We start from the raw sequence: 114492 nt of genomic DNA, 5'->3' as shown, positions 1-114492 counted from the left end.
ATGTGCTTGCTCTATTTTACTCTTTCATCAAGAATGTCAACGATATTGGATCTGCCAAAAGCAAGATCCAGAGACGCTCAACTAAACGAAGTGAGACCTCTTTAAAAATATTCTGCCCCCGGCCTTACTAAAGACCCGGACAGAACAAATATTAAGGTGACTATTGCGGTGGGGACCACCTCTTCCCATTCCGAACAGAGTCGTTAAGACCACCCGCGCTGATGGTACTGGAGTAATATCCGGGAGAGTAAGTCGTTGCCTGACTTTATCAAATTAACCTCACCCTAACCGGTGAGGTTTTTTTGCTTTTAGGCCATCCTAATTTAAAACTAGAAAGTATATTCGTTGCAGCATGCCTCCCCAGGCAAACATGTATGAGACAAGTGAAGGCCTTTATCATATTCTTAATTCTCCTATCTAATTGCCCTTCACTGAAAGCCCAATCCTCAGATGAAGCCAACAGAAATTATCAACACGAAATTTTTCTGAATGTCGACAACGACTATCCTTTTGCCACCGATAAATACTATACGGCTGGACAGGACCTATATTATAAGTTTCTCATCTCATCAAAAATTTCATTCTTTAATAACAACGATTCTTCTAAAACTATTTTCTCAATTCATTACGGCAACAAGGTATTCACTCCCCAGAATGTAGATACAGAGGAATTCTTCTTCATGGACCGTCCTTATTGTGGATGGAATTTTGCTGGCGCGTCAGTACTGAACTTCAGGAATAAAAATGCAGGCACTTTATTTTATGTTCAACTTGGGCTCGTTGGGAAAGTCTCTGGTATGGGGGAACTCCAGCAATGGCTCCATAGAACTATTGGCCTTTATTCTATCTACGGTTGGGATACCCAGATACAAAATGAATTTGTTGTCAACGCAAATGTGAGGCATACGCGCGGATTTGAATTAGGTAAAAAGATTGAGTTTGTGTCAGCCACCAGTGTTTGGGTCGGTACTGGTTCCAATAAAATCACAGAAGAAATAACTCTTCGTCTTTTTAAATTCAATGCATTGCGGGAATCTTCTTACATGAATGCCAATATCTCCAGGAAGAATTATTCAAGTCGTAAAAGTGAGTTTTTCTTATTCACTTCATTGGAAGCCAATTACGTATTCTCCAATATTTTTATTCAGGGAAGTCTGTTTGATAATCCAAGCCAGTTTACAACATCTATAACACCCTGGCTTTTTGCCGGAAAGATTGGGGTGCAGTATTCAGGGGGAAGGATATCTTCTGGATTTTCGATTACTCACCTGGGTAGAGAAACGCCAAACGTCGCAACTTTTAATTATGCTACGGCAAGTCTGGCATATCGCTTTTGATTTATTTCCTGGTCTTTTCAAACACGTCCCACATATCTTCTGATATCTGTTCAAGATGGCTGAACTCTCCACCATTCTTTAGCCATTCACCTCCATCAATAGTTACAACTTCACCTGTCATATAAGCTGAATAATCCGACAAGAGATATGCGGCCAGATTTGCCAGCTCCTGATGCTCTCCAACACGTTTCAACGGGATCCTCTTGGCAGGATCAAATTGTTTAGCCAGATCCCCTGGGAGCAACCGACTCCATGCGCCTTCTGTTGGGAAAGGTCCCGGAGCGATAGCATTACTTCTGATGTTATACTTAGCCCACTCTACCGCAAGTGAACGAGTCAAGGCAAGCACTCCCGCTTTTCCACACGCAGATGGAACCACATAACCAGAGCCTGTCCAGGCATAGGTTGTCACAATATTCAAAAATACGCCGGGCTGCTTCTTGGTAATCCAGTTCTTACCTGCCGCCAATGTCATGTAATAGGTTCCTTTTAAAACTATATCAACAATAATATCAAATGCCCTATGGGATAGCCTTTCGGTAGGACTGATGAAATTTCCCGCTGCATTATTCAATACACCATGCAATTGACCAAACTCATTTTCAATGGCAACCATGAGTTTTTCTATCTCCTCATATTTTCTGATATCGCACGGTACGGCAAGCACTTTGCCACCGGTTTCTTTCATAAGCCCCTCAGCGGCTGCATCAATCACATCTTTTTTTCTACTGCTGATAACAACATTTGCTCCAAGCTCCAGCAGATACTTTGACATAGATCTACCCAGACCTGTGCCGCCACCAGTAACTAAAATTGTTTTTCCCTTGAATGAACCTGCTTTTAACATGCCTTCCATAGTATGAATTTTTGATAGGAGATGATTTGTTACCTTCAAAACAAAGCTAATGAGTTTTTCGTCATGAACTTTTTCTTTTGGAAGGTCGATTTCAAACCCATACTTTCGTGGGAGATTTCAGATTTAACAATTGTTTTATGAAACTATTTTTTAAACTATCGATCCTGATTTTTGTATTAGGTCTCCAGTCCTGTATTGTTACTAAAAAGAAATACGATGACATACTGGCCCAAAAGGTAAAAGCAGAGGGAGAATTGGCTCAACGGGAAGATGAACTTGCAAAAGTTAATGCGCAGGTGAAAGCCTTGTCAGAGGAAACAGCAAAGCTTAAGGCTGATACCACCTCATTAGGTGATGTAAAAAGAACTACTGGAAGAAAGTTGGCTGAACTCACTAAGGAGTATGATCAACTCAATGCGTATTATAAAAATTTGATGAATAATAGTGGCAAATTAAATCGCGATTTTGCCCAGCAAAAAGACCAGTTGTTTGCCATTCAGGAGAATCTCGACAAGACCAGGAAGCTGAATGATTCATTAAGTGTGAGTCTTGCTGAACGCGAAAAGAAAGTAAAAGAATTAGAGACAATCCTTTCCAACAAAGATAAAGCTGTTCAGGATCTGAAGAACAAAATCAGCAATGCGCTGCTGAATTTTAAGGAAAATGATCTCACCGTAAATGTGAAGAATGGAAAAGTTTATGTTTCGCTTGCCGAACAACTTCTCTTTGGCTCTGGAAGTATTGAAGTGGACAACAAAGGAGTAACTGCATTGCAGCAACTGGCAAAAGCCATTAAGGATCAAAAGGATATTCAAATCCAGGTGGAAGGTCACACGGATAATGTTCCTATTGGAAAAAAATCTCAATACATGCAGGACAATTGGGATCTCAGCGTAATGAGAGCAACCTCAATCACTAAGATACTAACAAAGGCAGGTGTTGCTGCGAATCAGATTACAGCCTCTGGAAAAGGAGAGTTCTCGCCACTCATTGTCAATACAACCGATCAGAACAAACAAAAAAATCGCAGAACAGAAATCATCATCACTCCGAATCTGGATGAATTGTTTAAAATACTAGGCACAAATTAATAGACTGAAAATATGGGAAGGCTTATCTACCTTATTGTTGTTGTAATAGACATCCTCTGTATCATTGATATTGTGAAAGGATCTAAGGACAACGAGAAAAAAATTCTTTGGATAGTAATCGTTGTATTTTTGCCTGTATTAGGGCCCATTTTATATTTCCTGATGGGAAAGAAATGAGTTCACTTATTCGGAAAAGATAACTTCTTGAGTTGATGGTGTTCATTGTGAATGCCTTAAATATTCCTATTTTGCTTTCATGTTGAAAGAGGAAAATTCAAAAGGCCTTTTAAGTGTGCCTGTCATTGTAGCTGCTCTTGGCTACTTCGTTGATATTTACGATTTGCTATTATTCAGTATAGTTCGAAGGTCAAGCCTTAGTTCAATGGGCGTTCCTGATGACCAACTTCTTACGCAAGGAGAATTTTTGCTCCAGGTTCAAATGACCGGTCTTTTGATTGGTGGATTGATCTGGGGAATCATGGGAGATAAGAGGGGGCGACTTTCTGTTCTCTTTGGTTCGATACTACTTTACTCACTCGCAAACATCGCTAATGGATTCGCAACAACAGTGGATCAGTATGCAATGCTGAGATTTATTGCTGGTATTGGATTGGCAGGAGAGTTGGGTGCAGGAATTACATTAGTGGCTGAGGTATTGCCGACAAGGCTTCGCGGGTATGGCACTACTCTTGTTGCAGGTTTCGGATTGATGGGAGCTGTTCTTGCTAATATCATTGCAAACAAGTATGATTGGAGGATAGCATACTTCATCGGTGGTGGACTTGGTCTCCTTCTATTGATTGCGCGAATCAGTGTATTCGAGTCAGGGATTTTTCTTAAGACCAAACTTGAATCTGTACAACGAGGAAATTTCTTTCAACTGTTCAGCAATAAGGCCCGTTTCAAAAAATTCATGGGAAGTATTTTTATTGGCCTTCCAATATGGTTTACGATTGGTATACTGATAACTTTTTCGCCGGAGTTTGCAAAAGCTTTGCACATCAGTGGCGACATTAAAGCTGGAGATGCAGTGATGTACAGTTATATAGGCCTTGCTGTGGGTGATCTGGTCAGTGGCTTCATAAGTCAGGCTATGCGCTCAAGAAAAAAAGTTGTCCTGCTTTATATTTTCCTTACAGTAGGAATGGTGTCGCTGTATTTGTTTACACCGGGCCGTTCGGTTTTCTATTTTTATGTTACATGTTTTTTATTGGGAGTAGGAATTGGTTATTGGGCGTTGTTTGTTACAATTGCTGCCGAGCAGTTTGGAACTAACTTACGTTCAACAGTTGCTACATCAGTACCAAACTTTATTCGTGGGACAGTTGTACCATTGAGCTTCGCCTTTCGTTATCTCCGTGAGGAAATTGGAGATGGAGATACTGGTGTTATTTATGGAGCCGTCATTGTTGGTGGGTTCACGATAGTAGTAGCGTTGATTGCTCTTCAAGCCATTCAGGAAACTTTTGGAAGAGACATGAATTTTGTGGAGAAGGACTAGTGGTCGATTTGAAGTAAAAAACTTGATTTTACCATATTTACTTACATCAAACCGATTAAATCACCCCTATATTCTACTTTTATAAAATATATATTTTGGCCGAATCATCGGCTATTTGAAATGAGGCATAAAGGATTTAATCGGGTCTGTATTGTCACTGCGGGAATACTCTTTCTTATTTCTATCTCTTCCTTTGCTCAAAATATTAAGCTTCTCGACAGTCTTAAAAATGCCTTGCGCTTTGCTCCCATTGAAGAGCAATTTGACTTGTTGAATAGTGTTGGATTTGAATATCGCTATTCATTCCCCGATAGCACTATTCACTATTGCACAAAAGCATATGAATTGGGCAAGCAATTAAAGGTTGAGAAGACACTGGCTCGCCCCCTGAGTTTTATTGGTTTGGCAATGGCCAATCAGGGTGATTATAAATCTGCTCTGGAGTATCAAAACAGATCCCTATCGGTAGCGTTGAGTCAGAGAGACACCTTGCAGTTAGCTCACGGTTATAATAATGTGGGCAGAATATTTTTTGATGAGGGTGATCTAGTAAGGGCGTATACAAACTTTGTGAGTTCAAGAGAACTTTTCGTTAAGCTTCATGATAAATCGGGGCTCGCTTATGTTTACCGAAGCCTTGCCACTCTTTTTAAATCACAGAATGATTTCAAAAAGGCACTTGAGAATTCTGAGAAAGCACTTGCATTAAGGAAGGAACTGGGAGATCCCCGTGCTATTACCTCGGCTTACATGGAATTAGGTCTTGTCTATGAGGAGATGGATAGTACTCCGTTAGCACTAAAACAATTTCATTCTGCAGACTCTATTGCCGTTGCTGTAAATGATCAGATCACAAAAGCCGAATTAAAGATTGGGATTGCAGAGATATATTTTATTGAAAACAGAATAAAGGAAGCTGAAGCAATGGCTTCAGAGGTTTTGAGTGTTGTAACTGAGAAGACCAATCAAAAGATATTTCTGAGATCCAGTTTGCTTTCCGCAAGGTGTAAACTAAAAAACAAAAAGAACCCTGAAGCACTTTATATTCTTACCATGATCTATGAAAGCTCTGAGAAATCAGGTAACCTGGTTTTTCAGAGAGACGCAGCTCAGCTATTGAGTTCTGTTTATGATAATCAAAAGCTGACAGCAAAATCCAAGGAATTTCTGGATGTTTATCAGATCCTCAATCAGAGAATTCAGAATGCGGATTTGAACCGTGAAGTGGAGAGACTTCAGTTTCAATTATTGATTGAAAAGACAGAAAAGGAAAATGCGTCATTAAAGGCAAAGCAAATTGAAGATGAGTCGTTAATCGTTCGTCAACGTTCCCAAAATTTATTGCTTTGGATCGTAGCAATATTTGTAGCTGCGCTTGCCATTGTTATCTGGAGAGTAAGCCAGCGTCGAAAATTACTTAATCAGACATTGGAAGGTCAAAATCTTCATATCAAAGAGCAACGGGAAGAGATTGCCAAGCAAAATGAGATATTGTCGAAAAGCAACAAAGATCTTGATGTGATCAATCATGAGAAAGATACGCTGATGAACATTGTGGCACATGATTTAAAGTCTCCTTTAAATAGAATTCATGGACTGGTTCGAATCATGGAGCTTGAAGGGAACCTGAACGAAAATCAGCATCAGTATATCAGAATGGTGAAGGATAGTACGCGGGGAGGATTGGATCTTATTACTGACTTACTGGATGTTCATGCATGGAATGAATTGCGCGAAGATCCGCCACCATTGGCGTTTGATTTTGATCAATTTTTCACTGAGCGCGTATTGTCATTTCAGGTTGTTGCTGAGGCAAAGGGAATAAAGCTCGTTCTCAAAAGTGACGTCGAGCATAGGATTTTTTCAGAACCTGATTATATTGGAAGAATTCTGGATAATCTCATCTCCAACGCTATAAAATTTTCAGTCAGAAATACTACTATCGAAGTATCGGCCAGTTGGGCCAATGATACTTTAAAAATTTCTATAAAAGACGGCGGACCAGGTTTCTCTGAAGAGGATAAACGGATCATGTTTCAGAAATTCAAGAAACTCAGCGCCCGTCCTACAGCAGGTGAGAGCTCCAATGGATTGGGTCTGGCTATTGTGAAAACGCTGGTGGATCGTCTTGGCGGCATGATTGAATTGAAAACTTCTTCTGCAAAAGGAAGTGAGTTTATTATTGAAATCCCTGCAAAAATCGCTCAGCAAGTTCCAGTTTAAGTTTTGAGGGGGTCTAATTAAACCTTCTCCTTCCGTCCGTGTCAAAGCAGCAAAAAACTAAAAACCATGAAAAAGGAAATTCTATTTGTATCACTTTTTGCACTGATCTCATTGGCCACTTTTGCTCAGGATGCTACTCCGAAGGCGGATGTTCGCCAGGCCACAGAACGTGCAAGAATTCGCCAGGGAAGGAAGAGTGGAGAGCTGACCAATAGAGAAGCAGCAGGATTGAATTCGCAGCAACGCCGTATTCGTCGCACTGAAAGAAGAGCCAAGTCGGATGGAACAGTTACTGTTCAGGAGAAGCAACAGATTAATCGAAAACAAAACAGGGCAAGCAGAAGTATTCGTCGCCAGAAGAATGATGCTCAGGTAAAGCCTTAATGAAAATTAACCAGCAGTGTTCAAAAAATCAATAATTCATGAAATTGAATAGCTTAAACCTACTCAGTTTCATGAATGTCTTTAGGAATTGATGGGTGCTATTTTTTTCGTCCTGTGAATCTAGCAACGGAACCTTTTCCATTGTGATACAGTCCTTCCTTTAGCTCTATCTCTTGTTCTATCAATTCAATAATTTCAAAATTTTGGAAATCCGACTTTATTTCTTCAATTGAAAATAGAGATGCCAGATCTTTAGGTCCTCCTATCTTTTCATTTCTGGTAACATATTCCAGGTGATTTTTGCTAAAGGCTTCGAAAATCAGAATTCCTCCTGGTTTTAAATACGTTGCTATTAACTTGTGGTAGTCTGATTTTCTACTTGCAGGAAAATGAGCATAGATCAATGCAATGACATCGAATTGATTGATAGAATAAGTCAGAGATTCAAACTCCCCGACTTCATACTTAATCTCAACGTTGTGTTTCGTTGCCAATTGAAGGGCTTTCTTTTTCCCTTCGATGCTAAGGTCAAATGCAAAGGCTTCCCAGCCGAGAGTAGCGGCATAAACTGAGTTTCGGCCTTCTCCTTCAGCGGGAAAGAGTATGATTCCTGGCGGAAGTTTGTCAAGCTGCTTTTTAAGATAATTATTGGGTTGTTCGCCGTATGCGAATTCCTTGCTGCTATATCGGTCGTCCCACTTTTCTTTCATTAATCTTAGCGTTGTTCTTGTTAGGGCATCAGGAAATTAAATCTTACCCAACGCCTGATCAAGATCTGCAATAAGATCTTCAATGTCTTCTACTCCAACGCTTAAGCGTATCAGTGTATCGCTCAAGCCGTTCTTCATTCTCTCTTCTTTTGGAATGCTTGCGTGGGTCATAGATGCCGGATGGTTGATAAGAGACTCTACACCTCCCAACGATTCTGCCAAAGAAAATAATTCAACCTCTTCCATAAATTTGGTTGCCATTTCAATCTTGTCATTCTTCAAAGTGAATGACAGCATGCCTCCAAAGTCACGCATTTGTTTTTTTGCGATCTCATGGTTGGGATGATCCGCAAATCCAGGCCAATAGACTTTCCCCACCTTAGAATGATTGTGAAGATACTCAGCAATCTTTTTTCCATTGAAACAATGACGCTCCATACGCAGGTGCAGGGTTTTTATTCCACGCAAAACCAAAAATGAATCCTGAGGTCCAGGTACTGCACCACAGGAGTTGGCGATAAATGCCAGGTCCTGATAAAGTTTTTCATCGTTTACAACCAGCGCACCCATGATCACATCACTATGTCCCCCCAGATATTTAGTGACAGAGTGCATTACTACATCGGCGCCGAGATCAAGAGGGTTTTGCAGGTATGGAGATGCAAACGTATTATCTACTGCTACCCGTATATTATTTTTCTTTGCAATGGCTACACATGCACGAATGTCAATGATCCTCATTAAAGGATTAGAAGGTGTCTCAAGCCACAACAGTTTCGTGTTTTTATTGATCAGTGGAACAATGCTATCAGCACTTGCCAAATCTACAAAGTGGAACTTGACCCCAAACCTTTCATACACCTTTGTGAATAAACGATAGGATCCTCCATACAGATCATTGCTGGTAATAACTTCATCACCAGGATTCAATAATCTGAGTACTGCATCTGTCGCACCCATGCCAGAAGAAAAGCAAACTCCGAATTTTCCATTCTCAAGTGCCGCAATACTCTTCTGAAGTGAATTACGGGTTGGGTTTGCTCCACGAGCATATGCATAACCTTTATGTTTTGCAGGCGATTCCTGAACATAAGTTGAGGTCTGATAAATGGGTGTCATAATGGCACCCGTAGTTGGATCTGGTTCTACACCCGCATGAATGGCTTTCGTTCCGAATTTCATAGTAATTTTTTAGTATCAATAGCTGGGTAAACTTCCGATTTTTTGAGGAGAGATTCTAATGTTGGTGAAGATTGATGACCTCATTTACAATGGATGGGAGCTAGCTTTTGCCTGGCTTCCATGTTCCATTAGTATCCTTTAAACGATTAATAAAGAGAAGCGAGCGCTCGATTCGTTTTTCAATAGATTTTGCCTGATTGATATAATAGATGAGACTGCGCTGAGCTCCGTTGGTAAGCTGTTCAAAGTATTTTTTTCCTTCCATATCCTGGGCCAGCAACTCTTTCAATTCCTCTGGAAATTCGTGTCCGAACTCCGTATCATCTTTTTGAATGACTGCTTTTATTTTTTGCCCTAGTTTAAATTTGCCTTTTTTTAGAATTGGAGATCCTACACTGATAAAGAACCCACCATCGCCGTCTGGTCTAAGTGCACATGCATATTTTACGGATTCGTTGATTGTGCAAAAGATTCTTACGGATTTTCTTTCTGAAAATTGAAGAGCAACTTTCTGAGGCACTTTGATCAGATGCATGGCGCCTTTTACCGGGAGTTTTTCAATGAAAGCACCGAACTCTACTTTTCCTGGCATACTCTTTCTTGAATATGAAAATTAAGATGTAAGAGTATTAAAATCTCCTGGGCTAAATGACTCTTTCGGAATCGAATTTTTCCAGGTAGTCGGCTACTCTTCTCACAAAGCTTCCACCCAGAGCACCATCAACGACACGATGATCGTAAGAGTGCGAGAGAAACATTTTATGTCGGATCGCAATAGCGTCGCCCGATGGTGTTTCAATTACTGCCGGCTTCTTTTGAATGGCACCTATAGCAAGTATTCCTACCTGCGGTTGCATAATAATAGGTGTTCCCATCACATTACCAAAAGTTCCAACATTGGATATGGTATATGTTCCGTTCGCAAGATCATCTGGCTTAAGTTTGTTCTCGCGGGCGCGTTTAGTTAGATCATTAACAGCTTTAGCGAGTCCGCTCAGACTGAACTGATCAGCATTCCGTATTACTGGAACAATTAGATTACCGGAAGGTAATGCTACTGCCATACCAATATTGATCTCCTTCTTTTTTATAATGCGATCTCCATCTACCTGGACGTTGATCATTGGATAATCCTTAATCGCAAGAATCACAGCTTCCATAAAAAGTGGAGTGTAGGTAAGACCGTCACCTTCACGTTTTTGAAACTCATTCTTTACACGACTTCTCCAGTTGACAATTGTGGTGACGTCTGCTTCTACAAAGGATGTAACATGTGGTGCAATGCGTTTAGAATCAACCATGCGCTCGGCAATCATCTTGCGCATGCGATCCATTTGGATGATCTCATCACCTGCGCTAATAGAAGCTGGCACAACGGGACCACTTTTTACAGATATTGACTGCCCAGCCTGTCCTGGTTTACGATTCTGAACGTATTCAAGAATATCCTTCTTGGTTACTCTGCCATCGGCGCCGCTTCCAGAGATATTTTCAAGTTCAGCAACAGCAATTTTTTCTTCCTTTGCAATATTCTTTACAAGTGGTGAATAGAAGCGCGAAGATGAATTATAATCCGTAGCTCCATTGGAATGACCGGATCCATTGCTGGAAACAGTCGCCACAGGAACCGTCGCCTTTGCTTCTTTGGCAGCAGACTTTGTTGGAGCAGTAGTAGAAGCTGTTTCTTTGGGATCTCCTACTTCTGTTGTTAAGACTGCGATTGGTTTGCCTACTTTAACGACCTCACCTTCTTTGGCAAGGATTTCAACCAGTGTGCCGGCATGAGTAGAGGGTACTTCAGTATCCACCTTATCGGTAGCAACTTCAAGTACCGATTCGTCCTGCTCAATCTTGTCGCCAGGCTTTTTGAGCCAGGTTAAAATTGTAGCCTCCATGATACTTTCGCCCATCTTAGGCATGATCAGTTCTACCCGTGCCATGTATTCGATTGTTTTGAGATTGCTAAGGTAAGGAGTTTCAGGGTTAAAGGTGAAAGATTAAAGACGAAAGCTGGGTAAGGCAAAAGGGGAGAAGATTGAGGGGAAATTTATAGTTGGTTGCAATTTTTATACTGAAGAAAACGTGTTTTTCAGAATCCTTTTTGGGATTCTTTCGGGAGGCTTTTGAAAAAAGCTTGCAAACCCTAGAACCGTGGAGAGGATTTTACGACGATCAAGTCCTGACTTGGGAAGTTCAGGACTTCCTGGAAATATTTTTTAGTATTTGTTATACAAAAATATAGTAAATCGATTATATTCACGTTTGTATAACAAATGAACATGAAAAGAACCTACCTGGGAGAATTTGAGGAGCTTGTGTTGCTCACAGTCGCCTCGTTAATGGATGATGCTTATGGTGTCTCTATTATGAATGAAATATCCAATCAATCCGGGCGAGAATCAAATATCAGCGCTATCCATGCTGTACTGAAGAGACTGGAGTCAAAAGGATTTCTGAAATCAAAAATGGGGGGTGCCACCACCGAAAGAGGAGGAAGGCGGAAAAGGTATTTCCAGTTGACCAACAGCGGAAGAAAAACGGTAGATCAAACGATCGAATTAAGGATTCAATTGTTTAACCGTGTACCCGGATATTCCTTAAAATTATCTTAAGATGGACGCGAGACCTCCTCGTTGGGCTGATAGATTTCTCCGGTGGTATTGCGACCCGGATTTGCTGGAAGAAATTCAAGGCGATGCTTATGAGTTATTCTATCAAAGATTGGAAACAAGAACGCAATCATATGCCCGCTTAAAATTTATCTTGGATGTATTTCGATTTCTTCGATGGTCGAATATCAGAAAATCAAACTGGTATGATCTTCAGGATGGCTCGTGGCGTTTTGCTTTTACACTTGCATGGCGTCGTGCGAAAGGCAACCATTTAAACTCTATGATCAAGGTTCTGGGCATTGCCATCAGCTTTGGATATGCACTGACGCTTGGATTGATTGCCTTTGATGAATGGTCCTATGATCATCATCAAATAAATGCGGATCGCATCTTTAGGGTAGGATCCACAATTAAGTTCAGCGGTAATACAACTCACTATGCTGTTTCTCCATTACCGCTGGCGGATGCATTAAAGCAAGAAATTCCGGAAGTGGAAGGTTCTCTTCGTTTCATGGCGGAAGAGTATCCCTTACTGAAAAAGGATGATAACTTTTTTAGTGATATGAAGACTTTATCTGTTGACAGTAATTATTTGAGAATATTAATTCCTGACTTTCGACAAGGTGATAAACGAGCTTTGGATGAGCCTAACACTATTGTTATAACCCAGTCACTTGCGGAGAGAATTTTTGGTGAAGAAGATCCATTGGGTCAATCTCTTTTATATAACAATCATTTTCTGCTGGAGGTTACCGGAATTATTGAAGATCCGAAACACTCGTCACACCTGAAGGCCGATGCCCTTATTTCCTGGAACACATTTGATCAAATGGAAAATTGGGACAATGTGAATGCCTACACCTATATCCTCTTAAGGGAAGGAGCTAGCATTGAGGATGTACGTTTGAAAATCCACTCAGCTTTAAAGGATCTTGATGAACTGGTCTCAGAGGAGTACAATGCGTCATATGAACCTATTTTTGAAAATATTAAGAACATCCATTTGTCATCTGAAAAAGATGAGGACATTGCCATCAAAGGAAGTCTCAATTATGTTTATCTATTGGGTTCGATAGCAATTTTATTTGCTGCGCTTGGGATTGTCAATTATGTAAATCTGATTTCCGCAGAATTAACAAAGGACTCTAAGAAGATCGGACTACTGTCAATCTTTGGTGGAAATCAATCAGCTTACCGAAAAACACTCATATCTGAATCAGTGCTTTATCTGGTCATTGCAGGTTTGCTGACTTTGATAATTGTGATTTTCAATTTGAATCTCGCGGAAACTTTTCTTGGCATGAAGATAGACTATTCGCTGGTTACGTCTCCTGCATTCCTCGGCAGCATTATTTTATTATTCTCCTCAACGCTTTTTGTGGTTTATTTTAATTCATCGATTTATATAAAATTGAATTCCTCCATCAGTGCATTGAAGAAAGCTACTCACTTTAATAAAACAGGATTGTCTTTTCGTCAAATTCTGGTGTCGATACAGTTCTCGTTTTCAATTGTCATGATGGCCCTGGTGATGGTGCTTATCCAACAGTTTTATTTTCTGCAATCAAAGGATAAGGGCTTTAATGATGATGATGTGATGGTGATCAAGCGTCATGTTCAGACTGTGTCAGAGGCTGAAGTATTTCGATCAGCGCTATTGAAGCATCCTGGGGTGATGGGAGTTGCTAATAGTTCATATTACCCTGGTGTCATCGAAACCAAGTACTCTTTCCTGATGGAGTCGTCAGATGGAATGAAGAAGAGATTGACGCCAGTGATATTTTCCAGCGCAGATTATCTGAATATCATTGGCGCACAAATATTAAGTGGAAGAAGCCTTGATGATGCAAGGGCAGAAGATCATAACGCATCATTTATTATCAATGAGGCCGCAGCCCGTGAGTTTGGTTGGGATGAACCGCTTGGTAAAAGGATATCAGGCCCGGTAGGAGCAAATGATCAGGGTGATCGTGATGGATTTGTTATTGGTGTAGTTAAAGATTTCAACTTTGCTTCTCTCTATAATAGAATCGAGCCTCTCATTATAATTCTTGAGGAGCGAAATATTTTCTTATACATAAAACTCAAGGGAAACATCCCCGATCTCGTTCAAAAAATAGAAGCATCCTACAAAACGCAATGGCCGGATATCCCTTTGGAGTGGGAGTTTCTGGATTCCAAATACAAAAGCCTCTATAAGAAGGATTATGATTCGCAATATATTTTTCAGTTAGGTCTGCTGATATCGGTGTTTATTTCTTGTCTTGGAATTTTCAGCATCTCTGCTTTGATGGCAGGATTGCGGCAACGTGAAGCAGGAATTCGCAAGGTTGTGGGCGCTAATCCTTTGCAACTATTCTGGCTTCATCTGAAAAGTTTCTCAAAACTAGTGATTATTTCTCTGGTGCTGGCCTGGCCTGTGATTGGGTACTTATCAACCTACTGGTTGAATAGTTTTGCTTATCGCATCGAGCTAGGTCCTACTTACTATATCATTCCGGCAATCATCTCTTTTACGATAGTGTTTGCAACTGCTGGATTTCATGGAATCAAATCCGTCAGAGTCAATCCTGTTGATGTTTTGAAGTGTGAAGGTTAATAGATTAAATATGAGAAAGCCCGTTCTGATTGTTGTTTTGGTTTTAATTGCGTTCGCTCTAAGTTCCCAAAACTCTATGAATCTCAGAGGAAGGGTAGTGGATGAAGAAACCGGCACCCCGCTGGGTTATTCATCGGTTGGAATTGGTGGACAGCCCGTTGGAACAGTTACTAATGAGGATGGATTTTTTGATTTTTATTTTTCAAATGAATACAGTCATGATAGTCTCTATGTATCTGTTCTAGGTTATAGAAGATTCACGATTCAGATTGCTGAAATTTCAGAGCCTAAGAATATATTAATCAAATTAAAAATCAGGCCTTATGTTCTTGATGAAGTCGTCATTACCAGTTCAAAGCTTGTAGGCAGGGATATTTTGATGAAGGCATTTGAGAAAGTGGAAAGCAATTATCCTACAAAGCCTTATCTGATGAAAGCTTTCTTCAGAGAAATTTATGATGAGAATGATGTAACATCTTTTGTTCTGGACGCTTCAGTAGATATTTATGATACAAGGGGATATCTCCCGGTCAAAGGGGGAAAAATGACTGAAAAGGTAGATGTAAGAAATGTGCGCGCAAGTGATGTGCATTTCAAATCAGCTATCTGGCGCAACCACTTTCTCAAAGGGAACTATAGTTATCTCGCAAACTCCATTTTCTGGCGGAGCATTAAGTACCGTGAGAGCTGGAAGAAGAAACTTGGAGCCCAGAAGTTTGAAGTAGATAGCCTGATTTATTCAGACGGAAGATTGTTCTATCGGGTAAGTTCCCCGATTGTTGGGGAGACGTATGACGGAATGGATACGTTTTTCATTGATGCAGAGACTTTTGCAATCAAGCGGCATGAGTATGTTGATTATGGAAGAGATGGAGGAATTCATAATGAGTGGAAATTTGTAGATGATCCATCCTATCTCTATAGGAATATGCACCGCCGTGTTGTCCAGGAATTTGAAAACTATGGAGGCAAATTATATCCAAAATACGTTGGGGCAGAGTTTATTGCCATCGTTCATAATTTGAAAACCGGAAAGGATGAGGCAACAATAAAAACGGGTGCGTTATTGGTGGTGTCTGAGGTCATTGATTCTGATAAAGCTCTGCCAGGAGCATCAGTAATAAGTTACAATGAAAGCCTCATCGTAAATGTCAAAAATTATAGTTCTGATTTCTGGAAGGATTATGGAGATGTTAAGCTTTTTCCATTAACGAAAAAGCAAAAAGATGATCTGGAGAATGAGTCACCGCTTGAAAGCCAATTTCAAAAGTCACAACAATTTAAACGAGCTAAATAAGGATCTCATAATGAAAATGGTTTTCAGAAAATCTCTATTTACAGTGACTTTGATTTTCGTGACATGCTTCATGATTAGTGCCCAATCATTTTCTCTCTTTCATGGAAAAATTATTGATGAGGAAACCAGCTCTCCTTTGATCTATGCTACAATCTCATTGCGGGGCACCAGCATTGGAACGATCACTAATAATGATGGTGATTTTGAATTCTACATCCCTTCCGGCCACGAGAAGGATACGCTGCTTGTTTCTATGTTGAGCTATTCAACTTATAAAACAGCAATTAGTCAACTCAGCCCTGATAAGAATCATGTGATCAGGCTTAAAATGATTTCTATAATTCTGAATGAGGTGACAATTAATGCAGAAAAAATTTCACCGAATGAGATCTTTAAAAAAGCGTATCAAAATTTGGAAGAGACTTTTCCTCAGGAGCCTTTTATACTGCGGGGATTTTATCGTCAGCTAAATACCGAAAATGATAAGAATGTGCTTTTGGTAGAAGCTGCTGTAAATATTTCTGATAAGAAGACCAGGCTGAATAACAATTTCAGATTGCAAGAAAAAGTGACGGTGAGTCAAGTCCGGTCGAGTAAGAGCTTTTTTAAAAATACGGATGAGAATTATTTTGAGAAATCAAATACGCTTAACTGGCTTCTGGTTTTCAATTATGCGAAGTATAGAAATCATTTTGTTATGGATCGAAAGAGTTTTGTTCTCGATAGTATCGTCACGTATAATGAACGGTCATATTTTGTCATTAGCAGCACTGCGCAAGGATTAACTGGTAAGAACATTTTCACCTTGTATATTGATTCTGAGGACTTTTCATTTTTGAAGATAAAAAATGAATCGGTCGCTCATAAGGGCAGTTATCTTCAAAACTTCGATGTTTGGGTGAATAAGGAAAACACAAAAGTTCTCAAGCTTACTGCGAGCAGTCAAATCTATCAATTTAAGCAATACATGGGTAAAATGTATATGGAACACGCACGTTCCTATAGTAAAGGGGTAATTATTAATACAAAAACTGATGAAACAGAGTGGAATGTAACAGACGAAAATATGTTGGTAATCAATGAAGTTGTCGTGGATAACTCCAGGGCAGCCGAAGGTGTGGTAATGGATAATCACAAAAACATCAAGTTCCTTTCTAAGGATTATGATGCAAAGTTCTGGAGCGATTATAAGCTTGTTAATCTGACTCCCCTGACGAAGAAACAGTTATCCGATCTTGAGCAGGATTCCCCTTTAATTGAACAATTCAAGAAGCAAACTAGAAAATAAATGAAAAGCTTGGAGCGAATCTTGGTATCTAACATATTAAAAATTGTTTCAATTGTCCTTTGCTTCCTGTTTTTTGGAAATACTTTAAAGGGACAAGATCTCATTAATATTTCTTCACGCGTCATTGATAAGAAGACGAGGTCACCTCTGGCATTTGCAAATATTGGCATCAAAGGTGAATCAATTGGAACAGTATCCAATGAGATAGGGGAGTTTGACTTTTTTCTTTCATCTCAATTTCTGAATGATTCGCTCGTTATTTCTTTTCTGGGATATAAGACCTTTAAGGAGAAGATATCAAACCTGAAAGCGTCTAAAGAAATAGGTCTTGAGGAATTGCCAACACTACTGGAGGAAATAACAGTCTCCGCCAATAGTGCAGAGAAAATTATCAAGGATGCTCAGAAAGCTATTACTGACAATTATCCGATTGCCCCCTATTTAATGGAAGGTTTTCACAGAAGCTGGGAGAAGCTTGATTCTGCTGACGTGAAATCTTATCCGGGTACACTCATCGAAGCGGCGGTAATGATCTATGATCCTGGCTATGATTCAAAAAAAACTAAGGAAAAAATCTATATCAATGAAGTTCGTAAAAGTAATTTGAATGCGGGATGGAATTATTCAAACGGAAACTGGCTTTCCAATCTGCTGGAAAGAAATCTTATTAAGTATCCCAGAAATGCAGGCTGGTTGTTTATTAAAAACTTCTTTGACTTCTCTGCTGACATGAAATATTCCTGGGATGGAACGATTCAATTCAACGGTGAGAATCTCTCTGTTATCAAAGTAGAAGTTAAGAACTCAAAAAATTTCCCTGCGGTATACAAAATTTATGTCAGTGAGACAGACCACGCTATTCTTCGATTTGAACTATCGGGTGCCAAAAATGAGATTGAGTATTCTATGGGGGAGTGGCATACGGAAATGATGGATGTTACTTATATTTTTCGAAGATATGAAAACAGAGTATTCTTGCAGTATGCCCGCAATCAGTATAAGATCAGGAAACTTGATGTGAAGAATAGGAAAGTACTCAGGACGGAGGATTATTTCAGAGAAGTACTGGTCAATGATATCAAATTAGATAGTGTAAAAGAAATATACAAATTACTTGATGATGATAATATGGCCCGTTCCCTTGCTCTCAGTAAGAAGCCATACGATGAGCAGTTTTGGAAAAACTACAATGTCATTAAGGCCAATCCATTGAATAAAGAAGTAATTCTCTGGCTGGAACAAAAGGAAAAACTTAACGATCAGTTTAAGAAAGAAGCAATTGATCCAAAAAAGAAAAAAGCAAACTAATCGTTTCTTTTCACGGTTAATTTCTGTGTCATTTCCTTCACAACCTTATACAGGAATTCCTGGCCATCATAAAAGGATTTAATCCTGATCCGCTCATCCTTTCCATGAGCCCGGATATCATTTGCATCAAAGAAGATCCCGGAAACGCCATACGTTGGAATACCATTGTTGCGCAGATATGCACCATCGGTGGCGCCTGTTGACATGATTGGAATAACCGGTATGCCTGGCCACATTTGTTGAGTAATCCGCTCTATCGGACCAAATACTTCTGTGCTCATTGGTGAAGCTGGACTTGGTTTCGCTGGTTTAATTGCGGTTACCGATATGCCCTCATCTGCAAAAACACCAACTAACATTTCCTTAATTTTTGCGGGGTCTTCTCCGGGAAGAATACGGCAGTTGATTGTTGCCGTAGCAGTTTGAGGTAATGCGTTTTCAGCGTGACCACCGCTGATCATTGTTGCCACACAAGTCGTACGCATCGTTGCATTGTAATTTGGAAACACTGAAAGACGGGCGATAGCATCAGCACTGGGCATTGGTTTAACAATCTCTTTCATGTCTTCTGCCAACTGACCGGTTTCATTTCTGGAGCTACGATCAAAGAAAACCCGTGTGCCTTCATTAAGATTAACCGGAAACTCAAATTTTGATAAATTATCCAATCCTTTAACCAAGCGATAGATCGCGTTGTCTTTGCGTGGCATCGAACTATGTCCCCCACGATTTTTCACTTCAATCTTAAAGCTTTGAAATACTTTTTCACTAAGCTGAACACCATTGAATATTTTTTTTCCTTCTACTTCCCGTCCACCTGCACCTTCATTTAATGCCATCTCAGCATTGATCAATTCCTTATGATTTTTCAAAAGCCAGTCAACCCCATTAAAATCTCCACCTTCTTCATCGGCCGTTAATGCAAGAATGATATCACGATCAGGGGTAAATTTTTCCTGCTTGAAGCGAATCATATTGGCAACAAAAATTGCAGCCATGGCTTTGTCGTCACTAGCCCCGCGGGCATAATAAAATCCATCAATCTCTTCAAACTTGAATGGATCGGTGGTCCAATCTTCTCTCAATGCTTCCACAACGTCAAGGTGAGCAAGAAGTAGTAGAGGTTTTCTCTTCCCGGTTCCACGCAAAGTTGCTACCAGATTTCCTTTTCGGGGATCAGGCCCACCGACAAAAATATCTTTGTCAGTAAATCCAGCTGCACGCAATCTTGCGGCCATCGCTTCCGCTGCCTGGGTAGTGTTTCCGGAAGAGTTGGTGGTGTTAATCTCGATCAGCTCTTTGAAGATATCATGTGTCAATTGTTGATTTGGCTGCGCAAAACCTGAGTTGACAAGGGACAGACCGAAAAATAAACTCAGTACTGGAAAGATCTTCTTTGAATTCATAGCTGTTTGGATGGGTTCAACGATTTACACAAAATCTCACTATAAAACCATTCCTTCTTCCCTTGTCCCAATAACACTTTTCAATTTTCCTCCCTCCATTCTTCTCCAATTTCCCCAACTTTATCTACATTCTCATGCCTTGCCTTTTTTAAACCCTAGTTTTACATCATGAAGCCCTCATTTCAGTCCATTTTCAAAAGCAGCATCCTCTTTCATGTGGCTGGGTGGATTATATTTTTCATAGCCCCGCTATTGCTCTCACCACCCAATGAGTTTGAATCGATACTCACAGATACTGGAACACTTGAATCAATGTTGATCAGGAATCTTGTATTAATGGGGTTATTTTACTTCAATCTTTTATTCCTTGCGCCTGTCGTTCTGAAAAATAACAGCATCGGAGTTTTTCTTTTTATTCTGATTGCCTTCATAATCGGAGTAAGTCTGTTGAATCTAAAAATTCATCATTTCTTTTCTGAAGATTTTGGCGACCCATTTAGACAAGGACCTCCGCCTGAACCACCCAACGGTGATTTTGGTCCTGGAGGTGATCCAAATATGAGTTCGGGTCGTCGATTCAGGCCTATGATGTTTCCGGGACCGCTCTTCTCTAGTTTTCTTATTACCATCATCATCGTCAGCATCAGCACAAGTCTGGTATTATGGAAAGATTGGGTAAAAGCAAAAGCAACTGAGCAAGAGCGTGCATTTCAAAAATTAGCTTCGGAACTTGCTGTTCTCAAATTGCAAATCAGTCCTCATTTCTTATTTAATACTTTGAATAATATACGATGGTTGGTTCGATCTAAGTCGGATCAGGCTGAGGAGGCGGTCATCAAACTTTCACAATTGTTGCGATATATTTTATATCAGACGGATCTTGAAAAGGTTGCGTTAGAAAAGGAAATCCAGAACCTCAAGGATTATATAAGTCTGCAACAAATGAGATTGACTGAACATCAGAGTATACAATATTTTTTTCAGGAAGATTCTGGAAACAAGAGCATCGTCCCTTTATTATTTATTCCTTTAGTAGAAAATGTTTTTAAGTACGGAGATTTTGCTGGTTCCTTTCAAAATAAAATTGAATTAACTGTTAGCAAAGACTTGCTGACATTCCAAACAGAAAACCTTATACTTAAAACACTTCCGGTTGTCAATAAGCAAGAATCCGGAATCGGTCTGACAAATGTGAAAAAAAGACTGATGCTGCACTATCAGGATAAGCACAGCCTAGTCTCCTCAGAAGCGAATGGGATTTTCAGACTTAAGCTTGAAATAATTCTGACCTAATGATCAAAATATTAGTATGAAAAATGATATGCCATCTTCAACGAATCATGTTTTAAACTGCATAGCAGTAGACGATGAGCCTTTTGCTTTGAAATTGATAATGGATGACATTCAGAAGATTTCATTCTTAAAACTAATCGGCTCTTATTCGTCGCCAGCAGAAGCTGAGAAGGCTCTTCAGGAAAATTCAATCGATCTTATATTTCTGGATATTCAAATGCCTGGAGTGACCGGAACTCAATTCCTTCGTTCTCTTGCTAATCCTCCCATGGTAATCTTCACAACTGCCTATGAGGAATATGCACTCGAGGGGTTTGAGCTTGATGTGATCGATTATCTTGTGAAGCCAATTCCGTTCGAAAGGTTTTCAAAAGCAGCAAATAGAGCTCTTGATCAATTTAAATTGATAAAAGAAGCAACACCGCCATCTCCTGAGGAACTTTTTTTCTTTGTCAGGGCTGAATACAAAGAGATAAAGATCATGTTTGATGATATCTTATATGTAGAAGGTCTTAAGGATTATGTGAAGATATTCCTGACTTCGCAAACGAGACCTATAATGACACGGATGAATCTTAAGGCAATCGAAACCAAATTGCCCCCGAAGCTCTTTTGCCGGATTCACAATTCCTTCATTATTCCGTATTCAAAGATCAAATCTTTTCAGCGCTCACAGGTATTTATTGGAACAACTCCTATCCCTGTTGGAGATAAGTATGCTGCCGACTTCAGAAAAAAGTATGGTCATGCAGAGTAAGAATGTTGAGCAGAGATTATTTTGGCAAACTCAGTCGGATCAGATTTAAAACTGCAGCAGATGCTAGTCGTATATTGATCGCTCGATCCTTGCTGAGTTGTAATTTCTTCGTTACAGTGTGATGTTTGTCAGAATATGCAATCCAGACAGTACCAACGGGCTTATCAGGTGTTGCGCCTCCGGGTCCCGCAATTCCGCTGGTGGCAACTCCAATGTCTGTGTTGAACTTTGCCCGGACAATGTTTGCCATCTCAATGATTGTCGGTTCACTTACAGCTCCATATTTTTCTAATGTTTCAGGCTTGACTCCCAGCTGTCTCATTTTAATCTGATAGTCGTAGGGAATCATACTTCCTAGAAAATAATCTGAGCATCCCGGAACGCTGGTGATTAAATGAGAAACATAACCACCTGTACAGCTTTCTGCTACCGACAGTGTCAGTTTTTTATTTCTCAACGTATTTCCGATGACTACTTCCAATGGATCTTCTCCATATCCAAAGATGTACTCTCCGGCAAGAGGATTTATTTTCTCAACGAATGAATCAATTTCTGATTTCAGTTTTGCGGAATCGTCGCCAAATCCAGTAAGTCTCAGTTTTACTTCTCCCAGACTAGGCAAGTAAGCGAGCTTAATATGTTCCGGTAAGGATTTTTCCCAGGAAGAGATCTTATCAGCAAGAAAGGATTCACCGATGCCTACCGTTCTCAAAACTTTATGAATGATCGTGGGCATTTTATAAGTCTCCAGTAATTTCGGAATAACACGCTCAGTCATCATACGCTTCATTTCGTGCGGAACACCAGGCATTGACATAAATACTTTTCCGTTTCTTTCAAACCACATCCCAGGTGCAGTGCCTATCGGGTTCGTAATCTTTGTACAGCAAACAGGAAGTGCAGCTTGCTGACGATTGATCTCTGTTATTTCGCGTCCGCGACTTGTGAAGAATTCTGTCACCTCAGCCAGCGCTTCTTCATGCATCTTGATTTCGCAATTGAAATATTTTGCAAGGCAGGGCTTTGTAATATCATCGCTGGTGGGTCCCAGTCCTCCGGTAATTAGTACAACGTCAGCACGTTTTTCTGCTTCCGCAAAAGCGGTAAGAATCTCATCTTCACGATCTCCAATGGAAGTTTTGCGGATAATCTTAATGCCTATCTTATCGAGCTCCACGCTCATCCATTGGGAGTTGGTATCTACAATCTGACCATAAAGGATTTCATCGCCAATGGTGAGTAGTTCTGCCAGAATTGTTTTCATTCAAAAATAATTAAGGGCCAAATATAGCGGACAATAAACAGTAGACAACGCCTGTTTCATGGTATAAATCCGGAATAACAAACAGATGCAAATTGCAAAAGGGGAATAGGAGTTATTAACTTAGTGTTTATGAGTAAATCAACATTTTCGGGAGCTGACAGACAGCGTGAGATCTATTTAAAGGGCTTTGCAGGAATTCGTTCACAGGTTCCGATCGATTGGTTTAAGCTTGAGGAAAAAGCAAAGAAAATGATGAGTGAGGAGGCCTTCGCTTACATCGCCGGAGGTGCCGGACTTGAAAGTACAGTGTTGTCTAACCGAAGTTCTTTTGAAAAGTACAGGATCGTTCCGCGAATGTTAAAAAATGTTAGTGAACGTGACACTACCATTGAATTGTTTGGACATAAACTTTCATCGCCGCTGATGCTCTCGCCGGTGGGAGTTCTTGAGATGGTAAATGAACACGCAGATGTAGGAGTGGGAAGAGCTGCTGCTGCCGAAAACGTTCCTTATATATTAAGTAATCAGGCGAGCAGGCCAATGGAAGAGGTGGCTGCAGCGATGGGAAACGGTCATCGATGGTTTCAATTGTATTGGAGCAAATCAAATGATCTGGTTGCAAGTCTTGTTGAAAGAGCAGAGAAGTGCGGCTGCTCTGCTATCGCAGTTACTTTGGATACAACATTGTTAGGTTGGAGAACGCGTGACCTGGATCTTGCATATCTCCCTTTTCTTGAAGGGAAGGGCATAGCTCAGTATACTTCTGATCCTGTTTTTCAAAGATTAATGGATGAGCCAGACACGGCCTCAGCGCCATCGCAAAAGGTTACACTTGATTCTATATCAGGACTTATTAAAATGGTGAACAATTATCCAGGAAACGGATTTATAAAAAAACTAAAGTCCGGCAGACCTGTAAAGGCAGTTCGGAAATTCACAGCACTTTATTCCAATCCAGCACTCACATGGAGTGACCTTGCATTTTTGCGAAAGCATACAAAGCTTCCAATCTTATTGAAAGGTATTCTTCATCCTGATGATGCCCGTATGGCAATTGATCATGGTGTTGATGGAATGATCGTTTCAAATCATGGCGGTCGTCAGGTAGATGGCTCGATCAGTACATTCGAAGCATTACCAAATATTGTTGACGTGGTAAAAGGCAGAGTGCCGATCCTGATGGATAGTGGAATCCGTGGAGGGGCGGATATTTTCAAAGCAATTGCACTTGGAGCGACCGCTGTATGCATTGGCAGACCTTATGTATATGGACTTACTATTGGTGGTGAAGAGGGCGTTCGGGATGTTATTCGAAACCTGCTTGCCGATTTTAATCTTACCATGGGTCTTGCGGGCTGCAAAAGTATTTCTGAGATCAATCAGGAAACACTTGTTCGTTCATAGTCGCAGAGTTTTCTAACTTGCGTCTGCTGGAATTCATTCAGCAGATTTGAATTTTATTCAGTTTTAAATCAGATAATTATTAAAGTATGAAGAAAATATTTTTTGCAGGATTGGTGGCAATGTCGGCGTGTGCCTCTGCGCAAATTGATTTGAACAAGGCACTTTCTGATGTAAAGAAAGTTGTAAGTACTACCGGCACTCCGACCTCCGGAGAAGTTGCAGAAGGGCTGAAGGAAGCTCTTGTGAAGGGTATAACGAAGGGATCAGACCTTGTTTCAGTTACCGATGGGTATTTCAAGAACCCTGAGATAAAAATTCCGTTTCCACCGGATGTAAAGAAAGTTGAGGATCGTCTCCGCCAGATTGGGTTAGGAAAAGATGTAGATCGTTTTATTCTCACGTTAAATCGGGGAGCAGAAGATGCAGCAAAAGAAGCTAAGCCAATTTTTATTAATGCAATCAAGCAAATGACGATCGATGATGCCTGGGCTATCCTCAAAGGACAGCCTGATGCAGCAACTCAATTTTTAAAGAGAACAACCTCTGCCCAATTGAAAGAAAAATTTAAGCCAATCATTCAAAACTCACTAAATAAAGTAAGCGCTACGAAGTACTATGGTGATATTGTAACCCGATACAATAAAATCCCATTTGTTGATAAGGTAAATCCTGACCTGAATGAATATGCTACTGACAGAGCGTTGACGGGTCTTTTCACCATGATCGCAGCACAGGAAAAAAGTATCCGTGAAAATCCTTTGGAAAGAACCACTGAGTTGTTAAAAAAAGTATTTGGAGCACAGAAATAAATTGTAACGAACATAATCTAATCTATGACACTATTTGAAAAACACGAGGCCGTTTTAAAGAGAGCCATCGATGCAATCCACGCCCGTACATTCTATGCGGCCTACGCTGAGCAGCCGCACCCTGCTGTCTATGGTGATACAGCTGACACAGATGGTCAGACAAAATTTAAAAATTCCTTAGGTAAGAAATTTGAAGAACTGAACCAACCTTCACCATCAGGTTGGGAAGGTCAGGAAGAATCTCCATACCTGCAGGAAGCATTGAAGATCTCTTATCCTGTTTTCTCAGCAGATGTTTTGATTGAACGTGCGAACAATGCATTCCATGCCTGGAGAAAAGTTGGCATTAACGACCGTGCAGGAATTCTTATTGAATCACTGGATAATGTGAAAGCAAGATTCTTTGAAATTGCTTACGCAACAATGCATACCACAGGTCAGGGTTATATGATGGCGTTCCAGGCATCAGGTCCTCATGCGGCCGACCGGGCATTGGAAGCAATTGCTTCTGGCTATGAAGAGTTAAGCAGATTTCCAGCTTCTGCTGTATGGGATAAGCCCATGGGAAAATTTAATCTGCAATTGAAGAAGGAGTGGAGACCTGTTCCGAAAGGAGTTTCAGTTGTGATTGGCTGTTCAACTTTTCCAACCTGGAATTCCGTTACCGGAATCTATGGAAGTCTGATGACGGGAAATCCTGTTATCGTTAAACCTCATCCAGGAGCGATCCTGCCGATAGCGATTATCGTGGCAGAAATTCAAAAAGTTCTTGTGGCTAACAATCTTGATCCAGCAATTTGTCAATTGGGTGTTGACACGTATGATAAGATGATTTCAAAAGATCTGGCAGAGAACAAAAGTGTAAAGCTTGTGGACTTTACCGGCAATTCGGTTTTTGGATCCTACCTCGAGGCATTACCTGGAAAGATTGTATTTACTGAGAAGACAGGCGTTAATTCAGTGATCCTGGATTCAGTAGAAGACGTTGATAAAGTTGCTGCTAATCTTGCGTTTTCGGTCAACCTTTACAGCGGACAAATGTGCACAGCACCTCAGAATTTTTATATCCCTGAGGATGGAATTGGTTCTCCTTCCGGTAAAATCTCATTTGATCAGTTTGCTCAAAAGTTTATTGATAACCTGAATGGACTGATAGATAATCCAAAGGCAGGTCCTTTTGTTTTAGGCGCAGTTCAGAACAAGAAGACCAGTGAGCGGGTGCTTGAATCAGAAAAGATTCAGGGAAAAGTCTGGTTAAAATCGCGTCAGTTTGAAAATCCTATGTTTAAAAGAGCCAGAGTGGCAACTCCAGTAGTGATAGAAGTGAATGCGTCTCAAAAGGATGTGTTCAGTAAGGAACTTTTTGGTCCTATCGCTTTGCTGATCAAAACAAAAAACACCGATCAATCGATCGCACTTGCAAAAGAGATGGCGTTGCAACACGGAGCTATTTCCTGCGGGGCCTACACAACAGATGATGTGGTGAAAGAGAAGATTGCTGATGAAATGTCGTTGGCTGCCACACCAGTTTCATTCAATCTTACCGGAGGCATTTACATGAATCAGAATGCAGCGTTCTCAGATTATCATGTTACAGGTGGAAATCCTTCTGGCAATGCATCTTTTACAAATCCGGAATATGTAACGAAGCGATTCACATGGGTTGGATTGCGAGAACCGATGAAAGTTGGTTGATGGTCTTGTTTATAAAAAAACCTCAGCATTCCGCTGAGGTTTTTTTGTGGAGAATAACGGATTCGAACCGATGACCTCTTCCATGCCATGGAAGCGCTCTAGCCAGCTGAGCTAATCCCCCGACTTAGTGCGCTTCAAAGATATTTAAATAAAGATTCCTGCCAATTACTGTGGTACTCGTTTCGCCGTGATCGGGAATGTTCCAAACTGTCCCACGCTCATCGAGCCACTCATCGCATCGCCTTCAATGATTAGCTTGGTAGTGATTGTTGAAGAATTTCCGCCGAAATTGACATCGTAGCTGAAGCTCAATTCATTTCCTACAAGCTTTAAGTTCGCAAGAGGTGTCTCGCGATTGTTTCTACTGTTAATCATCGTTCCGGAGTATACTTCACCTTCTTTCTTGATGATAAGATTTCCATTTCCACCCTGAGGTGATTGAACAGTGTATTCCCATTTTCCTTCTGCTGCAACTACTGCTGTGGAATCTACTGCTTTTGTTTCAACAGGAGCTGTTACTGCCGGCAATACCACAGCCTGACGTTGCGCGCCACCACCACCGCCTCCGCCACCAGACTGCTGGATGTCATTTCCACCACCACCGCCGCCACCATCACCACCATCTTTAAGGTCGTCGTTGTTGATGGATTTTTTGCGCTTGCGACTTGAATCAAAGCTCATCTTACCAATACGGTAACTAAATGTCACTTTGAAATTCAAGTTGTGAATTTCATTTGTGCTATTTTGTTGAATGATGGGAGAAGAAGTAGTACTGTTAATTCTCATAATAGGAGTAATGAACTGCTCAGCGCCAAATCCAATGCTTCCCTTTTTGTCAAGAAGATCTTTCTTGATGCTCAGACTATACACATAGAAACTTCCCTGAATTCCCTGAAGTTGTATTGAACGACCTCTGTAAAAGCTGAAAAACTGAAGTCCCCAACCTTTTGGCAACGTATAATTTCCAAAAAGACGGTAGCTGACAACCAATCCTTCATTGTGAGCTGAATAAATTGGATCGGGGTCATTATTCTTCAAAACTGAATAATAGATATCGGAACCTCCATTGATGGACAATTTGTTGGAAACATTGATACTGGCAAAGACACTTCCACCATATGCGTTTTCACTACCAATATTTCTGTAAGAAGTCAGAATGGTATCAGGATCATTTGGGTTATTGTTGATCAATCCACGAATACTTTGGATTGCGTTATCAGTATTGCGAACAAATGTTGAGAAGTTTAAAGTAGTGCTTTTAATAAAAGTACTGTATGACAACTCGTAGTTATTGGTGTATTCAGGTCCGAGATTTGGATTTCCCTGTGATGCACTCAAGCTATTGGACGCCTAAAGATTTGGATTTAAAAACTGGATTGAAGGACGTTGGATTCTTCTGTTGTAAGCAATTTTTAATGTGCTTCCGTTGCCCAATCTCTTTGAAAGGTTAATGCTTGGCACCAACACTCCGTAAGAAGGAAGTTCGATAGGAGCTTTTTCTGTAGCAAAATGAGCATTAACTGTTGTGTATTCATAACGGCTACCAGCTTTAAAGCTATAACCTGATTTCATTGCCAGTGTATATGAGAAATATCCTGAAGTTATGTTCTGATTATAATTGAAGACGTTGGATAAGCTTGAATTTGGATTAGGGTAGAACTGCTTGTCGGCACCAGCCAGTAAATAACTATAATCACTGGAAACCTCTCTGGAAATATTCTTGCCACCAAATTCCAGAATTTGTGTTGTGCCAATCGGAGTAGAGTAATCAGCCTGAACAGTCACTTCCTGATTGAAGCTGTTGTTAAGATTTTTCGCATAACTGAGCGGAGTGAAAGTGGATTCATCCAAAATGTCATTTGTAAAATCATTGATTCTGTTATTACGACTGTAAAGAGCCAGCAAGTTAAACTCACGCTGTGGCTTTTTAAATGTGTGGGTATAGTTAAGACTGGCATCAACCGTTCCTGACCTATCAACAGTCTCAACATCTTTCAAACTGGAAGAAGATTGAATTGGAGAAACACTCTGAGTGAAAAGGCGATCCTGAAAGTTATTTCCATTACGTGATCCGTAGCGGAGGGACGCTGTTAGAGAATTATTCTTGTCGATGTCGTAATCCCATGAAGTCTGCAGGTTTCCGAATAAGTTTGAGCTGCGGGTTTCAGCCGTCTGAGTATTGATAGTGGTGGAATTTGTTATTTGAGTATTATCAAACTTACCATTGATGTTATATCCTGCTCTTCCAAAGCCGCCTAATGAGAATCCCATTTTACCTTTGCGGTAACTTCCATTCAACCCAAGATTTGAACCGCGATAGCCGGAGCTACCATCGATATTCAATGTAAGGCCTTCTAAATTGTTTTTCTTCGTAATGATATTAATGATACCGGCAGATCCCTCTGCATCATACTTGGCGGAGGGAGAAGTAATAACTTCTACTGTTTTGATCTGATCTGCAGGAATTTGCTTCAATGCATCCGCAACACTGCTGGCAGAAATAGTAGAAGGCTTGTTGTTGATAAGAACACGAATATTTTGATTCCCACGAAGTGAAACATTTCCATCCATGTCTACAGAAAGCATTGGCACACGTTTCAAGACGTCTGTTGCGTCACCCCCTTTGGAGGTCTGATCATTCTCTGCGTTATAAATCGTGCGATCAACTTTTTCTTCAACGAGGTTACGCTGACCTTCTACTACAACAGCATCCAGTTGTTTTGATTCAGTGGCCATCTTGACTGAACCAACGTCGAAAGAGTTTTTCTTATCTGAAATGACTACCGATTTCACGACGATATTTTCATATCCAATGAAGGAAATGATTAGCTGGTAAGTGCCATTAGGAACTTTTGTGATAGTGAATTTTCCTTTATCATCGCAGATAGCGCCATTAATAGGTTTTTCTGAATTAGGATCCGTTAAGGCTACGGTAGCAAACTCCACAGGTTGATTGTTGGAAGCGTCGATTACGACACCTGAAATTTTGCCATTTCCTTTTTCCTGGCCATGGACTAAAAGTGCTGCAAATAAAAAAGTAAGGGAGAAAAATATTTTCATAAAAGGGTTAATTCAAAAAGTAATATTTCTTAGACCGTTTTTTATGGCAGGTTATTCCCTTAACCTGATAATTAAATTATGGGCAAATCGGTCTTAAAACCCAAGTTCTTTAACTGCGAATCAAGCAATAGGTTAACCCGTGCAGATAGAATTTAGACCGTTCAGCATTTTAAAAGCATTCACAGCCCCATTCCTATGATTGGCGGTGCAAAGCTAGTATGATGTTGAATACTGGACAGGCAAATTTTATCAACGGCAGATAACCAAAACCTCTCCTGAAAATTCTATGCCGTTCAGGAGAGGTAAGATATTGGTTGATATTAAGAATTACTGTTAATGTGGAATTTGGCTATTTAGCGCCAGGAGGGCAGAATTTTTTCAAATACTCAGTATATAAAGTAGCCATGTGCTCAGTGGTGCCTTCACCCTCCGAAATCCCATGGGAGCGGTTAGGATATGCCATGAATTGAAACTGCTTATTGTGTTTTACCAATTCATTAATAAGCATTTCGGCATTATTGTAATGAACATTATCGTCACCCGTTCCATGTATATACAGTAAGTTCCCCTTTAGATTTTTAGCGTATGTGATAGGTGAACACTTTATATAGTCATTCATATCAAGTCCCATATAGCGCTCTTCATAGATATTATCATAGGTAAGGCGACTTGCTTCGGCCGCCACAGCAATACCTGTTTTATAGATATCCGGATATTGAAATAACAGGTGGAGGGTTGTAGTTCCGCCACCACTCCATCCCCAGACAGCAACTCTTTCCGGATCTACAAATGACCATTTCAGTATTTCTTTTGCAGCCATTGCCTGATCATTGATATTCAATAATCCTACTTTGCGATAAATAGATTTTCTCCAGGTCTTTCCTTTTGGAGCAGGCGTTCCCCGACTGTCAACAGACATATAAATGTATCCCTGCTCTGCCATGTCTCCCTTGAATAAACGGTTGTTGCCAATTCCAAAACGATCCACTACTGTCTGACTTGCGGGTTCGGTGTAAACCTGAAACACAACTGGATACTTTTTCGCTGGGTCGAAATTCTTTGGCTTGATCATCCATCCGTCCATTTCAATTCCTTCTTCAGTTTTTACCTTGAAGAATTCTACTTTCTTTGGACCTTGAGCCGCTGTCAGCTTTGATTGAATGCTCTCTCGATCGTTTAAGGGTTTATGAGTAGTGAGATCGATTAATTCATTGACGTTTCTGGTGTAGTTATTTGAGAAAGTATGGTACGCATACAATCCGTTGGGAGAAATGTCATAACCATGTGATCCTTCAAGTCCTGCAGGGGTTACCAATTCAAGCTTGCCCTTTCCATCCAGCTTGGTCTTGTAAAGATATTTTTGTGTTGCATTGTTTGGTGAAGCCAGGAAGTAAGCATAGTTACTTTTCTCAACAACTGTTAGAAAATCGATCATATCGTAATTCCCTTTCGTGATCAATACTTCCTTTGATCCATCAGCAGTGATCCTGTAAAGATGTGACCAGCCGTCTTTATCATTGGCCCAAAGAAATTCCTTTTTATTATTCAGCCAACTAAAGGCATGGTGATAGTCCAGGGCACTTTCTGATCCTGTGAAAGAATATAAATCGATCCACGCTTCTTCTTTTTCGTTAAAGATTGCTTTTGCATCACCGGTGGCCGGGTTACAGCTATAGATCGTACTTTCATTTTGTTTGCGATTCAGTTGCTGGACGAGAATTTCAGTTGCTGATCTCCATTCCATTCTTGGAAGATAATTTTGCTGAGCATCTCCTGCTATCTTCAACCATGTCGTCTTTGCACCGTCAACATCAACAACGGCAATCCTTGCAGGAGAAGGGCTTTGTCCTACTGTTGGGTACTCAACAGGAATTATTTTTGAATAAACGGAATCGCTGGAATTCAGCATATAGTAATCACGGATCTTGGTAGCGTCAATCTGCCAAAAGGAAAGTTGTTTGCTGTCCGGGCTCCATTGAAAACCATCACGGCAGGAAAGTTCTTCTTCATAGACCCAGTCAAAGGTTCCATTGATTAATTTTCTGTTGCCATCTTTTGTTAATGCCTTGATCTCCCCGGAAGCTAAATTCTCAACATAAAGATTTTGCTCGCTTACAAATGCGACTCTGGTTCCATCCGGAGAGAACTTGGCAAACATCAGAGACGACTGTGGTCTACCTGCACCAAGTTTTTTTAATGCTTTTGTTTTTAGATCCAGTACATAATAATCACCGCGACTATCAAGACGCCAGACTCTTTTTGTGTTGGTGTAAATCAGTGCCTTTTGTTGATCCGCAGAAAGATAGAATGCTCTTACGCTTAGGCCTTTCGTCTGACCTTGGGGAGTCAGGTCGGCCTGGCTGATAAATGTAGCCTTCGTGTTAGCCGGAAGGCTGTATCGATTTACTTCATTTGACTCAATACGGAAATAGGAGGTGCCATCAGTTGCCCACTTGATTCCGCCTCCCTGAGCGGAGGCCATTGCAGGAGACAGGATGATGAGAATGAGGTAAAGGGCTCTTTTTGTTTTGCCGGAAGTCATCATATCGTTAGTTTATTTGGAATTAGGGCCTCAAAGTTAAGATTGTGAGGGAGATTTGGTAACTGCCTGCTATCTGGACTAATAACCGTACCTTTGCGGCTTATTTAAAGAATTATAATGAAATCATTTGATGCCCTGGGCTTGTCCCCAGGTTTAGTGCAGTCGGTATCCCTTCTCGGCTTCGAAACGCCAACCCCAATTCAGGAAAAAGCTATACCAGTCCTTTTAAAAGGCTCCCGCGATTTCGTGGGTTTAGCTCAGACCGGAACAGGAAAAACGGCAGCTTTCGGCCTTCCTTTGTTGGAATTAATAGACGTTGATAATAAGAATACTCAAGCACTTGTTTTAGCACCTACCCGCGAACTGGGTATGCAGATTACCAGTGACCTTGAAACCTTCTCAGAAAAATTCAAGTCATTCAATATCGTTGCTGTTTATGGCGGAGCCAGCATCAGCGAGCAAATCAGAAAAATCAAAAGAGGTGCTCACATTATTGTGGCTACTCCTGGTCGTCTGATTGACTTGATTGAACGCAAGACAATCAATCTCGGTACCATTAAGTACATCGTTCTTGATGAGGCTGATGAAATGTTGAACATGGGCTTTAAGGAAGACATCGATAAGATCCTTTCTTTCACACCAGAAGATAAGAGCACGTGGCTTTTTTCTGCTACTATGCCTCGGGAAGTTCGTGCCATCATGAAGAACTACATGACAGATCCTTTCGAACTTTCTGTAGGAGAGTCTCATACTGGAAACGCGAATATTGAACATCGCTATGTGATGGTTCAGGAACGTGAAAAGTATATGGCGTTGAAGCGTATTCTGGATTTTAATCCTGACATTTTTGGTTTGATCTTCTGCCGCACACGAATTGACACACAGCGTGTTGCCGAAATGCTCATGAAGGATGGTTATAATGCCGATTCACTTCATGGGGATCTTAATCAGCAGCAACGTGATCGCGTAATGATGAAGTTTCGCGAGCGTTCCCTTCAGATACTGGTAGCAACCGATGTTGCCGCACGTGGTATTGATGTTGAAGACATCACACACGTTATTCACCTGAACATGCCGGATGAAATGGAATTCTATACTCACCGCAGCGGACGTACGGCCCGTGCTGGTAAGAAAGGTATTTCCATTGCTATGGTAAGCCGCCAGGAGTTAGGTAAAGTGAAGCAGATTGAAAGAAGCATGAAATCGCCGATGAAGCGTATGATGGTTCCAACGGGTGCTGAAGTTTGCCAGAAGCAATTGATCGCACTCATGAAAAAGGTGCGTGAAGTAAAAGTTAATGAGACTGAGATCGAAGCATTTTTGCCGGCGGTCTACGAAGAGCTTAATGATCTTACAAAGAATGATCTTATCAAGCGTTTTGCTTCAATAGAATTTAATCGCTTTTTGGATTACTATCGCAATGCACCGGATCTTAATGGAGACAGACGATCCACCAGCACGGAAGGGTCGTATGAAAGATCTGATCGTGGAGACAGAGGTGATCGTGACCGGGGAGACAGAGGTGACAGAAGTGAGCGTTCAGAACGTCCGGCACGTTCTTCCGGAGGAACTCGCTTCTTTATCAATTTAGGTAAAATGGATGGTCTTGATAAATCCAGAATGCTGGAGATCATTGATGAACACACCGGACTTGAAAAAAGAGACATTGGCCAGATTGACCTGATGGGTGCCTACTCATTCTTTGAAGTTGAAAAACATCTCTCCGATAAGGTCCTTAAAGGCTTTACAGGAGCAGAGGTTGAAGGACGTCAGGTGCGTGTTGAAATTACAGAATCAAGAGGCGGCGGCGCGCAGGGAGGAAGAAGTTCCGGACCAAGCTCAGAGCCGACACGCGAGCGTAAGAGATTTGTTCCTGGTAATAAAGGTACCAGTGGAGGCAGCAACGGCGGTGGGGATAGATTTCACAGGAAACGCCGATAAGCGTAATTTATCATACCAATAAAACGCAGAGAGCGCAAAGTGAAAACTCTGCGCTCTTTGTATTTAATTCTCAATCCTTGATCTTTCTTTGCGATCTAAAGGGAATATTCCAAAATTGAACAGTTCCGTATGTCTCACCACAGTGATATCCACCAGTGTAAGAATCTCTTTTTTAGTCAGTTCCTTAAAAAGTTCGTTGAGGGTATTTACAGACTTATTATTGAAAGAGACGATGATATCTCCTTCTTTTATCTGTGATCTTCCTGCTGGAGAATCAGATTCTATGCCCGTAACAAATAATCCTTTCTGATTGGGAAGATGATGATGTCTAAGGATTTTTGGATTGATAGGAACCTCCTGAAGCATGAATCCAAGATATGCTTTGAATACTTTACCATTTTTAATCAGTTGGCTCGCAACTTCTTTTGCGGTGTTGATATCTACAGAAAAACTTATGTTCTGGGCACCACTGATGATCGCAGTATTAACACCCACAACCTCACCATCCGTTGTAATGAGAGGTCCTCCCGAATTTCCGGGATTGAGGGCAGCATCTGATTGGATAACATTATCAACAACTCTACCTGATTGAGTTCGCATGGAACGACCCAACGCACTAACTACTCCTGTTGTAACAGTATGCTGATAACCCAGAGGATTTCCAATAGCAATAACCAGTTGCCCGATTTGTAAAGTGGAGGCATCGCCCAGGTGCGCTGTTGAATATCCGTCGGTGTAAATTTTCAAAATGGCAAGATCTGTATCCGGATCCTTCCCAATAAGAAAAGCTTCAATTTCATTTTCGTTAAGCAAGCCCACCATGATCTTCTCAGCGCCATTGACGACGTGATGGTTTGTGAAAATCAGTCCGTCGGAGGAAAATATAAAACCTGAACCTGATCCGGCTGCCTTAAGTTTGCCCTGAACAGTTTTGTACACATCAATCTTTACTACTGCGTTCTTAACGTTGTTTACAGCAGTAATGATCATTTGGGAGAATGCATCCATATTGTAATCTTTGTGCATCAGGCTCAAATTTCTTTCCAAAGCGTTCAAACTGAAAAATTGACGCAAAATTGAGGTTCAATCGAAAAGAAGTCCGTTGTTTACAATCGTAATTTTTGTAATTTTTCAAGCTATTTATAGCCCGCTCCATGGCAAAACTGAAGAATATCATTAAACAGCTTTCGGAAAAAGACTATAGTGCCATTTATGACTCGCTGATCAATGGTAATGCCGAAAAGTCAGCGTATCTGTTGAAAGCTATGCGCGAGCGTCAGCTTTCTGAGAACAAGGTGATGGTAGAATTGGAAATTAACGCCAATGCCTATTACACCATGCGCTCCCGGCTGAGTCAGAAAATTGAAGAATATCTCGTGCAGCAGATGGAAAGCCCGAGAACTGATCTTTTAAGGAAAGTTGCCAATATCAATGAGGTATTCTTTACCAAGAAGAAGACGATTGCCATTGCTATGTTGAGAAAGCTCGAAAAAGAACTAATCGAAGCAGATCTTGTGGGTGAGCTTCCAACGATCTATAAACTCCTGAAAAAACTTCACATTAATTCCCCTGATTTCTTCCAATTCTCACAGCTTTATAACCGCCACGTGGCCTACATGCTCGCTGTAGACAAAGCAGAAGACGTATTGGCGGATTATTTTAAAAAGTACGGGAACTATTTCCTTACAGGTGATGAGACTGAAAGACTCAGTCTTGAATTGCTGACGAAAGAGATCTTTAATATTGCCAACCTCTATGAGTCACACAGGCTTTACGTTTACAAAAGCTGCATTGTAGTCTTCCATCGTCTCTTTGTTGATAAGGAAGAGAATCTTCAGCAGGATGAAGAATCCATTGAAGATATCTTCAAAAGAGTTCAGACCATTTTTGAAACGTATAACCTTGACCCTGTCTATTATCATCTCAATCTTCTTTTTGAATTCTTAAAACTTGAGTATTACAATCATTATAAAGTATATAAACAAGCGGAGAGATATTTCGAGGAGGTCAACGATGCCGCTTCCAATTTGCTGATTAACTATCCGTACTACACGTTTGCGGTACAATTCCTGATTTCTAAGTTTGAAAGGGCCATACGCCTGGGAACAGAAACAGAACTTTATGCTGAACAGGAGGAGTTATTCGCTGATTTCGAACCCGATCCTAATAACGTTCCTCAGCATGTGATCTTTACAGTGTACCGTGCCATGTGTAGTTATTATTCAGGTCGGTATGAGGAAACAGCGAAACTGCTGAATTCCCTTATCAATGATGTGAGTCTGAAAAAATATCCACAGGCTCAGATGGAGATCAAGGCTTTGTTGTGTTTACAGTATTGCTTGTTGAAAGATATTGAACTTTATAACCAGCTATCCAACAGCGTACAACGCAACATCAGAATGATTGGCAAGGATGCTTGCGAAAACGTATTAACCTTCCTTAAAATACTTAAGATTGCGGTAAGCGAAGCAAAGAAAGAAAAGCATAAAAAGATATCTGCTTTGATTCCCAAGTTCAAAACAATGTCAGTCAGTTATTTTGCTCCAACATTTTTCATTCGCATGGATGAAAAATTTGTGGAAAGGCTGATCGCTCTGGAGATCCAGGGTGGAGGAGATGCTGACGACTAGTTACCAATTAAATGTTCAATGCTAAGATGCTCTCGTGATTCAACGGCTTGTTGAGATAGAGTTTTACGTTTAGATATTTCTTGGACCGGTTGAAATCCTGTGGATTGATCGAAGAAGTAAGCATCACAATTTTTGATTTCTTTTTTGTCGAAGAAGACAGTTTCTCAAACTCATCGAGAAACTGAAATCCATCCATTAAGGGCATGTCAATATCGAGGAAAATGACGTCCGGCAAAACTTTATCTGCCAGATCAAGTTTTTCCATGTTGCGTAAAAATTCGATAGCGCTTTTCGCTCCGGTATGCACATAAATATGCTCTGTGATAGAAGCCGATTCGATCATTTTTTGATTGATGAGATTATCAATCTCGTTGTCGTCAATCAACATGACCGACCGGTATTTTTTAGGTTGCATAGCTATTTTTAAGGCCCTCTAAGTTAGTCGGTAGATCGTGAATTACAAAAGCCCTTGGCTACTTGCTTTGTGTACCAGGCTTTTACTGATCCTGTCAAATGTCAAATTTGATGCCCTGAGCCAGTGGTAGATTGCTCCCGTAGTTGATCGTATTGGTCTGTCGGCGCATATAAACTTTCCATGCATCTGAACCTGACTCCCTTCCGCCTCCCGTTTCCTTTTCTCCGCCAAAGGCTCCTCCAATTTCCGCACCAGAAGTGCCGATGTTGACATTGGCGATACCACAATCACTTCCTGCCTGTGAAAGGAATTTCTCCATTTCCTGCAGATTCGTAGTCATCAATGCTGATGAAAGCCCTTGTCGAACGCCATTCTGATATCCAACAGCTTCATCCAGAGTTTTGTATTTGATCAAGTAAAGTATGGGAGCGAATGTCTCCTGTTGTACGATGTCAAATTTATTCTTCACTTCTGCGATAGCTGGACGAACATAACACCCGGATTCATAGCCCTTTCCTGAAAGCACGCCGCCTTCTACGAGTATTTTTCCTCCCTGTGACTTTATTTTTTTTAATGCCTCGTTGTAAGATTTCACCGCAAGCTTGTCAATTAGCGGGCCGACATGATTCTCAGTGGAGAGGGGATTTCCGATCTTCAGCTGTCCATAAACTTTTTTCAAACGCTGCTTAACAGAGTCATAGATCTTTTCGTGGACTATTAATCTTCGTGTGGAGGTGCAGCGTTGTCCTGCGGTTCCTACAGCTCCGAACACTGCCCCACGAATTGCAATATCAAGATTGGCATGCTCGCTGATGATAATTGCATTGTTTCCACCAAGTTCCATCAATGGTCTTCCAAGGCGTTCGCTTACAGTTTTTGCAACGACTTTTCCCATTCTTACCGAACCCGTTGCTGAGACCAAAGGAATGTCTTCATGGGATGACATCCATTGTCCTACTCTGTAATCTCCATTGACGAGGCATGAAACCCCTTCCGGTACATTATTCTTCGCAAAGACTTTGGATATAATATTCTGACAGGCAATACTGCACAATGGAGTTTTCTCAGATGGCTTCCAGATACACGTATCTCCGCACACCCACGCAAGCATGCTGTTCCACGACCATACCGCAACCGGGAAATTGAAAGCGGAGATAATTCCAACAATTCCCAGCGGATGATATTGTTCATACATTCTGTGCAGGGGTCTTTCTGAATGCATGGTTAATCCATTAAGCTGTCGCGAAAGTCCAACCGCAAAATCGCAGATATCAATCATCTCCTGAACTTCACCCAGACCCTCCTGATAGGATTTACCCATCTCATACGACACCAGCATTCCCAGCTCTTCTTTTGACTGCCGTAATGCGTCTCCGATTTGCCTGACAACTTCACCACGTTTCGGTGCAGGAACCATTCTCCATTTCAGAAATGCTTTGGAAGCTGTTTCAACTATCTTATTAAACGATTTCTGATCTGCACTTCTGACAGACCCAATCAATTGTCCGTCAACCGGAGAATAAGATTTAATTACAGGCCCTGAAGTTTTTATCCATTTTGTACCAGTTGATACTCCGGCATTAGACGCTTTGATGCCAAGATGGGAGAGCACTTTTTTTATTTCCATAAGACTATGAGAATCAGAAATTGATTATATTTTACTTGATTAATAATCTGATAGTTTGGGATGATCAGTGTCAACAGACGCGACTCTCACCACTCCAATCCATAGACCCCTTTAGTTCCATCTTTATAAATTCCTTCCACCAGCACGCCACCGTCTTTATATGACATAACACGATTGAGGTCGGTAACATTATCAATGGAGACTTTGTCAATATGCGTAATGATGAAGTTTTCTTTCATTCCGGACTTTTTCCATTTGCCCACTTCCAGTTTTCTCACCAGCACGCCGCCATCTATACTTCTCTTCGTTAGTTCGGAATAGCTGATGTCTTCCAACGTTGCTCCCTCCATTTCATAAATAACCGGTTCTCTCGCGATGGAGGATATTCCTTCATAATTTTTCAGAATAGTACTGACGGTTTTCTCCTGACCACCTCTGCGGTAGGTAACTTTAATGCTGTGACCGGGACGATGACGGGCAACCATCTCCTGAAGTTCAGAAACTCCGCCCACCGGATTGCCATCAATGCCAACAATAACATCACCAGCCTCAATACCCGATGAACTTGCGGCACTACCCTCATTTACTCTTGTCACAAAAATTCCGCGAAGTACATCGAGATGTTCAGATTCAGCAACGCGCGAAGTGACATCCACGATCTGGACACCCAGAAGTCCGCGCTGTACTTTACCGAATTCCAAAAGATCATCAACGATTTTCTTGACGAGATTGCTGGGAATCGCAAAAGAATATCCCGAATAGCTTCCCGTAGCAGTAGCAATTGCTGAATTAATGCCCACTAATTCCCCTTTAAGATTTACCAATGCTCCTCCGCTATTGCCGGGATTAACAGCAGCATCCGTCTGGATGAAAGATTCCACCTGAAGATTATTCCGATCGCGAAGTATTCCAATATTTCTTGCCTTTGCGCTGACGATACCTGCTGTAACAGTCGAGTTAAGATCAAAAGGATTGCCCACGGCCAGTACCCATTCTCCCGGCACCACCGAGTCAGAATTTCCATATCTGATGAATGGAAGATTTTTTGCTTTGATTTTTAACAATGCGAGATCAGTGCTGGGATCACGCCCAACTACTTTTGCATAAAAACTTTGATTGTCATTCATCTCGATCTCCACATTCGTTGCATCTTCAATGACGTGGTTATTGGTTACGATGTAACCGTCATCAGAAATGATCACTCCCGATCCTGATGAATGAGTTTGTGGACGATAGAGTTCAAGAGGATTCAAACTGAAATCACCAGCACCATATACAATGCTGATGTGAACCACAGCAGGAGTGATCATTTTAGCAGCATATTCAAAATTTGTTCCGACTGAAATTTTCCGCGACGAATCAGGCTTCATTCCCGCAAGGGTAAGATTCTGATGCTGTTCAATGGATGTATATTCAGGTGCACGATCTACAAAACGGAGCGTAAGAATAACGCCTGTTACGGCTCCAATAAACGCTGCAACCAGGACTACAAGAATGATAAGAAAGCGCTTCATGGTTGGAAAGTTAGCACAAAAATATCCGCAGGAGAAAGGCATGAAAAAGGGCGCCCGTTTCCGGAACGCCCTAACCCCACACCCCTACAAAAAAAATTCTTAGCTGACCTTAATGGTTTGTTTCAGGGCCTTCTTCTCGTCTTTTGGCACTGTCAATTCGAGAATACCATTGTTGTATTTCGCGTTAATCTTTGTGCTGTCTACATTTTCAGGTAGTGAAAATGAACGCTTGAATGCACCGTAGCTGGTCTCAATGGAATGATAGTTCTTGTCTTTCTTCTCATTGTTGAACTTACGCTCACCACTTACAGTCAATAAATTGTCATTCACTTCAATGTTGAAATCTTCCTTGCTTAAACCAGGAGCTGCGACATGCAACTCATAGGAGGTTTCGTTTTCGATAATGTCAACTTTCGGCACGAAAACACTTCCGCCAGATTTAGTCATTGTTTCATTGAATAATCCGTCGATCAGACTGCTGAATGAGGTCGGTACATATTCGTTACCTCTGTATCTTACTATGCTCATAATTTTAATTTTTTTGGTTTGATGATCAATTTTTGAATACGGATACCCTTATAGGGAAATCCGTACCAAAAGGATTTTCACTCATTTTTTAAGACAAAATGGCTACTTATCGAATATTTTGTCGGGAATAAAAGACAAAATGGCCGAAATTGGTTTAATGAACTAGAATCAGAAACTGAATGTGGCTCCTACTTTCTGGAATCTTTAGTGGCGGAAAATAACCAGAATCCCAATGATACAAAGATGAACAAGCCCATGGTGTTGTACATCGCGTTGGTGCCATTGCTATAAATCGGAGTTCCAAGGACAAAGTTGTTGTAAAGAGCAATGGCTCCTAATGAACCAAAGACCATTCCGAGCAAGAACAGGATAGGTATAGCCACAGACACTCCAGCGGTATACTGTGCATTTCTAATGTACTTCAAATAGCAATATGCATAGCTGGCGAGAGCAAGAACAATGGTATAAGGAGCATAAGGACCGAAGTGACTTGACACATCTCTTTTCATATAAATGTGTGCGATGACAATGATTATTGCATTAATGAGAGCGAAGACAAGATATACCAAGATCATTCCTTTTCTCATGGTTTTAGCTTCTGTAGGACTCACCGGATTGGGCGCAATCAGTAAAGACAGTCCATAGAATAATGCTGCCGGGACGCCTATCCATAAGTATGCTAGGTAGACCGGCCCATTTTGCCAATCAGAATCAATGGAAGTGACAAACCAGCTAAGGATAGCGAGCGATGATATAATCACAATTGTATAGCCAGCCTTCTCTTTGTTTTCAGGGGATATAAAATCTGTTAGAAATTTCATGCTCTTTGGATTTCAAAATTTAGTATTCCTTCTTGTCATTGAAATAACGAATGATTTTTCAAGTTGGTGAGGTATTCACGATCCATTATCGTCTTGGCACACGCCTCTGCATGGGGCAATTCATAGCGGAAGAAAAATTTCATCGTATGAACTTTGCCTTCATAGAATTCTTTTGTCTGAAGAGAATAATCAGATGATTGCAAATGTTGATAAGCAACAACTGCCTGCTTAAGCCATTGCCATGCAATTACCGAATAACTAATCATTTCCATAAAGATCGTTGCATCGGAAAGAGATTGATCAATTTCTCCTTTAGCAGCGATCGAACCCACGTGGGTCAGGACTTTTTGAGTTCTCTTCACTTCCTCCTGAAGAGCTGCAGCATAGGAGGCAAGAGCCGGATAAACGTTTGCTTTAGAGATAGTATTGGTCATTTCGGTTAATAAGATCTGCAAAGCTTTACCTTTCTCCATAGAAACTTTTCTTCCCAACAGATCCAGTGATTGTATCCCAGTGGTTCCTTCATAAAGGGAGGTGATCTTCAAATCGCGGTAATGTTGCTGCACTGGAAAATCAGTTGTGAATCCATAACCTCCCAGTGTTTGTATCGCAAGTGCTGCTGCGCGACTTCCTTGTTCAGATGAATACGTTTTCACAATGGGTGTAAGTATTTCCAACAGGAGCCAGGCATCGTGCTGAGAATCATCTTTTGTCGCATGAGAAATATCATACAGGCGATTGCATTCTGTTACCAACGACAAAGCTCCTTCGGCAATTGACTTCTGTGTCAATAGCATTCTTTGAACATCAGGATGGTTGATGATCAGGGTTGGCGGCTTCAATGGATCTTTTTCACTGATAAGTCTTCCTTGTGGACGCTCATTTGCATATTCCAATGATGCCTGATAGGCAGCCATAGCAACCGATGCGGCTCCCATGCCAACACTGATACGGGCTTCATTCATCATTTGAAACATGTAAGAGAGCCCTTTATGAGGTTCTCCCAGCAACCAGCCTTTACATTTACCTTCATCTCCGAAAACTAAATGAGTGGTCGAGTATCCTTTCTGTCCCATCTTTTGAAAATCTCCTGCACAGAATACGTCATTAGGAGTAAGCGAGCCATCTTTCTCAGGCCAGAATTTTGGTATGATGAAAAGTGAAATTCCTTTTACCCCTGCAGGTGCTCCTTCAATTCTCGCAAGCGTGAGATGGATAAAGTTATCGCAGGCATCATGCTGTCCGCCCGATATAAATATTTTTTGCCCTTTGATCTTATAAAGGCCATCACTTGATGGACTTGCGCTCGTGACAATATCTGTGAGTGAACTTCCAGCCTGAGGTTCGGTCAGCGCCATTGTTGCCTGCCAATCTCCTTCGTATACTCGGGGGACAAATGTTTTTATCTGTTCCTCAGTTCCAAAGCTTGTAATCAGGGCAGCGGCACCTGCTGAAAGACCCCAGTATCCCTGGCAAGCATTGTTGGCCGATTGAAAGATCTGCTGTGCCCCAAAGTAAACCATCATTGGAAGCTGAAGTCCTCCATGTTCAAACTTTGCTGCTCCGCCTATCCAACCTTGTTCAGCAGCATGCTTGATGATATTTTTTAATTGAGGATGCGTTCTTACACCGCCTTTTCCATCATAAGTTGCAGGCTGTTGATCCATTTCACGGAACCATGGAGCCATATCACGATCTGCTAAAAGTTTTGCGGACTCCAGGATCATCCATGATTGTTCCCAGTTGAGGTGTGAGAATTTTTCAAATGAAAACAGCTCATTCAGATTGTGAACTTCCTGAAGCAAAAACTTCAGATTTTCCATGCTAGTGTAACGACCCATTTCTGATATTTAATTTACTATTACTTAATCTTCTTAATCTATCGCGCTGCTCCGCCATCAATGGTCAGGCAAATGCCATTGACAAAAGATGCTTCATCGGACGCCAGGTATAAATATCCATTTGCAATGTCTTGCGGTTGTCCCCATCTTCCAGCGGGGATGTGAGCAACCATTTGCTTGCGAACGTCACCCGGGATTGCATCAGTCATTGCAGTTTCAATGAACCCTGGAGCAATGCAATTTGCAGTCACCCCAAATTTTCCAAGCTCAAGCGCCCACACTTTCACCATTCCGATAATGGCAGCTTTTGTAGCCACATAGTTGGTTTGACCATAATTACCACGGATAGCAACGTTGGAAGAGGCAGAGACAATGCGTCCGTAGTTCTGATCCTTCATGATGGGCGCTACGGCCTGTGTGCAATTAAATACTCCTGTTAAATTCACAGAGATAACATCATCCCATTCTTCTTTAGACATCTTTAATAAAGTTCTGTCTTTGGTAATGCCTGCATTGTTGATGAGGATGTCGATACGACCGAACTTTGCTTTCGCAGAGGCCATGGCTTTGTCAACCTGATCCTTATCACCAACAGAAACTTTGGAGAATGAAACAGTGTGCCCTTCTTTTGTCAGCTGACTGGCTACTTCATCTCCTTTGCTGGAAAGATCCCAGATCATAACTTTCGCGCCTTCGCGAACAAATGTTTTCACCGTAGCAAGGCCGATCCCTGAGGCTCCTCCTGTTACAATTGCAACTTTATCTTTTAGTCTCATAATAATTTTTATTAGATCAGTATAGTGCAGTAATTAGTTCACCAATGTAAGCCGGTTTTTCTTCGCCTTCCAGTTCCATTTTACATTCCATAAAAAGTTTAGCTCCGCCGCCTGGCATATCTTCAACATTCTGAATAGCACCATGCATGCGAATTCTGCTTCCAACTTTAACAGCGAGCGGAAACCTTGCTTTATTAAGACCATAATTAATAGAACTTGAAGCGCCTTCGATGACAATCATATCAAAGAAAAATCTCGCAGCGAGTGACATGGTCAAATATCCATGAGCGATAGTTTTTCCTTCCGGCATCAGACCTTTGGCCTTTTCAACATCGACGTGAATCCACTGGTGATCGCCTGTTGCTTTTGCGAAATCGTTGATCATCTCCTGAGTAACAGTAATCCACTCACTGAAGCCTAATGATTGTCCAACGTGGTTTTTAATTTCAGATAGTTTGATGACAATTGGATGAGAAATGTTTTTATGAGTTTGTATGGGTTTCTTTTCTGCTCTGGATGCTGGAGGAGCAATTGATTCTGTCCAGTCGCCAACTTTGACAACGGCTTTCCCTTTTACCTTACGGTCAATAAGATCCTGAAGTGACTGCGCAGCATCCTCCAGTGAATAGATCTTGTGAATGTGCTGCTTGATTTTCCCCGAATGAATCCATCCCAGCAATTCACCAAAATTCTGAAGACTTTGTTTGGGCTCACGCTCAGCAAAGCTTCCCCAAAAGACTCCAACAATTGAACAGCCTTTTAACAATGCAAGGTTGGCCGGAAAATTCGGAATATTTCCTGCAGCAAATCCTACTACGAGATATCGTCCTTTCCACGCAATGGATCTCAAAGCTGATTCGGCTAGGGGACCTCCAATAGGATCGTAAACAACATCAACCCCTTTTTCTCCGGTGATCTCCTTAATTCGCTGACGCACATCTTCTTTTGCATAATCAATGATAAAGTCCGCACCTTTTTCTTTGCAGGCGGAAAGTTTATCTGACGAGGAGGCCGCAGCAATGACAGTGGCACCCATTACTTTTCCAAGTTCGACCGCAGCAAGTCCGACACCGCCAGCAGCTCCCAACACTAATAATGTTTCACCTGATTTTAACTGAGCACGATCTTTCAATGCATGATAGGATGTCCCATAAGTATAAAGTGTGCAAGCCCCATTAATAAAATCCATGGAGGGAGGCATTGGAAATACACGATTCGCTTTCACAGCCACTTCTTCTGCAAAGCCGCCCCATCCGCAAAGAGCTACCACACGATCACCTTTCTTTAAATGTTTGACAGAATCACCAATGGACAGAATCTCACCTGAAACTTCTCCACCGGGAGAGAAAGGAAGCGTGGGTTTGAATTGATATTTATTTTGAATGATAAGGATGTCAGGGAAATTCACACCGCATGCTTTCACTTTGATCACCACTTCGTCAGTTCCGGCAGAAGGTGAGGGTGTCTCTGATAATTTGAGTTGCTCCGGCAATCCGAATTCACTGGCCAGGATGGCTTTCATTCTTTATAGGTTAGGTAAAGGATTAAGATAATAAATCTAACTTATTTGAGACAGTTCTATTCCTGAAATGTCATTTCATTTTGAAATAGCCGCTGAATAAATAGAGCTACTGTTTAGCACGGAAGGGTGATCATGGATCTTTTCAATAGAAGAAAATCCGGCTTCCTGGAATAATGCAGTAGCGGCGGAGAATGTAAGAGGGTAGGGAACCCACTGATTACCTTTTGAGATTTCATATTCTCCCAGGACAAAGATCCCGTCAGGAAGCAGCCTGGTCTTTAGTTGTTGAATGAAAGGGAGCTTATCTTTTATATAATGAATGGAATTGATCATCATAATACCATCCAATATAGGGAGGGTCAGCTCTTCACTGGCAAAATCAGATTTGATGAACTTGATTTGAGGATGTGAGAATTTAAACGGTCTCTGATCCACTGCGTATACCCTGCTTCTTGGGGGAAGAATACTAATAAGAGCTTTGCTGAACAACCCATTTCCACAGCCGAGATCGGCCCATTCCTGACTCTTGATCTTTGATATCCTGTCGGTTGAAATTAGTGTAACGGCTTCAGCGAGTGTCATGGTGCCGCCAGAGAATTACTTTAAGTGTTTCTTTCCCCAGAACACTTCATCCTTTATTTCTTTGTTTTTATTGATAGTGCCGTGAAAAGTTATCTTATAGTTCTTGATCTTGAAATCAGCATTAAAGCTGAACGTATCTTTTTCACCTGCAACTTCTTTCAAAGAAACTTTATCAACAGGAAGAATATCCTTCTTGTTGATATCCTCGGTCTTCAATCCTCCTTCCTTAAGAATTTTGGAATAGCCGGACATAAAATGATTGACGACAGAATTTTTCAATAATTCTTCCTCGTCCTTGTTAGGAAACTTCATTGGTCAAACAATTGAATGGTTAGGGACCCTTAAGTTAGATAACAAATGCTAAGGGATGGGAATGATGTACCATCTATGTGGTTTTTTTATAAAAAACGCTAATTACGGGCTGTGGATGCAGTCGGGAGGAAGAGAATTTGAAGAGCACGGGAAATCCCCGATCCTGAAAATTGAAATTTTGGGGTAGATTTGTGCAGATCAGATGAAATCAGCTAACACCATTCGAACAAAGCTTTCCGTCTTTCTATTCGGGATGATTTTGATATTCGCTATTAGCGTTAATGCCCTTATGAAAGAGTCTTCTGACTCATCTCAAAAGGTGAAGGGTCTGACTTCTCATGCTGACTCTCCTTTACCCGAGACTTTTGCGCTAAGAAGTTCATCCGACCACCTGATCTTTTTCCACGCTTTCAATAAGATCTATTTTGTTAATAACTTTTTCAATGGATTCCTCTCAGCGGCAAATCTTTTGTTGTCTTCTCATCCTGCCCTGAACTTAAATACTTTTCAGCACAATGTTTTCTATGTGTTCCTGAGGGCAAGCGCTCCCTAACGATATCATACACGACACGCACTGATCTCACGTCAGTGAATTACTCCACCCATAGATTATTTAGTCAGTATGATTGATTCGATTTTTGATTTTTTGAACCCGGAATTCATCCTTCTTCATGGAGGCGTGACACTGCTGTTCATTGTTGTTTTCATGGAGGCGGGTATTTTCTTCGGATTTTTCCTCCCGGGAGACTCACTGCTTTTTATAACAGGACTGCTGTGCGATTCCCATGCATTAAACTGGACACCTTATTCTCTTATCGCTGGACTTACTGCTATGGTCGTTCTGGGAACAATGGTAGGCTATGCAACAGGAAGATGGGCAGAACATTGGCTGCGCGATCGGCCCGATAGTTTTTTCTACAAGAAAAACTACATGGACATGACACTCGCTTTTTATGAGAAAAGAGGAATGATGACATTCATCATAGGAAGATTTTTGCCCGTTGTGCGCACATTCATCCCTATCCTGGCAGGCATTGCCCGTATCGATTTCGTGAAATTCATGATCTATAATTTTTTAGGAGCATTCATCTGGATCACTACAATGGTGATGTCAGGATATTTGCTGGGCAACAGATTCCCATTATTAAATGAACATGTTGAATTGATCGTGATAGGAATGGTGCTGGTGACTTCAGTGCCGTTGCTCATTTCATTTTTCAGAAAAAGAAAGCAGTAACGATACGGATGTCTGTGACGGTGTCCCACACTCACAAAAATCCGATGCCCATATTCAGCCGGTTGTAAAGGATCCACCAGAATTTGAAGGTCGCCTTTTTGTTTTCCTATGGCACAGGTATTGATATCATTATGAGCTAGCTTTAATGAATCATTATTAAAAGGAACAATATGAAAAAGAAACCTGCCAAAGAGCATTTTCTCGAAAAACTCTCAACAAAAGTTGCAAGCCTTGCAGGAACTTCGGGGGCTTTTGTGCTGGCATTCAGTTCAATCATAGTGTGGCTTATAACAGGGCCACTGTTTGATTATTCTAATACTTGGCAGCTTGTGATCAATACAGGAACGACCATCGTTACATTTCTCATGGTGTTCCTGATACAACGAAGTCAAAATAAAGATTCTATTGCACTTAATTTGAAATTGAATGAGCTTCTGGCATCCAATGAACACGCGAGTAACCGATTGGTCTCCGTGGAGGATCTTACAGAGGAGGAACTAAATGTGCTGCGAAAGTTTTATGCCAACATCGCCCATCTTGCCAGCAAAGAGAAGAGCATGCAGGAGACACATTCTATTGAGGAGGCGATGGCGCTGAATAAAAAGAAGAGTAAGAAAAAGGCTTCTGCAGCTCAATGATTTGACAGCACAAGGTCGATGGATGGACCCCAATTACCGGATTTTCATTCAAATCCATGCCCTGATTCACCTAAAACGACAAAGGCGCCTACTTTCGTAAGCGCCTTATCATCAAGCTCTTCCTCTTGGACTTGAACCAAGGACCCTCTGATTAACAGTCAGATGCTCTAACCAGCTGAGCTAAGGAAGAATTTGGGAGTGCAATATTAGGGTTTATGAGGAAAAACGCCAAATACCGACCAACTTTTCCTCTATTTCAGGCCATTATAAATTTCATTTCTGGCCGGGCCTTTTACCATGTTGTTTAATTGCCATTTACTGGCTTTTTTACCACTCTGAATTTTAAAAACCAGATGGGAGAAAGTGTCCGGATATATAGGTTAAGATCTCTCCTGATCCTGCTGATTATTGCGCTCTGTCACCCCTGTTTTTCTCAATTTAATGACAGTACTCATTACTATTTCAGTTATGCCTCTACGGGCAGCATTAATAAAACGAATGCCGGCAATTCATACCTGCTAAGCAACTTTCTAAAGTTCAACATCAGCAAAGACAAAATAGAAGTCAATACCAACAACAGTTGGGTGTATGGTCAGCAGCAAGCCACAGTTACCAACAACGACTATTCTTCCAGTCTGGATTTTAATTATCTCAAAAATCAGCAACGGCTCTATTATTGGGGATTGCTCAACTATGACATTTCCTATTCTCTGAAAATAAATAATAGGTTTCAGGGCGGGCTGGGAATAGCATATAGTTTTGTTAATACTAAAAATGCCCATCTCATCATCAGTGATGGATTTCTATATGAAACTGGCGACCTTATTGATCCTGAACTGGGGAATGTTGTTTACAATACTTTTAGGAATTCTCTCCGGATAAAATTTCGCTGGGATATCAAAGACGAGCTGATCGTTATTGATGGGTCTGATTTTTACCAGCCTTCGCTATCATCTGGAACGGATTACGTAATCAAGTCAAACACAAACCTTCACATTAAGATCAAGAAATGGCTGAGCTTCACAACTTCCATCACCTACAACCGACTGAGCCTCAACAGCCGTGAAAATCTTTTGATCACGTACGGATTGAGAGCGGAGAAGTACTTTTAATTTTGAGGTTGCTATTTGTCAATTCATGTAAAATATTCTCCTGAAGAACCTTTGTTCCTTCCGTCCGTTTGATTTACTTTGTAATCAAAAGTACTTTCAGATGAAGGAAATTCACGAATACGAGAAGGACATTGCCTCCATCAGGTCCATGATGGAGCGATCTGAAAAATTCATTTCGTTGAGCGGGATGTCAGGTATTCTCTCAGGGCTATATGCTCTTGCGGGGGTGGCAGCCGCTTACTGGATCCTGGACAATGTCAATCCTGTTCGTGGTCTGAATGAAGGCTTTGGTGTCATGGTTCAGTTTCTGACCATTGCCGCCGTTGTTCTCATCGCATCAATATCAACTGGTTTATTTCTCAGTGCACGCAAAGCAAAGAAAACAGGATCTTCTCTTTGGAATTCCACCACTCGCCAAATGGTGATGCACCTTGCTGTTCCCTTGGTAACAGGAGGACTCCTCATATTGATTTTACTATATAATGGTTACTGGGAGCTGGTCAGCCCGATCAGCCTTCTGTTTTATGGTCTTGCCCTCTTCAACGCAAGTGCAAATACTTTTGGTGAGGTCCGCTATCTTGGTTTTTCTGAAATTATCCTTGGACTTGTCTCAGCATTGCTTCCCGGCTATGATCTGATATTCTGGGGAATTGGTTTTGGCGTCCTTCATGTTTTGTACGGCGCTATTCTATATAATAAATACGATCGTTGAAAAATCCTTTCGAACATCTTGATAGAGTGCTGGAGCACCGGGTACGGCTACAGATCATGTCTGTACTGGTGACGAATGATCTATACGATTTTAATTCTTTGAAAGAGATCGTAGGGGTGAGTGATGGTGGGATGGCCTCTCATATCAAAGCCCTTGAAAAGGAGAAGTACATATCCGTGCAGAAATCATTTATTGATCGCAAACCCAATACACAGTATAAGGTCACCGAACGTGGCCGCGTTGTCTTCAAAAAACACCTGGATGCGCTTGAATCTCTTGTAAAACAGCAAAAGAAATAATTTTTTACTCATTTACTTTCAAATTAAAAGTACTTTCAAACAAATTAAACCTTATGGAAACATACCCACAACCCTCCAACATTCTCGAAAGATTTAACCGATGGATAGAAGAATCCATCACGGTCAAACTGGTGTCAATCGGATTTCTGGTCCTTATCCTTTTAATACCTTCTGCCTGGATACAAAGCCTCATGGAGGAACGCGAGCTTCGCGCAGGTGAAGTAATCAACGAAGTGTCTTCTAAATGGTCAGGCCCTCAAACACTATCAGGCCCCATCCTCGTCATTCCATATAAAAGGGAGGTGAGTAGAACGGATCATGCCAAAGGCACAGTTGAAATTACTGAGACGATTGAAAACTATTATTTTCTTCCTGAGAAGCTGGATATTAAGGGAGACATTCAGCCGGAAGAACTGCATCGGGGAATTTTTGACGTTGCAGTTTATTCATCTGCACTTGCACTCAACTCTACTTTCGTTAAACCTGATTTTAAATCATTGGGAATTTCTGAAGATAAAGTTCTATGGAAGGATGCTCACATGATCTTTTCGATTTCAGATCTCAGGGGTATAAGCGATAATCCGGTCTTTAAAATAGGAGGGGTTGATAAGTCAACAGAGCCTTCTAATCAGCTTGGAATTACTTTCAACGGCCTGGCAGGAGATTATGCACAACCTGGTGTTGAAAATAGTTTAAATAATACTTCAAGCGGCATCATTGCAAGACTGGGATGGCTGACTTCGGATGATTTCAAGGAAAGCACTGCCGTATCTATCAACCTGAAAGGAAGTCAGCAGTTGAGCTTTGTTCCAACCGGGAAGACCACAACTGTTAAGCTGGAAGGCAAATGGGGAAATCCAAGTTTCGATGGGGAATTTCTACCAGTCGATCGTAGTGTTTCGGAATCTGCATTTTCTGCCAACTGGAAAATATTACACTACAATCGTCCCTTTGCTCAGCAATGGACTAGATCTACCGCTAGCTTCAGTGGATATGAATTTGGAGTTAAACTTCTGGTGCCTGTCGATCAATATCAAAAAAGCATCCGCACTTCCAAGTACGGTCAGCTGATCATCATTCTCACATTTGTTGCTTTGTTTCTGGTTGAGATTACCAAGAAGATTAGAATTCATCCGTTCCAATACATCCTGATCGGAGTGGCTCTCATTATTTATTATACGCTATTATTAAGCTTATCTGAACAGGTTGGCTATAACATTGCTTATTGGATCTCGGCTGCATCGACCGTAGGCCTCATTAGTTTTTACTCAACATCTTTTCTGAAAAGCACAAACCTCGTAGTATTGTTTACATCACTGCTGGCAATATTCTACACATTCATTTTTATCATTATCCTTCAGCAGGATTTCTCTCTCTTGTTGGGAAGCATTGGACTATTTATGATCGTCGGTGCCCTGATGTATTTCTCAAGAAAGGTAGAATGGTATAAATGAGAAGACGAAAGATTTAATAACAAGTCGATCAAATAAAAAATCCCGCTGATGATCTCAGCGGGATTTTTATTAAGAGTAAAAGAATTGCTTAGAATGCGAATCCAAGACAAAGTCCTGTACGAATTCCAAAGCCATCAAATACACCTGTATCGAAAGTTCCACTACCAGAAGTAGTTTTTGCACTTCCTGAAGAATAGGAGGGCCCGATAAAGATATCAAGGGCAACTTTTTCCTTAAAGATCCACTGTTTACCGATGATCAAACCACCGCCGAAACTGTTAAATGTTCCTTTATTGCCGCCGTCTGTCAGTGTGAAGTTTTGATAACGCAGGAACGGAGCAATATAAACTCCTTTAGGTGCATCTGTTTCTGACAGATACGCACGATATTCAGGAGTAATTCCGAAACCGCTGAAATCTGTTGACCCTGAAGAATATCCTGTATAGAAAAATCCTAACTGAAAGCTGCTCGTAGCAGTCAAAGTCTTTTCATACTGGATATTGAATGTCTTTACAATAGGACTGAAGATGTTAATCTTAATAACATTTCCCTTACTCTGAGCATTGGCAGTAAATACCATGCAGGCAAAAAGAACTGCCATCAGTGTTAATTTTTTTCCGATTCTATTCATTTTTTGTGGGTTTGGGGGTTAAAATTGAACTTTACTGTCAATGGTGATACGAATATATTAATCTTTTGTTTTTGAACCTTTAAAAAAACTGCTCACTGTCATTCCTTATCAAGAAATGGATATCTGTAATCAACAGGGGTAACAAAAGTTTCTTTGATGGTTCTCATAGAAACCCACCGCAATAGATTCACTTTCGCACCGGCTTTATCATTTGTTCCGGATCCTCTTGCTCCACCAAAAGGTTGTTGTCCCACCACTGCACCGGTTGGTTTATCATTGATATAAAAATTACCTGCCGCGTTAACAAGTTTTTTAGTAGCCATCTCGATAGCGTAACGATCCTTTGCAAGAATGGAGCCTGTTAATGCATATGGAGAAGTTTTGTCTACCAGTTCAAGGGTCTGTTCAAAATTTTCCTCATGATAAACATAGATCGTGATCACAGGTCCGAAGATCTCTTCACACATCGTTAAAGATGAAGGATCTTTTGTGAGAACAACCGTTGGCTCAATAAAGTATCCTTTTGATTTATCATACTTTCCTCCGGCAATGATCTCATTCATTGGATTTTTGCGGGCCTGCTCAATGTAATTTGTAATAGAAGTGAACCCCTTCTCATCAATAACGGCGTTGATAAAATTTCCGAAGTCTTCAGGGCCACCCATTTTAAAGCTCTTGAGATCTTCCAGCAAATACTTCTTCACATCATCCCACAGGTTGGAAGGAATATAGCAGCGCGATGCTGCAGAACACTTCTGTCCCTGGAATTCAAATGCACCTCGTGCAATGGCAGTCGAAACTTCTTTAGCGTTTGCGCTCTTATGAGCGACGATAAAGTCTTTTCCGCCGGTCTCTCCAACGATACGTGGATAGGATTTATACTTGTAGATATTCTCACCAATCGTTTTCCACATATTCTGGAAAACCCCGGTGCTTCCGGTAAATTGAATTCCGGCAAAATCCTTATGGTTAAAGATCACCTCACCAGCATCCGGGCCGCTCACATAGACAAGATTGATCACGCCGTCCGGTAATCCTGCTTCTCTCAGGATCTGCATAAAGACATTTGCTGAATAGATCTGAGTGTTGGCTGGTTTCCATACCACTGTATTACCCATCATCGCCATGCTGGTCGGAAGATTTCCACCAATAGCTGTGAAGTTGAAAGGAGTGAGGGCAAATGTGAATCCTTCAAGTGGTCTGTATTCAAGGCGGTTCCATACTCCCGGACCTGACTCCGGCTGCTCAGCATAGATCTCACTCATGAAGTGAACATTGAATCTTAAAAAGTCGATGAGCTCACAGGCAGAATCAATTTCAGCCTGATAAGCATTCTTGGATTGCCCCAACATGGTTGCGGCATTCATTTTATATCGATAGGGCCCTGCCAGCAGATCAGCAGCTTTCAGGAAAATGCTTGCGCGATGTTCCCACCCAAGATTAGACCATAATTCTTTCGCGTTCATGGCCGCGTTGATCGCCTGCTCCACATGACCTTTGTCACCGGCATGAAAATGGCCGATGATATGCTTGTGATCGTGCGGGGGAGAAATTGATTTTTTATTTCCGGAACGAACTTCTTCGGCTCCGATGTACATAGGAATGTCCAATACCGTAGCGCGAGCTTCTTCAACAGCTTTTTTTAACGCAGCCCGCTCTTTTGATCCTGGAGCATAGCTTAAAACCGGTTCATTTTTAGGATGAGGAATATTATAAAAACCTTTAGGCATAGAATATTTTATTGAGGTGGCAAAGATAATTAAAAAAGGAGGTGGAATTGATACTGTGGAAATGCGAGCGTCTGCAATTCCAGACTCTTAAAACAACCCGGAATTATCACAATTTCAGAGAAGATTTTTCAACTCATGGAGACTTCTCACTTCAAAAGTAACCTCTTCAGAATGTGGATCACCCTTCGGATTGAAGTAGACAGTGTCCAGGCCTGCTGACCGTGCTCCTCCAATATCCGTGATTAGATTATCACCCACCATTAAAGCTGTTGTATGATCATGCCCGATCTCAGCCAGCGCGAAATCAAATATTTTTCTGGAAGGTTTTTTGTCTCCTGCACGTTGCGAGGTAACAATATTTTTAAAGTAATGACGGATGCCACCTGACGTTAACTTTATTCCCTGCATTTCTTCAAAGCCATTGGTTACGATAACCATGGGATAGCGCTCACTGAGGTATTGCAATGTTTCTTTTGTGTGTGGAAGAAGGTTCTCTTTTTTAGGAAGTTCGATGAGGTACTCGTCAGAAAATTTCTGTGAAAGTTCGTATGCTTCAAGTCCCGATGCCAGAAAGACTTTATGAAATCTCTCCAGCCGGATAACTTCCTGCCCGATCAAGCCTTTGTCATAAAGTTTCCACAAGTCTGTATTGACATGTGTAAATCTTTCAAAGAAGTGTTCAAAACCTTCAATTCCTTTCTGCTGCAGCTGATGGGAATGAAATAGGGCCTCCAGTGTTTCTTTTGAATTCACTTCATAATCCCACAAGGTATGATCGAGATCAAAGAGAATGCAGGAGTACTTCTTCATGAAGGCAATACAATAGAAAAATTACTTAACAGAGACATGACCTAACGGGCGAATGTGCAGCTTGTTCAGGGCCAGTTCACGATTGGTAAAAAGCGTTTGAAAGATTTGCTGATCATGCTGCAGGGCTGGATCGCGGCGGATGAACTCAAGCATAAGTTTGAGAATATCGAAGACCTCCTCCTTGATCTGATAGAAGACCCACTGATTTAATTTTCGGGAGGAGAGGATTCCGGAGTTTTTCAGATAAATAAGGTGTCGGGATGTTTTTGCCTGGGTAAAGTCCAGAATGCGCTCCAGGTCACTGATGCACATTTCGCCGTTGCTCATAATCAGGCTCAGGATGCGGAGTCGGGAAGTGTCGGAGCAGGCCAGAAATATCTGTGCTCCCAGGTCAATATTAAAGTGCTTTAATCTCACGTTTCAGTTACTAAAGTAGTAAAAAACCTTTGCTGTAAAACAGGTTAGGCGATTCGTAGCCTTCTCTTTATCTTTGATCTCATTGCTATGAAAAGAATCTATTGGTTGGTGTTGGTAGTAATGCTTGGAGGATTGATGTCGGTTTCGACGAGTCAGGCACAGCAGACAAAAAGAAGGATCATTCAATTATCCGGTATCATTTTGGGTGAGGATAGTACAAGAGGACTTCCAGGCGTTCACGTGTGGGTTCCTAAAGCCGGTCGTGGTACTTCTACCAACATGACAGGTTTTTTCTCCCTGCCAGTAGTGGTGGGTGACAGCGTTGTGATCAGTGCTGTGGGATACATCAAACAACATATAATCGTTCCAAACTATCCTCAGGAATTCATGACGATCATCGTGGAGATGACGACCGATAATACTTTTCTTGAGACCGTTACAGTTCTTCCTATTCCCACAGAAGAAGTTTTTAAGCAGGCAATTCTCGCTCTTAACGTGCCGATGGATGCCAATGGAATTGATAAAAGAAATCTCAATGCTGAGTTAATGGCATTGATGATGCGGACAACTCCCATGGATGGGAATCTTAACTATCGTTATTACATGGATTCGTACAATCAAAGCATGTATGATAAGTCATCGGTGCGAACGAATCCATTCCTTAACCCCTTCAACTGGGCAAGATTCTTTCGTGATCTAAAACAAAAGTAGAATCATGGTATTAAAAGACCGGAGGATTCATCATCATAGTGTCCACAGGCACAATCAATACACCTGTTATTTTCTTTAATGATTCAATGAGCAACTTCGCCTGGGGCTGTCGCCTTGCCTTGATCCTCCAGGTGGAATCAGTTGGAGCATGAGTCCCGGTTTGATTTTCTCCAATAAAAATTTTCTGATCTCCGGAAGCTGCAAAAATTGCGGCAAGTTCTGCATGCTCTGAATCTGAATAACTGTTTACATCTTCCAGAGAATAATAGAAGTCTGATATACTATCATATGGGATCTCGATCGTGTTCTCAATGAACATCCAGGAATATGTGGTGACGAGCATCTTTTTATGTTCACTATCGAAAACAGTTTTTACAGGCGGGAAAAACTGACTGTAGATCAACGTCACGGTAAATACCGGAATGTAAAGCCAGTAGAGAATATTATCGACGTATTTTTTTGTGAAAGGAATCACAAAAATGATAACAGAAAGAATAGCGAGCACGCCAATAACGAGCACTCCATTGCCCAGCAATCTTCCGGTAGCGCTAAGGTCGTCTGAAAATGCACTGGTCATTCCTTCGCTCGTAATAAATGCGTCCGTAAACGCCAGGTAATTGTTCTGGAATGGGAGAAAAGTCTTCGTTAGTTCATTTGCAGGATATTCTCGATGGAAGCTCCATTGAACGAAATACTCAAGGACAAATAGCCCGGCAATGATCAATGTGATCTTGCCAAGCATGAGCAAGCATCCTGAGTCTTTTTTCTTTTCTTCCTCTACCAGGGGGATTTCCATTGGTTGGTTTTTGTTTCAAGATAGCGATCGGAATACATCCTGCTACTCCGCAATTCTGCGTATTTCTTCCATTACATAAAAAACTTTCAATATTCTTTACAGAAGAAGGATAATTCAGTGCTGATGGCACAGATTTTTCAGTAAACATCCTTTAAATCAAATATTAGATTTTTAGGGAAGTTCGTGAATTAGTGAGCAGAAACGTTTTATATATCTCTCCAAAGGTTTTAATTACACCCCGATTCTTAAAAGCAATCCAGATAAGCTTTTCAATTTAGTTCAGGAAGATGATACTTATCGTTGATGACAACCAGTCAAATATATTCTCGTTAAGGACGCTTCTTTCTATAAACAATTTTGAGGTAGATTCAGCATCATCCGGGGAAGAAGCCCTTAAGAAGATACTCAAAAACTCATACTCTCTTATAATCCTGGATGTTCAGATGCCTGAAATGGATGGCTTTGAAGTTGCTGAAGCGATTTCGGGATACAGCAAATCGAAGGAGATACCCATCATCTTTTTGTCAGCTGTAAACGTTGAAAAGAAATTCATTACGAAGGGTTATTCATCAGGGGGGATTGATTACGTTGTTAAGCCCTTTGATCCTGACATCTTATTATTAAAGGTCAAGACGTTCTCCCGGTTGTCTGAGCAGACCCGCACCCTTCAGGCGATGGAAAAATCATTGCGTGAGGAGATAGAACATAAAGTGAGGGCTGAGCAACTTCTTAAGGAGAATGTTGAGGAGTTAAAGTCAGTTTTGGAATCTATTCCAATGGCAGCTTTCAGCACAGATTCTGAAGGCACCGTAGAGTATGTCAATCATTACTGGTGTTCTTACAGTAATTCCATTGAAGTTTACCCGGAGACAGAAGGAATTACGTTTTTCAATTGTATAGGAAGTGCCATTCTCTCCAAACAATCCTACAGTAAGGAATTAAAGATCAAAAATCTGAAATCAGGAGAATATAGGTTTCATGTCCTTCATCTCACTCCCATTATTAAGGGGGCAGCAATTGTGAAATGGGTAGGGATATTTACGGATATCCATGAACAAAAAACGGCTTCTCAGCTTCTGGAAAAGAGGGTTGAGGAAAGGACTGCCCAACTCACAGTAATGAACGATCGGTTAGCTGAGACTAACCGTGACTTGCAGCAGTTCGCATCCATTGCTTCCCATGATCTCCAGGAACCTTTGAGAAAAATTGAAGCGTTCAGTAATATTGTTTTGGAAAGACATCTCCAGGATGATCCAAAAGGAAAGTCTTTTATCGAGAGGATATCCTCATCTGCGTCCCGTCTGAGGAAGCTTATCAATGATCTGTTGAGTTATTCAACATTAGGTGTGGAGGCTACTTTTGTAAAAGCTGATCTCAATGTGATTCTTCAGGAAACTCTGAATGATATGGAGTTGAAGGTTGAGAAGCTCAATCCGAAGATCGAACTTGATAATCTTCCTGTCATTGATTGCTTTCCCGTTCAAATCAAACAGGTCTTTCAGAATTTAATTGCTAATTCTTTTAAATTCTGCAGAATTAATACCCAATGCGAATTAAGAATAACCTCAGAACGTATTGCCCACAAAGCGATTGACTCAGAAACTTCCTCATCAGGATCTTACTTCAGGATCACCATCAGTGATAATGGAATTGGATTTAATGAACAATTCAAGGAGCGCATATTTGAAATATTTCAGCGGCTGAATTCCAGAGATCAGTATGAAGGAACGGGTATCGGCCTTTCGATCGTAAAGAAAGTGATTGAAAGACATCATGGATTAATTGATGTTACAAGCATTGAGAACAAAGGGACGACATTTATTATTGTGCTTCCCGAAGTTCAGACAAGATCATTTGATCCGTCCACAAAGGGAAACGACAAATAGTTTGAGGAAACTCTATGAATAATCTTAAACGTAATCTTCTAATTGGTTTTGGTGCATCGCTCATTATTCTGATCGTAAGCTCAACGGCATCATTCATCAGTATCAGCAACCTGCTTCAGGGAGCAAGAATGGTAAACCATACCCATGAGGTGATCATCAAGCTGGATGCATTGAGTGCTTCTTTGATTGACGCAGAGACAGGTCAACGGGGATATCTCCTCACGGGACAAAAAGAGTTTTTACAACCGTACCTCGATGCAAAAAGTCGCGCCATGGCTGCATTCCATGATGCGAAGAGTCTAACCAGTGATAATTCAAGCCAGCAACTAACACTCGAGGAGTTAAAAGAAGTTATCAATAGTCGCTTCGAGTTTTTTCAGAAGAGCATTGATGCAAAGCAGTTGGGCAATGAGATCAAAGCGGAGGATTTGCAGTCAGGTAGAATGATCATGGATGAGATCAGGAGAATCATTAAAATTATCAAGGACAGAGAAGAGCAATTATTGGAGGACCGCACTGCCAGTATGAATAGGTTTGCATCTTTTACTCCTATATTAATAGTAGTAGCTGCTTTGATTGCTTTGTTGATTACCGTGCTCTTCTACGCACGTGTTCAAAGTGATTTTGCGGAAAGGACACGACTTCAGCTCGAGCTTCAGGAGAAGGATGAAGATATAACACGCAGAATAGGAATTATCCGCAACATAGCTGATCAGATATCGCAGGGAAGCTATGATATCCGGGTCGATGACAAGCAAAGTGACTCGTTGGGGAATGTGGCAGGATCCTTAAATAAAATGGCGGAATCGCTCGACTATTCCTTTTCATTACTATCAGACAAAGAGTGGACACAGACTGGTGTTGCAAAATTGAATGACGTAATGATTGGCGAGTTGGAGGTTCAAACGCTGACGGCAGACATAATATCTTTCCTGGCCGCCTATACCAATAGCAACGCTGGAGCGGTTTATCTCGCAGAAGACGATCAATTGGTTTTTAGTTCTGGATATGCCTATGCTCCAAAGAAGGAGAGAACCAGATTCAAATTAGGAGAGACCTTAATTGGACAGGCGGCAATTTCCGGTAAGCTAATTGAACTAAGGAATGTTCCTCCTGAAAGTATTTACATCAGTTATGCAACAGGTGAAGCAAAAGCCACCCATATAATTGCCATTCCGGTATTAGATGGTAAGCTCTTAAAAGGAGTCATCGAGCTTGCAACCCTTAAAGAATTTACGAAAAGGGACATCGAGTATCTCTCAACAATTTCGCATAATATTGGTATCGCTATCTCCACTGCGCAAAACAGGAAACGTCTTCAGGAACTACTGGAAGAGACGCAATCTCAATCAGAAGAATTAAAGGCTCAGCACAGTGAGCTTGAAAACATAAACAGTGAGCTGGAAGTGCAATCAGAAGAATTGCAAGCTTCTGAAGAACAATTGAAAGTGCAGCAGGAAGAATTAAAAGAGGCAAATCATGAACTTGAAGAGCGCAGCAGATTGCTGGAGGAAAGAAATCAACTGATCAATGAACGCAATGTTGAAATAAAAATAAAAGCAGACCAGCTCGAGACAAGTGCCAAGTATAAGTCGGAATTCCTTGCAAACATGTCTCATGAATTGCGCACACCGCTCAATTCTATTCTATTGCTATCCCGACTCATGTCGGAGAATAAAGAAGAGAATCTGACGGGCGATCAGGTTGAATACGCAAAAGTCATTCAAAGTTCTGGCAATGGTTTATTATCACTGATCGATGAGATACTTGATCTTTCAAAAATCGAGGCAGGTAAAATGCAACTCGAGTATCAGCACATTGCTGTTGCAGAGATTATTAATGACATGACTTCGTTGTTCAATCCAATAGCGAAAGAGAAGGGAATTGAATTCAAGGTCAGGATTAATCCATCAACACCGGATAAAATTGAAACAGACAAAATGCGGCTTGAGCAGATCATTAAGAATTTGCTTTCCAATGCATTGAAATTTACGACGAAGGGTTCAGTGGAATTAAGTATTGCTCCTGACGATCACAATAAATCCTTATTAAAAATATCAATTTCCGATTCGGGTATTGGAATAGCAAAGGAGAAGCAGGATTTGGTGTTTGAGGCATTTCAGCAGGCAGATGGATCAACCAGGCGGAGATTTGGAGGAACCGGGCTTGGTCTCTCTATCAGCCGTGAACTGGCAAAACTTTTAGGCGGAGAGATCCGATTGAAAAGTGAGATCGATAAGGGAAGCGTCTTTACCATTTATGTTCCTGTTACACGAGAATCTATCTTACAAAACTCTGATAAAGAAAAGGAACAGGAAGCTGTTGTAGAAAAGGAAGTCAAGCTGACGGTAGAAGACAAATATATAAGCACCACTATTCCTCAGAATATTCCCGATGATCGGTTTAAGATCCAGGCAGGGGACAAGGTAATGTTGATCGTGGAGGATGATGTCAACTTTGCAAAATCACTGCTTGACTACACCCGTCAAAGAGGTTATAAAGGAATTGTTGCTGTTCGTGGCGATGAAGGTGTCGCGCTTGCAAAAGAATTTTCGCCATTGGGAATTTTGCTTGATATCCAGTTGCCAATAAAGAGCGGATGGGAGGTAATGGAAGATCTGAAGGGAAACTCTTTAACGAAGCATATTCCGGTGCACATCATGTCATCACACGAGGTGAAGAATGAAAGTTTGTTGAAGGGTGCGGTCGACTTTATCAATAAGCCGGTAGCCTTTGATCAGCTTCAGGATGTATTCAAGAAAATTGAGTATGTGCTTTCTCATCATCCCAAGAAAGTTCTGATCGTTGAAGAAAATTCAAAGCATGCAAAAGCGCTTGCATATTTCCTTGAAACCTTTGAGATCAGTCTTGACATAAAGAGTGATATCAAGGATGCAATTCAGACCCTCAAGGAAAATACGGTTGATTGTGTGATCCTGGATATGGGTGTTCCCGATCAGAAAGCCTATGATACTCTGGAGACTGTCAAGAAGACTGCAGGTTTAGAGAATTTGCCGATCATCATCTTCACAGGAAAAAGTCTTTCGCAAGCAGAGGAAATGAGAATCAGGAAGTATGCTGATTCCATCGTGGTCAAGACTGCCCATTCCTACAAACGGTTAATCGATGAAGTTTCTCTCTTCCTGCATATGATGGAGAAGAAAGATGACCAGTCGGCGGCTGTTGCCAAGTATCACAAATTCGGGACGCTCGATGAAGTTCTCCGCAACAAGACGGTGCTGGTAGTAGACGATGATATGAGAAATATTTTTTCATTGACGAAAGCTCTTGAGAATTACCAGATGAAGATAGTCACGGCCGTGGATGGAAAGGAAGCACTTCGTCAGGTGGAAAGTAATTCAAAGATTGATATCGTGCTGATGGATATGATGATGCCGGAAATGGATGGATATGACTCGACCGCTGCCATCCGAAGAAATCCTAAATTCAAGAGCCTGCCGATCATTGCTGTAACCGCGAAAGCCATGATGGGTGATCGTGAGAAATGTATCAACGCGGGTGCTTCCGATTATATCACGAAGCCGGTGGATATCGATCAGCTTTTATCCTTGCTTCGTGTCTGGTTATATGAAAAAGGTCTAAACAAACCTTAGAATTCATGTCAAAGAAAATCTTAATTGTTGACGACGACAATCGTAACATTTTCGCGCTATCGGCTGTTTTAAAATCCCGGGGGTTTACATGCATCTCAACAACTAATTCAAAAGAGGGTCTTGACATGGCCTTGAATAATAAGGAGATAGGAATTGTATTGCTGGATATGATGATGCCTGAAATGGATGGCTATGAAGTTCTTTCAAAGATTCGCGAAAGCAAGGTGAAAAAGATGCCTGTGATCGCAGTGACCGCCCAGGCAATGGTGGGTGATCGTGAAAAGGTACTCGCTGCGGGTGCGGATGATTACGTCTCCAAGCCTGTTGATGTAGATAAAATGATGAAGGTGCTGGACAAGTTCTTGAAATAGATTTTGGAAAATTCGCTAGAGGTAACGGAGGCTGATGTAAAGTTCATAATGGATGATCTCGTGGAGATATACGGCTACGATTTTACAAGTTACTCTCAGGCCTCTCTCAAAAGACGCATTAATCGATTGATAAAGATCGATAAGTTTCCGAGTGTGGCGGAGTTCAGATACAACCTTCGCGAGAACAAGGATTACTTTAACAGATTCATCGAGCAGATCACCGTCAATGTTACTGAAATGTTCCGCGATGTATCTTTTTACAAGACTCTTCGCGAACAGGTTTTACCGGTGCTGGCAACCCGACCGCTCATCCGGATCTGGCATGCCGGATGCTCAACAGGAGAAGAGGTCTACTCAATGGCAATCTTGTTGAAAGAGGCAGGTCTTCTTCACAAGTCATTGTTGTATGCTACTGATATTAATCCGGCGGTGCTCATGAAGGTAAGGGAAGGATTATATTCTTTGAACCTGATGAAACAATATTCAGAGAATTACATTTTATCGGGGGGCAAAAGAGATTTCTCATCATACTATACAGCACAGTATAGTGTTGCAAAATTGGATTCTGAACTTGGGAAGAAAATCATATTGTCTACTCACAATCTGGTTTCAGATAGTTCATTCAATGAGTTTCAACTTATCCTTTGCCGCAATGTAATGATCTATTTTGATAAGCCGTTACAAGACAGGGCTCTTAAATTATTTGATCAGAGCCTGGAGACATTAGGTTTCATGGCACTTGGTTCGAAAGAGAGTTTTAAATTCTCTGAGATCAGTAAAGGATACAAGCAGCTTGAAAATAAGGAGAAGATCTGGAGAAAGATGAAAAGCACTGATTATTAATGAAAGATCAAGGTTCAATAAAGTTATTGGCAATTGGCGGCTCTGCCGGAAGTCTCTCTATGGTGCTGAAGTTGTTGCCGCAATTCAAAATAACTTCCCGGATTGCTGTTGTCCTCATCTTTCATCGAAAGGCAACCGATGATACGACACTTGTAGATGTGTTGGCCCACCGCACTGACTTTACTGTAAAAGAGATTGAAGACAAAGATGAGATTGTTCCCAATATGATCTATGTAGTTCCCGCTGAATATCATGCGTTGATCGAGAAAGATCATACTTTCACACTGGATGATTCTGAGAAAGTGAACTTCAGTCGCCCAAGCATTGATGTGACATTTGAATCAGCTGCAGATGTTTATGGTGAATCACTTGCATGCATGCTCTTGTCGGGAGCAAATGAAGACGGCGTGAATGGTTTAAGAGAAGCTCAGAGAAAAGGAGGTTTTATTATTATTCAGGATCCCAAAACAGCCGAAGTTTCTTTTATGCCTCAGATGGCCATGGATACACTCAAGCCGGATTTTGTTATGACAGAGATTAATGTGGAGGAGATGTTTGGGCTGTTACGGGATAGAAAATCATTTTAGATCAAATCGGAATTCATGAAAAACGAAAAGATTGAAGTAGTTATCGTATTTAAAAAAGGAGTTTCAGAAGCACGATCAGAGGAGATTTTAAAAGATCTTTCAATTGACTTTCGCGAAGGAATGGACAGCAGTCGTGGCAAGATTTATTTTTACGCCACAGGAGGAAAATACATATTGACCTTTAAAGATGCGGGAGAAAAAGAATTGTTTGACAAGAAGCGATTATACTTTTTACCCGAAGTCCATGAGATTTATAAGCCAGACTGGGATATCACGAAAGATTAATGCTGTATTTAAGTCGTTAACTTAAATACATTAAGTGTTTCTTTATTTGCAATAATTTCCTTTTCAAATTCAAATCCAAGCTTCTTTAAAAGTCCGATAGATTTAATATTTTCTGGAATTGTGATTGCGTAAAGAATGGAGCTCTCCGGAAACAGATCATTCATGATTTTTTTACTGGCCTCATAGGCGAAACCCTGTTTGGCATATTCCGGAAGGAATGCAAACCCAATGTCATGAAACTCAAGATAGTCGCGTTTCAGAAGAGTGATGATTCCAATAGGAACATTATTTGAAGCAAGTTTTACAACCCAATATCTTGTGGTAGGATGATTCAATATTCTATGAATGTAATCAGTTGCCAGCTCGTCGGAGGTAACGTTCCTGTCGCCAATGAACTCAAGCCAGCCAGATGAATTGACCAATGCGCGGATGAAGGAATGGTCGGTTAATGATAATTGATCAATGATCAGTGTCTCCGTTTTCAAAGCTTTTGATTCAATCAAAATATTAAAATGCTAAACTATTTCTTTTATTAAAGGTGTTCTGACCAAAATCCATCCCAGCAGGAAGCTTACTGTAACTGCCAGACTTCCTGTCATCAGAAATTTCAGAAGAGATGCGATCTCCAGATCTTTCAGTAAAAGGGAGATGGTCACGAGTACCAGTGGGTGAATGATATAAACGGCATATGCACTTCGTGATAGTTCTTTTATCAGATCACTGGTTGTATTCCATTTTGACTTCCAAATTCCCAGAAGAGCAACAATGATGGAGATGCCTAGCATTTGCTCCCACATTGCATTGATAAATGAGTGTATCGTTAAGCCGCCAAGGAATTGCGTGATCTCTGCATGGGTAACTTCTTTTAATAAATAGATACAAGGAAATCCAATGATCAATAGGAGACAAGCAATGAGCTGCCACCTTTTACCCTGCTTATATGAAAGCGATTCAAACCAACGATTTCGATAGGCGATGATGCCGATAGTGAATAGCGCGATGTACTGGGGGAAATGTGCAAACTGAAATCCAACGGGCTCGAGTGTCCAGCCGATTGGAAAGAAAATCCTCACAACGAATGAGATCAATCCTAATCCCAAAGCAAAATAAAGTATATAGGAATTATCGGGTGCCGGTAAAAGAGTTTTTGACTTCTGTTGTGATTCAATAGCGCAATAGATCGTTGTAAATAAAAGAAGTGCGGCAGTAAACCATAGTACTCCCACCTGGATCCATCCTTCTCGGTTAAAGTAATAGTCTATGAATGATACTTCTTTATTATAGCCAAGTCTGATCAATATGTAGATCGTAACCGGTCCAAGTACAAGCGAATAGAAGATCAATGGAATCCCTAACCTTTTCAACCGATCGAGCAGAAATTTGAGTGTCCCTTTTCGATCCAGCGAAGCAGGAACGAAATAAGAGGAGAGGAGGAAAAACATTCCCATGAAGAACGATTGATTGGTTGACACAAAGACGGTCAACAATAGTCCTGAGGCCAACCCATCTGCTTTTTCATTATAGTACCATCCCCCCGGTGCACCGTAAGTAATAGCGGTGTGATGCAGGATCACCAGGAACGTCATGAAGACGCGGAGGTTGTCAATATAATTTTCTCTCTCCTTCATCGTGCCAAGATAGGTTCAGAATAATTGTGTTCAATTCTACCCATCAAATGATTTTCTATCCGATGATAGACTGTAACGACAAGCATATAACACCGCAGGCACAAGGTCAGGACACTGAGCAGACAGGCTGGATCATCCGAAGGTTAAGAGAGGGGAATAGGTAGGTAATCCGAAGGTTATCCGGGAAAAGTCCCGATAAGGTCTCGATAAGGTCTCCATAAGGTCTCGATAAGGTCTCGATAAGGGTAGGGATTTTGAACCCGAACGGTGCTGAATTTTGGACGGATTCATCCTTTTTCGGGTCTTTCTGATATGTTTCTTCAATTACGTAAAAACACGGCGTGAGATCCAAAAAAAGGAAAATAAAATTAAGGCGCGTGGCCGGCACACTATTTTATAATATCAGTTTATAAAACCATTTGTCATGAAAAGATTTAAAAGAGCCAGAAAGCATGCACCCGGAATTATCCTTGGACTTCTTGGAGCTGCTGCCGCCAGCATGTTCATTAGCTTTATGATCTCCACCTCAGGAAAAAATGTGACTGAGGCTGTCAAGAATAGAATCAAGCACGATGGTGAGCTTGCCAATGATCATTCTGATTCAGAAGATGAAGGTCATGTAAATGGCAGGAAATACAAAAAGACCCGCAAACAGGAAATTGAAAGCTCAGACGCTGGCGATCTGGGTCATTCCTGATTTCATAAGCCATATATTCAATTGCGATTGATCCAATTGAGCAGGTTAGAAACTGTGGAATCAGTTCCACAGTAGATCATCCCGCATCGGAATCATCAGCAATCTTATCTTCAGAAAACAATCCTTCCATTCCGGAAGTCAACTTCACTTTGAATTTGTTGCCTTTAATGGAAATTATAATTCCCTCACCTTCAGGAGTTAATACTTTCTGCCCTATCTCGAATTTAATGGGAGTAGTTGATTTCATAACTCTTCTTTAGGTGCCATTTTTTTCTGGAGTTCTCTCGCTTCATCTGTTGTGAGATCTTCGCCAAGACCCTGATGATTGTTTTTTCTGGAGAAAACCTTTTTAAGGCTGATAGTCTTCCTGGATGAGCCGTTCTTCTTTTGCTTTTTCATAAAGAATTTTAATAAAAAGACAAAAAATTCATGCCAAAAGGTCTTTTTACATCGTAGATCCTATATACGATGGTTCAGTGTTTGCAAGTAAGAAGATATGGTTGAAAAGCGATCAGGTGTAAAGAAGTCTGCAAAGAAGAAATTATCGGATACTGAAATGCTGGATCGGCTGCTTGCTGATACATTCCCTTACTTTCTTGAGCAAACCAATCCTGAGAATGGATTGATAGCGGATAAAACAAAACCAGATTCTCCTTCGAGCATTGCGGTCGTTGGTTTTGGATTATCAGTTTATATCATTGGAGTGGAGCGGGGTTTGATTTCAAGAGAAGAGGCGGCAAAAAAAACCCTTACTATCCTTCGGTTTTTCTATAACAGCAAACAGGGAAGAGGCAAATTTGCGACGGGATACAAAGGCTTCTATTATCACTTTCTTCACATGAAAACAGGTGAGCGCACCTGGAATTCAGAACTCTCCACGATGGACACAGCGCTCTTCATAACAGGCGCATTAAGTTCGGCGTGTTATTTCGTTGAGAAAAATAAAGAGGAGAAGGAGATCCGCGAACTGGCAGACGCATTGTATAAAAGAATTGACTGGCAGTGGGCGTTAAATAAAAAGAAAAGCATAACGCATGGATGGAAGCCAGAGAGTGGATTTATGCGCAGACATTGGGACAAGCATTTTAGTGAAGCGCATTTACTTTACTTTCTGGCTTTGGGTTCACCAACTTTTCCAATTGATCCTTCTATCTATCCACGCTGGACCGATTCATTTGAATGGAAGAAATTTTATGGTATTGAATACACCTATTCAGGTCCGCTGTTTATCCATCAATTCCTACACCTGTGGCTCGACATGAAAGGTTTGAAAGATGACTATTGCAGAAGAACTGGCATTGATTATTTTGAGAATGCAAGAAGGGCAACATTGATCCATCAGGAATATGCGAAAGATAATCCAGGAGATTTTCTGCAGTACAGTGAGCTTTCATGGGGACTCTCAGCCAGCGATGGTCCGGGTCCTTTTTCAAAAGTAATTAACGGTAAAAAAAGAGTGTTTTATGATTACAAGGCACGCGGTGCGCCGCTTGGGCCCGATGATGGAACGTTATCCCCCTGGGCAGTAGTAGCATCTTTGCCATTTGCTCCGGAGATCGTGCTGCCCGCCATGCGAAATGATACCGAACGATTGAATCTTCACGATCCAAGAATTTATGGATTGAAGGCAAGCTTTAATCCGACGTATGTTCAAAAGGACAAGGATCAATTGGGTTGGGTGTCGATGTGGCAATTTGGACTGAATGAAGGACCCGTAATCATGATGATTGATAATTTTCAGACGGGCTTTCTTTGGAAGCTTATGAAAAGTTGTAGTTATCTGGAAAAAGGCATCAGGCTGGCAGGATTTCGCAAAAAGTAGATTCTTTTTAAAATCAGAAAAAATCTTCGATAGGATGCCTTTTTAGGCAGGTTTTTAGTGGATGGCACGATTCTTTAGTATCGTATATAGATCGGAAACTAGATCCGAATAAAACATGAACTCAATGACAAATTCAAACGATCAGGGAAAACCATTGCGTAAGCTGATTGATATACCAGCCCCCATTCTTAATGATTTGAAAAGCCTGGCAATGCAGGCCAACAAAAACCTGAAGACTTATATTCAGGATGTTCTTGTTGAAATTGCAGAGTCAAACCGGAAGCAAACTTCCAGGAGTCAGGAATGATTTAAGCTGTAAACCGATTCGCCGGCTGCCAAACCGGGAATCATTTATGTGATTACTTTTCTACATCAGACTTTTGATTTGAATTTCAGCGGGTTTGTTGCCATCTTGAAAGTGACGTGAAACAATCCTCGGGAAACAAATCCATCTACGCAGCTTTATTTGCCAATCTGCTGATTGCTATTACAAAATTCATTGCAGGTGGATTTACCAATAGTTCTTCCATGATCTCAGAGGGTATTCACTCAGTGGTGGATACTACCAATCAGGTTCTTCTTCTGTATGGATTAAAAAGAAGTAAGAGGCCAGCGGATAAGCATCGTCCGTTTGGATATGGAAAAGAACTCTACTTCTGGGCATTCATAGTTTCCATTTTGATTTTTGGATTGGGTGGCGGACTGTCCATTTATCAGGGCATTAATCACATCGTCACTCCCGAAGAATTGACGGATCCCTTTTGGAATTATGTGGTCCTTGTCCTCTCTCTTTTATTTGAGGGCATTTCATTCGCAGTTGCTTTCAAGGAATTCAACAAAGTGCGGGGTGAATTATCAATCTGGAATACTGTCATTACCAGCAAAGACCCTGCAATCTTTCTTGTGCTTTTTGAGGATGCCGCCGCAGTTGCAGGTCTGTTAATTGTTTTAGTCTTCATGCTGATCGCTCATACACTGCATCTTCCCTATCTCGACGGTGTAGCATCTGTTTGTGTTGGACTGCTGCTGGTTTTCGTTTCGTTCATTCTTGCACGTGAAAGCAGAAGTCTGTTAATGGGGGAGGGTATTGCTCCCGAAACACAAAAGCTTATTAAGATTCTTGTTGAGAAAGATGCGACGATTGTGCGTGTCAAGAGTATGTTATCTTCCTATCAATCTCCGGAAGCTGTTGTGCTCATGCTTATTGTTGAGTTTAAGCCTGACCTGGACACTGAAGATATTACCAACGCCATCGAGCGCATACGTGTGAATGTGAAACTTGATTTCCCCCTGGTGCAGTTTGTTATCGTACAGCCGGAGGCTTAAGCGTGTTAGCCTTTCAGGGAAGAAGTTAAATTGGAACGATTAAGACTCAAGGCTTGGAACACACACAATGCTGAAATAATAAATGCACAATATGCAATCGGATAAACAGGATCAAGCCAGTTGAATTTTGTAGCGTAAACAAATGTTCTCAATAATTCGCTAAGGAAGATATAGGTGAGGGGTCCGAAAACAATTAATGCTATCAGCATTTCCTTTGCAAAAGCCTTTACAAGTAATTGAGTGATTTGTTGGATCGGCGCACCATATAATTTGTGGATAGCAATCTGTTTCATCTTATCGCGCACCAGACTTACGCTCAATCCATAAATTGCACAACAGGAGAGCAGCAATGAGATCATCGTAAGAATTTCCGATAGCACATTGAGCCGATCCTGATAATTCAGCCAGTTCTCAAAGCGACTATCAAGAAAATGAACATTTGATTTTCCTTCACGGGATGAAAATTGCCTGGATAATTCGGAAACAGTCCTGCGAATATCAACTTCAAGAACACGGACACATAGCCAATTGTAATTATAGTCGCTTCCCAGTTTTATAATGATTGGCTTCTCAGGTTGATTGAATTGCCCACTGAGATCTTGAATGACACCACGGATAAGACTGGTGTCCCTCTTAAACATGACCTTTCCATTTTTATTAACGATGACCATTGATTTGTCATCATTGACATTAAACCAGTTCCCCTCATCCATAGTAAAGTGAAAGAAATCCCTGAATCCAGCATCTGCCTTTAATAGATAAAGTCCGGTTCCAATCTCCTGGCTATTGATACGGTCAGGGAGTTGTGATACTCCTATAACATCTACAATGTTGGGATTGTCTTTCTTCCAGTCTGAGCGCAGTATCGAAATATGTTCATTGGTCATACCGGAGGGACTATCAATGTAAATAACCTGATCCTGATTCCTTCCGGGTTCTTTGATAAGTGAATAGTTGATTTGCCGACGAACAACTACAGAGGCAATGATCAGAAAAATACTAATGCCTAATTGGAGAAAAGTAATGGTGCGCTTGAAGGTTGGAAATGTAATGGTATCCGTACGGAGCAGTCGGTTAGGTGATGCTCTTATAAATCTAACCACTAAGAACAAAGGTGATAGAGTAAGGGCTATAAAGAGTGACAAGATGGTCATCAACAAAACGATGTCGCCATGGAGGAACATGTCGATGGTTCGCAAGCCAAGAATGGATTCAATGTATGAGTGTGCGCCCAGTAGCATCATCAACGCAATAATTAACGCAATGCCTACCAGAGTAAATGACTCTTTAAAAAAATCGTAAAATAATTTACTCTGACTTGTTCCTGAAAGTTTCTTGATTGCCAACTCTTTTGATCGATAGGGGAGTGTGAGTGTGGTGAGATTGACAAAACTCGTGATGGCTAAAAAGAGAATCAACCCGGCGATACACCCTAGAATAATTACACTGTAGCTGTCTCCGTGTCTTGCATCTTCACCGAGTACTCTTGGACCAAAATATATTTCAGTAATGGTCTGAAATGAGTACTCCAGTTTCCCTTTCTTAATAGGAGATGGATTGATGATTGATTTTCTTCCATAAACACCTGTCTCATCAGGGTCAAAGCTCAAACTCTTTATGACCGTGGGATCAAAAGCCAGAAAGACATTGAAATCTTCATGTGTATTTTGTGGAAAGTCTTTGAAGACAGCTGCTATAATGGCGGTAACGGTATCTCCGGAAGTAATGAAATGCATGCTTTTCCCTGAAGCATTCACTGCGCCTGTAAATCTCATTGCAGCACTGGACGACAGAATTACCGTCGGTTCATTGGGGGAACTGAATTTTCGAATGTCTCCATCAATACTTTCAAATGAAAAAATCCTGGTTATGGATGGATCAACAGCATGGATCTTTTGACCGTCGTAAGCCTGATCGCGGGATATAATTGTTATATCCTTCATTATTTTCACCCTTGAGACGGTCAATGAATCTTTTGAATCCGCTAATTGATGGATAATATCAATTGGAATTTTGGCCGACAATCTATTCCCGCTGTATTCCTCATCCGTTGTTCTTTGCAACACACGGAAGACGCTTTTAGAATCTTTATGATACGTATCGTAACCGAATTCATTGATAGAAAACAGGATGATCAAAATGGAGGATGCCAGCGCAATCGCCAGCGTAATGATCTTTAACAGGTACACCTCTCTGTTTCTAAGAATAATGTTGATAAAAAGCCTGGAGGGAATTTGACTCATGGATTCGAAACTAATCAATAATTCAGCCAGTAATGAGTATGAGAATTGCCAGGAAAACCACGAATACTTCTGTAAAGCCCTTCACTTTCGGACGTTTGGTTTGCAATAACGAACGAATCATGAACCACTTCAAGATACTGACGGGTTGGTCATAGCCAAAAGCTGCATTGTCATGTGTTTTTCAGCAAATGACGGGTAAACGACGGGTGAAAATTGCATTCAACAATCCACCGGTACGCGTTAAACCCGTAACATTGTGCATCTAAAAAATTGACATGCAACAGCCAGAACTGGGAATACGACTCACGGCACTCCGCAAATCAAAAAATCTTATTCAGGAAGAGCTGGTGGAGAAAAGCCACGTCAGCGTGCGAACGATTCAGCGTATCGAGAGCAGCGAAGTATTACCCCGCATGTCGACTGTGAAAATTTTATTGGAAGCACTTGGAGAGAGTTATGAATCATTTTCAACCAAACCCAACCAAGTCATGGAACCTCAGAAAATTATTTTACCACACGCCTCACGAAACACTTTACTAATAGCCGCACTGGCCGGAGCTGTCTACCTGATAACTCAAATTATTCTAGGTGTCATGGATATGTCCTGGTTCATGAGCAGCCGTAGCTGGGATTTTAAAATGAATGCTATCTATACTGCACTTTCAGTAGTGATGGTAATTTCTTATTCATTATTCGCCTGGGGATTTATCGCATTGAGTAATGTGTTTGAAAATAGCTTATTGAAAGTGTCTGCCAGTGTCCTCATGATCGCTACGTTCCTCATGGGTGCTTTAGACATATATTCATTATCAGAAGAAAATTTTGATGACCTGCTGTACACATACATTGTAGCGGCTTTGTGTTTTGGGGCGTTGAGTATTGTATTTGGAGTGGCACTTATCCGATTACAGGATGGAATGGGTGAACTCGCGCGTGTGGCGGGAATACTGGAGATCGTTTTTGGTTGCCTGCTCGTGACCGTCGTCCTGTTTTTCGTTACTTATGTTATTATGATACCGGCCGTAGTAGTTGAGATACTCATTCTCTATAAAGGGTATGAATATCTCTCCCGTTCTGAATCAACGCAAGTTGCTGGCGCTTAAGTAGCTCATCATTCTTACTATTTTACTATGAAAAAAATATTGATCAATATTTTATGTATCGCTATTGCCATGATTGTTTGGGTAGTGCTTGTTTTCACCGGAACTGTGACGGGTAAGCTGCATAAATCCATCGTCCGGCAGAATGCCGCAGATTCTTTTCGTTCAGCAATTCAGGTCGAAATAGACAAGCAGTTCGTTGGCAATTTTGCCCTGGCTACCATGAAGAATGGAAGTGTTGACTATGAAGAATTTTATTCTGTTGGAAAGCCTGTGAATAGAAATACCATTTTTCAGGTTTCATCCCTGAGTAAATGGATTTCTGCCTTCGGAATTATGAAGCTGGTGGAAGAGGGCAAGCTTGACCTTGATGCGCCTGTGAGTAAGTACTTAACGCGGTGGCATTTGCCAAAGAGTGAATTCAACAATGAGGAAGTCACAATACGAAGACTCTTAAGTCATACCGCAGGATTAACCGATGGACTTGGATATTCAGGATTTGAAACAATAAATGAGATCCAATCTTTAGAGCAGTCTCTCACAAAAGCCTCAGATGCTGATAAAGGAATTAGTGGATCTGTGAAAGTGGGAATTAAACCCGGCAGTGAGTTTAAGTATTCAGGGGGGGCTTTACGCTGCTTCAATTAATCGTCGAAGAAGTCAGTCATCAATCTTTTGCCTCCTATATGAAAGAATCTGTTTTTGAACCGTTGGGTATGAAACATTCAAGTTATTTATGGAATCAATCTTTAAATGATTCACTGGTTGAATTTTACGACAGTGATGGCGCCAGGGCAAAACACTATTACTATACTTCGTTAGCTGCCACCTCTCTGTATACTTCCCTTTCAGATCTTGAATTATTTTTCCAGGCGCATCTTAGAGGTAAGAACAATGAATCCATTGGACGAAATGTTTTGAATCCTGAAACCGTTAAGTTGATGAGGAAATCTAATGCAAAGCAAATGGGAATTGATATCTGGGGATTAGGTACGGTTCTATATGCAATCACCGATAAATATGATTTCATTATTGGACATGATGGAAAAAGCACTCCCTCAATCAATACGGCAGTTCGACTGAATCCAGAGACTGGTGATGGGATTATTATTCTTGAGACGGGTCATCCCATCCTTGCAACAAAACTTGCCAGTGAGTGGGTGTTCTGGAGGACAGGCAAGGTGGATATCTTTCTTTTTTCGATGTTGATAAACCGCATGCTGTGGACGATAGGAGCAGGGTGGGTTGTGATTATTGTCATTGCGGTTATATTCAATGTCAGTCGTAATAAGAGATTATAACACCCAAACAAAGATTTCAATGATCACAACTGCAGGGACCGCAATCATTAAAAAGAATATAACCAGCATTCCAATGGAATTCCCTCCTTTGTCGCCATTATAGTGCAGCCAGACATTGATCGCTGTGAGGATCAATAAAGTGAAAAGCCGGATAGATCCAAGCAACAGTTCCGGCGGACTTTGGAAATACATAGACAATGCCAGTAAGAGGAACGGAAGATTGTAGAGAATAAATCCCAGGAAGAATGGGGGAATCTCTTTGGGCCCCTTTTTTTCTTTAACAAACCAGTAAGCCTGCATTAAAATAAAAACGCCAAGCGCAACAAAGTTGACCCATTGGGAGATCTTGAAAATGAAAAGAGAGTTCATCTTGCAGACAAGATAATCCAAAGAACCTCTAACTCACAACTTGAATTACCTGTCATTTAATCCTTCACCGGAAAGTATTTTCTTTAAAGAGTTTTGAATTCTTGACTCACGGGTTTTGGATTGTTTGGGTGCAGCAAAGTACAGGAGATACCCTCTTTGTCTTCCGGGAGTCAATGAATTGAAGGCAGCTTTCAAAGCACGATTTTTATCCAGCGCTTTTTTGAACTCATCCGGCATGGTAAATTCTGAAGTCTTTTTGAGGCTTACTTTCAAACCAGCTTCCTCGACCTTAATGGCCTCATAGACGTATGCTTTTATTGTGACTTTCAGCTTTACTATTCCGTGTACGTCGGTGAACCGGAGTTGTCGCGCTGCTTGGACATTTTTGGTTTGCTGGATCAGAATACCTTTTTTATCCTTTAATAGTGCGCCCTTGAAAAACAAAAGAGCGCAGTACTCTTTGAATACATGGATCAGAACTATGTTGCTCTTCTGAAACGTGTAAGTTGGACTGCCCCATTTCAATTCTTCGGTTAGTCCGCAATCAAGAACAATCATTCTCAATTGCTCAAGCTCTTTCTGCCACTTCGATTTTTTGAAATAGAAATCAACTTTGGGATTCATGTTGCGTTTTTAAGTTGAAGAATTAAACCTTAAGGGAACCACGGAAGCCTCTTGCAGCATAGTAAGACTCTGCACCATTGTGATAAACAAAAACCCTGGCGTATCGTAGATCAGCAAAAATCGCACCGCCAAGTTTTCTGATCTCAGAAGGTGTTTTAATCCAACTGGAAGTTTTCATGTCAAATTTGCCAAGCTTCTGCAGTTCGTGATATTCCTCCTCGGAGAGAATTTCTATGCCCATTTCTTCGGCCATATTGATAGCACTATCCTTTGGCTTATTTTCTTTTCTTGACTCCAGTGCCTCGTGATCGTAACAAAAACTTCTTCGATCTTTAGGACTTTCGATTGAACAGTCAAAGAAAATATATTCACCCGATTTTTTGTCATAGCCAACAATATCGGGTTCACCGCCTGTTTTTTCCATTTCATTAAGCGACCACAATTTTTCTCCACCTTGGATTGATTCAAGCTTTGTCAGTACTTTGAGCCATTCAATACCTTTATGGCGGTTCATATTTTTTTCAAACCTGACTTTTAAGGCATTGATTATTTCCTGACTTTGTTGTGATGACAACTTCCTTTTGATCTTGCTCATGATAAATTGTTTTAAGATTTATTGATGTGAGTTTAGCCGTATATCTGAATTTTTCTATCCGCTGGCCTGAAATACCAGGATATAATTGTTAGGATCAGAAGCAGTAATGAAGGAAATATTTCATTCACTGAACTATTGCCTGATGCGATGTGTGAAAATATTGCGCCCGACATGGCGAAGAAAAAACCCGCGTAAGCCCATTCTTTTAGTAAAGGAAATTTGGGAATAAGCACAGCTATAACTCCCAGGACTTTCCAAACACCAAGTAGTGTCAGAAAGTAGGTAGGGTAGCCCAGTTGTTCAATTGAATTGACTCCACCTGCGCCTTCTTTGGCTTTGAGTATCTGAACGGCTCCGGTTGATATCATTCCTAATGCAAGCCAGATCGTAGCAATCCAATAGGTGATTTTATTTCGCTTTGTCATAATATCTTATTTTAATTTGTTTGCGATGTCCTGAATTCTATTGTGCGCCATGTTGATGCCTTGAGCAAATGGTAGCTTGAGAATCTGATCACGGATAGCAACCGATCTGTAAACAACATGCATCGTGAGTTTGCTGGTATCAGCGGTGATCTCTTCGAATTCCAGAAATTCAAGTTGCACGCCAAAAGGCGTATTCTCCATTTCAAATGTCCTGGTGATTTTGCTATTTGGATTAAATTCATGGATGGATCCGCTGAATCTGTGCTTATTTCCTTTTGGATCAGTTGTTTCAAATTGATAGCTGCCGTGGTTTTTGTTTTCCAGTTTTAAAACTTTTGTTCCCATCCACTGCTCAACAACTTCTGCATCTTCATATGCTTTAAAAAGTAATTCCAGAGGTAGATCAAATTCCCGGGTGATGAACAATTCCTGCTTGCCGTCTTCCGCATTGATTTTGGTTTTTTGCTCCATGGCTATTTGCTTTTATATTTTTTCATGATTGTTTCCAGTTTGTTGAATCTGTCTTCCCAGATTTTGCGGAAGGGTTCAATGAAGTCAGCAACTTCTTTCATTTTTTTTGCATTGATGTGATAGTAAATCTCTCTGCCATTTTGTTCTTGTTTAAGCAACTCGCATTCAGTTAATATTTGTAAGTGCTTTGAAACAGTGGGTCTTGCGGTGTCAAAGTTGGAGGCGATGGCCCCCGCGGTCATGGCCTGGGATGCTACCAGCAGGAGAATGGCCCTTCTGGAGGGATCTGCAATGGCCTGAAATACGTCGCGTCTTAGATTCATTATGTAGCTATTTGACTACAAAATTAGTGTAGTCATTCAACTACGCAAATATTTCAACAGTTTTTTGATAAGAGTTTTTGCAAAACGACAAGACTGGGCAGATTCTGTGTTCTGAAAGATTTTATTATTATTGCACCTCGATTTTTTCGGGGTGTAGCGCAGCCCGGTTAGCGCATCACGTTAGGGACGTGGAGGTCGGATGTTCGAATCATCTCACCCCGACTACGCTCACCAAAGCAGTTTCTGCGACGGTGAGCTTTGTTCACCATAGCAATTTTTCTGCGACAGTGAAGTTCGCTCATCATTGCGATTTCCAGAACGGTAGGTTTTATTTTAGTACAGCAGGAGTTCAGTAAGGGTACTGGCAAGGGAAATAAACAAATCAGTTATGACAGACAACCAGAAATATCTTCCAAAATGGATCCTCATTGTATCAGGCATTTTTGCATTGCTTGAAATCATGGTAAGCATATCGTTATGCATTGCCCCGGAATCAGTCGTAGACACAGTTGATCTTAACGCAAAAGGTGTTGATTATCTGATTTACATGTGGGCTGCCCGCCAATTTGCTCTGGGCTTCATCTTTGCCTTTGCGACCTTAAAAAAGTCAGTTCCGATGCTGACAATTGCATACATTTTCTTCCTGGTTATGTTCGTCGGTGATTTTATTATCGGGATTTTGCAAAAGGAGAACTCCCTCATCATTGCGGCCTTGATAATGTGTTCGATCTCTTCAGCATTGATATTTCTACTGAATAGAAAATAGTTTCTATAATATCATTATTCGTTTCTAAGCGTATCAACAGGGTTATTATTAGCTGCTGAGATTGCCTGATAACTGATAGTAAGCGCGGCAATAGCAAGGGCACTAACCGATGCAACAACAAACACCCAGATGTCAATTGATGTGCGGAAGGCAAAATTGCTCAACCAATAATCAACAAGAAACCATGCCAGTGGTGATGCGATAACGATCGCCAGAACAACAAGTTTTGTGAATTCAGAGGAGAACAGGAATACGAGTTCATGTACTTTTGCTCCCATTACTTTTCGTATGCCTAGTTCTTTTATACGTTGTTCGGCAGAAAAGGCGGCAAGTCCAAATAGTCCAAGACATGCAATCACTACCGCCAGGCCTGTGAAGAGATTCAATACGACGCCCATCTGTCTTTCTGCACGAAATGTGTTTTCAAACTCCTCATCCATAAAACTATATTGGAAGATAACTGAAGGATCAATGCTTGCTATCTCAGCTTTAACACCATCAATGATCGCCTGAAGGTCATCGCTGTTTTGAACTGCTACAGGATTAAGACGCAATGCCAGATAAGATTTTCCACTTCCGAAACTCCAGTGAAGATCGTTGAGATGATGCATCACCAGTAAAGGCTGGATTTGCTCTTTAACACTGTTAAAATTAAAATCTTTCACTACCCCAATCACTTCCAGTTTCTCCTCCTTGTCAAATGCCTGTATTACAAATTTTCCAATCGGTGAATCTTCGGTCCATGTGTCCTTTGACCCCCAGCCTAATGCCCGAACTGCTTCTTCATTGAGGATGATCTTATGTTTGTCAGCCGGATTTGCCGGATCAAAATTTCTACCCGCAATAAATTCAACACCTAATAAAGGAAGATACTGCTCGTCTACACGCGCATAGCTTAGATCAAGAACAGGTTGATCCGGCCCTTCGGCTTTATAGCGATCACCTTCCCAGACATAAGGAGGAATTGAATGTGCGCGGGAAACATATTTGAACGCAGGGTTCGATTCCAGCTTAGCCTTCAGTATATCAACTCCGTTGCCTAACTGTTCCATATAGTGAAGCTGGAGAACATGATCTTTTACAATCCCTACATTCATACTACTTGTATATGAAAGCTGCTTCTGAACAAAGAAGGTGCAGATGATCAACGTGATGGAAACCGTAAATTGAAACACAACCATTCCATTGCGTATTCCTTTTCTTTTGAAACCTGACCGCACCTTTCCTTTCAATGTTTCCGCAGGTTGAAATGCTGATAAATAAAATGCAGGGTAGCTTCCCGCCAACACACCCAACATCAAAATAAATGCGACAAGGATGCCAATAAAGTATGGATTGGCAAAATGAGGCAACAATTCCAGTTGCTTGACTGCAATATTGTTGAATGCATTCAATGACAGTTGAACGAGCACCAACGCTGCAACAGCGGCTACAACAACATAGAGTGTTGACTCAACAATGAATTGTCTGACCAACGTGATCTTTTGAGAACCGAGTACCTTCCGGATTCCAACTTCTTTCGCACGATTGCCGGATCGTGCGGTTGAAAGATTCATAAAGTTGATGCACGATAATACAAGGACTAAAATCCCTATTACTCCGAATATGATAACAAATTGCGGATTGCCAGTGGAACCGAACCGGTGTTGAGAAGGCGAGGAGGATAAGTAAATATCACTGACCGGCTGAAGATAGAGCGACCATTTTTTTCCTGCAACGTATGCGTCAAAGCTTTGATTAAATATTCGTTCTGTCGTTGTTGCTGCCCACTTTGGTGGAAGCGTTTGGATCTTTGCTGTTAACGCATTAATATCAGTTCCTTCTTTCACAAGACCATAAGTTCCGAAGCCTGTCCATATCCACTTCCAGCTATTGTCTCTCATTTCTTCAACACTCGACAATGATCCAAGCATGTCAAACTGAAGGTGTGATTTGACTGGTATATCAGCAACGACACCCCTGATGGTATACGATGTATAAGTACCATCTGAATTTTTTAGTTCAATAAGCTTTCCAATGGCATCTTCACTACCGAAGTAGCGAGCTGCTGTGCTTTCAGTTACCACTAAACTATAATTTTCTTTTAATGCGGTCAGTGGATTTCCGTGAACGAATTCAAATGAGAATACCTTGAAGAAATTCTCTTCCGCAGAGAAAAACTTTTTTTCAGGGAAGTAAGATGGCTTTCCATCAATCGTAACACGAACGGTTCTTTCGCCCATGGCCAGTATCCTTGTCACTTCTTCAAATTCAGGAGCATCAGAACGCAGTGCTTCTGCAACACCTGGACCTGTTGAAGCAAACTTCCCATTCCAATCACCCCAGATCATGGGTTGATTTATTCTATAGATCCGATTCCCGTTAGTGTGGAACGTGTCGTAAGTAGTCTCATCGTAAACATAAAGTCCTATCGCCAGACAAGTAGCTATTCCAATAGTAAGTCCGCTAATATTAAGGAAAGTGAATTGCTTGTGACGAAGTGCATTGCGCCAGGCAATCCTGAACATATTGCTGATAAACATGGTGTGATTGTTTTGATGCTGTGTTGATTTTGAGAACCCGATGAGCAAATGAACGGCGTCGAAGCAGTACATGAAATCAGCGATAAATTTTCCTCTGGAAGAGCGCCGATCGTCATACATCTCGTCCAGGTCGCCAAGCAATTCCTCCAGATACAATGAATCGATAAAGCGCGATAGAATGCTATCCGTTATACTGCGTACAAATGATTTACGTTGACGCATCATGAGCCAGTATTAAGCTGTGGAATCATTCCCCACATTTTTTGACGCACTTCCTGGGAAGCACGGAGATGTTCCATTCCCTTTTTTGTGATTTTAAAAAGCCTTTTACGCCTATCGCCCCGTTTCTCGCTGCTTCCACCAAGCTCAGATTTGAGAAGCCCCTTATCCTGAAGACGGTAAAGTGTTATGTGTACAGCACCTAGAAGAATGCTGCGGCCTGAATGTTTCTCGACCTCTCTTTTAACAGAGATGCCGTAACCTGTTCCTTCCTGTATGCAGACTGCCAGGAGAACCAATTCTTCAAATTCGCCAATTCCTTTGTTGCTCATTGGTTATACATTGTATATTATACAAAATTATAACTAATAAACGCAAGGATTTTGAAAAGGTTACTGAAGGGTTAAAATTTGGCCTTTAGGACTGATTTCTACTTAATTCTGAAGTAATTCAAATCCGTGGTAGTTGTCCAGGTTTTTCCATCATCAGAGGTCGTTTCGAAATGCTGTCGAACGCGATCGGGTCCGAGATTGTAAAGGGTTAATCGTGTTATAAGATTCTTAGCGTCTGGATGTGTGACGAATTCCATCTTATTGTCTTTGTATTCTCCATTGATAAATTCAATCAGGCCACCTTTATCATCGACCCAGGTCTGGATCCATTTCTGTGATGCACTGTTGAAGAGATTGAAACTTTTCCCCGCGTATGCATTGGGAGGGGCGCTGGTCCAGTTTTCGAGAAGCACACAATCTCCCAGCATTACTTCGATTTTACTTTTACCGGCAGGCAGACCTTGAACGTTTTTCACATCCCACTCACCAATCCAGAAATCAAATGCTCGTGATTTTTCAGAATAACGACATGGATAAACAGTTTTGAGTATTTCATCCCGGTATTTCGAGAAGCGGGAATCGGATTTCAGAGCCATAAGGTTTTTATCTTCATCAAAAACACTTATCTGAGCAAATCCATTTTTAATTGATTTCTCAATCCATTGAAAAGCCTGATCCGGTTGTTTGGTCATGGCAAATGCACTTCCGAGGTAATACATCGAAAGATTGTTGTTGCCGATCTTCACAGCCTCTTCCAGATACTTGACTGCTTCTTTTGAATTTCCACTGGAGAGATATGATACACCAAGTCGGGTGCGCGCGTTCCAGTTTTGTGGTTCTGCTTCAGCAATTTTTTTATACGCCGTAATAGCATTGGACCAATCAGACGCAACGTAAAAACTGTTGGCTTTTTGCCGATCCTCCTGGGTGATGGATGATTGAGCAATGCATAAAAAGGGAAAAAGAAGGAGGAGAGCCAGTAGTTTCATAAGATTCGATTAATGTGTGAATCTACAAGGACTACATTGATATCCGCTACCCCGCTGGGGGGTAAGTTTTTCTATCGACCGCCTGCCAATACTGGTATGCACAACCGATTTGGTAGCAGCCAATTTATCTTCTTTAACTCAACAAATTTAATCACATCATTACCTTCAAAGATTTTAATAAACTGATCTGGTTTTATATTCTGAAATACCTGCACGGTACCACTGCCATGCCATTTGATTTCAAGTTCGTCAATGATGTTTGCCTTACCAATGCCAATTTCTCTTCTGAAGGGTGAACATCCAAAGCTTCCACCTGAATTTACATCACGGTAAACACTGCGGGAGACTCCATTTTCCCTGAAAGTCACTTTAACCCTTGATCCGATGGCAGCACGATTTGATTTACTTCCTTCAAGATCAATGGATATCCAGTGATTATTATTTTGCCCGGGATTCAGGAAAAATGAATTCTGATAGGAATCACCGTCATAAGCTCCGCCCATTTCAATATTGATATCCTGATCTCCATCATTATCGAAATCAGCAAAAGAAACTCCATGTCCTTTCTGTAAATGACCAACGCGTGCTGAAGTGGTGACGTCTGCAAAACGTTTTCCATCGATGTTCTTAAACATTTTATTGGGAATGATAGATTCGTAAGCGGGATTGCCTGTGCCGAGATACATGTCGAGGTATCCATCATTGTCGATGTCACCGAAGTTGGATCCCATAGCAAAAATATTTTTATTTAGTCCTGCTTCTTTCGCAACATTAGTGAACGTTCCATCCTGATTATTTCTGTATAAAAAAGTCTTGTCGGGATTGCCGGCAGGTATCCCTAAGTTTTCCGCAGCAAAATAATATGCGAGTGAATTTTCTGAAGTATAATCACAAACAAAAATATCCAGCCAGCCATCATTGTTGTAATCCCAGAACCATGTTGGGAATGTTTTTCCTTTGTCAAGATCAAGTCCGGCTTCGGCGGTTACATTTTCAAATGTTATTTCTTTCCCCTTACCTCCTTTATTTTTTAACAGCATTCTTCCTTCATTCATGCTGGAGATAAAAATGTCTTTCAGTCCGTCATTATTATAGTCTCCTGAAGTTACTCCTTTAATAAAACCCACAATATCGACCTGCGCTTTTTGGGAGATATCGGTAAAGGTTCCATCCTGATTATTAATGAATAATTCGCAGGGATGTATTTCCTGAACTGCATTACTGCCAGGGGCATTCATCACTGTTTCATTTCCAATGAATAAATCTACCCAACCATCATTGTTGAAGTCATTCCAGGTACCTGCCTGAGTGGGATGAAATGAGAGAAGTCCACTGTTAACGGTGACATCAGTAAAAGTTCCATCACCATTGTTTTTCAAAAGAGAGTTTGGCTCTTTGCCGAATCTCCTTTTCCATGCTCCTCGTAAAACGAAAATATCTTTAAATCCATCATTGTTATAGTCAGCCTGGATCATATTGAGGCCGCCGTTGATCCCTGTCAGTCCAATTTTGTCTGTGAGATCGGTGAAGGTTCCATCACCATTATTTTTGAAGTAATGCATTTTATCAGCGAGTCCGATGCTGGAGATCATAAGGTCAATGTAGCCGTCATTATCAAAATCTTCAGCTATGCTTCCGCCACCCATATTATTAACATCCAGTTTTAGGTCAGAGGCCACGTCTTCAAAAGCCAGAACTCTCACGCTGTCTGCATCACCATCGAGTCCTGGCAGCAACCATTTAGCGGGCACTTCTTTAGGATATTCTCCCAATGTCATGCAGGCAATGTTAAGGAGCCAGCGCGATTCAAGATCATTGGGGTCATTATTTAGTATAGATAGATAAAGCTCTTTTGCTTTTTGTGATGCAATGGGCTTGGTATGAATCCCTAATCCTTTTATGGGAAGTATACATGATTCAGCAGCGTGTCCGGCTATACAATTGGATCGCTCGCCTAGTCGCAAATATGACAAAGCAAGGTTTGACGTAATCAGCTTTATCAACTTGGTATTTGTTCCGTCAACATTTTTTAATAGTTGAGTCAGTGCTGCAATTGATTTCTCTTCCTGCCCGGCCTGAAGAAGATGACTTGCTTTTACATAATTGAGTGCATTGTTATCGTAGTCTTCTGAATGAAGCGCAAGGATGGAATCGACTGTGAATATCTTCGCTTCTGCATTGAAAGGATTTTGGGAATTATGTGCAAAAAGTCTTTTCTCAAGTAATAGCTCGACCATTTTTTGCTGAGCTGCCTCATTTTTTGATTTATCATTCTGGCATGATGAAAGGAGAATTATCTGCAATAAAAAGATAAGTAGGAGAGAAATCGACTTCATGTATTTGTTCAATTTGAGCTTCGAAAATACTTTAAGAAATTAAGAATTCATTAAATCCTGCATTATGTCTTTTTTTGATTTCGTTTAAAATTCGATTGAAGTGATGCCAGCGATAAAAACCGGAATGAATTTCTTTGTTTCGTTGAATAAATGAAACTTGCTTTCGTTTCTATGCTCAGAATGCGGATCTGCCTTATTCTTCTGATTTTAAATTTGCCTGCCTTTGGTCAGATCAGCCCTGAAAAGCTGGCAATGGGTCGCATGGAAAAAGGTAAATGGGCAAAGGTTGAACAGACCCTTCGTAAATCTCTTTCAAAGGATTCACTAAATCCAGAAGCACGCTATCTGCTTGCTCTTTATTTTTTTAATGCAGTAAATCCTTCTTACCAGCTTGATTCTGCTTACTCCTATGCACGATCTACAACACGAAATCTTCAACTGGTATCTGTTAAGGAGAGAGAGCGATTGAAGAAGATTCCGCTCGATAGTAATCAATTGTTAAAACTCAGAGTGAAGATCGATAGCGCTTCCTTTGAATATGCCAAACGTTTAAATACGGAGGAATCGTACCAGTATTTTATTGATCATCGTAAAGGTTCGCTTCAGCTTTCTGCAGCAGTTGAATTAAGAGATGAAGTTGCTTACATCGACGCCTTAAAAGTTAATACCTGGTCGAGCTTTCAGAAATTTCTTATAAAATATCCCTCGTCAGTCAGAATCAATGAAGCAAAAAGACGGTTCGATAAATTGTTATTTGAGGATAAAACAGGTGATCATAAACTATCCAGCTTCATCGCTTTCCATAAGCAATTTCCAAAAAGCCCATATCGCTCAATCACTGAGAAATCTATACTTGAAATGTCTACTGCTTCAGGTTCGCCTGAATCGTTTCAATGGTTTATTGAAAATTATCCATCAGGAAGCTCAGCCATTATTGCGAAAAATATCCTGTATAAACTTCAGACAACTGATGACGAGAATATTTTCGATGAAAACTGGATGACAGACTCTCTCCGGTCAATGGAGAAATTGAATAAGTCATATTGGGTGCCGATCATTAAATCAGGAAAATTTGGATTCATGGATGAGCATGGGGTAGAGGTAATTGCTCCATTGTTGGATGACATTGCTGAAGATTATCGCTGTGGTGAAATAACAGAACGCTTGCTTGTAACTTCTGCCGGTTTGCTGGCACGTGATGGAAGCATTCTGTGGAATGGAAAATTGAAGGAGGCTAAAGAGATTGGAATGGGTTACCTTTTGTTGACTTCTGATTCCGGAAATTTTGTGATGCATGAGTCAGGATTCAGAATAGGCTCTTTCGTTATGAATGCACAACCTGTCGCTTCTCGCTTTCTGGCTTTGCAGAAAAGTAATAAATGGGGATTGTTCAGCCTGACAGGAAAACAATTGCTGCCCTATAACTATGATGACATAAATGCAATTGACTCATTGATTGTTTTAGAAAGAATGGGGAAGAAAGTCCTTACTACACCATCATTGATTGCAAAGATCAATGGACGATCTTCTCTTAATGAGGATTTTGTTTTTGAAGATGTAAAGCGATGGGCTCCCCGGCAATACTGGGTTCGCAATGGGTCTTTGGAAGGAGTGATTGACCCTTATCTGAATTTTGTCATTCCACTCGATCGACAGCGGCTGAGAAAAGCAACCTTTGGGTTTATTCAACAAAGAGACGGAAAGGAATTCGTGAAAGGCATTAAGAAATTTGAGAACATTCCTTACAAGTCCATTCAGGAACAGGCAGGATGGGTCCGTTTACAAACAGAGAATAATCGCTCACAGCTTTATGATAAAGCGTTGACCAGCTTATATGAAGGAGATAGCGTCTGGTTTAAAGGTCAATTGGCCATGATGCAGATAAATGATTCCCTTAAAGCCTTTCTGCCTGCTGGGCAAAAGCTCTCATTTTCTGAAAACACGTATTTTCAGCTAAAAGAGTATCGAGATTCATCCGCATGGGTAATCGTAGATGACAGGAAAAGAAAAACTGTATATGATGCAGCTTCTGGAATTAAATTATTTACTCTGGATTTTGATGACCTGGAAGCAATTTCAAATAATGTTTTTCTTGTAACACGACTGAATAAAAAAGGACTTCTTACCGAGGAGGGCAAAGTTCTGATTCCTATTGAGTATGATGCCATTGTATCTGTTGATTCAACCCAGTTCTCCTTGCTGAAAGAGAAGAAATTTGGTTGGTATGATCTCAAAAGAAAGATATTAATACGACCAGTATTTGACCGTAACATTAAATTTTATAATTCCGGATTGCGGATCGCTTATAAAGATAAATTCTATGGATTCATTACGCTGGACGGAAGGCCTTCCGGAAATTTTGATTGGGAGGAGATACAATATTGGAATGATTCGACGGCCCTTGTGAAGAAGAATTTTCAATGGATGCTGATGAACATTCATTCCAGAAAGATATCCATGGACCGAATTCGGAATTTTACTGTTATAAAAGACACTTCAGGGGAGAAAATCTATATTGTCAAACAAGACAACGCTTTTGGGGTAATCAGCAGCAAGCATGGGATTGTTGTTCCGATCCAGTATAGTGATGTGATCAATCTGGGAAGCAAAGACATGCCACTCTATTTTACCGAACGTCATATTGAAGAAGCAGGTATTTCAGTGGTGATTTATTATGACCATCTTGGAAAGATCATTCGCAAGCAGGCTCTGGAAGCCGAAGAATTTGAGGAAATATCCTGTAATAATTGACGGGTCCTAATCTTCAGATTTTGCATTGTACACTCAGATTTCCCCACATTTTAAGTTAGAATCTTTAAACCTGAATCATTTATATTCGCAGGAATGAAAAAAGCTATGAAGCATTTGATTTTTATTATCCTGACAGTGGCTGCCTTAAGCCTTAGTGCCCAGGACAAACCCAAGTTGGTAGTTGGTATTGTAGTGGATCAAATGAGGCAGGAATATCTATATCGTTTCGAAAAGAAATTTGGCCCGGGAGGATTTAAACGGCTTATGTCCGATGGGTTCATGCTCAAAAATGCGCACTATAATTATGTGCCAACATATACCGGTCCGGGACATGCTTCGGTTTATACAGGTACTACACCTGCCATTCATGGAATAATTGCAAATGATTGGTTTGATAAGACTTTAAAGAAAGCCGTGAATTGCGTTGGCGATGAGAATCAAAAACCTGTTGGGATTGAAGTAGGGAATGGCGACGTATCTCCCTGGAGATTACTTTCCACAACTATTACAGACGAATTAAAACTTGCCACCCAAAAGCGAGGTAAGGTTATTGGACTTTCTATGAAAGATCGCGGTGCGGTTCTTCCGGCTGGTCACATGGCTGATGGCGCATATTGGTTTGACTCACCAAGTGGTAAATTTATCAGCAGTACTTATTATAAACCAGGCTTGCCTCTGTGGCTTGAAAAAGTCAATTCATTGAATCTGGCAGATCAATACCTTAATCGGGAATGGAAGACTCTCTTGCCGGTTGAGCAATATACAGAGAGCGGTCCTGATGATTCTCCATATGAGAACAGAATAAAAGGCAAAGAAGAGAAGCCGGTGTTTCCATACAATCTCAGACAGATGAGAACAAAATCAACCGGCTATGAATTGATTGTAGCATCAGGCTTTGGTTGTGATCTTTTAACAGATGTTGTGAAGGCAGCATTGGATGGAGAGGAGCTTGGTAAGGATGAGATCACTGACTTTTTAACGGTCTCTTATTCAAGTCCTGATTATGTGGGTCACGCAATGGGCCCCAACTCAGTAGAAATTGAAGATACCTATCTCCGCCTCGATAGGAATATCCAGGATCTTTTGAGTGAGCTGGATAAGAAAGTAGGAACAGGACAGTATATCGTGTTCCTGACCGCAGATCACGCTGTTTCTGATGTTCCTCAATATCTCAAGGACAATAAAATTCCTGCGGGATTATTCCGTGAATCATTTGCAGAGGCAGGTATTAATGATTTCCTGAAAAAATACTTCCCAGACAAAAAGATTGTGGAGAAAATCAGCAATGATCAGGTGTTTTTAAATCAGGAAGCCTTCACAGGAGATCCCAAATCAACCGGAGTTGACAGGTTAATTGTAACAGAATTGATCACTCAGTATCTGATGGGTACAGATGGTGTTGCCAATGTATTCACCTCAAGTTCGCTTCGTTCTTCCGACTACGGAGAGAAGGGTCTCAAGGGAAGTGTTGTTAGAGGTTTCAATCCCAAACGTTCCGGTGATATTGCATTTGTGCTGGAGCCAAACTGGTTATCAAGTTCTTATGTAACAGGAACTACCCACGGCTCTGGATATACGTATGATACTCACGTTCCGATTTTATTTTATGGGTGGGGTGTAAGAAAAGGAAGTTCTTCACAACTTCATGTTATCACTGATATTGCGCCGACGTTATCAGTTCTGCTGAAAATAAAATTTCCCAGTGGCTGTACTGGTCAGCCGATTACAGAAATCACGGATTAATTACTTCTTCACTCCAATCTTTCAAATAACACATCATCAAATCTCAAATAATTATGAGTGAGAATAAATTTAAACCGGTAATGGGACTTTGGGATGGAACGATGATCGTGGTTGGATCCATGATTGGTTCCGGTGTGTTTATTGTCGGAGCAGATATCCTGAGAAATGTCGGCAGCGCAGGATGGCTGGTAGGAGTTTGGTTGATCACTGGATTCATGACAATTACTGCTGCGGTCAGTTATGGTGAGTTGAGTGGGATGTTCCCAAAAGCAGGTGGTCAGTATGTCTACCTTAAAGAATCTTATAATCCACTCGTTGGATTTTTATATGGCTGGAGTTTCTTCATGATCATTCAAACCGGAACGATTGCTGCGGTAGGTGTGGCGTTCTCCAAATTCCTGGCTTACCTCGTGCCTGCCGCAAGTGAAGATATTATTTTGCTGAGTCTGGGTTCAATAAACATTTCACCGGCACAGGTGATATCCATCGTCCTTATTATTTTCCTGACTTATGTCAATACACGTGGAGTAGAAGGAGGAAAGTCTATTCAAAGTGTATTTACAGTAACAAAGATCGCAAGCTTGTTTGGCCTTATCGTTTTTGGATTCATCATGATGGATAAAAATGTCTGGGACGCCAACTGGACGAATGCCTGGGATATGCATAAGCTAAATGCTGATGGAACTTTTGAAACCTACATGACCATTGGCGCCTTCGGTGCAATAGCCTCTGCCATGGTAGGTTCAATCTTCAGCAGCGATGCATGGAACAGTGTGACCTTCATCGGTGGTGAGATGAAAAACCCACAACGAAATATTGGTCTCAGCTTATTTCTCGGGACTTTCATTGTGACGATAATCTACGTCTCAGCGAATCTTATGTACACAGCAGTGCTGCCGTTAGGTGAGATTGCTTTTGCTGATAAAGATCGTGTTGCAGTGGCCGCCTCAAACGTAATTTTTGGAAATGCAGGAACGATCGTCATCGCATTAATGATCATGGTATCTACATTTGGATGTAACAATGGATTGATCCTTGCGGGTGCCCGTGTTTGCTATACAATGGCCAAGGACGGATTGTTTTTTAAACAGGCAGGACAGTTGAATAAGTTTGGTGTTCCTCAGTATGCACTTTGGGTGCAATGCGCACTTTCATGCTTCTGGTGCCTCAGTGGAAAGTATGGCGACCTTCTGGACATGGTATCCTTCGTGGTGGTATTATTCTATATCCTTACCATCATTGGAATTTTTATCTTAAGAAAGAAGCGTCCTGAAGCGGAACGTCCTTATAAAGCTTTTGGATACCCCTTCTTGCCGGCTATTTATATAGCGATGGGTACAATGTTTTGTACACTTTTGATTATTTATAAACCCAAATTCACCTGGCCAGGGCTGATCATAGCGTTGATTGGTATTCCGGTTTATTACTTAGTGATGAGCCAGAAGAAGGAGGCTAAGGGTTAAATTGTATTATCGAATCTTTAGATTTTCAAGTTGACTTTTAATTGTACTGAGTCCTTCTGAAAATGAGTGAGGTTGGTAGCCCAATTCGCGTTTTGCTTTTTCTATAATAAACCCTGTCTTTGGCGGCCGGTTTGCTGTTTGTTTGAATTGGGTTGAATCTGTCTTTTTTATCAAGGCCTTATCCAGCTTGAAAAAATCTGCTGTTTCTAAGGCGATATCATACGGCGTCATCATCTTTTCGCCAGAGATATTAAAAACTCCTGTAGCTTTTTTCTTTGCGGCTAACATGCTGCCCATCGCAAGATCTTCTGCAAGGGTAGGAGTGCGCCATTGATCATTGACAACATTGATGGTTTTGCCATCCTCCAGACTTTTCTTAACCCAAAGGACAATATTGGATCGGCTCATATCAGGTGTAACTCCATACACAAGTACGGTCCGCAAAATTGCCCATCTTAATTTGCTTTGTTGAACGGCTTTTTCTCCAGCAAGCTTGCTTTCACCATAATAACTTATAGGATTGGGGATAGCGTTTTCATCAAGAGGACCTTCTGTTCCGTCAAAAATAAAATCTGTCGAAATATGGATCAGATGCGCGTTGATTTGCTCACAAGCTTTTACAATATGTTCAACTGCAGTAACATTATTTAGCCAGCAGATTTCCCGTTCAGTTTCACATTGATCTACCTGAGTCATCGCAGCAGTATGAATGACTACATCCGGATTGACAGATTTTATAACCCTGCTAACTTGTTCCTCATTCGTAACATCCAGTGGTTCAAATTTTCCACGGGATAACGCATAGGTAAGCTTCCCTCTGGCGGTGGCTATCACTTCGATGGTAGGATCATTTTCAAGCAGAAGGGTAAGCTTCTGACCTAGTAACCCATTAGATCCGGTAACGAGAATTTTCATTACTTCTTTTCAACGACTGGAAATACATAGCCGTAATCCTTTGTGATCTTTTTCTTTGACATCTTTTCGATTGTGACGCTGATCATCCTTACATCTTCCAAAGGTCGATCCAGTGAATCTCTTGGCACAGCAGCGATTTTATCAATTACTTCCAGCCCCTTAATTACTTTTCCGAACACAGTATATTCTCCATCCAGATGAGGAGCTCCACCGGCTGTCGTGTAGATTTTCTGCTTATCTTCTGATAATGGAGGCTTTGTTGTCTTTATACCCGTTACTCTTTCAACACGTGGTGCAAGTTCAATGATCCGGTTTTGATAGGCATTCATATCTCCTGCATAGTATAATTTATTGAGCGAGTCGAGCAATGGCTGATACTCCAGTTGATCAAACATTTTCCTCAGACCTGTCATCGTCTTAGGTACATCACAAGTCATGTTTCTAATATCATCAGGGGTAAGAACAGCTCCATCCACAATATAAAACTGACTTCCGCTGGAGGCTTTAGTAACATTTACATGATCACCCTGACGGGCCGCTGATAGTGCGCCTTTTTCATGGAAATGATTGGGGAGAAATTCAGCAGGAATAGTATATCTTTTTCCTCCACGGCCTAAAGACTCACCCGGATTAGCATGACGTGATGCTGAATCCCCCGTCTGAATCATGAAGTCAGGAATAACGCGGTGAAATAAAAGGCTGTCAAAATAATGCGCCTCTGCAAGCTTGATGAAATTCTCTTTATGCAGTGGGGTATCATCATATAATATGGCAATCATTTCGCCATACGGTGTCTTGATTTTTACAATAACATCATTTTTCTGTGCGCAGCTTGTCATGAGCACCAGAAATGTGAGGACAACGGTAAATAGTTTATTCATGGTTCTGAAAAATTGAGTTCGCTAAAATAGTAACGTCAGGGGTAAATGAAAAGTATTTCAGGAATTCATCACCTTCGATAGCTGCAGGGACAGATCAAGGAATATCATCTTTGCGCTTCCATTTCTTTCAAGATGGTAAGTGGCGTCTGTGATCAAGTGGTTGGCTCTTTCAATCCGGCTAACGGTCATTACTTTGCTGAAATCCTGAATGAATTTCTGTTCCGCATCACGACTTCTTAAAATAGAATCAGCTCCCGACAATGTAAGCAATGCCTCACGCATCATGGTGAGAGTATAGTGTAACAACGATTGCTGTTGGAGGCGATCGGCTTCATGAAATTCATCCATCAATGCAAGGAACGTTGCATAATCACGCTTGAAGCACGCACGCATCCACCGGGCCATTCTTTCGTGATTGTCTTCTTCCTCAGTTTCGATCAGTGATAATGCTAACCGCACATTTCCCTCAGCATCCCCAATGATCTTTCTCTTTTTCTTTTCCTCTAAACCTGGTTGCTGCGAAAGGAATTTTTCCAGATCATCATCCGAAAGAAGAGGAACAAGCACATGCTGTGTTCGTGATAAAATTGTAGGCAACAGTCGTTCTGCATTATTTGAAACGAGAATAAAGAATGTATTAGGAGGTGGTTCTTCAACAATTTTCAGAATGCCATTTGCGGCAGATGAGTGCATGTATTCCGGTTGCCAGATGATCATAGCTTTGATCGGACTTTCAAATGGTTTTAATGAAAGTGTTTTAACGATCTCACGACTTTCTTCCCGCGAAATGATTGCCTGCTTGTCCTCTCCTCCATAAGACGTTGTCCAGTCGCTCACATTTCCAAAAGGTTGCTCCAGCAGAAATGCCCGCCAGTTCTTCATCGTGTCAGCACGAAATCGATCATCATCTTTATCGGCCTTTACATTGGATACCGGAAAAACAAAATGTGTATCGGGATGAATGTATTTTAAATTCTTGGTGCAGGCAGAACACGTTCCGCAGGCATCCGTCTCGCCACGATTGGTACAATGCAAATAAGTAACATAGGCGATGGCAAGGGGAAGATTAAGTGCACCCTCACGTCCCATAAAAAGTTGAGCGTGTGCGATCTTGCCATCTTTCGCTGAGCGAATGAGCTTTTGTTTTATTTCATTAAGTCCTGGGATGTCGGAGAATCTCATGATTTCTTTTCCCAAACGCGTTCACCTGCGCACTGATCAAAAACATTTTTCAATATCTTCTTATCTACTTCTGACAATGTAATGTTTCTTCTTTCCATGGCTTTCGCCGCCGTTTCATAAACTTTATTCAATTGATATGTCATGAAGCCTGCGGCACCACCCCACGCAAAAGATGGGATGAAGTTCCTTGGATATCCGTCACCAAAAATATTAGATGCAACGCCTGCCACAGTGCCCGTATTAAACATTGAATTAATTCCACATTTGGTATGATCCCCCATCATCAATCCGCAAAATGTTAATCCTGTATTGGCAAAGCCCTGCTTGCCATAATTCCAGAGCTTCACATTATCATAGTTGTTCTTGAGATTCGAGGTGTTGGTATCCGCACCCATGTTGCACCATTCACCAAGAACAGAACTTCCCAGGAATCCATCATGAACTTTGCTGCTATAGCCAAAGATCACCGCATTGCTGATTTCACCGCCGACCTTGCAATAAGGTCCTACCGTTGTATCGCTGCGCATCTTGGCCCCCATATTCACTACAGATTCATCACCAACAGAGAAGGGGCCACGTATTAAAGAACCTTCCTGTATCTGAACATTTTTACCAATGTAGATGGGTCCTGTTGATGCGTTAAGAGTTGCTGCTTGTATCACGGCACCTTCTTCAACAAAAATATTTTCAGGAGAATAAGTCCTTGTGTGGGGATCACTGATCCCTGCTGATTTTCTTCCTTTTGTGATCAGGTTAAAATCGGAACGGATCTGAGCACCATTGTACTGGAATATTTTCCAAACCTGATCGATTAAGGTAACTGTGCCGCTGTATTCTTTTTTTGAAGTTGGATTGTTCCAGTCTTTGTTCCCCGAAACACAAGCTAGGATAGTACCATCTTTTGTTAACGCTTCACCAATCTTAAGGTCATTGATGCTTTTTGTAAGCTCTTCATCCGGGCAAACCGCTCCATTGATAAACAGATTTTCAGATGCGCTAGAGAATAGAAATTTTTCAGAGAGATAATCCTGCGTCAGGTATGAAGCAGATGTGCCCAGGTGCTTCTCCCATTTTTCGATGATGGTGAGAATGCCGATTCTGATAGCTCCAACAGGTCGTGTAAAAGTGAAAGGCAGGAGATTCGTACGGATGGAAGGGTCATCAAATACAATTGGATTCATCGTGCTAAAATAAAACTTTTATTGAGCTTAACCCTGATCTCTGGCAGGGCTCCTAAAACACAAAAGGCCTCACTCGGAGACCTTTTGTTATTATCTGGAAAGAAAAGCTTAAGCCTTCTTTGTGTATTTCTTTTGGAATTTTTCCACACGACCAGCAGAGTCCAAAAACATCTTCTTACCCGTGAAAAACGGATGTGAAGCTGAGCTAACTTCGACCTTAATGACAGGATATTCCTTACCATCGGTCCAGGTAGTGGTTTCCTTTGTTTTTAGCGTAGAACGGGTCAAAAACTTGAAATCACTTGATGTGTCCCAAAAAACCACTTCTTTATACTCTGGATGAAGGCCTTTTTTCATTTGAATCTTTACTTTTTCGTTAAAGGACTGCAAAGATAAAAAGCCTGCAGCGATTTGCAATGAGGGTTTTAGAGATTGTTAAAAAGATCGATTTCAGTTGTATTTTTGATCCAAAATTAGGCCTAAACGGCTTGCATGAGCACAAAAAACGCCTCAGAACTTTATCCCGGTATTTCTCCAGACTCCAAATTGTCACTCATGAGCCGGGCACTGGTACTCTTTATAGTAAGCACTATCGCCACGGGAGTTTCCGGTCAAAGTACCAACGCCTCCCTCAACGAAGAATACTATCATAAGATCGATCGCTATGAGATCAAGTCAGGAGTGATCACCAAAGAGCTTTTTACTTCCGTCAAACCTTATAAGCGTTCTGCTATTGTAGCAATGCTGGATTCGCTTCAGTTAAAAGAGAACGTTTTTCAATCGCCATCCGACCAGTTTAATCTCGAATACCTTCGCAATGACAACTGGGAGTGGTCGCAATCACAAACCAACGAAAGCAAAACACCTATCTTAAAAACTCTCTTTCGGAAAAAGTCAGATCTCTATCATGTTGAGGAGCCTGACTTCGATCTTCATATCAATCCTGTCCTCTATGTCGGAATGGGAAAAGACTCCCGTTCCAACAGTTCCCTTTTTATAAATACCCGTGGTGTGGAGATCAGGGGGATGATCGACAAGAAAATCGGTTTCTATACTTATCTAAGCGATAATCAGGCAAGGCTTCCCATGTATGCCACAGAATTCTCAAGCCTGTATGGATACTATACCGTTCCGCACCAGGGGTTCTGGAAAGACTTTAAAAATGGAGGAGTGGATTTCTTCGAGGCTCGTGCTTACATCGACTTCAATATTTCAAAGCACATTTACATGCAATTCGGCCACGACCGGACGAACATTGGAAATGGCTTTCGTTCTTTGATCATGTCTGACTTTGCACCACCCAGTCAGTTTCTTCGTGCCAATCTGAAGATCTGGAAACTTAACTATTTGTTTCAGATGAATCGTATGACCGCAAGCTTCCCTTCATCACCAACCGGAGCTTCTGCAGGAACACATTATCCGGAGAAATATGTTGCCTTCCATCACCTCAGCATGAATCTTGGTAAGAAATTTAATATCGGTGTATTTGAATCCGTCGTGTTTTCACCGCAAGACTCAATCAATGGTGGAACATTTGAACTGAACTATCTGAACCCTGTTATTTTCTATCGGTCCATCGAACAGCAAAATGGAAGCTCTGACAACGCGATCGTTGGTCTGGACTGGAAATGGATTGTTGCCAAAAGACTTTCACTTTACGGACAGTTTGTTCTGGATGAATTTGTATTGAACAACATCACTTCCGGAAATGGCTGGTGGGCCAATAAGTTCGCCATTCAGGGTGGATTGAAATACATTGACGTAGCAGGTATCAATAACCTTGATCTGCAGATGGAGGCAAATGTGGTGCGGCCATTCACCTATTCACATGCCAACTTCTATACAAGCTATACAAATTATCTCCAGCCCATGGCTCACCCCCTGGGTGCCAATTTTTATGAGCTTGCCGCGATCATTCGTTATCAACCTATTCCCAGGCTGAATGTTACTGTCAAGTCATTCTATGTTAAAACAGGAAGAGATGAGACGGTGGATGGCATGGCTGTTGACCTTCCTTATGTAAACTGGGGAGGAGATATTAATAAGAGCTATACAACCCGTCAGCAGGAGTTTAACAATAAAATAGCCCAGGGTTACGACAATACAATTATGTTCACGGATGTAATGGCCTCCTATATGTTCAGGCATAATTTCTTCATCGATTTGAAGGGAACATTCCGATCCAGCAAAAGCCCGAAAGCAGCTTTTGATAATAATTCAACCGTTACCTCTATCGCATTGCGGTGGAATATTGCTTCACGTCTGTACGATTTTTAATTCCTTCCATAGAGAATGAAGAACTTCTTTCGAATACTTTCTTATGCCCAGAATACAGGTCAGAACATCACGTTCTTTTTTGTTTTTGCGGTGCTGGGAATTCTCTTCGGCGCATTGAATATTCTTCTGGTCATCCCAATGCTGGGTGTTTTGTTCAAGCAGGGAAAGGGCGCTGTGGTGGTGCCGCCCATTCCATCCTTTGAGCTTTCTTCAGATTATGCTGTCAAGGTATTCAATCATTATTTTTTAGGAGTCGTTCGCGATAAAGGTCCGATCGATGCATTACTGTTTGTTTGCATATTGATATTCTCTTCGGTTGTGCTGGCCAGTCTCTTTCGTTACCTGGAAAGGGTCTTTGCTACCAAACTGCGCGCCGACATTGTCAGGAATATCCGGATGGACATTTTCAGAAGTGTCACCAAACTTCACATAGGATATTTTAACAACGAACGCAAAGGTGATCTGATGTCCAGGTTTACAAACGATGTCCAGGAAGTGGAAGTGGCGGTCATGGGCAGTCTTAAGGCTGTTTTAAAAGAACCGCTTACCATCATTATCTATTTTGCAATTCTGTTTACGATCTCTGTAAAGCTTACATTATTCACATTACTGGTATTGCCTCTGATGGGTGGTGCTCTTGCGGAGATCATCAAGCGATTGAAAAGACAGGCCGTTCAGGCTCAGGAATCTCTTGGAAAAATTGTCAATATCCTGGAAGAGACATTAAGCGGCATGCGTGTGGTGAAGGCATTCAATGCCCGCGGATACATTATTAAAAAGATGGATGAAGAGGCTGGTACTTATCGCAGGCTGAGTAAATCAATGGCGTACAAGAATGAGCTTGCATCGCCGGTCTCCGAAATGCTTGGAGTAATGATCATTATCGTACTCATGTTCTATGGTGGAAATCTTGTTTTGGATGGAGTTCTTGAACCGGAAGTCTTCCTGGGATTTCTGGCATTGTTCACCATGATCATCCAGCCAGCTAAAGAATTTTCCAATGGCATAACTTCCCTTCAAAGAGGACTTGCATCTTCCAAACGTATTTTCACTTTGGTCGATACCGTTCCATTGATTGAAAACAAACCAAACGCTGTTGTTCTCAGTGGATTTGAAAAGAACATCGAGTTTAAGGGCGTCAGCTTTGCCTATGATTCAAATCTCGTATTAAGAGATATCAATCTTTCCATCGAAAAGGGCAAGACGGTTGCATTGATCGGACCTTCCGGTGGAGGCAAGTCAACCCTCGCAGATCTTGTTCCGCGTTTCTATGATCCAACGCAGGGAGATGTCTGCATTGATGGCAGGTCATTGCGTGATTATGAAATTGAATCTCTCCGCAAGCACATGGGTGTGGTAACGCAGGAGTCCATCTTATTCAACGATACGATCTTTAACAATATCGCTTTTGGCATGCCCGGAGTGAGTGAGGAAGCCGTCATCAACGCAGCTAAAATTGCCAACGCACACGACTTTATCTTACAGACCGAATCAGGATATCAGACTTTTATTGGAGAACGTGGATCCAAACTTTCAGGAGGACAGCGCCAGCGACTGAGTATTGCCCGTGCGGTGTTGAAAAACCCTCCAATTCTTATTCTTGATGAAGCAACTTCTGCTCTTGATTCAGAATCCGAAAAGCTGGTTCAGGAAGCATTATTCAATTTGATGAAGAACCGTACTTCATTGGTTATCGCCCACAGGCTCAGCACTATTCAGCATGCTGATGAGATCATTGTGATCCAGGACGGGAAGATAGCTGAGCGCGGTACGCATGACGATCTCATCCAGCACAGGGGAGTATACTGGAAACTGAGCACAATCCAGAAAAACTGACATCGGTACTGCCATTTGTCATTCTTCGCATTTGCCATGATTTTGATTTAACAGAATTACAGTAAGTTTAAGAGAATTTTATCCGATGAATAGAAAGCGACTTTATCTGTATCTGGCTTTTGCGGCGTATCAGATCGGTGCATTTATCTTTACAGTAATGGTGGACGGCCACATGGATCTGCTGGGTCTGCTGAAATATATACCCTGGTTTAAGTATGTATCATTTCTCGGCCTTGCTTTCTTTCTCGTCGATTTCATCTGGTTCCTTATTGATAGGCGAACAATTAAAAAACGCGAGGAAGAGCTTGTGAAAGAGAATAATGTGCTAAAAGCAAAAATCTACGACTTCCAGGAAGCGGCGAAAGGTGCCGAATCATCAAAGAAAATATGAGCTATCAATCGCTGATCGAACAGGAACTTACTCAGGCGTCGGATGTTTTATCTGCCTTCTTAAAAGACAAGACTACTTTAGGTAAAATTGAGTCAGCGGCCAAAATGATAGCCGACTCTATCAATTCAGGAGGAAAAGTTATATCGTGTGGCAACGGCGGCTCTCATTGTGATGCCATGCACTTCGCTGAAGAGCTCACGGGAAAATACCGTGACCATCGCAAGGCCATCCCTGCCATTTCAATCTCTGATGCCAGTCACATTTCCTGCGTTGGAAATGACTATGGTTATGAGTTTATTTTTTCACGATATCTCGAAGCCCTTGGTAACAGAGGCGATGTGTTATTAGGATTGAGCACCAGCGGCAACTCCGCAAACGTTCTGCAAGCCATGAAGGTGGCGAAGGAAAAAGGTATGATGACCATTGCCCTTACCGGAAATGATGGTGGAAAGCTTGGACCCGTTGCAGACATTGAAATCCGTGTTCCTCATAAAGGCTATGCCGACCGGATACAGGAAGTTCATATCAAGATCATTCATATCCTGATGCTCTTGATTGAGAAGCAGGTAAAATAGTTTTTGCTTCTTCCGGATAGCGGCTGCTATCAGGAAAACCTTATTAAAATTCCTCCCGATCTTTCTCTCCGCTCTCCATTCACAGGTGAGTGTCTTCCCTGATTGCAACTATTCTTCCCCTTGGCCATATTAGCGATCATAACAATCAGATCGTGGTAGCGAAAACTTATGGGAGTGCAGTCTTTGGAGTGGATGCACGAACCATCACCGTCGAAGTAAATGTCACACAGGGACAGCACTTGTATATCAGCGGTATGCCGGACACGGCTGTAAAAGAAAGCGAGCATCGGGTGGAGTCTGCAATAAAGACGGCCGGCTTTCACATGCCACGTAATAAGGTCGTGGTAAACCTTGCGCCCGCTGACATCCGAAAGGAAGGCTCCGCCTATGATCTTCCTGTTGCATTAACGCTTCTTCAGGCTTCGGGTCAGATCATTGGCATTGACATGGAAAGGTATATCATCATGGGAGAGCTCTCTCTTGATGGAACTCTTCGTCCCATTAAAGGTGTGCTTCCTATCGCCATTCAATCAAGAAAGGAAAACTTCAAAGGGTTTGTTCTGCCAAAAGCAAATGCCCGTGAAGCAGCCATCGTTAATAATCTGGATGTGATAGGTGTGGAGACTTTGCAAGAGGCAATTGATTTCTTTGAAGGAAAGCTCAAGATAGAACCGCTGGTCATTGATACCCGTGATATTTTTCAAAGCAAAGCCAATACCTATGACTCTGATTTCAAAGATGTACAAGGTCAGGAAAATATCAAACGTGCTTTGGAGATCGCAGCAGCAGGCGGTCACAATGTTATTATGATCGGTCCGCCCGGTGCTGGTAAAACCATGCTGGCGAAAAGATTGCCAACCGTTCTTCCGCCATTGACATTGAACGAAGCACTGGAGACAACAAAGATTCATTCGATCGCGGGCAAGATCGGTAAGGATGCTTCTTTGCTGACTACCCGTCCCTTCAGAAGCCCTCATCATACAATTTCTGATGTAGCCCTTGTCGGTGGTGGAGGTAATCCTCAACCCGGAGAGATATCATTATCACATAACGGCGTACTGTTTCTTGATGAGCTTCCTGAATTCAAGCGTACGGTGCTGGAAGTCATGCGCCAACCTATGGAAGAACGCAGGGTGACCATCTCGCGTGCAAAAGTGTCGATCGACTATCCCGCGAACTTTATGCTCGTTGCCAGCATGAATCCCTGCCCCTGTGGATATTATAATCATCCCGATAAGGAATGTGTTTGTGGTCCCGGTGTTGTTCAACGCTATCTCAGCAAAGTAAGCGGACCATTGCTGGACCGGATCGACTTGCACGTGGAGGTAGTGCCCGTTAGTTTTGATGAAATGACGGCACAGCGGAAATCAGATACCAGTGATCAGATCCGTGAACGTGTTGTAAAAGCACGGGAAATTCAATCAGAAAGATTTAAAGATCAGAGTAGTATTTATTGCAATGCCATGATGCCGTCTAACATGGTCAAGGATATTTGTGTTATCAGCGAAGCGGGGGTCAAATTATTAAAGACCGCAATGGAGCGGCTTGGACTTTCTGCAAGAGCCTATGACAGAATCCTGAAAGTTTCCAGAACGATTGCCGATCTTGCCGACTCAAAAGAAATTAAAGTTGAGCATCTTGCAGAAGCAATTCAATACCGAAGCCTGGATCGCGAAGGCTGGGCTGGATAGGAAATGAAAAAGACAATTTTTCTTTACGGACTTTCACTGGCTGCACTCGTAGCGGTTCTCAAGTACTTTGAGTACAGACTTTTTATCCGTGACCTTTCCATTGAATTTTATGTAGGGGTGATCGCTATTCTTTTTACCGCGTTGGGTGTCTGGGTGGGGTTGCGATTAACAAGAAAAAAAGTGGTGGTCACGTATCCGGATTTCAAACTGGATTCCGAAACCCTCAATCGACTGAGCATCAGCAAGCGGGAACAGGAAGTGCTGGAACTGATTTCCCAGGGACTTTCCAATCAGGAGATAGCCGACAAGCTTTTTGTTTCAGTCAGCACCATCAAATCCCATTTGTCAAACCTTTTTCAGAAACTGGATGTCAGCCGTCGCACGCAGGCAATACAACGCGCCAAAGAACTCCGCCTCATCCCTTAAGAACTTTATTTTCTTACAGCATCAGCCTGATGCCTGCTTAAAACTCCTTCTTTAGTACCGATTAGTTCAAATTCATACTTTCGGATGAGTGCTTTTCCTGCGTTACACTTCATTTTTGAGGTATAAATCGAAAAACAAATGACATCCTTTATCTTTTCCATCCTAATCCAAATACTCATGAATCATCCCAATCTGGACGGTCAGTGGCAGGCGCAGAGTGCAGAACTCGCAGGCAGTGCTTTCCCGGCAGAAGTAACTAAAACCATCTTCCTGAAACTTAGCGGAGAATCGTATGAAATGCAGAATGACAGAGGTACCTCAAGATTACTCGAGGGTAATAAAATGGAGATCACCGGTAACGAGGGCCCTAACAAAGGCAAAGTTTTCAAGGCCATTTACAAACTTTAGGAAGATATGCTAACGGTTTGCTATGACTTGTCGGGGGAATCGTTTCCCACTTCATTCAGGACCACTGCAGGCACAAAGCTTTTCCTGGTAACATATAAATTGATAAAATAACTCTAAGCCTAAGCCCGATGAAAAAAATAATTCTGATTTACGGACTGATCTCCGGAGCTATTGTTTCAGCCATGATGTTTGCAACGATTGGGATGGTTGAAAAGGGAGAGACCATGAAAAATGGTGAGATCATTGGTTACACAACTATGATCATCGCTTCTTCTCTCATTTTCTTTGGGATAAAGTCGTATCGCGACAATCATCTCAATGGCATTATCACTTTCCTTAACGCTGCCAGGATTGGGATATTGATTGCATTGATAGGTGCACTCATGTATGCACTATCCTGGGAAGTGATTTATTCACGGACAGGTGAAGAATTCACCAAAGTGATGATGGAAAAGCGTTTTGAGGAGATTGAAAAGAGCGGTGCAAGTCCTAAGGAAATTGAGGAGACTAAAAAACAATGGGAAAGCTTTGGTGAGATGTATAAAAACCCTTTGATCCGTTTCGGGATTACATTGATGGAGATCCTGCCTGTAGGAATAATCTTTACGTTGCTAAGTGCTGCACTCCTGAAACAAAAGAATTTTCTCAGAAAAACTCCCTTGCCAATTAACACCTGAGCATGAGTAAAATAGTTTTCACATTTGGCCTGAGCGCGGGTATCATTTTTCTGACATTCATGTTTGGTGCGATTCCTTTCAGGAAGAGTGGTATAATCACTTTTGAGAATGGAGAGATCATCGGTTATGTCTTGATGGTGATTGCCTTCTCAATGGTGTTTGCAGGCATAAAACTTCACAGGGACAGGAACCTGGAGGGATTAATAACCTTTGGTGAAGCATTGAAAGTTGGATTGCTGATCACCTTAATTGCAAGCATTGGCTATGCCGTGGCGTGGGAATTTTATCTCAAATTTGCTGCTCGCGATTTTATGGATGAATACACTGCATTTCGTTTGCAAAAGGCGGTGAATAGTGGAGTGAATGATGCGGGCATAAGGAGCCTGTGGGATGAAATGGAGCAGATAAAAGAATTATATAAGAACCCGCTGTTAAGATTTGGGATGACACTGACAGAAATTTTGCCCGTAGGTATTCTGATCAGCCTGATCAGTTCGGTATTACTTAAAAAGAATGAATTAATAATTAATAAACCCATTGTACATGAGTAGAGTTAAAGGAATAAATGGGGTCTTTATTAAATCTGAAGATCCTGATAAATTAAGAAGCTGGTATTTGAAACATCTTGGAATCAATGGGATGTTTCACTGGATTGATGTTGAGGATAAGGCAGCTCATCATACAACATGGAACGTCCTTCCTTCTTCTTCAGAGATATTCTCCAGAACAGAGAAGTCATATGTCATCAGCTATTGTGTGGATGACCTTCATTCCATGCTTAAAGAGTTAAAAGCGCAGGGTGCCAAAACACTCGGTGAAGTCACTAATGACGATAATGGTGAATTTGTAAGTCTTCTCGATCCGGAAGGAAACAAGATCATCCTTCGTCAGGCCAATACTACTGGATCCTCAAAGATTCAAAGCAATCCTGAAAAAGTCACCGGACTTGGCGGTGTGTTCTTCAGAGCTAAAGACGTTGCCACGATCAATGCCTGGTATAACAAGCATTTGGGATTAGCCACAACAGAGTGGGGTTATGTATTCAAATGGATGGATCCGAACGACAAGGATGCAGCAGTTCCGGCAGGTACTGTATGGTGCCCTTTCAAATCTGATACTGAATACTTCGGGCCTAATAATAAACAGTGTATGTTGGATTACAGAGTGAAGAATCTTCCTGAACTAATGAAGACGTTAACAGATGCTGGCGTTGAGACTGTGGGGAAGATTGATGAATACTCCTATGGAAAGTTCGGATGGATCATGGACCCTGAAGGAAATAAGATTGAACTTTGGGAAGCAAAGGATGATGGGTTTTAAAAATTGAACAATTACTAATATTTGAAATAAATGCAGATCAAGCTCACAAGTGTCATGGTGTCCGATCAGAACCGCGCCATGAAATTTTACACAGATATTTTAAAGTTTAAACTGAAGCATAATATCCCAATGGGGAATGCCAGCTGGCTCACCGTTGTATCTCCCGATAGTGATGAAGTAGAGCTGTTGCTGGAACCTATGGACTTTGCGCCCGCTGCCGTTTTCCAGAAAGCATTGTTCGACGCTGGTATTCCTATGGCAGTATTCAATGTCAGCAATATTCAGGAGGAGTATGAACGAATGGAAAAGCTTGGTGTTGTTTTCAAGTCGGCACCCAAAAGCATGGGGCCTGTAACCATCGCCGTTTTTGATGATACCTGCGGAAATCTGATCCAGTTGCTTCAGGCATAAGTGCCCGATTATATCTTCAGATTTTCAGGGTAAATTTGCATGTGCTTAAGATTCTCAACACACAGCAGACAAAGGAACTGGACGCTTTTACCATTCGCGAAGGTGGAATGAAATCCATTGACCTGATGGAGAAAGCCTGTCAGGAATTTGTCATCTGGTTTACCGAGAGATTTGATCACCTCAACGTTGTTGGAATTGTCTGCGGAAGCGGTAACAATGGAGGAGATGGGTTAGGAATTGCAAGACTGCTGAGCGATTCAGGATTTTCCGTTAAGGTCTTTCCTGTAAAAGGAAAGGAGACCGAAGACTACAAAGCCAACCTGAACCGGCTTCCAAAGAAGATCCATGTTGCGGAATTCATTGAATCATCCGATGAGAAGATTTTTGCTGAATGCACGATTCTAATTGATGCATTATTTGGTTCAGGATTATCCCGTTCAGCGGAAGGTGTTTATGCAAAAGCAATTAATGCCATTAACCTCCATCCTTGCATTCGTATTGCGGTAGATATTCCTTCAGGACTTTTTGCTGATCAGCATTCGGAAGGAGCCGTTGTAAAAGCACATCACACAGTAGCTTTTCAGTTGCCAAAGCTTGCATTCATGTTTCCGGAGAATAACTCCTATACAGGACAATGGCATCTCGTTGATATTGGTCTTAATAAATCCTTCATTAAGGAATCGGCATCACACTACTTTTATCTCAAAAAGAAGTCAGTAAGTAAGATACTGAAGACGCGATCTGTATTTTCCAACAAAGGCGATTATGGAAAGGCATTGATAATTGCCGGAAGCTTTGGAAAGATGGGTGCATGCATATTAGCTGCACGCGCCTGTCTTCGCGCTGGAGTTGGATTGCTCACCGTGCACATTCCAAAATCAGGATATTCCATCATTCAATCATCTGTTCCGGAGGCCATGGCTTCTGTGGATTCGCTTGATTTCTTTTCAGGGATCTCATCAACAGAGTCTTTCGATGTTATTGGAATCGGACCGGGATTAGGTCAGGCACCTGAAACGTTGAAAGCACTCAGTAAAATTCTTGATCAGGGCAAACCCCTTGTCATTGATGCAGATGCATTGAATCTGATCAGTGCCAATCGTGAATTATTCAACACAATTCCATCAGGAAGTATTCTCACACCTCATCCAAAAGAATTTGAAAGACTGGTGGGATCATGGAAAAATGATTTCGAACGACTTCAGAAACAAATTCACCTTGCAAAACAAATCAAGTGTGTGATTGTGCTGAAGGGCGCCTGCACTTCCATCGCCACACCGGAAGGTGAAGTCTATTTTAACAGCACCGGAAATCCAGGCATGGCTACAGGTGGAACAGGTGATGTGTTGACGGGAATCCTCACAGGTCTTTTGGCCCAAAATTACTCTTCAAAAGAGACGGCAATTCTGGGGGTATTCCTTCATGGATTGGCGGGGGATCTGGCAGCCCGGGAAAAAGGAATGGATTCCCTGATTGCGGGAGATTTGATTGAGTTTCTACCCCTGGCTTTCAGAAATCTTGCTGGCTAATGCAGTTCGTCTACGATTTTTGGAGAATTATCGCCAGATTTTAAACCTTTGGCTTCCATTTTGCATCTAAAGGGTATCTAACGACGTATATCTGCATTATGAGGTGTGTGAAGGCAATTATTTTTAGTGTTTTCCTGCTTTTGATGGGCCAATTTGCGGTTGCCCAGCAGCGTGATACCTTTTTGCAAGGTCAGGACCCTATAAAATCGGTGAAAATTTTCCCCAATCCTGCCACAGACTACATCAGTGTACAATTTGAGACCCCGACAGCAAAGAATATGAAGCTCACCCTTCATAATATTATCGGAAACTCATTGGAGGTAGAAACTGAGATCGTTGATGAATTTGAAATTCGTATCAAAGTAAAAGACCTTCCTACCGGCGTTTATCTGCTGGCAGTAAAAGACAACTCCAATTCCCAGAGCTCTTTCAAGTTCCTGAAGCGCTAATCCATTTTATTAGTCAATTCGTTTCTCTATTTTTCAGGACCCTTAATCCTGAAAATTGAAATACATCCTTGCCGTAGACATTGGAACAACGAGTGCCAAGGCCCTTGTTGTTAGCCAAAAAGGTGAAGTACTGGCAAACGCCCAGGAATTTTACACCACTCAACGCCCTATACCGGATTATGCGGAGCAGGACGCTGAGGTGATCTTTCAGGCTGTCAAAAAGATTATAAAGATGGCGGCTGATAAAGTCAACGGAAAAGTTGATGCTGTCAGCTTCAGCACCGCCATGCACAGTCTGATGGGCGTGGATAAAAACGGAGAAGCGCTAACACCACTTATTATCTGGGCGGATCTACGCAGCAAGAATGAGGCGATAGAGATCATCAACAACGGTGGTCAAAAGATCTACGAAGAAACCGGTACACCAATCCATTCCATGTCTCCTCTGTGCAAGTTGAGATGGATCAAAAAAAATCAACCACAGATTGCAGCCTCTGCATTTAAGTTTATTGGTATCAAAGAATATATCTGGGGAAAATTCTTTCATGAATTTATCATCGATGACTCTATAGCGTCCGCAACCGGACTATTCAACATTGCTACACGCACCTGGTCGCACAAGGCAGTAGAGATGGCCGGAATTTCTGTTGAACAACTTTCAACTCCCTGTTCACCACTAGCGGTATTTGAAAATCCCAGTGAAGACCTTGCAAAGGAGTTAGGTCTTCCAGCCAGCGTGCAGTGGGTAATGGGTGCCAGTGATGGTTGCCTTGCCAATCTTGGCAGCGGTGCCATGGATGAGAAGACCTTATCACTGACAATTGGTACCAGCGGTGCTGTCCGAAAAGCAGTAACGAAGAATACTCCCGATGCCCAGGGAAGATCATTCAACTATTTACTGAATGACAAGACCATCATCACTGGAGGAGCCACCAACAATGGAGCAATTCTCGTCCAGTGGTTCGCAGAGAAATTTCTGAAAGAGAAAGTTAATGTTAAAACATTTGGTGAACGTGCCAGTGGTGTCGTTCCGGGATCAGCAGGGTTAATATTTCTTCCTTTTGTTTTGGGAGAACGGGCTCCGGTTTTTGATCCTGAATCTTCAGGTGTGTTCATTGGTGTTCGTCAGCGTCACACGACTGAACATTTTATGCGTGCCATACTGGAAGGTGTCGGATACTCACTTCTTTCTATTGCAGAAGTAGTGGAAGAGAATTCAGGATCTTTTGAAAAGGTTATCGCAAGCGGAGGCTTTATCAAGAGCCCGCATTGGGTACAGATCATCGCCGATATATTTGGCAAAGAGTTTACGGTCCGTGGAACAGAAGATGCGTCGGCATTGGGTGCTGCCCTTATTGGATTTGAAGCCTTGAAAGTGGAAAGTGATTTCCAATTTCCAAATGAGCGTGTCTTTAATCCGGATATGATCCTTCATAAAAAGTATCAACAGTATTTCTCAGTCTACAAGAACCTCTATCCTCATCTGGCATCAGATTTTCATTCTTTAAATCAGATTGCTAACAGTTAAGTATGGCATTGCTGATCGTTACCGGCTGCATTGTTTTGTTGTTGGTTTTGATTTTGCTGAAGCTTAATCCGCTTCTTGCCTTATTGATTGTTTCGATCATTGCCGGACTTTCTCTTGGCATTGCTCCGGAGCTTGTCATCAAGTCAATTCAAACAGGAGTGGGAGATACACTGAGTGGACTTGCCATGGTGCTGGGACTTGGTGCCATGTTCGGTAAGATGATTGAGATGAGCGGTGCAGCGCGGCAGATCAGCGAAACACTCATTCGTAAATTCGGAAAGGAAAGATTGCCATGGGCGATGATGCTCACCGGACTCGTTGTGGGCATCCCTCTTTTTTATAATGCAGGCTTTGTCATTCTCGTTCCATTGGTTTTCTCTGTAGCCTTCACATCGAAAGTTCCTTTGCTATGGGTAGCAGTTCCGATGGCTGCGGCGTTATCAGTGACCCATGGATTTCTTCCGCCTCATCCTGGTCCAACGGCGATCGCATCCATCTTTCAGGCAGATCTTGGTAAGACACTTTTATATGGAATGGTGCTGGCGCTACCCATCGTTATCGTTGCAGGACCATTGTTCGGTTCTTTCATGAAGAGAATAAAGACCGGCGAGATTAAAGTATCCACTCCTGTTGAGACTTTCACTTCACTTCCTTCTGTTGGATTGAGTTTTGGACTTGCTGTGTTTCCGGTTTTTCTGATATCACTTGCAACTTTTGGAAAGAGCTTTCTCGGTATAACCAACTCATTCATATTACTGGCCGGCGATCCTGTCGTTGCCTTGCTCATCTCTTTATTACTGGCTTGCTACTTTCTTGGTTTCAGAAGGGGCATGCAGATAAAGCAGGTCATGAATTTCCTGGGAGAGTCCATTTCATCCATGGCAATGATCATGCTGGTGATCGCAGCGGGTGGAGGATTTAAGCAAGTGCTGATTGATAGTGGTGTTGCTCAGGAAGTAGCGATGCGTGCCGGTCAGCTTTCACTTTCACCATTGGTGATGGCATGGTTGATCGCTGCATTAGTTCGTGTATCCGTTGGTTCAGCCACAGTTGCGGGCACTGTAGCAGCTGGGATTGTTTCATCTATGGCTCATGGCCCTGGAATATCTCCTGAATTAATGGTGCTCAGCGTGGGTGCAGGAAGCCTTATGTTCTCTCATGTGAATGACACAGGTTTCTGGATGTTTAAAGAATATTTTAATTTGTCCCTCAAACAAACCTTTTTGTCCTGGTCAACGATGGAAACGATCGTTTCGGTGCTGGGTTTAATCGGTGTGCTGACATTGAATAGCTTTCTCGGTGGCGCTGTCGCCTGATCACTCTAAAGTTAGTAACATGCAAATCGGATTAATTGGCCTCGGCAAGATGGGCTTCAATCTCGCACTGAACATGACGCGGAATGGTCATTCTGTGGTTGCTTTTGATGCTAGCAAACCTGCAATGGAAAGGATCCAGAAAGAGGGAGTGACCACTGTTTCTACCGTGAATGATCTTGCCCAATCTCTCAAGGGACGCCGTGTGATATGGTTGATGGTTCCTGCAGGACAGGTTGTTGATATCATTATTAATAATCTTAAGAATTATCTGAAGGCTGATGACATTATCATTGATGGTGGAAATTCTTTCTACAAGGAATCCATTAGCCGCGCTAAGGAACTGGAGAAGATGGGTGTTCACTTGCTGGATTGCGGAACCAGTGGAGGTGTCAATGGTGCTTTGAATGGAATATGCACAATGGTGGGCGGATGGAAAGAAGCTTTCGATTATTGCAGTCCGTTATTTAAATCGATTTGTGTGGATCAGGGATATCTCTATTGCGGAAAGAGCGGCAGTGGACACTTTGTGAAGATGGTGCACAATGGCATCGAGTATGGAATGATGCAGTCTATTGCGGAAGGCTTTGAATTAATGAACAAGCATAATCCTTCCATGGATATCGCTTCTGTTGCTAAAGTCTGGAATCACGGATCAGTAGTTAGAAGCTGGCTGCTCGAGCTTACACAACATGCTCTTGAAAAAGATAAGAACCTTGAATCGATCAAGGGTGTCATGCATTCTTCCGGTGAAGGAAAATGGACGGTGGAGACAGCGTTGGATATGGGCGTGCCCATGCCGGTTACTACCCTTGCACTATTAATGAGATACAGGTCTCAGCAGGAAGATACATTCTCCGGAAAAGTTGTGGCAGCTCTCCGCAATGAATTCGGAGGACATGATGTAGAGAAGAAATGATATCCTATGTGTTGGACATGATCAGCCCAACACATAAGACTCAACAGATTTTAGAAAGTAAGACTCAGTGTCAACGTTTCACCCTTTCTCTTCAAGATCACTGGTACGGTCTGTCCTTTTTCATATTTACCCAATACAGCCATATACTCCTCAATATCCTTGATAGTATAGTCTCCGATCTTGGTGATCACATCTCCTGTAAGAATTCCGGCTTTGCTCGCAGGTCTGCCATCGGTAACGCCATCTACTTTTAAGCCTACTTCATCAGAGGAATAGCTCGGCATTACACCCAACGTAACTTTGAATGCAGATCGTGTGCCCATGGTTGTTTTGCTTTTAGTAGTTAAGAAAGCAAGTCTTGGCTCCTTGTCGGAAGCTTCAATTACCTTGATGATAACATTCAGCACGCTTGCTTCGCCCTCGAAATTTATCTTATCCCAATCGTCAGAAGGTTTGTGATAATCACTGTGTGATCCGGTGAAGAAATGAAGTACCGGCATGTTCTTCAGATAGAAGGATGTGTGATCGGAAGGTCCTGTTCCTGAAGAATCTGTTTTGATTGGAACTTCTGTTGTGCTAAGCTTTTTTAATAGTGGTTCCCAGAAAGGGCTGGTTCCTGTTCCCATTACTTCCAGTCCTTTTTTAGGATCCAGTCTTCCGATCATATCCATGTTGATCATGTAGTTGACTTTACCGAAGTCTACGGTTGGATGATCAGCAAAGAATTTGGAGCCAAAGAGTCCGAGCTCTTCACCGGAGAAAGTGATAAAGAGAAAATTATTCTTTTCAGTGACCTTGTTGGTTTTGAAATAGCGTGCAAGTTCAAGGACACCAGCTGTTCCGGAAGAGTTGTCATCGGCACCGTTGTGGATTTTTCCACCGGAATTGGCTTCCAGTGAACTGCCTTCGTTGCCAAGGCCCAGGTGATCATAATGAGCACCGATAATAATAGTGTTGGCAGCTTTGTTGTCGAGATAACCTACAACGTTATAGGCTGTTCCTTCATTGCCGGTTCCATGTACGCCCGACTTGAAAGCGAATTTCTGTGTAAATAATTTTCCATCACCTTTTGGCTGAAGTCCGAGTTGTTTGAACTGATCCTGGATGTAGGCAAGGGCAAGCGTTCCGCCGGCGGTACCGGTGCCACGACCTTCCAGAGAATCGCTGGCGAGTATCTTGATATGTTGCTGAATTCTCTTTGCATCCGGTTGTTGTGCCGAACAATAGAAACCTGAAAGACATAAAACTGAAATAAGTGCTGAGGGGATTAGCTTGCTCATGAACGTTTATTAAAATTGGATCGCAAGGTAAGTTTCATTTCAAACAGAAATTGTCGGTGGACGTAGTTTTTTTGCTCTTCGAAGGGAATAGGTTAATTTTGATTTAAACCGCCACACTATGAAACCGCCTAAACTTGTTCTTTTGACAGATTTTTCTCCTCTTTCAAAAGTGGCTATGAAATTTGCTCTCAAGCTGGCGGGTCCCCTGGAGGCAGAGTTTACAATCCTAAATATTATCAGAATTGACGGCGCACCCAAAGCCAACATGCGGTTGAAGCAGATTGAAAAAAATCTTGCGCAGATCGCTGAAGAAGAAGGTGAGCAACTGATTCAGGAATTGCGCAGCGAGGTGAAAGGAAATTACAAGCTGCAATTCAAAGCGATCCGTTCCCATACGGTTGCCGAGATGGTAAAGCGATTCACGGATAAGAATCCTACCAACATGGTAGTGATGGGATCGCGCGGTGCTTCAGCGTTGAAGAAGGCGAGAATGGGTGGTACTGCAGTGGCTGTGATTGATGAAGTCAATGTACCGGTGCTGACCATTCCTGATTTTGCCAAGTTTAAGGATCTTGAACATATCGTTTATGCTTCTGATCTGAAGAACGTTCAGAAGGAGCTTGACATCATTGTTGAATTTGCGAATATCTATGGATCAAGCGTTCACATGATTCACGTTGCTCATGCAGTGGACAAGAAAATTGAAACGGAAGCAAACAGGGTGGAGGATATCATTGAGAAGGCTGGCTACGGTGATAAGGTCGACTTTAAGTTGATCATTGACGATGATGTTACGGTGGCGATCGACCGATATATTAAAGAGACGAAAGCAGATCTTCTTACGACGTTCACGCATCATCTGAGTCTATATGAAAAGCTTTTCGCAAAGAGTGTGACACGTACGCTGGCGTATATGGGGACGATCCCGTTGCTGGCGGTGAAGAGAAAGTAGGGTAGCATTAGGAGCCTGGAGCTTTTGCATTGGAAAAGAATGCATGACGTGACCATGTAGCCTTAGTGTTACATGGCAGATGCAGTTAAAGCTGCGGAAGCATAACCAAGTGCGTTTGCTTTGAAACTCAAATAAAATCGTTCATCATATTGTTGCGTACGGCACGCTGGTCGAACTAAACATAATCTTTCTACAAAGATTGGGTCCCGCTGGGACCAGTATCTACAAACATGTCCCATTGGGTTATTAATGGTCGTGTATCAAAATCACTATGACATCTCTCATTGCCGTTAGTTAACTGTCCTGGAGGGACCAAATATTTGTAGTCAACATCATCAGAATTTACACCGGCGTGCCGTAGGTACGCAACATTTTTTTTATGAAGACATTGCAACCGATGAATTGGATAGCCCACGGTTTTAACCATGGGCTATAAATTGATATCAATACCGGTAACCATTTCTAATGGTTTTCTAAACGCAGACTAATTTTGAAACCATTAAAATGGTTGGGGTGATAATACCCTATCATCATCCCCACGGTTAAAACCGTTGGCTTATAGAACCCATCAGCGAAGCTGATCTTTCGTGTCAATCTGCATTCCTTTCTCAAGCAAAAGCTGTATTGCTTTTTTATCTGTAAATCCGTGATTTCTGTTCCTGTCTAAGTTTTTCATATGCCGTTTGTTTGTCAGGCCCAAATATGCAACGGCCGCAAAACCAAATGTCACGAACTGTTACAAACTGTTAAGAACTGTTACGAAACTACACGAACACTCACGATCTGTTACAAACTGTTAAGAACTGTCACGATCTGTTAGAAACTGTTAGAAACTGTTAAGAAACTGACCGCCTCGTCCGGAAGCGGGCGACAAACGCCCCAAAAACGTAGGGATTTTAGTACCTCATCAGCGAAGGTGATAATCCATGTCCCTGTAGCACTAAGGCTACAGGGCTTCGCCGTTCATCGCTCATCAGGCCACATCATATAGCTTTTTAGTGCTATATGGTTCCGTTAAAAGGCTTTTTTAGTTTGTTTTAAGCCCT

General features: G+C 41.6%; 103 protein-coding genes, 3 tRNA genes, 1 rRNA gene and 2 pseudogenes. 61 read left to right on the top strand and 48 right to left on the bottom strand.

Annotation, left to right across the window (positions count from 1 at the left end; genetic code table 11):
- Positions 1-152 precede the first annotated feature (152 nt).
- A 5S ribosomal RNA gene (gene rrf, locus HOP08_20805) occupies positions 153-264 on the top strand.
- A 110-nt stretch (positions 265-374) separates the two neighbouring features.
- Positions 375-1337 carry a lipid A deacylase LpxR family protein gene (locus HOP08_20800; GenBank protein ID NOT77367.1) on the top strand — a complete coding sequence of 321 codons (963 nt, stop codon included), beginning with the start codon at positions 375-377 and terminating at the stop codon, positions 1335-1337.
- A 1-nt stretch (position 1338) separates the two neighbouring features.
- Here the strand turns inward: HOP08_20800 and HOP08_20795 are convergent, their stop codons facing one another.
- On the bottom strand, positions 1339-2193 hold the full coding sequence (locus HOP08_20795; GenBank protein NOT77366.1) for an SDR family oxidoreductase: 855 nt from the start codon (positions 2191-2193) through the stop codon (positions 1339-1341).
- Between the two features lie 137 nt (positions 2194-2330).
- Here HOP08_20795 and HOP08_20790 point away from each other — a divergent pair, with 137 nt between their 5' ends.
- From HOP08_20790 to HOP08_20770, 5 genes are all read left to right on the top strand, one after another.
- Positions 2331-3284 carry an OmpA family protein gene (locus HOP08_20790; GenBank protein ID NOT77365.1) on the top strand — a complete coding sequence of 318 codons (954 nt, stop codon included), beginning with the start codon at positions 2331-2333 and terminating at the stop codon, positions 3282-3284.
- A 12-nt stretch (positions 3285-3296) separates the two neighbouring features.
- Positions 3297-3461, top strand: a complete 165-nt coding sequence (locus HOP08_20785) for a PLDc_N domain-containing protein (GenBank protein ID NOT77364.1) — start codon at positions 3297-3299, stop codon at positions 3459-3461.
- Positions 3462-3540: 79 nt separating this feature from the next.
- Positions 3541-4785 carry an MFS transporter gene (locus HOP08_20780; GenBank protein NOT77363.1) on the top strand — a complete coding sequence of 415 codons (1245 nt, stop codon included), beginning with the start codon at positions 3541-3543 and terminating at the stop codon, positions 4783-4785.
- Between the two features lie 120 nt (positions 4786-4905).
- Positions 4906-7008, top strand: a complete 2103-nt coding sequence (locus tag HOP08_20775) for a tetratricopeptide repeat-containing sensor histidine kinase (GenBank protein ID NOT77362.1) — start codon at positions 4906-4908, stop codon at positions 7006-7008.
- Positions 7009-7074: 66 nt separating this feature from the next.
- Positions 7075-7392 carry a hypothetical protein gene (locus HOP08_20770; protein NOT77361.1) on the top strand — a complete coding sequence of 106 codons (318 nt, stop codon included), beginning with the start codon at positions 7075-7077 and terminating at the stop codon, positions 7390-7392.
- A gap of 98 nt (positions 7393-7490) precedes the next feature.
- On the opposite strand, the gene HOP08_20765 is transcribed toward HOP08_20770, so the two are convergent.
- The 4 genes from HOP08_20765 to HOP08_20750 form a co-directional block, all read right to left on the bottom strand.
- Positions 7491-8102: a class I SAM-dependent methyltransferase gene (locus tag HOP08_20765; GenBank protein NOT77360.1), complete on the bottom strand. Its 612-nt coding sequence runs from the start codon at positions 8100-8102 to the stop codon at positions 7491-7493.
- 36 nt (positions 8103-8138) lie between these two features.
- Entirely contained in the window at positions 8139-9284 is a 1146-nt protein-coding gene (locus HOP08_20760; GenBank protein NOT77359.1) for a cystathionine gamma-synthase, read from the bottom strand.
- Positions 9285-9384: 100 nt separating this feature from the next.
- Complete coding sequence (locus HOP08_20755; protein ID NOT77358.1) at positions 9385-9876, bottom strand: DUF1905 domain-containing protein; 492 nt, start codon at positions 9874-9876, stop codon at positions 9385-9387.
- 52 nt (positions 9877-9928) lie between these two features.
- Entirely contained in the window at positions 9929-11224 is a 1296-nt protein-coding gene (locus HOP08_20750; GenBank protein ID NOT77357.1) for a 2-oxo acid dehydrogenase subunit E2, read from the bottom strand.
- 339 nt (positions 11225-11563) lie between these two features.
- On the opposite strand from HOP08_20750, the gene HOP08_20745 reads away from it, so the two are divergent.
- The 5 genes from HOP08_20745 (at position 11564) to HOP08_20725 (ending at position 18388) form a co-directional block, all read left to right on the top strand.
- A complete protein-coding gene (locus HOP08_20745) occupies positions 11564-11896 on the top strand; it encodes a PadR family transcriptional regulator (protein ID NOT77356.1) in 333 nt (110 codons plus the stop codon).
- A 1-nt stretch (position 11897) separates the two neighbouring features.
- Entirely contained in the window at positions 11898-14495 is a 2598-nt protein-coding gene (locus tag HOP08_20740) for a hypothetical protein (GenBank protein ID NOT77355.1), read from the top strand.
- A 10-nt stretch (positions 14496-14505) separates the two neighbouring features.
- Positions 14506-15792: a hypothetical protein gene (locus tag HOP08_20735; GenBank protein ID NOT77354.1), complete on the top strand. Its 1287-nt coding sequence runs from the start codon at positions 14506-14508 to the stop codon at positions 15790-15792.
- Positions 15793-15862: 70 nt separating this feature from the next.
- Positions 15863-17080, top strand: a complete 1218-nt coding sequence (locus HOP08_20730; protein NOT77353.1) for a carboxypeptidase-like regulatory domain-containing protein — start codon at positions 15863-15865, stop codon at positions 17078-17080.
- 9 nt (positions 17081-17089) lie between these two features.
- Positions 17090-18388 (top strand): hypothetical protein, encoded by a 1299-nt coding sequence (locus tag HOP08_20725; GenBank protein ID NOT77352.1) that lies wholly within the window; start codon positions 17090-17092, stop codon positions 18386-18388.
- Here the strand turns inward: HOP08_20725 and HOP08_20720 are convergent.
- A complete protein-coding gene (locus HOP08_20720; protein ID NOT77351.1) occupies positions 18385-19794 on the bottom strand; it encodes a M20/M25/M40 family metallo-hydrolase in 1410 nt (469 codons plus the stop codon). The two genes, HOP08_20725 and HOP08_20720, sit on opposite strands and share 4 nt — an antisense overlap.
- A 168-nt stretch (positions 19795-19962) precedes the next feature.
- On the opposite strand from HOP08_20720, the gene HOP08_20715 reads away from it, so the two are divergent.
- A complete protein-coding gene (locus HOP08_20715) occupies positions 19963-21087 on the top strand; it encodes a sensor histidine kinase (GenBank protein ID NOT77350.1) in 1125 nt (374 codons plus the stop codon).
- A 28-nt stretch (positions 21088-21115) separates the two neighbouring features.
- A complete protein-coding gene (locus HOP08_20710; protein ID NOT77349.1) occupies positions 21116-21844 on the top strand; it encodes a response regulator transcription factor in 729 nt (242 codons plus the stop codon).
- Positions 21845-21860: 16 nt separating this feature from the next.
- Here HOP08_20710 and HOP08_20705 read toward each other — a convergent pair whose 3' ends face one another.
- Positions 21861-23108 (bottom strand): competence/damage-inducible protein A, encoded by a 1248-nt coding sequence (locus HOP08_20705; GenBank protein NOT77348.1) that lies wholly within the window; start codon positions 23106-23108, stop codon positions 21861-21863.
- Between the two features lie 129 nt (positions 23109-23237).
- On the opposite strand from HOP08_20705, the gene HOP08_20700 reads away from it, so the two are divergent.
- The 3 genes from HOP08_20700 to paaN all read left to right on the top strand — a co-directional run bounded on the left by HOP08_20700 (position 23238) and on the right by paaN (position 27016).
- Positions 23238-24512, top strand: coding sequence for a lactate 2-monooxygenase (locus tag HOP08_20700; protein ID NOT77347.1), 1275 nt, complete (start codon positions 23238-23240; stop codon positions 24510-24512).
- An 86-nt stretch (positions 24513-24598) separates the two neighbouring features.
- On the top strand, positions 24599-25321 hold the full coding sequence (locus HOP08_20695; GenBank protein NOT77346.1) for a DUF4197 domain-containing protein: 723 nt from the start codon (positions 24599-24601) through the stop codon (positions 25319-25321).
- Between the two features lie 24 nt (positions 25322-25345).
- Positions 25346-27016 carry a phenylacetic acid degradation protein PaaN gene (gene paaN / locus HOP08_20690; protein ID NOT77345.1) on the top strand — a complete coding sequence of 557 codons (1671 nt, stop codon included), beginning with the start codon at positions 25346-25348 and terminating at the stop codon, positions 27014-27016.
- Between the two features lie 47 nt (positions 27017-27063).
- On the opposite strand, the gene HOP08_20685 is transcribed toward paaN, so the two are convergent.
- The 3 genes and pseudogenes from HOP08_20685 to HOP08_20675 all read right to left on the bottom strand — a co-directional run bounded on the left by HOP08_20685 (position 27064) and on the right by HOP08_20675 (position 32621).
- Positions 27064-27137 (bottom strand) — tRNA-Ala (locus HOP08_20685).
- Between the two features lie 44 nt (positions 27138-27181).
- Positions 27182-30076: pseudogene (locus HOP08_20680) on the bottom strand (TonB-dependent receptor).
- Positions 30077-30425: 349 nt separating this feature from the next.
- Positions 30426-32621: a prolyl oligopeptidase family serine peptidase gene (locus tag HOP08_20675; protein ID NOT77344.1), complete on the bottom strand. Its 2196-nt coding sequence runs from the start codon at positions 32619-32621 to the stop codon at positions 30426-30428.
- A 114-nt stretch (positions 32622-32735) separates the two neighbouring features.
- Here HOP08_20675 and HOP08_20670 point away from each other — a divergent pair, with 114 nt between their 5' ends.
- Positions 32736-34559 (top strand): DEAD/DEAH box helicase, encoded by a 1824-nt coding sequence (locus tag HOP08_20670; GenBank protein ID NOT77343.1) that lies wholly within the window; start codon positions 32736-32738, stop codon positions 34557-34559.
- Positions 34560-34622: 63 nt separating this feature from the next.
- On the opposite strand, the gene HOP08_20665 is transcribed toward HOP08_20670, so the two are convergent.
- The gene (locus HOP08_20665) at positions 34623-35585 is read right to left on the bottom strand and encodes a trypsin-like serine protease (protein NOT77342.1); all 963 of its coding nucleotides are present in this window, start codon (positions 35583-35585) and stop codon (positions 34623-34625) included.
- A gap of 128 nt (positions 35586-35713) precedes the next feature.
- Between HOP08_20665 and HOP08_20660 the strand changes: the two genes are divergently transcribed.
- The gene (locus tag HOP08_20660; protein NOT77341.1) at positions 35714-37189 is read left to right on the top strand and encodes a hypothetical protein; all 1476 of its coding nucleotides are present in this window, start codon (positions 35714-35716) and stop codon (positions 37187-37189) included.
- A 7-nt stretch (positions 37190-37196) separates the two neighbouring features.
- On the opposite strand, the gene HOP08_20655 is transcribed toward HOP08_20660, so the two are convergent.
- From HOP08_20655 to HOP08_20610, 10 genes are all read right to left on the bottom strand, one after another.
- Positions 37197-37604: a response regulator gene (locus HOP08_20655; protein NOT77340.1), complete on the bottom strand. Its 408-nt coding sequence runs from the start codon at positions 37602-37604 to the stop codon at positions 37197-37199.
- Between the two features lie 94 nt (positions 37605-37698).
- Complete coding sequence (locus HOP08_20650) at positions 37699-39231, bottom strand: aldehyde dehydrogenase family protein (GenBank protein NOT77339.1); 1533 nt, start codon at positions 39229-39231, stop codon at positions 37699-37701.
- Between the two features lie 86 nt (positions 39232-39317).
- Positions 39318-40745, bottom strand: coding sequence for a PDZ domain-containing protein (locus tag HOP08_20645; GenBank protein ID NOT77338.1), 1428 nt, complete (start codon positions 40743-40745; stop codon positions 39318-39320).
- 99 nt (positions 40746-40844) lie between these two features.
- Positions 40845-41273, bottom strand: coding sequence for an Hsp20/alpha crystallin family protein (locus HOP08_20640; protein NOT77337.1), 429 nt, complete (start codon positions 41271-41273; stop codon positions 40845-40847).
- 188 nt (positions 41274-41461) lie between these two features.
- Positions 41462-42094 carry a hypothetical protein gene (locus tag HOP08_20635; GenBank protein ID NOT77336.1) on the bottom strand — a complete coding sequence of 211 codons (633 nt, stop codon included), beginning with the start codon at positions 42092-42094 and terminating at the stop codon, positions 41462-41464.
- Between the two features lie 35 nt (positions 42095-42129).
- Positions 42130-43935, bottom strand: coding sequence for an acyl-CoA dehydrogenase (locus tag HOP08_20630; protein ID NOT77335.1), 1806 nt, complete (start codon positions 43933-43935; stop codon positions 42130-42132).
- A 38-nt stretch (positions 43936-43973) separates the two neighbouring features.
- Positions 43974-44711 carry a 3-oxoacyl-ACP reductase FabG gene (gene fabG, locus HOP08_20625; protein ID NOT77334.1) on the bottom strand — a complete coding sequence of 246 codons (738 nt, stop codon included), beginning with the start codon at positions 44709-44711 and terminating at the stop codon, positions 43974-43976.
- Between the two features lie 16 nt (positions 44712-44727).
- Entirely contained in the window at positions 44728-46233 is a 1506-nt protein-coding gene (locus tag HOP08_20620; protein ID NOT77333.1) for a zinc-binding dehydrogenase, read from the bottom strand.
- A gap of 75 nt (positions 46234-46308) precedes the next feature.
- Complete coding sequence (locus HOP08_20615) at positions 46309-46815, bottom strand: class I SAM-dependent methyltransferase (GenBank protein NOT77332.1); 507 nt, start codon at positions 46813-46815, stop codon at positions 46309-46311.
- Positions 46816-46830: 15 nt separating this feature from the next.
- Positions 46831-47127 (bottom strand): hypothetical protein, encoded by a 297-nt coding sequence (locus HOP08_20610; protein ID NOT77331.1) that lies wholly within the window; start codon positions 47125-47127, stop codon positions 46831-46833.
- Positions 47128-47416: 289 nt separating this feature from the next.
- On the opposite strand from HOP08_20610, the gene HOP08_20605 reads away from it, so the two are divergent.
- The 3 genes from HOP08_20605 to HOP08_20595 all read left to right on the top strand — a co-directional run bounded on the left by HOP08_20605 (position 47417) and on the right by HOP08_20595 (position 49002).
- On the top strand, positions 47417-47680 hold the full coding sequence (locus HOP08_20605) for a hypothetical protein (GenBank protein ID NOT77330.1): 264 nt from the start codon (positions 47417-47419) through the stop codon (positions 47678-47680).
- A gap of 69 nt (positions 47681-47749) precedes the next feature.
- Complete coding sequence (locus HOP08_20600; protein ID NOT77329.1) at positions 47750-48364, top strand: DedA family protein; 615 nt, start codon at positions 47750-47752, stop codon at positions 48362-48364.
- A gap of 170 nt (positions 48365-48534) precedes the next feature.
- On the top strand, positions 48535-49002 hold the full coding sequence (locus tag HOP08_20595) for a low affinity iron permease family protein (GenBank protein NOT77328.1): 468 nt from the start codon (positions 48535-48537) through the stop codon (positions 49000-49002).
- A 116-nt stretch (positions 49003-49118) separates the two neighbouring features.
- On the opposite strand, the gene HOP08_20590 is transcribed toward HOP08_20595, so the two are convergent.
- Positions 49119-49192: transfer RNA gene (locus HOP08_20590), tRNA-Asn, on the bottom strand.
- Between the two features lie 163 nt (positions 49193-49355).
- Between HOP08_20590 and HOP08_20585 the strand changes: the two genes are divergently transcribed.
- The 4 genes from HOP08_20585 to creD all read left to right on the top strand — a co-directional run bounded on the left by HOP08_20585 (position 49356) and on the right by creD (position 52579).
- Positions 49356-50114 (top strand): DUF481 domain-containing protein, encoded by a 759-nt coding sequence (locus HOP08_20585; GenBank protein NOT77327.1) that lies wholly within the window; start codon positions 49356-49358, stop codon positions 50112-50114.
- Positions 50115-50214: 100 nt separating this feature from the next.
- Entirely contained in the window at positions 50215-50826 is a 612-nt protein-coding gene (locus HOP08_20580) for a hypothetical protein (protein ID NOT77326.1), read from the top strand.
- Between the two features lie 56 nt (positions 50827-50882).
- The gene (locus HOP08_20575) at positions 50883-51125 is read left to right on the top strand and encodes a transcriptional regulator (protein NOT77325.1); all 243 of its coding nucleotides are present in this window, start codon (positions 50883-50885) and stop codon (positions 51123-51125) included.
- A gap of 53 nt (positions 51126-51178) precedes the next feature.
- Positions 51179-52579: a cell envelope integrity protein CreD gene (creD, locus tag HOP08_20570; GenBank protein ID NOT77324.1), complete on the top strand. Its 1401-nt coding sequence runs from the start codon at positions 51179-51181 to the stop codon at positions 52577-52579.
- An 88-nt stretch (positions 52580-52667) separates the two neighbouring features.
- Here the strand turns inward: creD and HOP08_20565 are convergent, their stop codons facing one another.
- The 4 genes from HOP08_20565 to HOP08_20550 form a co-directional block, all read right to left on the bottom strand.
- Positions 52668-53210, bottom strand: coding sequence for a DUF3575 domain-containing protein (locus HOP08_20565; protein ID NOT77323.1), 543 nt, complete (start codon positions 53208-53210; stop codon positions 52668-52670).
- Between the two features lie 98 nt (positions 53211-53308).
- Positions 53309-54940 carry an L-glutamate gamma-semialdehyde dehydrogenase gene (gene pruA / locus HOP08_20560; GenBank protein ID NOT77322.1) on the bottom strand — a complete coding sequence of 544 codons (1632 nt, stop codon included), beginning with the start codon at positions 54938-54940 and terminating at the stop codon, positions 53309-53311.
- Between the two features lie 114 nt (positions 54941-55054).
- On the bottom strand, positions 55055-55750 hold the full coding sequence (locus HOP08_20555; protein ID NOT77321.1) for a noncanonical pyrimidine nucleotidase, YjjG family: 696 nt from the start codon (positions 55748-55750) through the stop codon (positions 55055-55057).
- Between the two features lie 21 nt (positions 55751-55771).
- Positions 55772-56167 carry a metalloregulator ArsR/SmtB family transcription factor gene (locus HOP08_20550; protein NOT77320.1) on the bottom strand — a complete coding sequence of 132 codons (396 nt, stop codon included), beginning with the start codon at positions 56165-56167 and terminating at the stop codon, positions 55772-55774.
- A gap of 87 nt (positions 56168-56254) precedes the next feature.
- Here HOP08_20550 and HOP08_20545 point away from each other — a divergent pair, with 87 nt between their 5' ends.
- The gene (locus HOP08_20545; protein ID NOT77319.1) at positions 56255-56878 is read left to right on the top strand and encodes a carboxypeptidase-like regulatory domain-containing protein; all 624 of its coding nucleotides are present in this window, start codon (positions 56255-56257) and stop codon (positions 56876-56878) included.
- A gap of 10 nt (positions 56879-56888) precedes the next feature.
- On the opposite strand, the gene HOP08_20540 is transcribed toward HOP08_20545, so the two are convergent.
- On the bottom strand, positions 56889-57674 hold the full coding sequence (locus HOP08_20540) for a hypothetical protein (GenBank protein ID NOT77318.1): 786 nt from the start codon (positions 57672-57674) through the stop codon (positions 56889-56891).
- A 287-nt stretch (positions 57675-57961) separates the two neighbouring features.
- Here HOP08_20540 and HOP08_20535 point away from each other — a divergent pair, with 287 nt between their 5' ends.
- The 6 genes from HOP08_20535 to HOP08_20510 are packed head-to-tail and all read left to right on the top strand — an operon-like array spanning position 57962 to position 65260.
- The gene (locus HOP08_20535; GenBank protein ID NOT77317.1) at positions 57962-59560 is read left to right on the top strand and encodes a response regulator; all 1599 of its coding nucleotides are present in this window, start codon (positions 57962-57964) and stop codon (positions 59558-59560) included.
- A gap of 14 nt (positions 59561-59574) precedes the next feature.
- The gene (locus HOP08_20530) at positions 59575-63174 is read left to right on the top strand and encodes a response regulator (GenBank protein ID NOT77316.1); all 3600 of its coding nucleotides are present in this window, start codon (positions 59575-59577) and stop codon (positions 63172-63174) included.
- A 5-nt stretch (positions 63175-63179) separates the two neighbouring features.
- On the top strand, positions 63180-63545 hold the full coding sequence (locus tag HOP08_20525) for a response regulator (protein ID NOT77315.1): 366 nt from the start codon (positions 63180-63182) through the stop codon (positions 63543-63545).
- 48 nt (positions 63546-63593) lie between these two features.
- On the top strand, positions 63594-64388 hold the full coding sequence (locus tag HOP08_20520) for a protein-glutamate O-methyltransferase CheR (protein NOT77314.1): 795 nt from the start codon (positions 63594-63596) through the stop codon (positions 64386-64388).
- The gene (locus HOP08_20515; GenBank protein ID NOT77313.1) at positions 64388-64975 is read left to right on the top strand and encodes a chemotaxis protein CheB; all 588 of its coding nucleotides are present in this window, start codon (positions 64388-64390) and stop codon (positions 64973-64975) included. Before HOP08_20520 ends, HOP08_20515 begins: the two co-directional genes overlap by 1 nt.
- 15 nt (positions 64976-64990) lie before the next feature.
- Positions 64991-65260 (top strand): hypothetical protein, encoded by a 270-nt coding sequence (locus tag HOP08_20510; protein ID NOT77312.1) that lies wholly within the window; start codon positions 64991-64993, stop codon positions 65258-65260.
- An 8-nt stretch (positions 65261-65268) separates the two neighbouring features.
- Here HOP08_20510 and HOP08_20505 read toward each other — a convergent pair whose 3' ends face one another.
- Complete coding sequence (locus tag HOP08_20505) at positions 65269-65745, bottom strand: GNAT family N-acetyltransferase (protein ID NOT77311.1); 477 nt, start codon at positions 65743-65745, stop codon at positions 65269-65271.
- A gap of 30 nt (positions 65746-65775) precedes the next feature.
- Positions 65776-66888 (bottom strand): acyltransferase family protein, encoded by a 1113-nt coding sequence (locus HOP08_20500; protein NOT77310.1) that lies wholly within the window; start codon positions 66886-66888, stop codon positions 65776-65778.
- Positions 66889-67312: 424 nt separating this feature from the next.
- On the opposite strand from HOP08_20500, the gene HOP08_20495 reads away from it, so the two are divergent.
- Positions 67313-67585: a hypothetical protein gene (locus HOP08_20495; protein NOT77309.1), complete on the top strand. Its 273-nt coding sequence runs from the start codon at positions 67313-67315 to the stop codon at positions 67583-67585.
- A gap of 76 nt (positions 67586-67661) precedes the next feature.
- On the opposite strand, the gene HOP08_20490 is transcribed toward HOP08_20495, so the two are convergent.
- Both HOP08_20490 and HOP08_20485 read right to left on the bottom strand, forming a co-directional pair.
- Positions 67662-67832 carry a hypothetical protein gene (locus HOP08_20490; protein ID NOT77308.1) on the bottom strand — a complete coding sequence of 57 codons (171 nt, stop codon included), beginning with the start codon at positions 67830-67832 and terminating at the stop codon, positions 67662-67664.
- Entirely contained in the window at positions 67829-67984 is a 156-nt protein-coding gene (locus tag HOP08_20485) for a hypothetical protein (GenBank protein NOT77307.1), read from the bottom strand. The genes HOP08_20490 and HOP08_20485 overlap by 4 nt, the downstream gene beginning before the upstream one ends.
- Before the next feature lie 157 nt (positions 67985-68141).
- Between HOP08_20485 and HOP08_20480 the strand changes: the two genes are divergently transcribed.
- The 3 genes from HOP08_20480 to HOP08_20470 all read left to right on the top strand — a co-directional run bounded on the left by HOP08_20480 (position 68142) and on the right by HOP08_20470 (position 70733).
- Positions 68142-69407 carry a hypothetical protein gene (locus tag HOP08_20480; GenBank protein NOT77306.1) on the top strand — a complete coding sequence of 422 codons (1266 nt, stop codon included), beginning with the start codon at positions 68142-68144 and terminating at the stop codon, positions 69405-69407.
- A gap of 124 nt (positions 69408-69531) precedes the next feature.
- Positions 69532-69714 carry a hypothetical protein gene (locus HOP08_20475; GenBank protein ID NOT77305.1) on the top strand — a complete coding sequence of 61 codons (183 nt, stop codon included), beginning with the start codon at positions 69532-69534 and terminating at the stop codon, positions 69712-69714.
- A gap of 116 nt (positions 69715-69830) precedes the next feature.
- Complete coding sequence (locus HOP08_20470; protein ID NOT77304.1) at positions 69831-70733, top strand: cation transporter; 903 nt, start codon at positions 69831-69833, stop codon at positions 70731-70733.
- A gap of 5 nt (positions 70734-70738) precedes the next feature.
- Here HOP08_20470 and HOP08_20465 read toward each other — a convergent pair whose 3' ends face one another.
- A complete protein-coding gene (locus tag HOP08_20465) occupies positions 70739-72976 on the bottom strand; it encodes an ABC transporter permease (protein ID NOT77303.1) in 2238 nt (745 codons plus the stop codon).
- A 275-nt stretch (positions 72977-73251) separates the two neighbouring features.
- Here HOP08_20465 and HOP08_20460 point away from each other — a divergent pair, with 275 nt between their 5' ends.
- Entirely contained in the window at positions 73252-74079 is an 828-nt protein-coding gene (locus HOP08_20460) for a helix-turn-helix transcriptional regulator (GenBank protein NOT77302.1), read from the top strand.
- Between the two features lie 27 nt (positions 74080-74106).
- Positions 74107-75377: pseudogene (locus tag HOP08_20455) on the top strand (beta-lactamase family protein).
- Here HOP08_20455 and HOP08_20450 read toward each other — a convergent pair.
- The 6 genes from HOP08_20450 to HOP08_20425 are packed head-to-tail and all read right to left on the bottom strand — an operon-like array spanning position 75372 to position 78184.
- Positions 75372-75746 carry a hypothetical protein gene (locus HOP08_20450; GenBank protein NOT77301.1) on the bottom strand — a complete coding sequence of 125 codons (375 nt, stop codon included), beginning with the start codon at positions 75744-75746 and terminating at the stop codon, positions 75372-75374. The pseudogene HOP08_20455 and the gene HOP08_20450 sit on opposite strands and share 6 nt — an antisense overlap.
- Before the next feature lie 45 nt (positions 75747-75791).
- Entirely contained in the window at positions 75792-76370 is a 579-nt protein-coding gene (locus HOP08_20445) for a hypothetical protein (protein ID NOT77300.1), read from the bottom strand.
- A 22-nt stretch (positions 76371-76392) separates the two neighbouring features.
- Positions 76393-76965: a DUF4256 domain-containing protein gene (locus tag HOP08_20440; protein ID NOT77299.1), complete on the bottom strand. Its 573-nt coding sequence runs from the start codon at positions 76963-76965 to the stop codon at positions 76393-76395.
- A 32-nt stretch (positions 76966-76997) separates the two neighbouring features.
- The gene (locus HOP08_20435; protein NOT77298.1) at positions 76998-77390 is read right to left on the bottom strand and encodes a DoxX family protein; all 393 of its coding nucleotides are present in this window, start codon (positions 77388-77390) and stop codon (positions 76998-77000) included.
- 6 nt (positions 77391-77396) lie between these two features.
- Positions 77397-77861 (bottom strand): ATPase, encoded by a 465-nt coding sequence (locus HOP08_20430; GenBank protein ID NOT77297.1) that lies wholly within the window; start codon positions 77859-77861, stop codon positions 77397-77399.
- Between the two features lie 2 nt (positions 77862-77863).
- A complete protein-coding gene (locus tag HOP08_20425; protein NOT77296.1) occupies positions 77864-78184 on the bottom strand; it encodes a winged helix-turn-helix transcriptional regulator in 321 nt (106 codons plus the stop codon).
- Between the two features lie 147 nt (positions 78185-78331).
- On the opposite strand from HOP08_20425, the gene HOP08_20420 reads away from it, so the two are divergent.
- Together HOP08_20420 and HOP08_20415 are read left to right on the top strand one after the other, a co-directional pair.
- A tRNA-Pro gene (locus tag HOP08_20420) sits at positions 78332-78406 on the top strand.
- Positions 78407-78572: 166 nt separating this feature from the next.
- A complete protein-coding gene (locus HOP08_20415; protein NOT77295.1) occupies positions 78573-78950 on the top strand; it encodes a hypothetical protein in 378 nt (125 codons plus the stop codon).
- A gap of 14 nt (positions 78951-78964) precedes the next feature.
- Here the strand turns inward: HOP08_20415 and HOP08_20410 are convergent, their stop codons facing one another.
- From HOP08_20410 to HOP08_20395, 4 genes are all read right to left on the bottom strand, one after another.
- The gene (locus HOP08_20410; protein ID NOT77294.1) at positions 78965-81697 is read right to left on the bottom strand and encodes an FtsX-like permease family protein; all 2733 of its coding nucleotides are present in this window, start codon (positions 81695-81697) and stop codon (positions 78965-78967) included.
- The gene (locus HOP08_20405; protein NOT77293.1) at positions 81694-82023 is read right to left on the bottom strand and encodes a PadR family transcriptional regulator; all 330 of its coding nucleotides are present in this window, start codon (positions 82021-82023) and stop codon (positions 81694-81696) included. Before HOP08_20405 ends, HOP08_20410 begins: the two co-directional genes overlap by 4 nt.
- 98 nt (positions 82024-82121) lie before the next feature.
- The gene (locus tag HOP08_20400; GenBank protein ID NOT77292.1) at positions 82122-83012 is read right to left on the bottom strand and encodes a tetratricopeptide repeat protein; all 891 of its coding nucleotides are present in this window, start codon (positions 83010-83012) and stop codon (positions 82122-82124) included.
- Between the two features lie 71 nt (positions 83013-83083).
- Complete coding sequence (locus tag HOP08_20395; GenBank protein NOT77291.1) at positions 83084-85249, bottom strand: CRTAC1 family protein; 2166 nt, start codon at positions 85247-85249, stop codon at positions 83084-83086.
- 249 nt (positions 85250-85498) lie between these two features.
- Between HOP08_20395 and HOP08_20390 the strand changes: the two genes are divergently transcribed.
- The 3 genes from HOP08_20390 (at position 85499) to HOP08_20380 (ending at position 91305) form a co-directional block, all read left to right on the top strand.
- Entirely contained in the window at positions 85499-88099 is a 2601-nt protein-coding gene (locus tag HOP08_20390; GenBank protein NOT77290.1) for a hypothetical protein, read from the top strand.
- A gap of 105 nt (positions 88100-88204) precedes the next feature.
- Positions 88205-89842, top strand: coding sequence for an alkaline phosphatase family protein (locus HOP08_20385; GenBank protein ID NOT77289.1), 1638 nt, complete (start codon positions 88205-88207; stop codon positions 89840-89842).
- Positions 89843-89895: 53 nt separating this feature from the next.
- Positions 89896-91305, top strand: coding sequence for an amino acid permease (locus HOP08_20380; GenBank protein NOT77288.1), 1410 nt, complete (start codon positions 89896-89898; stop codon positions 91303-91305).
- A gap of 6 nt (positions 91306-91311) precedes the next feature.
- Here HOP08_20380 and HOP08_20375 read toward each other — a convergent pair whose 3' ends face one another.
- The 5 genes from HOP08_20375 to HOP08_20355 all read right to left on the bottom strand — a co-directional run bounded on the left by HOP08_20375 (position 91312) and on the right by HOP08_20355 (position 95821).
- On the bottom strand, positions 91312-92220 hold the full coding sequence (locus tag HOP08_20375) for an SDR family oxidoreductase (protein ID NOT77287.1): 909 nt from the start codon (positions 92218-92220) through the stop codon (positions 91312-91314).
- On the bottom strand, positions 92220-93101 hold the full coding sequence (locus HOP08_20370) for a peptidylprolyl isomerase (GenBank protein NOT77286.1): 882 nt from the start codon (positions 93099-93101) through the stop codon (positions 92220-92222). The genes HOP08_20375 and HOP08_20370 overlap by 1 nt, the downstream gene beginning before the upstream one ends.
- 57 nt (positions 93102-93158) lie before the next feature.
- On the bottom strand, positions 93159-94283 hold the full coding sequence (locus HOP08_20365) for a DNA polymerase III subunit (protein NOT77285.1): 1125 nt from the start codon (positions 94281-94283) through the stop codon (positions 93159-93161).
- Positions 94280-95464, bottom strand: coding sequence for a glucose-1-phosphate thymidylyltransferase (locus HOP08_20360; GenBank protein ID NOT77284.1), 1185 nt, complete (start codon positions 95462-95464; stop codon positions 94280-94282). Before HOP08_20360 ends, HOP08_20365 begins: the two co-directional genes overlap by 4 nt.
- A gap of 108 nt (positions 95465-95572) precedes the next feature.
- Positions 95573-95821 carry a type B 50S ribosomal protein L31 gene (locus HOP08_20355; protein NOT77283.1) on the bottom strand — a complete coding sequence of 83 codons (249 nt, stop codon included), beginning with the start codon at positions 95819-95821 and terminating at the stop codon, positions 95573-95575.
- Between the two features lie 198 nt (positions 95822-96019).
- Here HOP08_20355 and HOP08_20350 point away from each other — a divergent pair, with 198 nt between their 5' ends.
- The 16 genes from HOP08_20350 (at position 96020) to gnd (ending at position 111214) form a co-directional block, all read left to right on the top strand.
- Positions 96020-97741, top strand: coding sequence for a hypothetical protein (locus tag HOP08_20350; protein NOT77282.1), 1722 nt, complete (start codon positions 96020-96022; stop codon positions 97739-97741).
- Positions 97742-97756: 15 nt separating this feature from the next.
- The gene (locus HOP08_20345) at positions 97757-99577 is read left to right on the top strand and encodes an ABC transporter ATP-binding protein (protein NOT77281.1); all 1821 of its coding nucleotides are present in this window, start codon (positions 97757-97759) and stop codon (positions 99575-99577) included.
- Between the two features lie 85 nt (positions 99578-99662).
- Positions 99663-99968 (top strand): hypothetical protein, encoded by a 306-nt coding sequence (locus HOP08_20340; GenBank protein ID NOT77280.1) that lies wholly within the window; start codon positions 99663-99665, stop codon positions 99966-99968.
- Positions 99965-100543 carry a D-sedoheptulose 7-phosphate isomerase gene (gene lpcA / locus HOP08_20335; protein ID NOT77279.1) on the top strand — a complete coding sequence of 193 codons (579 nt, stop codon included), beginning with the start codon at positions 99965-99967 and terminating at the stop codon, positions 100541-100543. Before HOP08_20340 ends, lpcA begins: the two co-directional genes overlap by 4 nt.
- 152 nt (positions 100544-100695) lie before the next feature.
- Entirely contained in the window at positions 100696-102234 is a 1539-nt protein-coding gene (locus HOP08_20330) for a YifB family Mg chelatase-like AAA ATPase (protein ID NOT77278.1), read from the top strand.
- Positions 102235-102237: 3 nt separating this feature from the next.
- A complete protein-coding gene (locus HOP08_20325; GenBank protein NOT77277.1) occupies positions 102238-102660 on the top strand; it encodes a winged helix-turn-helix transcriptional regulator in 423 nt (140 codons plus the stop codon).
- 177 nt (positions 102661-102837) lie between these two features.
- Complete coding sequence (locus HOP08_20320) at positions 102838-103068, top strand: hypothetical protein (GenBank protein ID NOT77276.1); 231 nt, start codon at positions 102838-102840, stop codon at positions 103066-103068.
- A 128-nt stretch (positions 103069-103196) separates the two neighbouring features.
- Positions 103197-103745 carry a DUF4199 domain-containing protein gene (locus tag HOP08_20315; GenBank protein ID NOT77275.1) on the top strand — a complete coding sequence of 183 codons (549 nt, stop codon included), beginning with the start codon at positions 103197-103199 and terminating at the stop codon, positions 103743-103745.
- A gap of 2 nt (positions 103746-103747) precedes the next feature.
- Positions 103748-104296, top strand: a complete 549-nt coding sequence (locus HOP08_20310; GenBank protein NOT77274.1) for a DUF4199 domain-containing protein — start codon at positions 103748-103750, stop codon at positions 104294-104296.
- A gap of 364 nt (positions 104297-104660) precedes the next feature.
- Positions 104661-105065 (top strand): VOC family protein, encoded by a 405-nt coding sequence (locus HOP08_20305; GenBank protein NOT77273.1) that lies wholly within the window; start codon positions 104661-104663, stop codon positions 105063-105065.
- A gap of 30 nt (positions 105066-105095) precedes the next feature.
- Positions 105096-105476 (top strand): VOC family protein, encoded by a 381-nt coding sequence (locus tag HOP08_20300; GenBank protein ID NOT77272.1) that lies wholly within the window; start codon positions 105096-105098, stop codon positions 105474-105476.
- A gap of 107 nt (positions 105477-105583) precedes the next feature.
- On the top strand, positions 105584-107005 hold the full coding sequence (locus tag HOP08_20295; GenBank protein NOT77271.1) for an NAD(P)H-hydrate dehydratase: 1422 nt from the start codon (positions 105584-105586) through the stop codon (positions 107003-107005).
- A 209-nt stretch (positions 107006-107214) separates the two neighbouring features.
- Positions 107215-107454 (top strand): T9SS type A sorting domain-containing protein, encoded by a 240-nt coding sequence (locus HOP08_20290; GenBank protein NOT77270.1) that lies wholly within the window; start codon positions 107215-107217, stop codon positions 107452-107454.
- Between the two features lie 55 nt (positions 107455-107509).
- A complete protein-coding gene (locus HOP08_20285; GenBank protein NOT77269.1) occupies positions 107510-108982 on the top strand; it encodes a gluconokinase in 1473 nt (490 codons plus the stop codon).
- A gap of 2 nt (positions 108983-108984) precedes the next feature.
- Entirely contained in the window at positions 108985-110298 is a 1314-nt protein-coding gene (locus HOP08_20280; protein ID NOT77268.1) for a hypothetical protein, read from the top strand.
- 19 nt (positions 110299-110317) lie between these two features.
- Entirely contained in the window at positions 110318-111214 is an 897-nt protein-coding gene (gnd, locus tag HOP08_20275) for a decarboxylating 6-phosphogluconate dehydrogenase (protein ID NOT77267.1), read from the top strand.
- Positions 111215-111264: 50 nt separating this feature from the next.
- Here the strand turns inward: gnd and HOP08_20270 are convergent, their stop codons facing one another.
- Positions 111265-112494: a M20/M25/M40 family metallo-hydrolase gene (locus tag HOP08_20270; GenBank protein ID NOT77266.1), complete on the bottom strand. Its 1230-nt coding sequence runs from the start codon at positions 112492-112494 to the stop codon at positions 111265-111267.
- 118 nt (positions 112495-112612) lie between these two features.
- Here HOP08_20270 and HOP08_20265 point away from each other — a divergent pair, with 118 nt between their 5' ends.
- Positions 112613-113446: a universal stress protein gene (locus tag HOP08_20265; protein ID NOT77265.1), complete on the top strand. Its 834-nt coding sequence runs from the start codon at positions 112613-112615 to the stop codon at positions 113444-113446.
- Positions 113447-114492: the final 1046 nt, after the last annotated feature.

The organism is Cyclobacteriaceae bacterium (genome assembly GCA_013141055.1).
In the GTDB taxonomy this organism is placed as follows: Bacteria; Bacteroidota; Bacteroidia; order Cytophagales; family Cyclobacteriaceae; genus ELB16-189.
Note: the sequence above shows the minus strand (reverse complement) of the source record. Positions and strands in the feature narration are given on the sequence as shown.

Coding starts and splice junctions, on each gene's coding strand:
- HOP08_20800 (NOT77367.1), top strand. CDS start 375: ATGAGACAAGTGAAGGCCTTTATCATATTCTTAATTCTCCTATCTAAT.
- HOP08_20795 (NOT77366.1), bottom strand. CDS start 2,193: ATGGAAGGCATGTTAAAAGCAGGTTCATTCAAGGGAAAAACAATTTTA.
- HOP08_20790 (NOT77365.1), top strand. CDS start 2,331: ATGAAACTATTTTTTAAACTATCGATCCTGATTTTTGTATTAGGTCTC.
- HOP08_20785 (NOT77364.1), top strand. CDS start 3,297: ATGGGAAGGCTTATCTACCTTATTGTTGTTGTAATAGACATCCTCTGT.
- HOP08_20780 (NOT77363.1), top strand. CDS start 3,541: ATGTTGAAAGAGGAAAATTCAAAAGGCCTTTTAAGTGTGCCTGTCATT.
- HOP08_20775 (NOT77362.1), top strand. CDS start 4,906: ATGAGGCATAAAGGATTTAATCGGGTCTGTATTGTCACTGCGGGAATA.
- HOP08_20770 (NOT77361.1), top strand. CDS start 7,075: ATGAAAAAGGAAATTCTATTTGTATCACTTTTTGCACTGATCTCATTG.
- HOP08_20765 (NOT77360.1), bottom strand. CDS start 8,102: ATGAAAGAAAAGTGGGACGACCGATATAGCAGCAAGGAATTCGCATAC.
- HOP08_20760 (NOT77359.1), bottom strand. CDS start 9,284: ATGAAATTCGGAACGAAAGCCATTCATGCGGGTGTAGAACCAGATCCA.
- HOP08_20755 (NOT77358.1), bottom strand. CDS start 9,876: ATGCCAGGAAAAGTAGAGTTCGGTGCTTTCATTGAAAAACTCCCGGTA.
- HOP08_20750 (NOT77357.1), bottom strand. CDS start 11,224: ATGGCACGGGTAGAACTGATCATGCCTAAGATGGGCGAAAGTATCATG.
- HOP08_20745 (NOT77356.1), top strand. CDS start 11,564: ATGAAAAGAACCTACCTGGGAGAATTTGAGGAGCTTGTGTTGCTCACA.
- HOP08_20740 (NOT77355.1), top strand. CDS start 11,898: ATGGACGCGAGACCTCCTCGTTGGGCTGATAGATTTCTCCGGTGGTAT.
- HOP08_20735 (NOT77354.1), top strand. CDS start 14,506: ATGAGAAAGCCCGTTCTGATTGTTGTTTTGGTTTTAATTGCGTTCGCT.
- HOP08_20730 (NOT77353.1), top strand. CDS start 15,863: ATGATTAGTGCCCAATCATTTTCTCTCTTTCATGGAAAAATTATTGAT.
- HOP08_20720 (NOT77351.1), bottom strand. CDS start 19,794: ATGAATTCAAAGAAGATCTTTCCAGTACTGAGTTTATTTTTCGGTCTG.
- HOP08_20715 (NOT77350.1), top strand. CDS start 19,963: ATGAAGCCCTCATTTCAGTCCATTTTCAAAAGCAGCATCCTCTTTCAT.
- HOP08_20710 (NOT77349.1), top strand. CDS start 21,116: ATGCCATCTTCAACGAATCATGTTTTAAACTGCATAGCAGTAGACGAT.
- HOP08_20705 (NOT77348.1), bottom strand. CDS start 23,108: ATGAAAACAATTCTGGCAGAACTACTCACCATTGGCGATGAAATCCTT.
- HOP08_20700 (NOT77347.1), top strand. CDS start 23,238: ATGAGTAAATCAACATTTTCGGGAGCTGACAGACAGCGTGAGATCTAT.
- HOP08_20695 (NOT77346.1), top strand. CDS start 24,599: ATGAAGAAAATATTTTTTGCAGGATTGGTGGCAATGTCGGCGTGTGCC.
- paaN (NOT77345.1), top strand. CDS start 25,346: ATGACACTATTTGAAAAACACGAGGCCGTTTTAAAGAGAGCCATCGAT.
- HOP08_20675 (NOT77344.1), bottom strand. CDS start 32,621: ATGATGACTTCCGGCAAAACAAAAAGAGCCCTTTACCTCATTCTCATC.
- HOP08_20670 (NOT77343.1), top strand. CDS start 32,736: ATGAAATCATTTGATGCCCTGGGCTTGTCCCCAGGTTTAGTGCAGTCG.
- HOP08_20665 (NOT77342.1), bottom strand. CDS start 35,585: ATGCACAAAGATTACAATATGGATGCATTCTCCCAAATGATCATTACT.
- HOP08_20660 (NOT77341.1), top strand. CDS start 35,714: ATGGCAAAACTGAAGAATATCATTAAACAGCTTTCGGAAAAAGACTAT.
- HOP08_20655 (NOT77340.1), bottom strand. CDS start 37,604: ATGCAACCTAAAAAATACCGGTCGGTCATGTTGATTGACGACAACGAG.
- HOP08_20650 (NOT77339.1), bottom strand. CDS start 39,231: ATGGAAATAAAAAAAGTGCTCTCCCATCTTGGCATCAAAGCGTCTAAT.
- HOP08_20645 (NOT77338.1), bottom strand. CDS start 40,745: ATGAAGCGCTTTCTTATCATTCTTGTAGTCCTGGTTGCAGCGTTTATT.
- HOP08_20640 (NOT77337.1), bottom strand. CDS start 41,273: ATGAGCATAGTAAGATACAGAGGTAACGAATATGTACCGACCTCATTC.
- HOP08_20635 (NOT77336.1), bottom strand. CDS start 42,094: ATGAAATTTCTAACAGATTTTATATCCCCTGAAAACAAAGAGAAGGCT.
- HOP08_20630 (NOT77335.1), bottom strand. CDS start 43,935: ATGGGTCGTTACACTAGCATGGAAAATCTGAAGTTTTTGCTTCAGGAA.
- fabG (NOT77334.1), bottom strand. CDS start 44,711: ATGAGACTAAAAGATAAAGTTGCAATTGTAACAGGAGGAGCCTCAGGG.
- HOP08_20620 (NOT77333.1), bottom strand. CDS start 46,233: ATGAAAGCCATCCTGGCCAGTGAATTCGGATTGCCGGAGCAACTCAAA.
- HOP08_20615 (NOT77332.1), bottom strand. CDS start 46,815: ATGACACTCGCTGAAGCCGTTACACTAATTTCAACCGACAGGATATCA.
- HOP08_20610 (NOT77331.1), bottom strand. CDS start 47,127: ATGAAGTTTCCTAACAAGGACGAGGAAGAATTATTGAAAAATTCTGTC.
- HOP08_20605 (NOT77330.1), top strand. CDS start 47,417: ATGAAAGAGTCTTCTGACTCATCTCAAAAGGTGAAGGGTCTGACTTCT.
- HOP08_20600 (NOT77329.1), top strand. CDS start 47,750: ATGATTGATTCGATTTTTGATTTTTTGAACCCGGAATTCATCCTTCTT.
- HOP08_20595 (NOT77328.1), top strand. CDS start 48,535: ATGAAAAAGAAACCTGCCAAAGAGCATTTTCTCGAAAAACTCTCAACA.
- HOP08_20585 (NOT77327.1), top strand. CDS start 49,356: ATGGGAGAAAGTGTCCGGATATATAGGTTAAGATCTCTCCTGATCCTG.
- HOP08_20580 (NOT77326.1), top strand. CDS start 50,215: ATGAAGGAAATTCACGAATACGAGAAGGACATTGCCTCCATCAGGTCC.
- HOP08_20575 (NOT77325.1), top strand. CDS start 50,883: ATGTCTGTACTGGTGACGAATGATCTATACGATTTTAATTCTTTGAAA.
- creD (NOT77324.1), top strand. CDS start 51,179: ATGGAAACATACCCACAACCCTCCAACATTCTCGAAAGATTTAACCGA.
- HOP08_20565 (NOT77323.1), bottom strand. CDS start 53,210: ATGAATAGAATCGGAAAAAAATTAACACTGATGGCAGTTCTTTTTGCC.
- pruA (NOT77322.1), bottom strand. CDS start 54,940: ATGCCTAAAGGTTTTTATAATATTCCTCATCCTAAAAATGAACCGGTT.
- HOP08_20555 (NOT77321.1), bottom strand. CDS start 55,750: ATGAAGAAGTACTCCTGCATTCTCTTTGATCTCGATCATACCTTGTGG.
- HOP08_20545 (NOT77319.1), top strand. CDS start 56,255: ATGAAAAGAATCTATTGGTTGGTGTTGGTAGTAATGCTTGGAGGATTG.
- HOP08_20540 (NOT77318.1), bottom strand. CDS start 57,674: ATGGAAATCCCCCTGGTAGAGGAAGAAAAGAAAAAAGACTCAGGATGC.
- HOP08_20535 (NOT77317.1), top strand. CDS start 57,962: ATGATACTTATCGTTGATGACAACCAGTCAAATATATTCTCGTTAAGG.
- HOP08_20530 (NOT77316.1), top strand. CDS start 59,575: ATGAATAATCTTAAACGTAATCTTCTAATTGGTTTTGGTGCATCGCTC.
- HOP08_20525 (NOT77315.1), top strand. CDS start 63,180: ATGTCAAAGAAAATCTTAATTGTTGACGACGACAATCGTAACATTTTC.
- HOP08_20520 (NOT77314.1), top strand. CDS start 63,594: ATGGATGATCTCGTGGAGATATACGGCTACGATTTTACAAGTTACTCT.
- HOP08_20515 (NOT77313.1), top strand. CDS start 64,388: ATGAAAGATCAAGGTTCAATAAAGTTATTGGCAATTGGCGGCTCTGCC.
- HOP08_20510 (NOT77312.1), top strand. CDS start 64,991: ATGAAAAACGAAAAGATTGAAGTAGTTATCGTATTTAAAAAAGGAGTT.
- HOP08_20500 (NOT77310.1), bottom strand. CDS start 66,888: ATGAAGGAGAGAGAAAATTATATTGACAACCTCCGCGTCTTCATGACG.
- HOP08_20495 (NOT77309.1), top strand. CDS start 67,313: ATGAAAAGATTTAAAAGAGCCAGAAAGCATGCACCCGGAATTATCCTT.
- HOP08_20490 (NOT77308.1), bottom strand. CDS start 67,832: ATGAAATCAACTACTCCCATTAAATTCGAGATAGGGCAGAAAGTATTA.
- HOP08_20485 (NOT77307.1), bottom strand. CDS start 67,984: ATGAAAAAGCAAAAGAAGAACGGCTCATCCAGGAAGACTATCAGCCTT.
- HOP08_20480 (NOT77306.1), top strand. CDS start 68,142: ATGCTGGATCGGCTGCTTGCTGATACATTCCCTTACTTTCTTGAGCAA.
- HOP08_20475 (NOT77305.1), top strand. CDS start 69,532: ATGACAAATTCAAACGATCAGGGAAAACCATTGCGTAAGCTGATTGAT.
- HOP08_20465 (NOT77303.1), bottom strand. CDS start 72,976: ATGAGTCAAATTCCCTCCAGGCTTTTTATCAACATTATTCTTAGAAAC.
- HOP08_20460 (NOT77302.1), top strand. CDS start 73,252: ATGCAACAGCCAGAACTGGGAATACGACTCACGGCACTCCGCAAATCA.
- HOP08_20450 (NOT77301.1), bottom strand. CDS start 75,746: ATGAACTCTCTTTTCATTTTCAAGATCTCCCAATGGGTCAACTTTGTT.
- HOP08_20445 (NOT77300.1), bottom strand. CDS start 76,370: ATGAATCCCAAAGTTGATTTCTATTTCAAAAAATCGAAGTGGCAGAAA.
- HOP08_20440 (NOT77299.1), bottom strand. CDS start 76,965: ATGAGCAAGATCAAAAGGAAGTTGTCATCACAACAAAGTCAGGAAATA.
- HOP08_20435 (NOT77298.1), bottom strand. CDS start 77,390: ATGACAAAGCGAAATAAAATCACCTATTGGATTGCTACGATCTGGCTT.
- HOP08_20430 (NOT77297.1), bottom strand. CDS start 77,861: ATGGAGCAAAAAACCAAAATCAATGCGGAAGACGGCAAGCAGGAATTG.
- HOP08_20425 (NOT77296.1), bottom strand. CDS start 78,184: ATGAATCTAAGACGCGACGTATTTCAGGCCATTGCAGATCCCTCCAGA.
- HOP08_20415 (NOT77295.1), top strand. CDS start 78,573: ATGACAGACAACCAGAAATATCTTCCAAAATGGATCCTCATTGTATCA.
- HOP08_20410 (NOT77294.1), bottom strand. CDS start 81,697: ATGATGCGTCAACGTAAATCATTTGTACGCAGTATAACGGATAGCATT.
- HOP08_20405 (NOT77293.1), bottom strand. CDS start 82,023: ATGAGCAACAAAGGAATTGGCGAATTTGAAGAATTGGTTCTCCTGGCA.
- HOP08_20400 (NOT77292.1), bottom strand. CDS start 83,012: ATGAAACTACTGGCTCTCCTCCTTCTTTTTCCCTTTTTATGCATTGCT.
- HOP08_20395 (NOT77291.1), bottom strand. CDS start 85,249: ATGGTCGAGCTATTACTTGAGAAAAGACTTTTTGCACATAATTCCCAA.
- HOP08_20390 (NOT77290.1), top strand. CDS start 85,499: ATGAAACTTGCTTTCGTTTCTATGCTCAGAATGCGGATCTGCCTTATT.
- HOP08_20385 (NOT77289.1), top strand. CDS start 88,205: ATGAAGCATTTGATTTTTATTATCCTGACAGTGGCTGCCTTAAGCCTT.
- HOP08_20380 (NOT77288.1), top strand. CDS start 89,896: ATGAGTGAGAATAAATTTAAACCGGTAATGGGACTTTGGGATGGAACG.
- HOP08_20375 (NOT77287.1), bottom strand. CDS start 92,220: ATGAAAATTCTCGTTACCGGATCTAATGGGTTACTAGGTCAGAAGCTT.
- HOP08_20370 (NOT77286.1), bottom strand. CDS start 93,101: ATGAATAAACTATTTACCGTTGTCCTCACATTTCTGGTGCTCATGACA.
- HOP08_20365 (NOT77285.1), bottom strand. CDS start 94,283: ATGAGATTCTCCGACATCCCAGGACTTAATGAAATAAAACAAAAGCTC.
- HOP08_20360 (NOT77284.1), bottom strand. CDS start 95,464: ATGAATCCAATTGTATTTGATGACCCTTCCATCCGTACGAATCTCCTG.
- HOP08_20355 (NOT77283.1), bottom strand. CDS start 95,821: ATGAAAAAAGGCCTTCATCCAGAGTATAAAGAAGTGGTTTTTTGGGAC.
- HOP08_20350 (NOT77282.1), top strand. CDS start 96,020: ATGAGCCGGGCACTGGTACTCTTTATAGTAAGCACTATCGCCACGGGA.
- HOP08_20345 (NOT77281.1), top strand. CDS start 97,757: ATGAAGAACTTCTTTCGAATACTTTCTTATGCCCAGAATACAGGTCAG.
- HOP08_20340 (NOT77280.1), top strand. CDS start 99,663: ATGAATAGAAAGCGACTTTATCTGTATCTGGCTTTTGCGGCGTATCAG.
- lpcA (NOT77279.1), top strand. CDS start 99,965: ATGAGCTATCAATCGCTGATCGAACAGGAACTTACTCAGGCGTCGGAT.
- HOP08_20325 (NOT77277.1), top strand. CDS start 102,238: ATGAAAAAGACAATTTTTCTTTACGGACTTTCACTGGCTGCACTCGTA.
- HOP08_20320 (NOT77276.1), top strand. CDS start 102,838: ATGAATCATCCCAATCTGGACGGTCAGTGGCAGGCGCAGAGTGCAGAA.
- HOP08_20315 (NOT77275.1), top strand. CDS start 103,197: ATGAAAAAAATAATTCTGATTTACGGACTGATCTCCGGAGCTATTGTT.
- HOP08_20310 (NOT77274.1), top strand. CDS start 103,748: ATGAGTAAAATAGTTTTCACATTTGGCCTGAGCGCGGGTATCATTTTT.
- HOP08_20300 (NOT77272.1), top strand. CDS start 105,096: ATGCAGATCAAGCTCACAAGTGTCATGGTGTCCGATCAGAACCGCGCC.
- HOP08_20295 (NOT77271.1), top strand. CDS start 105,584: ATGAAATCCATTGACCTGATGGAGAAAGCCTGTCAGGAATTTGTCATC.
- HOP08_20280 (NOT77268.1), top strand. CDS start 108,985: ATGGCATTGCTGATCGTTACCGGCTGCATTGTTTTGTTGTTGGTTTTG.
- gnd (NOT77267.1), top strand. CDS start 110,318: ATGCAAATCGGATTAATTGGCCTCGGCAAGATGGGCTTCAATCTCGCA.
- HOP08_20270 (NOT77266.1), bottom strand. CDS start 112,494: ATGAGCAAGCTAATCCCCTCAGCACTTATTTCAGTTTTATGTCTTTCA.
- HOP08_20265 (NOT77265.1), top strand. CDS start 112,613: ATGAAACCGCCTAAACTTGTTCTTTTGACAGATTTTTCTCCTCTTTCA.